Below are 115,343 nucleotides of genomic sequence, written 5' to 3'. Positions count from 1 at the left end.
AATTTTTTCCGCATGTTGACTGAGCTGGTAATCCCAAGCTGACAGTTCGTGCTGTTGCAGGCTGGTTAATGAGACGTTGCCAACATTTTGCTTTAATAAGCTATTGCGTTGTTTTAGTAGACGCTGATAAGCGAGCCAATTGGGATGAAACGATTGTTCCACGTGAAACCCTAGCCAATCTAACATTTCACGCCTTGCTTGACTACCATCCTCTAGCTGTGCAAGGCTCACAGGCTCGAGCAATAGGGTCGGTAGCAGCTGTGCAAGTGGGCTTTGGGTCACAAGCGATTGACCATTAAGTCGCAATTGCGTGGTAGCATCTTGGGATTTGGCAATAGCAACCGTTTGCCCATGATTGAGCCTAGCAAAAACTGTCGTATCGCTAAAACCATGCTCAATATAATGCCTCGGTTGATGATGGCGAAAACTTTTGCCGCGCGATAATAAATAGATGCTTTCTAATAGCGACGTTTTTCCGCTGCCATTTTGACCCAAGAACACATTACAACTGCTAGGTTGTAATTCAATCGTGTGAAGATTGCGAAAATGATGAATAGCTAATTGAATAATTTGCATGATTTATCTAATTAACTACTCATCACTGGATTGAAAAAAATATGCCCGCTAACTAAATACGCATTGGCATAACCACAAATTCGTGTTTGCTGTCATTGACTTGTTGTACCAATACCGAAGCATTGGCTTGGCTCATATTAAAGTCAATTTCGCCTTGCAGTACATTCAGCACATCTAGCAAATAAGCCACATTGAATGATATCTCTAAGGGCTCACCTTGATACTTAACCTCAAGCTGCTCACTGGCTTCATCTTGCTCAGCGTTGCTAGCACGTACCATCAAATTGTTATCGCCTGAAAAATCAAAAATCACGCCACGCGATTTCTCGTTACTCAAAATAGCCACGCGGCGAAGCACGTTCGCCAGCTGCTCTTGGCTGATACGGGCAATTTTGTTGGTTAATGATGGCATAACGCGGCGATAATCGGGGAACTTACCATCAATCAAACGCGCGGTAAAAGCCACCATGATGGCATTTTTTAGCTGACCTGTGCTATCGACTTCCCCAAAAGGGAGTAACACTTGTAAAAATTCACGACCGACATTGAGGGTGATTTTATTATCTTGATTCGGTAGCATGCGTTTAAGCTCTGCTAACAAACGTTGTAATTCAAGTACGGCTTTTCTTGGTAAAATTGCAGCCAGTGCCACGCTATCATCACACGCTATCACTGTACGAGCCAATGCCAAGCGATGACCATCGGTTGATACCGTCGCCAATTGACGCTCTTTGACTTCAAACAGCATACCGGTGAGATAATACCGCACGTCTTGCACGGCCATCGCAAAATGCGTTTTATCGAGCAAATCGACTAGGTCTTCACGGCCCAATTGGATAGGCGTGACTTGCTCTGGCTCACCCAATAGGGGAAAGTCTTGGGCAGGTAAAGTGCTGAGTTTAAAACGACTACTACCGCACACAATTAAACACTGATTGTCGTTACCTACACTGATAGATACGGGTAAACCGTCGGGTAATAATTTTACGATATCTTTGAATTTGTTGGCAGGAACGGTGATCTCACCTGGTTGTTTGCACGCCGATGCTGGCAAATTGAGGGTGGCTTGTAATTCAAGCTCCAAATCTGACGCTACCATGACCAATTGAGAGTCGGTTAACGCCAATTTCATATTCCCCAGAATTACCATGTTATGGCGTTTGTCAGCGGCTTTTGAAATTAAATTAATCGCTTGTAGTAACAAATCGCGAGAGATTACTAATTGCATGGCACCGCCTCAAATCAAAATGAATGGTTGTAACAAATGGAAAAATTAAGACTTATTATACGGGGTAATTGACTAAAAATCTTTTTAATCGAGTTAACAAAATACTAAGTCTGTAACATTAATTTTAATGAGCGATAATCCTTGTCAAACATCAAATCGCTGACACAAAGTTCTTGTACTTTCTCACAGGCGTGCATGACCGTAGTATGGTCGCGACCACCAAATGACTGCCCAATTTCTGTAAAGCTGTTATTGGTTAGTTCACGAGCTAAACTCATAGCCACCTGACGCGGACGAGCGATATGACGTAAACGCTTTTTACCCATCAGGTCTTTGACCGATATATCATAAAACTCAGCAACGACTTTACGAATATTATCCATACTGACCGCTTGTACACGAATAGCAATCAAATCTTTTAACGCCATTTGTACCAGTTCTAAATGGATAGGCTGATTGAGCAGACGGGAAATGGCTAAAACTTTGTTCAGCGCACCTTCTAACTCTCGCACATTGGCGATGATATGCTGAGCAATAAAAATAGCGCACTCTTTTGGCAAATTCACCTCTTGCGCTTTGGATTTTTTTTGCAAAATTTGAATACGGGTTTCTAGCTCTGGCGGCTCTAGCGCTACTGCTACCCCCCAAGCCAAACGTGACTTTAAACGTTCGTCAAAATCAGTCAGTGCGCTCGGGTGTTTATCAGATGCCAAAATCACTTGTTTATTTTTGCTCATAAAATCATTGAGCAATAGCAAAAACTGCTCGCTACTTTTTTGCTTGCCCGCAATCACATGAATATCATCAATAATCAATAAATCGGCTTTTTTTATTTTATCTTTAAACTCATCGATTTTTTGTTTTCTTAATGAATTCACCAGCTGGTTAACAAATTTATCGGACGTGAAGTAATAAAAACTTTTGCCTTGCTTTAAAATCTCGTGGGCAATTGCTTGCATCAAATGGGTTTTTCCCAAACCTGTCGCGCCATAAATAAACAGCGGATTATTTTTTGATTGACCCAAATTGTTGGCAGTCTCTCGGCAAATACTATAAGCGATTTGATTGGATTTTGCGGTTACAAATTGGTCAAACGTAAAATGCGGATCGATATACTGAAAAGAGCGTTGCTGCTCATTTTTTACCAGCGTCACTTTTTGCTCACCAAGGTCTTGTGTACCGACAGCATCAGTGATTGCGTTACCCTTATCAATTTGAATCTGCACATGAATTGGTAGGGTTGGCTCAAGCTGGTGTAAAATCGTTTGAATTTGACTTAAATGATTTTTTTCAACATAGCTGGCAAAGTATTGATTAGGTACATTGACGACCATCGTGTTGTCATGCATTGAGGCGGATAATGGGCGAATCCACATGGTAAAAATATTATCAGGTACTTGATATTTTAATTCGTCAACGCACTTAAGCCATAATGCATCCGCCATAACTTCACTTTCCTAATTCAAGCATCTTCAAAATTGGTGTAATGTATCATAAAACCGCTATTTTACAAATAAAATTATTGTGGATAATAATGTGGATATAATTGTTGATAAGTTAAAAATGGAAGTTAATAACAAACTATCAACTATTTATATACAGGTTTATCAACATTATAAATAATTGTTTTTTATTATCATTTTACTATATATCCACTGAAATAGATGTGCTTAATAATAATAAATAATACTTATTTAATATATAATAATAAAAAAATTTTTTGTGGATAACTTTTTACTAAGTTGTATTTGTTATACAAAAATTTTATTTTAGATAAGCAAAATAATTGGTTGTACCAGTAATTTTAAGAAAGAAATTAATCGGTAAGCTTAGTTATCCTTGACCTATTGGTTAAAATTAAGGATAATACGAGATTAACTGTTTTGAAATTTTGTATTTTAACCGCTATCGGTTAAATGTCACGTAAATTTAGCCAAGGTGAATCGCATGAAACGCACTTTCCAACCAAGCGTAATCAAACGTAAACGTACTCACGGTTTCCGTGCTCGTATGGCTACTAAAAATGGCCGTCAAGTTTTAGCTCGTCGTCGTGCTAAAGGCCGTCATCGTTTAACGGTGTAATGTCTATTTTGTTAACTTGATTTAATGTTGATATTAAAACAGGTTATAGTAAAAAGCGATATACTTCTTATATCGCTTTTTTTATTGTTGTACTAATCGTTATGCTAGAAGTCCGTTCGTAACTAAGGATTAGCATACTCCCCTACTCTATTATTTCAGCCTGTTTTTACCCTATCTATAAAATATTTATAGCTTTGGCTTTTATTTTAATGGTGCTTTGGTATTGATTTGGACTTATCCTCATGACGGCAGACAAACCTTTTAAATTTGATAAATCACAGCGGCTGCTAACGCCTAAAGATTTTAAAGCGATGTCGGGTCGCCATACCAAAACTGGTGAAAATCAGTCACAGCCTGTTGTGATGTTTAAAATTCATCAGCCTAACTTATTGTTCTTTGTCAAAGTGGTTTTAGCCGATACCCAAAGACAAGCTGCAGTAAATCGGTTGGGTCTTGCGATCACTAAAAAGAAAGTCAAACGTGCCCATGAGCGTAATCGTATTAAGCGATTAACGCGAGAGCATTTTCGGTTGCATCAGCACCAGCTAAATGGTCAAGTTGATATTTTGTTAACTATCAAGCAGTTTTCCGATGACATGCCAAATGAAGCAATTGCGCAGCAATTAGCGATGGGCTTTAACTTAATCAACGATAAGATTAGAAAGTTGAAACGGAGTTAATTTTTTGGGCAGTTCGTAATATCTTTACTCAAATGAAGGTGATAAAAAATCTGGTCTTAATCCATGGATAAATTATTAGCAAAATTTTTGCTGGGTATGATTATATTTTATCAGCGTTTGATTAGCCCATGGTTTGCACCTCGTTGCCGGTTTTATCCAACGTGCTCTAGCTATGGTTTAGAGGCGGTAAGATTGCATGGGGGGTACCGGGGTGGGATATTGACAGTCAAGCGTATCGCGCGCTGCCATCCTTGGGGTGGGCATGGGATTGATTTTGTCCCTAAGCCATTATATCGCTACCGCTATCATTATATTAACACACGCCCGTCTTACTTTTTTGTATATGCTTACCACTATCATTAATTGATGTAGATAATTAAATTATAAAAATTTGTCGCCAGTCTCAAATAGCGTAATCGAGTCAACTATTTATAGAATATCTTTTTTAACTTTTTTTTAGTAGAATGTCTTCTATTTTTTAATTGTTTTTACTTTATTAGCAACTAGTGATTTTAAGCAATATCATTAGATAGGATAGCTATATATGCAAAAAATTTTACGGACATTGATTATTATCGCAATGTTGATTACGGGTTATTTGCTGATTCTGGCATGGCGGGATGATTATACCAATGTAAATAAACCCGTGGCGATAACCCCAACAACCACAGCCGTGAGTAGCAATGATGTGCCAGTGGCGGGGGCTTCAGGTACGCCAACGGGTGATATTCCCGCGGCAACGGCAACCACGCCAACTGCTGCTCCCACTACCCAGAAAACGGGCGCACAGCTCATTAGCGTGATGACGGACAAATATGATCTTCGTATTAATCCAGTGGGTGGCGATGTGGTATACGCGGCGCTTCGAGAGCAGACCCAGACATTAAATAGCAACCAACCGTTTGTACTCCTTGAAGAAGATAGTAATCGCGTATATGTGGCTCAGTCAGGGTTAATTGGTGCCAATGGTATTGATAATAGCAATGGCCGTGCGACTTTTACCGCGCCTAGTAACCAATTTGTCATGCAACCTAATCAAGCCGAATTGGTCGTGCCTTTAACTTATCAAAAAGATGGTGTAACTATCATCAAATCCTATAAGTTTACCAAAGGTCAATATCCTATCAACGTTAGCTATAACATCACCAATAACGGCACGCAGCCTTGGCAAGGACAAATGTATGCGCAGTTAAAACGTGATAATAGCGAAGACCCAGGTAAAGGTGACAAAGGCGCAATTAGCCTATCGACTTACCTAGGGGGCGCATGGGGTACACCAGATCAGCCTTATAACAAACTCAAGTTTGGTAATTTCAATGAGGGTTTAAAAGCCAGCAGTGATAAAGGCTGGATTGGCATGGTACAGCACTATTTTGTCACCGCTTGGATGCCAAAGGATTACACAGCAAATTTTTATAGCCGTGAAGTTGGCAAAGATCACATCATCGGGTTTACCAGTAACCCTGTGTCAGTTGCTCCCAACAAGCAAGTGACGTTAACGTCTGCCTTGTATGCCGGTCCAAAAATTCAAACCAACTTAAAACCTTTGGCAGAGGGGTTAGATAAAACTGTTGATTACGGTATTTTATGGCCGATTTCAAAAGTGCTATTTTGGATTTTGGATAATGTACATAAAGTGTTGGGTAACTGGGGTTGGTCAATTATTGTACTTACTTTATTGGTCAAAATCGCGTTAATGCCAATCGCCAATAAAAGCTATCACTCGATGGCAAAAATGCGCGCAGTTGCCCCAAGGTTGCAAGCCTTAAAAGAAGAATATGGTGATGACCGTATGCGTATGTCACAAGAGATGATGCGCATCTACAAAGAAGAAAAAGTCAACCCAATGGCAGGTTGTTTACCAGTATTGCTGCAAATGCCGATTTTCTTGGCGTTGTATTGGGTACTGGTTGAATCAGTACAATTACGCCATGCCCCTTGGATTGGTTGGATTCGTGACTTATCATCCATGGATCCATTGTTTATCTTGCCACTGATTATGGGCGCTGCGATGTTTTTTCAGCAGATGCTAAACCCACAGCCGCAAGATCCTATGCAAGCCCGTGTGATGAAATTTATGCCGATTATTTTCACCGTGTTTATGCTATTCTTCCCAGCGGGTCTAGTGCTGTATTGGACGGTCAACAACTTGTTTAGTATGGCGCAGCAATACTTTATCAATAAAAAAGTTGAGCGTGAGCAAGCAGCAAAAGAGGCAGCACGTAACGTGGTGTAAATCCATCAATCAGTAAGTTATCCACCCTTTAAACCGTTGTTTAAAGGGTTTTTTATTGGCAAAAAATAATCATGTTGTAATCAGTGAGTGGATGTTAAAATATCAGTATTAAGTCAATGCTGACTACCCGAAATGTTAGATTGTAAAAAATTATGTTAAATAACTCTCAGACAGCGCTTACTTCAACCATTGCCGCCATTGCAACTCCAATGGGTCGTGGTGGAGTTGGTGTGATACGCTTATCAGGTTCAAACAGTTACCAAATTGCCTTGGCATTGACAGGTCGTCAAGCTTTCAAACCGCGATTTGCCCATTTTTGCCGATTTTATGATAGTGATAATACGGTGATTGATGAGGGATTGGTGTTATATTTCCCTGCCCCCCATTCTTTTACAGGTGAAGATGTGATTGAGTTGCAAGGTCACGGTGGTATGATTTTGCAGCAGCAACTTTTGACCCGTGTATTTGAATTGGGTGCAAATCAAGCGGTAGCCGGCGAGTTTTCGGCGCGGGCTTTTGATAATGATAAGCTTGATTTGGTACAAGCAGAAGCGATTGCTGATGCCATTGATGCCACCAGTGTGGCTGCCGCAAAAAGTGCCATGCGCTCGTTGACTGGTGAGTTTTCACAAAAAATTAATGCGCTGCTTGAGCAGTTAATTCAGCTACGGCTGTATGTTGAAGCCGCTATTGATTTCCCCGATGAAGAAGGGGTTGATTTTTTGGCAGATGAGCATATCGCCAAGCAATTACGCCAAGTTTGTGAGCAATTAAACAATGTGTTAGCCACTGCCAAACAAGGGCAGCTGCTGCGAGATGGTGTCTCAGTTGTGATTGCAGGGCGACCCAATGCGGGAAAATCTAGCTTGCTCAATCGCTTAGCAGGGCAAGAGCGTGCCATTGTGACCGATATTGCCGGGACAACCCGTGATATCCTACAAGAAACCATTGTGTTAAATGGTCTAACGCTGAATTTGACCGATACCGCTGGGCTACGTCACACCGATGATATTGTGGAACAGGCGGGCATTGAGCGAGCACGACAAGCCATCACCCAAGCTGATTTACTGCTTATGGTGTATGATGCGCACCGTGAGCATGAGCCGTTACGATTGGCGACGGAATTATTTGGTAGCTTACCCAATGCCAATTCGATATTAATGATTGCCAACAAAATTGATTTATCCGACAATCATCAAAATTTGCCCAAGCAACTTTCATCACAAGCGCAGATTTATCACCCCGTCTATGTGTCTTGTAAATATGGTACAGGGCTTGAAGAATTGGTCAATCAAATCTGTGATAAAGTCGGTTTTCATCCCCCTGAAAATAGCTTAATTGCACGAACCCGCCATCTTGATGCGCTGCGCCGTACCCAAATGGCGCTACGAGAAGCCGATGAGCAATTGCATTTGTTTCATGCCGGTGAATTGGTGGCGGAAAGCCTACGCCAAGCGCAGATTAGCCTCAACGAAATCACTGGTGAATTTACCGCCGATGATTTATTGGGTAAGATTTTTGGCAGTTTTTGTATTGGCAAATAAATTAAAAGCTTTAAACTTAGCTAGGAAATCGCATGCACTGTCCATTTTGTAATGCTGAAGATACCAAAGTCATTGATTCAAGACTCGCGGCAGAAGGTGCGCAGGTACGTCGTCGTCGTCAGTGTACCGCGTGCCAAGAGCGATTTACTACCTTTGAAATCATTGAGGCAGTAATGCCCCGTATCATCAAATCCAATGGTCGTATCGAGCCGTATGATGGACAAAAACTGCGTCGCTCAGTGCAGCTACCGTTACAAAAACGTCCGATATCGACCGACAACATTGAAGCCATGATTAGCCGCATTGAAAAACAGCTCAGACAGCTCGGTGAGCGTGAGGTGCCAAGTAAAATTTTAGGTGAAATCGTCATGAAAGAGCTGAGCCAAATTGACGATGTTGCCTACGTTCGATTTGCTAGCGTGTATCGTGATTTTCAAGATATTGAAGCCTTCAAACACATGGTGTCAAACCTCACCACTGACGCCAATAAACAAGAAATCAATCAACGTATCGAAGATTTGACTCACCCACACAAGCTCAAACATCTACAATCCTAAGTTTTATTATGACGGCAACTTTATCACCTGCTGAGCGCTATCAGCACCAATACTACATGTCACGCGCCATTGAGTTGGCTAAAAAAGGACGTTTCACCACCCGTCCCAATCCTAATGTCGGCTGTGTCATTGTCAAAGATAATCAAATCATTGGCGAAGGTTTTCACTATCAAGCAGGACAACCCCACGCCGAAGTGTTTGCCCTTCGCCAAGCGTATGAGCGTTATGCTAAGCATTTGCAAGGGGCAATAGCGTATGTCACGCTTGAACCTTGTAGCCATCATGGACGTACCCCGCCCTGTGCTGATGCGCTAATCCAAGCGGGTATTAGCCGTGTGGTGATTGCTGTTGTCGATCCTAATCCTAAAGTCGATGGTGGTGGTATTGCCAAACTGCAGCAGGCAGGTATCGAAGTCATTACCGGTATTTGTGAGCAAGCGGCTTATCAATTAAATGAAGGCTTTTTTAAGGTCATGCGTGGCGGCTTGCCTTTTGTGCGCTTAAAGATAGCGACAAGTCTGGATGGACGCACCGCGATGGCAAATGGTCAGTCAAAATGGATAACCAGCGACCAATCACGCGAGGATGTACAGCGTTTACGAGCGCAAGCAGGGGCGATTATCACGGGTAGCGAAACCATCCTGCAAGACCATCCTGCGCTAAATATCCGTAGTCAGCAATTAGGGGTAAATTTAGACGATATACCACAGCCGCTATTGGTAGTGCTTGACCGTCGTCAACGCATCCAAATGACGGATGCATGGTATCAAAGTCAAATCAACAAGCGCCCCGTTTTGCTTATCCAAGATTCAACTATGAGTTTAACCACACTACTCAACACTTTAAAAGACAATTACCAAATTAACGATGTGCTAGTTGAAGCAGGTGCAACGGTCGCTGCTAGTTTCTTAAAACAAGGTCTGGTAGATGAATTAGTCGTGTATCAAGCGCCATGCTTTTTGGGTAACAGTGCTAAGCCCATGATTAACTTTAATGCACAGCATATCCACCAGCAAATTATCGCTTCGTTAGTTTCACATGAAACAATGGGAACTGATATCAAATTAACCTATCGTTTTGATAAGTAAATCCACATAATGGGTTGGATAAATCTCGCTGAAAATAAATAGTTAAATTATTATATTTTTCGCTTTTTAAAACTTATCCACATTGTTAGCTAAATTTAATGAAAGCGTTAAAAGTAGATTTTCTTTGTGGATAAGTGTTTCACATGAAACAGTCATTAAAGCTATGTTTTACTGCAATACTAGACTATAAGCGGTGTTTCACATGAAACATAGCACAAAACACCCGTAATCTATCACAATTAAGACCAGTGGATAAGTAATAAACAAGGTCATAAGTAGTCTATGATGGTAAGTTATCCACCAAAAGCTACCTCTATCATGTTAATTTTTTGAACGCTTGATGCTCGATTTGAATTGGAGTTGAGCAGCAATTATAATTTAATTATTCTAAATAATATTTTATGTTTGTGATAGTTGTAAAAGTACATTAAAATGCATTGATATCATAAATAAATAGGATAAACAATGTTCACAGGTATTATTGAAGCGACTGGAAAAATCGTTGCCATTACGCCAACACAGGGTGATGTACGCTTAAAAGTTCAATCTGACTATTTGGATTTTGCTGATGTCAAATTGGGTGACTCGATTGCAAGTAACGGGATTTGTCTCACTGTTATAGAACAAGGTAAAGACTGGTACGCCGTTGATGTTTCACGTGAAACACTCAATAAAACAGCGATGCAACAATGGCAAGTTGGCGATGTATTAAACCTTGAAAAAGCCATGTTGCCTACTACACGATTTGGCGGACACATTGTCACCGGTCATGTTGATACCACGGGTACGGTTAAACTTATAAAAAATGATTCGCGCTCGATTTATATAGAGATTGAGATTCCAAGCGAGTTTACCAAATATGTCGCTACCAAGGGTTCTGTAACGATCGATGGTATTAGCCTGACCAGTAATTTGGTGGAAGGTAATGTGATTAGTTTAAATATCATCCCGCATACAGCGCACGTCACCAACATAGCCAGACATTGGAAAGTGGCAACAAAAGTTAACATCGAGGTGGATGTGGTAGCCAGATATTTAGAAAAACTTCTTGTGTCAACACCAGACACCATGTCAAATTCTAATCATGAAGGCATTACCTTAAATTTCCTACAACAAAATGGATTTAGCAAATAACACCGATATATCCCCTGCCAAACTTTTAGCTGAACAAAAATTGTCAAATTTGGGGGTTTAGGGACTAAACAGGGTGTGATTACTGTAACGGCTACAAAGGTCGCCCGTTAAGGGATATTGGTGGCTAAATGATATTGGTAGTTAAAAATAACAAATAGCCAGTTGCTAATCGCAAAGCATAAATTTGTCAGCAATTGACGAAAAATTTTGAGTATGGTGAAAAATTGAACTTCTTTTTTCTCGAAAAAAGTGTAACAATAACTCAATCAAATCAATCTGTCATGATACATATTGAAACGTGAGGTTAAGGTTATAGGGAGTTTAAATGGACATGCTGCTATCAAATAATTTCTTCAACCGTGCTATTATGTTAACATTGTTAGCGACTTTATTAACCGCTTGTGGCGGCGGGGGAAGCGGTAACAGCGATAGCTCATTAACCCCATCATCAACCACTTCCCCAACCCCTATTCCTAACTCTACAACTAATAGCACAGTAGAATTGGCTGCGATAAAGTTGTTGAATGAAAATCGCAGTCAGTGTGGCTTTGGTAGTCTAACAGCCAATCAGAATCTTAACCTTACAGCAATGAATCATGCTAGCTATATGGCATCGGTAACTGAAACAAATAAACAGCCATTTGCAAGTCATGAAGAGCGAGTTGAAACGGGTTTATTAGATACAGGGATTACCAACCCCTATTATTCAGGTATTGATTTAGCCACTAGACTAAATCCCTCTACCTTGGGTAAAAAAGCAGTTAGCACTCATTACGATTATCAAGCGCAAGGTGAGAATATTTCGTTATCAAACTTCTCCACTAAGGATAGTAGTTATACGATAGATGACACTGCCAAAGTCGAAGCCATGTTATATCATTTATTTGCTGCACCTTATCACCTGCGCAGTTTAGTTTATCCGCAATTTACTGAGGTAGGATTAAGCTATCAATTAGTCAAATGGACCGCCAATAATGAAATTAATCATACAAGTCTATTAGAAATCGTATCTGCGTTACCTTTCAGCCAAAAATATATAGAAAATACCAAGCTTTTGAATTTCCCTTGTGATGGGGTTACTACTGACTATGAACTCAGAGATGAAACCCCGAACCCATTTGGTACAACCCGAGATTTAAAAGACCATCCGACTGGACAACCTGTATATGTGTTAGCACCTTTTGATAAAACTATCGCTGAGGCGACAGCCGCAATAACGCAAAATGGTACGTCGATAGGCATGATACATACGCTCACAAGCCTCTCTGACCCCAATAAACTATTAAGTAAAAATGAAGTCATCTTCATCCCAGATTTACCGCTTAAACCCAATACTGGCTACCAAGTCAGTTACCAACTGGTTTATAATGATGGGCAAAAAACCACCAACCAATTTACTTTTAAAACTCGACCCTCATAACGTTTTACTTCAAACAAAAAAAGACCAAGTTAACCTGGTCTTTTTTATTGTCTCAGACCATGTAATGATTGATGGCTTCGATGAGTTTTTGCTTGTTGATGGGTTTGGTCAAAAAACTGTCCATCCCCGCTTCTAAACAGATATTCTTATCATCATCAGAATCATTGGCGGTTAAGGCAACAATCGGCACACTATCTTTATTGAGGCGAATAATACGCGTCGCTTCAATACCATCTAGAATTGGCATGCGACAGTCCATCAACACAAGGCCGATTTGCTGACGATTTTCACTGAGTAACTTAACTGCTTGCTCGCCATCGGATGCTACAAGATAGCGATAACCCAAGGCTTCCAAATGCTTTTTGGCAATTTTTTGATTAACCGGGTTGTCTTCTGCTATCAATATCAATTTTTGGCTAGAAGAATGCGCATCGTTTGGGCTCTCAAGATTGGTGTGGCCCTCATCAACCACTTGAATTGGTCCATCCAATAACAGATTAGGGTTATTAACGGGGGGCGTTACGGATGCTACGTTAACGCTAGAATTAGAGGGATTGGGGTACTGCTGCAAAAATTGCTTAAAGGCCAGTTGTACGGGCAGATGGGTATTGGTTTTTTCTTTTTTGATTTTTAACGCATATAGATGATTCACCTCAGCAATCAACAGGCTTAAAGACGCAGGTTTTTGCAAATACCCATCAAATTGTAATTGCAGCTCGGGTGGCAGAGTTTTAGGTGATTCAATACTTAAAATAATTTTAATCGCATCATTATAAAAATGAATATTATCTAATAAGTGGTTATTGGCTTTGAGTGCTGCATCATCAATCACAAAGACAGGAACCAAGCCTTGCAAATTAAGGTTATTAATCGTATTGATAACGGTTTCATCAATAGTTGTGAAGATATGGTGCGATAATTCCACATAACTTAAAACTTTATTCGCTCGCTCAAAGATAGAAAATGGCGAGATAAGAATGAGTGTTACCCTTAAATTCCTGGTTTTATGTTGGTAAACAGGTTGCAGACTAAACTTTGGAATCGGTAAAAATAGTTGGAATTCGCTGCCTTGACCAAATTGACTTTCTAAATGAATAAAGCCACCCAATAAATGTGAAAAACTATTGGAAATAGCTAAACCAAGTCCTGTACCGCCAAACTGCCGACTAATGGAATCATTGGCTTGTTCAAAGTAGGAAAATAATTTTTGTTGGTCTTTTTCGCTAATACCTAAACCGGTATCTTTTACCGTTATTTTTAACCAATCTTTGCTGACAGTCATATTTTGGCTGGTTTTAGCCGCGATTAATGGGTGACGGCTATCGGTTTTATCAACCGTGATAGCCACGTAGCCCTCTTTGGTAAATTTTACCGCATTGGTCAATAAGTTTAAAATAATTTGCCGTAATTTGCCTTCATCACAATCAATAAAACGTGGGGTAAATGGGTCCACAAAAATATACAGACTAATTTTTTGACGTCGGGCGTTACCAACCATCAGTCCAGTGGTTTGGCGTAGTAACTGCAAGAGATCAATAGACGTGACATTGGTTTGTAGCCTGCCTGCGTCTAATTTGGCCACATCAAGCATATCATTGAGCAGTTGAATCATAGTATAGCTAGATTGTTGTAGCGTGGCGATGGTTTCTTGTTGCTCGCTATTAAACTGTGCTTTATCTTCAGCAAGTAGATCTATCATGCCGACTAGACCACTAAGTGGAGTACGCAATTCATGCCCCACTACCGCCCACATTTTATTAAAATTGGTTAGTTTATCAGTAGTAAATTTATCCTCGACCCACGCTTTTTGCAGCTTATCGTGATAATCGGTGGTATCTTGTAAGCCACAGCTATAACCTTGTAGTTGACCGAAACGGTTATAATACGGGGTAATGCGTAAATCAAAATACAGATTTCGCTGTAGATTGGTCACGGGTAAGGTCGCATAAGTCTGAATATTCTCGAGCGAATTTAGTAACTGCTGCGTGGTTTTATTGGCACCGGTGATAAAGTCACTGAGAATATACATCGACCCCGGTTGAAACGGGGTATAAAACACTTGTGAAAATTTATGATTAAAGTACACAATCCGACCATTTCTGCTCATGATAAATAGCAAAATTGGTGAAGTATCAATCAAAATATTTTGTCGATAGGTTAACTCGCGAACCTTATCATAATATTGCCCCATCTTATAAGCATGACGATTAAACAGCTGAGATAAATAGCGTAATTCAGGGTGGTCACGAAACTCATGAAGCTTGGCAGGCTGATAACCTTGACTAATTTGCAATTGCAAATTTTGGGCATTATCGAGAAATTTATCCCAAACATCATAAACTTTTCGCAGCTGAATCATCATATATAAAAATAGGCAAAGCCCTAGTAGCAGCGGCAGCAAATAGATAGGGTTAGCAAAATTACGCCAAAGCGGGAAGTATTGTACTTTAACATATAAGCGGTAACCCGCTGCCAGATTCTGCCAAACTTCAAAGCCACGATCATCATAAAATATTTTATTGCTTTGTTTGTTAGATAGCGTCCAATTGGGTAAGGGGACAGAAAAATCGTCATGGTTGTTTTTGACAACGGTAGTAGCACCCGTCGGCTCAACGATAATCAACTGATAATTTTTAATCACCGCATGGTGATCTAAAGTGACTTGGCTCCAATCGTACTCATGATGGCTAATTTTATGATTGAGTTTATCAACCAGCTCAACGAGGCAACTTTCACCGAGCTGCTGTTGCTGCTGCAACGCATAAAAACCTAGCAACCCATAACCTGCCACTATCAGTATCAGTTCGATAGCCACTAAGGTTACGATGAGTCGCCGAGCTGCCGGGCGATTGTAGAGAGAAAACTGGTTTGACACAGCGTGATATACCCAATAAAGAAAACGGTCAATGAAGGTAAAAGAAAAAAACCCATCATCACAATGCTAGATTTAAGTATTGTGCCAATTCATATTATAATAGCAGAAATTTATTGTATTTAAGACGAAATTTATCATGTCTCAAACCCCGCTTAGGGTCGTATTTGCTGGTACGCCCGAATTTGCTAAAGTCGCCTTACAAGCGCTCATCAGTCACCAAAAAGCCCTTAATATTGACGTTGTGGCAGTCTATACACAACCTGACCGCAAATCTGGTCGTGGGCAAAAAATTAGTGCATCGCCCGTCAAAGCACTTGCCTTGGCAAATAACATTGCGGTAGAACAACCTGAAAGCTTTAGCTTAAAATCAGCCAATGGGAGTGTTTCACGTGAAACACTCAAAAACTATCGACCCGATATCATGGTGGTGGCGGCCTATGGGTTGATTTTACCGCTTGGCGTGCTACATACCCCAAAATTTGGCTGTATCAATATTCATGGCTCATTATTGCCACGCTGGCGCGGTGCAGCGCCCATTCAGCGTGCGATTTTAGCAGGTGACGACACTACAGGTATTACCATTATGCAAATGGCGCAGGGACTAGATACGGGCGATATGCTGTATAAAATAGAATGCCCCATCACTGACACAGATACCACCCAACTATTGCATGATAAATTAGCCAAATTAGGCGGTGAAGCCATTGTGACGGTGCTGTCTGATTTAGAAAACTATCAACAAAAAGCCGAAAAACAAGACGACGCTTTAGCTAATTATGCCGAGAAAATCACCACGGCAGAGGGTGAAATTAACTGGCAAAATGATGCCATCAGTATTCAGCGTCAAATCCGTGCGTTAAATGCCTTTACCTATCTTGATGAACATAAAGACCCCAATCAGCGTATCAAAATAATAGAAGCAGCACCCATTAAACTTGACCAACAAACCCATGAACCTGCAGGTAAAATCGTCAGTGTGGGTCGTAATGCAATTTTGGTCGCCTGTGGCAAAAACGCGACCAACCACCAACATCAGAGTGTGCAACATCTGATTAATATCACCCAAATGCAGTGGCCAGGGGGTAAGCCGTTAACCGCTGAGCAAATTGCCAATGGAGATAAACTCAACGATGGTGATATTTTTCACTCATAACCAATTAGGCACATCATGACCCAATTACATTCTCAGCTTAACACTCGCGCCAAAGTTGTCGCCACCCTTGAGCGTATCCAACAAGGTGAGTCATTGGCTAGCTTGCTTGACCCACTACTCAACCAAGTGAGCGAAAAAGACAAAGGCTTTGCCCATGAATTATTGCTTGGCACGCTGCGTCAATGGTGGGCACTCGCTCGTATTGGTGAAAGCTTGATTGAGCATGAAGTCACTGACAAAGGCGTATGGGCAGCCCTCAATATCGGACTGTACCAACTGCTGTATATGGACACGCCAGATTACGCGGCAATTGGTGAAACGGTCGAAGCAGTCAAACAACTCGATAAAGGTTACGGTGCTGGACTTATCAATGCCATACTGCGAAAGGTGCAAAAAAACCCTGCCAAATTTGCCAAAAAAATTGAGAAAAACCACAGTCTACCAAATTGGCTTGCCAAACAGCTCAAACAGGATTGGGGTGAATACTATGCCGAGCTTGGGCAAGCGCTTCGCCAACCTGCGCCCATATTCTTACGCGTCAATCGCAAATTTTGTAGTGTAGAGGATTATGCCGATATATTAACCCAACAAGGCATCGGTTTTGCCCTAGTGTTCATTGGCATTGAGAAAGTGCAAACCATTCAACTCACTGACGCTATAAGAATCACTGATTTGCCTAAATTTGCCGAAGGATGGGTCAGTGTGCAAGACAAACACGCCCAGTTATCAGCACATATTTTGGCAAGCCTCGCCTTGGATAAATCTTTGAGGTTACTAGATGCTTGCACTGCGCCGGGAGGTAAACTGGCGCATTTATTGGAGCTTGATCAGTCAAAAACGTTTCACGTGAAACATCAAAATATCGCGCATGTAATCGCTTTGGACAATGATGAAAAACGTTTACAACGGGTGAGCCAAAATTTTGAGCGTTTGCAGTTAAACCAAGAAAATGTACAATTGGTGTGTGAGGATGCTGCAACGTTTCAAGCACATACCCAATTTGATGTGATAGTGCTTGATGCACCTTGCACTGCAACGGGGGTGATTCGCCGCCATCCTGATATTGCATTGCTACGTACTGAAGAAGATGTGGGGCAGACTGCCGCGTTACAAGCGAATATTTTAGCCAACTGTTGGCATAATTTAGCTACTAACGGCTATCTACTCTATATCACTTGCTCGATGTTAAAAGCAGAGAATGAAGACCAATTACAAGCGTTTTTAGCCACACACAAAGCGGCGCAAATCGTGGATTTTAGCCTTAATTTATCCAACCAAATCAAACGGGACATCGGTTATCAATGCTTGCCGCTTCATCAAAACGATGGCGATGGTTTTTATTATGCCTTACTGCAAAAACGTGGCTAAAAAATTGGCATTCATCGCAATGCTAGGTTTATGCTAAACTGCATGAAATTGATTAAATGGATGGAAAGATGAACTATATCAGCACCCGTGGCAAAACAGCCCCTATGCAATTTAGTGATGTGTTACTGATGGGACTTGCCCCAGACGGCGGCTTAATGCTACCTGAAGAATACCCACAGATTGATGAAGCAACCCTCACCCAATGGCGCACTTTAAGCTACACTGAGCTTGCCTTTGAAATCATGCAATTATTTGCCACCGATATCCCAAAAGACGATTTAAAAACACTGATTGATAAAACTTACACCGTGCAGGCATTTGGCAATCCTGATATCACCCCTGTTCGTACACTCAAAGATGGCATCAAAATCATCGAGTTATCAAATGGTCCCACACTGGCATTTAAAGACATCGCCATGCAGTTTTTGGGCAATGCTTTTGAATATGTGTTAAAGAAAAAAAATGAGCGTCTGACCATCATCGGCGCCACATCAGGTGATACAGGCTCAGCTGCTGAATATGCGCTGCGCGGCAAAGACAATATCGAAGTGTTCATGATGTCACCCCATGGCAAAATGAGTGAGTTCCAGCGCGCACAAATGTATAGCCTCGATGACAAAAATATCCATAACATCGCCATCAAAGGTATGTTCGATGACTGCCAAGACATCGTAAAAGCCCTGCAGCAAGATGCTGAGTTTAAAGCCAAATACAGCCTTGGGACTGTCAACTCCATTAACTGGGGTCGTATCCTCGCGCAAATCGTCTACTATTTTAAAGGTTATTTTGCCAGCACTACCGACAATAGCGAAAAGGTGAGTTTCTGCGTGCCATCGGGTAACTTTGGTAATATCTGCGCGGGACATATTGCCCGTGAAATGGGATTACCCATCGACCGTTTAATCGTCGCCACCAACGAAAACGACGTTCTGCACGACTTTTTTACTACTGGTAAATATAGCCCCCGTACCGCTGACAAGACTTATGTGACATCAAGTCCATCGATGGATATTTCAAAAGCGTCAAATTTTGAGCGTTTTGTGTACCTGCTCGCTGAGAAAAATGGCGAAAAAATCCATACGCTTTGGCAGGATGTCAACGCAGGTAAAGGCTTTGATATGTCGGATTTGATGGCAAACATCAATGGCAAATATGGCTTTGCATCGGGTAAATCAACCCATGCCGACCGTATCGCCACAATCAAACAAGTGTATGCCGAAGACAATCAGCTCATTGACCCGCACACCGCTGATGGGATAAAAGTGGCTCGTGAAGTACGCAAAAAGGGTGAGGTCATTGTCTGCGCCGAAACCGCCTTGCCAGCCAAATTTGCCGAGACCATCACCGAAGCTGTCGGTCAACTTGACATTCCCCGCCCCAAGCATACCGATAATATCGAAAGCTTGGCGCAGTATGTGACTGTGCTTGATAATGATGCAAATTTGGTGCGTGCGCAAATTGAACAGTTTGTGGTAGCCAAATAATGGCTATCTAATAAATTGGCTAATAAGTTGGGTTAAACAAAAGCCTTTTAATTTGCTAGTTAAAAGGCTTTTTTGCATTAGTGTTCTCTTTTGCCTTATTGTTTATGGACAAATTTGCGCAGTATCGCTTTGACTTCATCCGTCTGCAGACGGTTACTAAAGTGAACATTTTCTTGTTGGATACGCGCTAGGATTTCTGTGGCATTACGCATCAAGTCTTTGGTTTGTCGTACCGATGACACCGATTTTTTGGCAAGTATTTCTGCTTTTTGGCGCGCCGTGCTTAGTACCTCATCACTATTAGCAAAAGCTTGGTTGGCTAAGCCCAATTCAACCGCCTGTTTACCTGTAATTTTTTCACCCATTACAAACACCTCAAAGGCACGCTGATAACCAATTTTTTGCGTCAGTAAAAGGGTCGAACCTGCTTCTGGCACCAACGATAAATCCACAAATGGGGCCAATAATTTAGCGTTTTCTACGATATACACCAAATCACAATGAAGTAGCAGCGTCAAGCCAATGCCAACGCCTGAGCCTGTCACCGCTGCCACGATGGGTTTGGGATAATCGCCCAAAAACTGCACAAAATCTAACGCATTAAGCTCAGCATCGTCGTTTTCAGCTTTGTTTAAAAAATCGACAAGATCATTACCTGCGGTAAAAAAATCCCCCGTTGACGTAAATAAAATCACTCGAATATTATCGTCACTTTTTGCCTGTTCCATCGCGGTTTGTACGGCTTGGTACATGGCATTGGTTAGGGCATTTTTTTTATCAGCACGATTAAATTGGATTTCTAAAACGCCATTTTGCGTTTGAAAATTGACAAGTTGTTCCATGAAAGCGTTTACCTTAGTATCTCATTAGTGTCTAATAGGGGTCTAGTAGGTATCTGGTGCTAAAAACCAAGTCAACAATATAGCATTATTCTAAGCGGAGATTCCAAACTTAGTAAGACAATGAGGGCAAAAAAATTAAACTGAAAAAAATTAAAGCCAAAATGCCAAGTGTTAGATACCATGCGTTCAGAAAATTTTAGCCAATAAAAAAGGCATTTAAATTAAATGCCTTTTTTAAATAGATATTCTAAATTGATTGCATAGTTAACTAATACAGTATTAACCAATACGGCGTTTACCAGTGGCTAACTCATAGACGAATAGCACAATAATAGCACCAATGACTGAGAAAATTAGACCAGTAAAGCCACCATTGGCATTCATACCTAGCATACCTGCTAAGAAACCGCCTACTAACGCACCAATGATACCCAATACAATAGTAAGAATCCAGCCCATTGCGTCCGCACCTGGCTTGATAGCACGGGCGATAACACCAACGATAAGACCCATGATAATCATATAAATAAAGCTCATTTTAACACTCCTAATTTTTTAACCTGTGTAATTTTTAACTTATTTTTTTACCTAATCGATTGGCAGGCGTTACAGCGCTAAATTGTTATATTTATGGTTTTAACTAATAACTGCCTCTCTGATGACTGGTATTTTATAGACAAGCTACCAGCAGTTAAAATGTTGGTTTGTTAATTATGTAAGTTCTCTTTGAAGTATTAAGAGGATTTTTTATTTAATGTAATGCTATGTCAGTAGAGACGATTAATTGTAAGTTCCGTTATCTGGATTCGATTTCTTGATAAAGCGCAGCATACTGCTGGGTGAGTTTATGTTTAGCGTCCAAATAAATCAGCGGCAAACTTTGATGGTGGGATTGTTTCATGATAATTGAAGGGCTAAGTTTGGTCTCATACATAGGATAGCCTTCATTGACCAACGTTTGTACCACTTCTTTGGGTAGATTGGCGCGTGGGTCAAACTGATTGACGATAATACCTTCAATTAACAAGTCACTATTATGGTCTTGGCGCGTCTCTAAGATATTTTGCACCAAGGTTTGCAGCGCGCGTTTGGAGAAAATATCACAATCAAACGGGACAATGACACGATCAGCTGCGATCAATGCCGACAAAGTAAAAAAGTTAAACGCCGGTGGTGTATCAATGTACACCCGATCAAACTGCTGACTTAAAAGGTTTAAGCCGTCTTTTAATTTATAAATTTTATGTTTGCTTTCAAGGGGCTGCAAAATATCGGCAAGCATGGGGCTGGCTGGAATCAGTGATAAATTATCAAATCGGGTGGTGTGAATGCAATGCTCCAACCCTTGATTGCGACTACCCGCCATACCGCCAAACGGAAATGCAAACATCATCGGCATGGGGCTAGACGTCGCTTGCAGGGTTTGCGAAAAGAAATTTTCAATATTGGGTTCTGTGATATGCGCGGGATGAATGTCTGTGGCATCATCGCCGATGATATATTGGGTTGCGTTGCACTGGGGATCAAGGTCGATGAGTAAGGTACGCAAACCTTGATGGGCACTCATCGCGGCAAGGTTGACAGCAATGCTGGATTTACCAACACCGCCTTTTTGATTAAAAATGACTCGGGTAAGCATTGTGTAACCTAATATTTGTACAAGTAATCATGAGTATGCTAAAAAATCACGATTTTTGCTAGCAAATTTACAAGGTTAAAACAGTTAGCCTTGCTGCAGTGCCTTCACCAGTCGACCATGAATGCCTTCAAAGCCGCCATTTGACATTACAATCACCGCATCGTCATCGCCAATGTGCGCTGCAATATGCTTAATAATCGCATCGGTCGATGTCATCACTTGTTGGTTGGCAGCATTGCCAATCGCATCGGCAACTGACCAATCTAGATTGGCAGGTTGATACCAAATGACTTGGTCGGCGATACTCGCTGATGGCGCAAGCAAACCTTGGTGGGTACCGAGTTTCATGGTATTTGAACGCGGTTCAATCACTGCCCAAATTTTACGCTTTGGGTTATCCGCAAAACGTTTTTTGGCACCATCGAGCGTGGTTTCAATGGCGGTTGGGTGGTGGGCAAAGTCGTCATAAACTTCTATATGTTTGCCGTGGTTATCGATTGTGCCGACCAGCTCCATACGGCGTTTGATGCCAGCAAAATTGGATAAGGCTTCACAGGCTTGTGCAACCGATACGCCAATATTGTAGGCTGCCGCAATTGCCACTAAGCCATTATTGACGCTATGTAGCCCGCTCATCTGCCAATGGACTTGTCCTTTGTGACCATCAAACATGACTTCATATTGGCTTCCGTCTTGTTTCACTAGCTTGGCTTGCCAATCGGCGTGGGGATTAGTGCTAGCAAGCGCTGTCCGCCAAATCGGTGTCCAACAGCCTTTTTTAAGGGTTTCTTCCAAGCTTTCGGTATCTGCTGGCATGATGATTTTGCCATTTGACGGTATCATGCGTACCATGTGATGGAACTGGGTTTGGATGGCGGCAAGGTTAGGGAAGATATCGGCGTGGTCGTATTCAAGGTTGTTTAAAATTGCGGTGGTTGGGCGATAGTGAACAAACTTAGAGCGTTTATCAAAAAAAGCACTGTCATACTCATCCGCTTCGATGACAAAGTAACCTTCATGATCCGCAGTTGTATCACTACCCAAATAACTACTGTGGGCAAACGCTTTTTTTAGGCGTTCATCTGGGGTATCAACCAGTGGCACGCCACCAATCAAAAAGCCGGCATCAATGCCTGCATAGTGTAAAATCCACGCCAGCATGGTGGTAGTGGTGGTTTTGCCATGCGTGCCTGCGACGGCTAATACATGACGGTATTGCAATACCTGCTCTGCCAAAAACTGCGGTCCTGAGGTATAAGGAATACGCTCATTGAGCATATATTCAACCGCTTCGATACCGCGCTTCATGGCATTGCCGACAATCACCAAATCAGGTGCAGGTTGTAAATGACTAGCGGCATACCCTTGTATAATCTCAACACCCGCATTTTCAAGCTGGGTGGACATTGGTGGATAGACATTGGCGTCCGAGCCTGTCACGGTATGTCCAAGGTCACGCGCAAGCAGCGCCAACGAACCCATGAAGGTACCACAAATACCAAGAATATGAATGTGCATAAGTTTGCCTTAGGTCAAATACGCATTAGCGGCTAACCAAAGCCGCTAAACCTTGCTAAAAATTAACAATTTTAAAGGACAAATCAGGCTTTGTCAGCTATTAAATCCAGTTGCAGGTTAACTTGCTCACAAACACCCATGTCTAGTTTTCGGCAACCCACCGTGCCAAAACCGTGCCAAAGAGGTACAGAGAAATAGTTTTACAAATTACTATGACAGTGCTAAGTTACTATAAATTCACCAAAATAGTGTTTTTGCACTATTTTTATGAAGTTAAAGCATTGAGGAGTGGTATGAAAAGCAGTGAGTTATTAAGCATTTTAAAGCAGTGTCATAGCAATGAGCCAGAGTTTATCCAAGCGGTCGAAGAATTCTGGGAAGATATCGCAGCGGTTTATGACCAATCTACTGTTTATCAACACCTTAATCTATTTGACCGCTTAACCAACCCTGACCGTGTTATTCAATTTCGTATCAACTGGGAAGATGACCAAGGCAATGTTCAAGTCAACCGCGGTTGGCGTGTGCAATTTAACAATGCATTAGGTCCTTACAAAGGCGGTATCCGTTTTCATTCCAGTGTGAATCTTTCGGTACTAAAATTTTTAGGGTTTGAACAAGTCTTTAAAAACGCATTGACCGGTCTACCCATGGGTGGGGGTAAAGGCGGTTCAGATTTTGACCCAAAAGATAAATCAGACGCCGAAATCCGTCGATTTTGCTATGCCTTTATGCGCGAATTAGCGCCCTATATTGGTGCAGATATAGATGTACCTGCGGGTGATATCGGTGTCGGTGGCCGCGAAATTAATTATATGTTCGCCATGTATAAGACGCTTAATCGTGAGTTTACCGGGGTATTAACCGGTAAGACGGTGGGACAAGGTGGTAGCTTGATTCGTACCGAGGCAACGGGGTTTGGTCTTGTGTATTTTTTACAAAACATGCTAGAAGCCCATCATGACGGCTTGATGGCTAAGACTGCTCTAATCTCAGGTGCGGGCAATGTATCGTTACATGCGGCACAAAAATGTATTGAGCTTGGCGCGCAGGTACTGACATTATCAGACTCAAAAGGCACCTTACATCTCAAGCATGGCTTTAGCTTAGAGCAAATTGAAGCGCTCAAAACTTATAAAGCGCAAGACAAACGTTTAAAAGACTTCGTCAGCACCAGTGATGACGCAGAATGGATCGACGGTAGCCGCCCATGGCATATCAAAGCCGATATTGCCCTACCTTGCGCCACCCAAAACGAAATCAATGGGCAAGATGCGCAAAATCTGGTCAATCATGGCGTGAAATACGTGGCAGAGGGTGCCAACATGCCCAGTGATGCCGATGCCATCGCCATCTTCCAAAGTAATGGCGTCATCTATGCGCCGGGAAAAGCCTCGAATGCCGGTGGCGTTGCGTTATCAGGTCTTGAGATGTCACAAAACTCGGTACGTCAATACGCAACCTCTGCAGTGCTTGATGAGCAATTAAAAACCATCATGAAAAATATCCATGATGATTGTTTTAACCATGGCAAACAAGCGGATGGGAGGATTGATTATAAAAAAGGCGCCAATCTAGCAGGTTTTAACAAGATTGCTAAAGCCATGGTGAATTACGGCATTTTATAATGTTAGAAGTAATCTTAAAAAACCCCTCATTAACTTTAATCAATAAAAAGCGCCGTCATTGTGATGGCGTTTTTTATTGAAGCCATAGCAATCAGTCAGTACAAGCCTGAAAAAATTTAAAGCTGGTGCTAGGCAGCCAATTCACATTGAGTTTTTTGTTTTGTAATTGCACAAAGCCCACATGTCCCCCATGCTGGCTATACAGTAAGCGCACACAAGGTGACACATCGTCTTGGGTGGCAAGAATGCCCAAAAATGGGTCGTCTTTGGCAGTGATAATCAGCGTGGGTTTAGTGATGTTTTTGAGTACAGGTAGGGCAGAGGCTTGGATGTAATAATTCGCCCCCGTACCAAAACCATGGCGCGGCGCGGTATATAACTCATCAAACTCATCAATCATCTTGATATTTTTTAATGCGTTAACTAATGCTGGCTCGTCCACCTTTTTGAAGGCTTTTTGCAATAAAGGATTGAGCAAATAAGGCGTATACACCCGTTTGGCGACAAAACGATGCATGGCTTTTGCCGAGGTCGTCAAATCGACGGGCGCAGAAATCACCACCGCTGCTTCACAGGCAGCTGCATCGCCTTGCTCACCCATATAACGCGCCAGCATATTGGCGCCGAGCGACACCCCGCTGGCTACAATTCGGCTATAACCGTACTGAGTTTTTAGCAGCTTAAACATATGCACCGCTTCGGCAGTATCACCCGCGTTATAGTCCAATTCTGAGGTATTATCCACCCCACCGCAGCCGCGAAAATGGACGATAACCGCATCATACCCCAATCGGTGCGCTTGGTGGGCAAAGGCAATGGCATAATGGCTATCACTGCTGCCTTCAAGCCCATGAAACATCACCGCCAATGGCTTATTAAGGTTTGGCTGATTATCGGTATTGGCAAAGACAAAGTCATAAGCCACTTGGGTGGTGCCGGTACGGTCAGGGTGAAGGTGACGCTGATAATTGGGTTTTGGCAGTTTGATAAACTTGGGTAAAATGGTTTGAACGTGGGGGTTGGCTAAGAAAAACGGGGTGCGAAAGGGGAGCAAAGCAAGTTGGTGTATGGTCGTCATAAGTTACCTAGAAATTTTTATTTGCTTTATTTTACTGCTTTTGCCCTAGCAATAAAGTGGAAAATGTTAGCTATTTTGATTTTTTTGCATGGGCAAAAATTTTAGACCATCTTTCTCAAGAATATTATCAGCTCGTATAAAACCAAATCTTTCGTAAATTGGCACTGCGTAGAGAGAGGCCCTAACAATAATATTTTTTTGACTATCAAGTTGTAATTTATGATAAGCATATTGCCATAACTGTCTGCCAATCCCTTGCCCATGATAGCATTCGTGAACGAACAGATGATAAAGATGATTTGGTTGCTTTATTACAATAAACCCAATGATTCTATTATTAACTTCAGCAACGAAATGGACGTATTCTGGACTATTTATTCTTGCCAAAAATTGTTTTTCTGTAAAGCTATCTACAAGCCAGTTGGGTAATTGGTTAGTTTTATCTGCTAAATAGTAGTGAGATAATGATAGAACGAGTTGTGATAATATTTGAGTATCTGAAATCTTAGCCTTTCTAATTTTTACATTATCCTTATTCATTTTTAATGGCTCCATAAAACCCGATTTTTTCATTTAAATCTGTGATAGATTGCTTAGCTATTTCCACTGTTAATACTACATCTGTGCCATAATCCACTGCCAAAATCGTGGCATTAAGCTCATTCAACACATGACGGACAAAGGACTCATTGGCAAAATCGGTTTCAATCAGTATCACGCTTAACGGCACAAACGCGTGCAAATTCATGTTATCAACCACTGCTTGCGCGGTGCTGCTATAGGCACGTGTCAGCCCACCTGCACCAAGTTTGATACCGCCAAAGTAACGCACCACAATGACCACACAGTTACCAATGCCCTTGTGTTGTAACACGTTTAAAATCGGCTTGCCTGCCGTACCACTGGGCTCATCATCGTCATCAAAGCCTGCCGAGGTGGTGTTGTGTGGGTCGCCAATGATATAGCCATAGCAGACATGGCGTGCATCGGGATACTGGTTGCATAAATGTTCCACGTGAAACATTAATTGCTCGCGGCTATCAATGGCAAACCCAAAGCCCAAAAATTGGCTTTTTTTAATCTCAAGTGTGGCAGTACATGGGTCGCTAAGCGTGTAATAGGACATGGTTAATCTATGTTACAATAAACAAAACAAGCACTAGGATAACAAAAAAATGCGTTTAGACAAATTTTTAAGCAAAGCCACCGAGCTATCGCGTAAAGACTGCAAAAAAATCTTGCACGCAGGCGAAGTCACTGTCAATGGCGAGGTGGTCAAAGATTCAAGCCTACACATCGATGAAGTGGGTGACGATATCGAATGGGCGGGTGAGCCATTATCGGTCGCGATGGGCAATCGCTACTTACTGTTATATAAGCCAGAAGGCTTTGAATGCACCCTAAAGCCAAAAGAATGGCCGATTGTTACAGACTTGATTGATGTACCACAGCTAGGTAGTTTGCGGATTGCAGGGCGACTCGATGTCGACACCACAGGTGCGCTACTACTCAGTGATGATGGTGGCTTTTTGCACCGCGTCACCAGCCCCAAACATCATGTGGCAAAGGTGTATGAGTTGACACTTGCCGACCCAATGACTGAAGCACAACAGGCATTTGCGATTAAAGAATTGGCAAAAGGCATCATGCTTGAAGACGAGTATGATAAAACCAAACCCGCTGAGTTAAGTTTTTCTGATGCTACCCATGCCAAGCTGGTACTCACGGAAGGCAAATACCACCAAGTCAAACGCATGATGGGCTATTTTGGCAATAAAGTCATTGAGCTACACCGTGCCCGCATCGGTAACATTACCTTAGCAGGATTAGAAAAAGGTGAAAGCCGGTTTTTGACCGCTGAAGAAATTGATCAGTTTTAAGCATTTAACGGCAGCGTCACACCCACAATTTTCCAATGAATAAGCCCTTGGCGCTGCAAGCGGAGCGTTAAGGGGTAGCCACGCAGCTGTCCGCTGACTTCAAAACAGTTAACACCACAATAGTGTGTGGTCGGTCGGGTTTGTGACGTTGCTGTGGGAGCATTGGGATTAGGCGATTGCAGTTGTTGTTTGATTTTTTGGTTAAGCTCAGCTGAATTGCGCGCCAAAATCAAGTCTTTGATATCAATCTTATCCATCGCTACTGCCACCAAGCCTCCTAGCAGTTTGACATTTGTTTTGAGCGGCTCGCTGGTCGCTTGTCCTGTCAGCGCATACTGTACGCCCTCTGGCGTGACGGTATTATCCACGGCTTGATTAACCATTTTATTCACTAGGTCATTAGGGTTTAATTCGATATTGAGCATCTGCAAAATAGGGGATTTTGCCACATGATTGGCTTTTTCTATTAATACAGGGCTTAGCTGTGATTTGACACTTTGCTGCAGTTGCGTAAATTCAATTGCTGCACTGATGGTGTCTGCTTGTTGTGCATCATAGGCTTTTTTTAGTTGGTACACTGCCCAATAAGGGGAGGCAAATACCCATGCGACGACAATCAGTGCCAGGATGATTAGCAAAGATAATACTTTTTTCATAAATGACTATTAGAGTTAGAGTTTGCTAATTAGTTTAAAACAACGGGCTAGGCTATTGCGTATTTTTCTTGCAAAAAAAGGAAAATATTTTTGCGCTGATAGCCGATTATTTGCTTGATTATTTAACAAAAATCGCCACTATATTGCATATTTTTAAATTTTAGTCTTTCAAAGGTTTGGCAGCTGTTAAACGTTGCTACTGGTCGAACCCACTCTTCCGTACTGTCAACACTATGCTGCCAAAGGAGTTACTATGTCAAAACGCGATTTTTATGAAGTATTAGGGGTAGATAAAACCGCTAATGAACAAGAAATCAAAATAGCCTACCGCAAACTTGCGATGAAATATCATCCAGACCGTAATCCTGATGACCCTGCCGCCGAAGAAAAATTCAAAGAAGCCTCGATGGCGTACGAAGTGCTAAGTGATGACGACAAACGCTCAGCGTATGACCGTATGGGGCATGCCGCGTTTGAGAATGGCATGGGCGGTGGCGGCTTTGGCGGTGGAAACTTCCAAGATATTTTTGGCGATATTTTTGGCGGCATGGGCGGCGGTCGTCGTGGTGGCAGCACGGGCGGCTTCCAAGACATTTTTGGCGACATTTTTGGGGGTCGCACAGGGGGTGGACGTAGCAGACGCGGCTCAGATTTACGCTATATGCTCGATTTGACACTTGAAGAAGCGGTGCAAGGGACAAAAAAAGAAATTACCTTTACCGCACCTGCCCCTTGTGAAACTTGTGATGGTAAGGGCGCCAAAGACAGCAGCGATATCGTGACCTGTGCAACTTGTGGTGGTGCGGGTGTGGTACGTATGCAGCAAGGCTTTTTTGCTGTGCAACAAACCTGCCCCAACTGTGGCGGCTCAGGTAAACAAATCAAAAATCCTTGCAATGACTGTCATGGCTCGGGTGTTAAAGAAAAATCACGCACCCTTGAAGTTACCATTCCTGCCGGTATCGACAATGGCGATCGGGTACGTTTAACGGGGGAAGGTGAAGCGATTACCGGCGGTGAAAGCGGTGACTTGTATGTTGAAATCCGTGTGGCACAGCACCCTATTTTTACTCGTGAAGGCGCTGACTTATATATGGATGTGCCAATCAGCTTTGCGGATGCAGCCTTAGGCCGTGAGGTGGAAGTACCAACGCTTGAAGGACGTATCAATTTACGCATTCCCGAAGGCACCCAAAGCCACAAAGTATTCCGTATCAAAGGCAAAGGCGTTACCCCCGTGCGCACGACGATGAAAGGTGACTTGTTGTGCCGTGTGGTGGTGGAGACACCGACCAACCTTAACAACGAACAAAAAAAGCTACTTCGTCAGCTACAATCATCCATGGGTGATCATCAGCAATCACCCCAGAAAAAATCCTTCTTTGATAAACTCAAAGAAGATGTCAAAGACTTGTTTGACTAAATTTTATTGGCCTGATAGAAGTTTCACGTGAAACATTAAGCCCTTGTAATGATTGCAAGGGTTTTTTTGGCATAAAGCAGTGTTGAGTTACGCTAGGATTCAGCGAGACAAGCTGTTATGATTTGAATTTAGAAATTTATGCAAGAAAATCAGGCTAGAAAATCAAATTAGAAAGTTACACTAGGTAATTGGGCTAGATAAAGGATAAGCAAATGGTAAAAATTGGGGTCATAGGCGCAGGTGGGCGCATGGGACGTATGCTGATTCAAGCGGTGGCACAAAACCCACAAACTACCCTTGCAGGCGCGATAGAGCGTCAAGGCTCAAGCTTGTTGGGCGTGGATGCGGGCGAGCTAGTTAATCTTGACAAAACTAATGTCGCTTTGGTCGATGACTTGGCAGGGGTCATTCATGATATTGATGTGCTCATAGATTTTAGCTTGCCTGAGTCGACTGCCAAAAACTTACAACTTTGTGCTGACAAAGGCGTCAATATGGTCATTGGGACAACAGGCCTAAATGATGAACAAAACGCTATCTTAAAACAGGCAAGTGAAAAAATCGCCATCGTGTATGCGGGCAACTACTCAACTGGGGTGAATTTAACCCTTAAACTGCTTGAAATGGCTGCCAAAGCATTTGGTGACAGCGCCGACGTCGAAGTCATCGAAGCCCACCATAAACACAAAATTGATGCGCCATCGGGCACCGCTTATATGATGGCTGAAGCGGTTGCCAAAGGACGCGGTCAAAACCTAAAAGACGTGGCGATTTATGGTCGCGAAGGTCAAACGGGCGCACGCAAAGCAGGCGAGATTGGTATCCATGCCATTCGCGGTGGCGAGATTGTCGGCGACCATACCGTGATGTTTATCGCCGATGGCGAGATAGTTGAAATCACCCATAAAGCCCGTGAGCGCATGACCTTTGCCGCAGGGGCGGTGCGTGCTGCGGTGTGGGTCAATGAGCAGCAAACAGGACAGTTTGATATGCAAGATGTGCTTGGGTTAAAGGAGTAATTTATTATCCTTAAGGATAATTGATATTTTCAAGTTATGAATTAAATTTAAGGATAATAAATGAAACTTATTATCCTTAGTTAATTTTAATTAGAAGAGATTTGTCTAAATTTTTAGTATTAACAACTTTTATTTGGTGTCTCACCATACCTTTTAGTTTTCTGCTAATTATTTCTAATTCGTAAGGATCTTGGCTGTTTTTCAATACTATCAAAAAAGAGTAACTTAAATCATTGCTAAAATTAATTTTTCTACAATATCTTTCGATAATCGCTATGGAACCAAACCACTTATTCTTAAATTCGGATATTACTTCACTCCATATTTTTGTATGAACAAAATCTTTTGCTTTGTCCTTATTTTTTAATATCATTTGAACATAGGTTAAATCTTCATTATCGAAGTCTTTAGTAGCTTTCATACAATCTTTATAGTCGGATGATAAATCACTTAATTCTATAATTTGCGCATTATTATTTATTTCATCTAATAAAAAATAATCAGCTTGCTTAAAATCGCTAGGAGAGAATCCAACTAAAGAGCATAGACCTTCATTTACTGTAATATTAGACCCAATCTTTTTCCCACTATCAATTTTATATGCTTGATATATTGATGATTCAGGTTGTACTTCATTCTTACCTAAAGCATGGCAAATTGGCTCTTTAACGATTTCAAGGTCAATCACAACGCATAACCTCTAAATAATAAGTCTTCATATGGTTCTAATAATTTCATACGAGCTTGTTCAATGCTGCTCAAATCAGACTCTTCCATGTTCAATAAAGACCCATTATCTTGGAAATATGATATTGATAAAAAATTATTTTCTAATTTTCTTTCCTTGGTAATGATATCAAATGCTTTTAACATATCAGCACTGTGAGTTGTAGTAATAACATATACACCATTTTCTGCAAGGCTAATTAAAACATCTGCTAAGATTACTTGCCATTCAGGATGCAAATTAGACTCAGGTTCATCTATAAATACAAATGAACCCTTAGTGATGATACCTTTTTCAAGCAAGGCATGAATCATGCCTAAATTAGTCATACCAAAAGAAATTAAATTTTTTGTGATTGTTCTTGATGAATTATTATCAATAAAGCTAACTTTCCCATCATTAAATTTGAATTTACCTTTCAAAGTATCTTCAAGCTTTTTAATTAAATCTGGAAAATGCTTTTCAGTTGGTTCAGTATATTCATTATTCAGAAGAGTATCGAGTTCATAAAAATACTCAGGAACACCACTTAGGACTCTATTACTAAAAGGATAAGTAATTCTTTGCCCTCTTTTTCTATCAATTAATGCCTCTCTCACACGCCAATAAGCTGGAGACTCAAAGAAAACAACTTGACTTAATGAAAATACATCTTTCATTAATTTACTTTTGAAATTCAGTTCTAATTCAGTTTTATCATCAAAAAGTGTATAAGTTAAAAAATTGCTGATTTGAACTTTTGCAAAAGATTTATCAAAGGAAATTAATTCCGAGGAATTTGAAATTTGGAAGTTTAAGTTCAAGTCTTTATCAATACTCTCTTTGATAAAATCAGTGTAGGCATTCTCACTTCCCAAAATCATTTCATTAATACGTTCAGCTCTGAATTTCAAAGTATCTAAAATCTTTGAAACTGTTTCTGAAGATTTTCGTGCTGACTCATTTAATCTTTTTTCGATAATACTAATTTTATTCTGAAAATCTTTGATTTTTTTACTAAGTTCTTTTGATGAGCTAAAAAAACCCTCCAATTCAAAGTCAGATAATTCAAAAATATTATCTTGAAGGGAATTTGATATAATTCTCAAATCATTAATTTCATTAGTGTCCCTTTTACCTTTGTAAGGAATTTCACTTTCTAAAAAATCTAGAAGGCTATCTAACATTCTTAAATCTTTTAGTACAGTTGGTTTAAAAAGATTTTGATTGAGAATATTAATAATAGAATACAGTGTTTTAGTAAAAAAGCTTTTACCACTTGCATTACTACCAGTGATAATGGTGAGAGGCTTTACAAAGATTGTAGAATCACTAATCTTGCCTAAGTTCTGTACCTTAACCTCGAAGTCCATATTAAACCTTAATAATTTTTTTGTAAATTTTATGCGATAATATCAGCTTGACATTATCGCATAAAAGTATTAAGACTTAAACTTCTTTATACAACTGCTTGCCTTCTTCAATAAATTTTTGCTTCATCTGCTCCATACCTAGGCGGACTTCATCGGCAGACGCTTCACCGACTTGCCCGACCAATTCAGTATCCACCTGCTTGATAGCGTGGCTGGCATCCGATAACTCGCCTGTATCAGGGGTAATGTCTTGCCCAAGCTGTGGTTTATTAAACTCAAGCCCTGCTGCATAATCCCGCACGTTTTGGGTGATTTTCATTGAGCAGAATTTTGGACCACACATCGAGCAAAAATGCGCTGATTTATGTGCCTCTTTTGGCAAGGTTTCATCATGAAATTCACGTGCCGTGTCTGGGTCTAGGCTGAGATTAAACTGGTCATCCCAGCGAAACTCAAAACGCGCTTTTGACAAGGCGTTATCCCGCGCTTGGGCACCTGGATGTCCTTTTGCCAAATCTGCCGCGTGCGCTGCGATTTTGTAAGTGATGATACCGTCTTTGACATCCTTTTTGTTCGGCAGACCTAAATGCTCTTTTGGCGTCACATAACACAGCATGGCCGTACCATACCAACCAATCATCGCCGCACCAATGGCAGATGTGATATGGTCATAGCCTGGCGCGATATCCGTCGTCAAAGGTCCAAGGGTGTAAAAAGGCGCTTCCTTACAGACTTCAAGCTGTAAGTCCATGTTTTCTTTGATACGGTTCATGGCAACGTGCCCTGGACCTTCAATCATGACCTGTACGTCATGCTGCCATGCCACTTGGGTCAGCTCGCCCAAGGTTTTGAGCTCACCAAACTGCGCATCATCGTTGGCGTCTTGTAGGCAACCGGGGCGTAAACCATCACCCAGACTAAAAGCCACATCGTAGGCTTTCATAATCTCGCAAATTTCTTCAAAGTGGGTATAAAGAAAATTCTCTTTGTGATGGGCAAGACACCACTGCGCCATAATTGAGCCGCCGCGGCTGACAATGCCTGTCAAACGATTGGCGGTCACAGGTACGTAGCGCAGCAGTACGCCCGCGTGAATGGTGAAGTAATCAACACCTTGCTCGGCTTGTTCAATCAAGGTGTCTTTAAAGATGTCCCATGTCAAATCTTCGGCAACGCCATCCACTTTTTCTAGGGCTTGATAAATCGGTACGGTACCGATGGGCACGGGGGAGTTACGGATAATCCATTCACGGGTTTCATGGATATGCTTACCGGTAGATAAGTCCATGATGGTGTCCGCGCCCCAACGGGTAGCCCAGGTCATTTTGGCAACTTCTTCATCAATGCTGGAGCCCAGGGCTGAATTACCTATATTGGCATTGATTTTGACCAAAAAATTGCGCCCAATAATCATCGGTTCTGATTCGGGGTGGTTGATGTTATTGGGAATAATCGCCCGTCCTGCGGCGACTTCGGCACGCACAAATTCTGGGGTGATAATTTTGGGGGTATTGGCACCAAAGTTGTTACCAGCGTGCTGACGCAAATCTGTCAGGTCATGCTGTTTTTGGGTTTCACGGATGGCGATGTATTCCATCTCTGGGGTGATGATGCCTTGTTTGGCGTAGTGCATTTGGGTGACGTTTTTGCCATTGATCGCCCGTCTTGGCTTGTCGATATGCCCAAAGCGCAGGTTAGCCGTGGCGATGTCATTGGCACGTTCATTGCCGTATTGGCTTGAGAGTTTGGCAAGCTGCTCAGTGTCGCCGCGCGCTTCTATCCAAGCTTGACGCAGTTTTGGTAAGCCTTTAGTCAAGTCAATTTCGACATTGGGGTCGGTATACACCCCTGAGGTGTCATACACATAAAACGGTGGGTTTTTTTCGCCTTCTGCCTTGCCAAAACCGCCCACCGGGGTATCGGTCAGGGTGATTTCCCGCATCGGTACTTGGATGTCGGGGCGTGAGCCTTGGATATAGACTTTGCGAGATGCCGGTAAGGCGCGCGTCAAATCACGCGCTTCTTCTTCAAAGCGGTCGTCGGTAGGGTCACGGTGGGCAGGGGTTTTGTGGGTAACGTTGGTAAGTTGGTTCATAGCGAGTCCATGTTATGTTATGAAATTATGGTTTGCTGGACTCGGGCGAAGATAGGTGAGTGTGACTGTTTCTAAAAAAACTGATTCTAGAAAAAACTGGTTCTAGTAAAACACTCATCTAACTAACCTAATAGACGACTTCCCTACAACGGTATTAACCGTGTCAGGTTCGGCGGGTATGTCTCAGCCGTTGGTATGTCATCCAACTGCACCCCGAGTCAATACCTCCATATTAACAAAAACTCACAGGTTTACCTAATAGATTTTTAGCCATTTTGTGACGATGATTTACTCAACTAAATTACTGATTTTTTTGACAACTATCGGTATGATAGAGGCTCCTTGGTTGTTGAAAATGTTGTAATTATTGATATGGAATGTATCGGTTTGTGGAATCGTAAAGCGACTGGCGCCCGATGGCGGTTAGGGGCGATAGCAGTGTCATTGATAGGGTCGATGTCCCTCAGTCCAGCCGCGATGGCAAAGGATTTGTGGGAATTGTATAGTGCAGCCCAGCGCACCAATGGCAATTGGGCAGGGCAACAATATGACTATTTGGCAACGCAAAAAAATGTGCAGCTAGCGTTTGGCGATATGCTGCCGCAAGTGGGACTACAAGGCAGTGTCAAACATAACCAGTTTTATCCCAAAGATGATAACATCCCAGACACGGGCAATAGCGTAAGCCAAATTGGTATCGGACTGCGCCAAGCCTTGTTTCGTGCTGATAAATGGGCAAACTATGAAAAAGCCGTGCTCGCCAGTCAAGCCAATGACATCCAGCTATTACAGCAGCACCAACAACTCATCGAGCAAATCAGCAAAGCCTATCTCAATGTATTGCGCGCTGAAGCGATGACAGATAGCCTCAATGCCGAGTTCGCCGCACTCAAAGCACAAAATGACATGATGCAAGCGAGACTCGCGCAAGGGGTAGCGGCGCGGGTAGATACCGAAGAGAGCCGTGCAAGGCTTGAAAGCGTCAGCGCCTCTATCGCCAACAATGACGTGGCAATCGTAAATGCCAAACAGCAGTTATCACTGCTCACCGGTCAACCAATCAATCAGCTAGACGCTATCAAATTACCACCTGATTTGAATCTTGTGGCAAGTCAAAGTATCGAAAACTGGATGCAGCAGTCACAAAATAATAATCTCGATATTCAGTTAGCACAAACCCAAGTGGCGATTGCTAACAAACAAGTCGATTATCTCAAAGCCAATATCTACCCCCGTGTCGATTTGGTAGGCAATGTGGGTTGGCAAGATTATACCCATAATAACCAAAGCGCTATTGATGGCACCAATTATAGCTTTGGAGTAGAAGTGGATTTTCCGTTTTATACCGGTGGGCGGACACGTGCAGGCGTTGAGCAAGGCAATCTACAAGCGCAAGCGGCAAAAAGTCGCCTCGCCTATGTGTACCAAGCCGCGATGACTCAGACTAGCCAAGCCTATCTAAATTTGGTCGCACAGCGTGCCACAATTAAAGCCCAGCAAACTGCCGTGGAAGCCAATCGCCGCGTCGCCCAAGCGTCAAAAACAGGCTATGATTTGGGGGTGCGCTCGATGGTAGATACACTACTGGCAGAGCGTCAATATCACGCTGCCAAACGCGATTTGATTAATGCGTATTTTGATTATTTAAATGCCTACATTGACCTACAAAAAGCTGCGGGCAATCTGACCGATGAGACGGTCAAAGTGCTAGATAATCAGCTGATATAATGCTCTTTTTTGGCAAAATTTTGAGCTGAAAAACCCCGCCAATCGGCAGGGTTAATTTGCGTAGCAAGCTGACGCAAATGACTATTTAACTTTCGTCCATTCTTTACGAACCGCAGCTTTAGTAGCGGCAGGTAGGGGAACGTAGTCGAGTGCGGTTGCTTGTGCATCGCCATTAGTAAATGCCCAGTCAAAGAATTTAAGCACTTCTTTGGCTTTTGCACCGCCCGTACGAGGTACGAGGATGAACGTCGCTGCAGAGATTGGCCATGCGTTGGCTGCTGGCATGTTAGTGATGGTCACTGCAAAACCAGGGTATTGTGCCCAGTTAATGTTTGACGCTGCGGCAAACGTTGAATCGTCTGGTAGTACAAATTTACCGGCGCGGTTTTGAAGTTGGGTATACGCTAAACGGTTTTGTTTTGCGTAAGCATATTCAACATAACCGATGGAGTTGGCAACACGTTGTACATTACTTGATACGCCTTCGTTACCTTTACCACCCACGCTTGCTGCAGCATTGGGCCATTTAACGGTTTTGTCTGCGCCTACTTTTGCTTTCCAATCGCTTGATACTTGGCTTAGGTAGTTGGTAAATACGAAAGTGGTACCTGAACCGTCTGAGCGATTAACAGTTGTAATCTTAGCGGCAGGTAGGGCAACGCCTGGGTTTAATGCTTGGATACGTGCATCGTTCCAAGTAGTGATTTTGCCCATATAGATGTCAGCAAGGACGGTGCCCGATAGTTTTAATTGACCGGGTTTGACGCCAGCGATGTTTACCACAGGTACGATACCGCCAATGACTGCGGGGAATTGGATTAAGCCGCTGGCATTTAGCTCTGCTGGGCTCATGGGCGCATCAGTGGCACCAAAATCAACCGTTTTTGCTTGGATTTGTTTGATACCGCCTGAAGAGCCGATACCTTGGTAGTTTACTTGATTACCCGTTGCTTTTTGGTAGTCGCTTGCCCATTTTGAGTAAACAGGTTGTGGGAAGGTTGCACCAGCGCCTGTGATGTTGACAGCATTGGCTTGTACGCCTACAGCAGCGAATGCCACACTGACGATTAAATGTGATAGTTTCATAATGATTCCTTGATGGACAAATGAGATGATTGTCAGGGAAGATGGTAACTTAGCTTGGGAGTCGCCAACCAATATGTCGCGTTTTAAATCACCCAAAGCTGAAAAATTGTTGCCATGTTAATGTAACAAAATGTCAAATCTATTACGGTTATGTTAAAGTTTGATGACATTGAAATGTTTGTTAGGTTTTTTGCTCGGTTTATATGATGCAATATCAGCGAATAGGCGCGCTATTTTTCATCATTTTGTCGTAATTTTTAGTTATAGTTAGCTTTTCTTTAACGTCTTTTTTAATCACAATTTTGCACAGTCCATGAGTCACAATCCATGAGTTAGGAAGGGAAATATGAATTTAATTGGTGAGCATTTATCAAAAAGTTATGACCAAGATTTACAAAACTTGGTCAATTTATTTTTAAAAATGGGTGGCATGGCAGAAGCCAATCTCACCAAAGCAATTGAATCTTTGGTAAAAAGTGATGTGGCGCTTGCCGAAGATGTCATTGATGGTGACAAAGAAATCAACTTTACTGAGCAGCAGCTTGATGATTCGGTGGTCAAAGTATTGGCACGTCGTCAACCTGCTGCTACCGACTTACGCCTAATCATGGCAGTGAGCAAATGCAGTGCTGACATTGAGCGTATTGGTGATGAAGCCAAAAAAATCGCCAAGATGGCGCGCCGTGCCACCCGTGAAGGTCAATCACCGATTGGGTATCATGAAGCGCATCAAATGGGTAATTTTGTGCAGATGATGCTAAAAAATGCGCTAGAAGCCTTTGCCAAGTTTGATGCAACAGGTGCTTACCAAGTGATAGAGCAGGATAGTGAAATTGATGCAATGTACAAATCTGCGTCACGCGCGATGATGACATACATCATGGAAGATGGTCGCTATGTAGCAAAAGTCATTGATATTTTATGGGTGCTACGTTCGATAGAGCGTATTGGTGCGCATGCGCGTAATATCTCTGAGCAATTGATTTTTTGTATTACCGGTGAAGATGTGCGTTATCAAAAACTGGGCGCCAAAAAGGACAGCGCGCTGAATCCCGAAGCTAGCAATGAAATCGCTGATGCCTCACTAGATTATCAACCGAGTAATGGCGAAAACTAACGTTTTTAGTCAAACCTGCTCTTAGCCGGAATTGGTTGTCAGGGTTAGGTTATTTTAATGGACGGTTGCATGGTATTTTTAGGTGATTCTGCTACACTGTAGCCTATCAACTTTGGTGACAAATGATAGGAAACACCATGTCTAGCGAATCACTTAACACCCCAACCCCCACATCTGCTTTGGAAAATATCACCCAAAAATCATTACTTATTTTTGACTTGGACGGTACGTTGATTGATAGCGTGCCAGATTTGGCAGACGCCGTCAATGCGATGCTAACCACGCTTGGCAAAGCCAACTTTAGCGAAGATGTCATCCGCAACTGGGTCGGCAATGGTGGCAAAGTACTGGTGCAACGTGCCTTATCAGGCTCACAAACCATTGACCCCAATCTCACTGAAAACGATACCAATCAGGCGCTTGCCCTCTTTTTTGACTACTACCATCAAAACACCTGTGTCAGAACCCAGCCCTACGCAGGGGTGAGCGAAGGGTTGCGTGAGCTTAAAGAGCAAGGCTATACCCTCGCAATTGCCACCAATAAACCCATTGATTTTGTTCCGGCGATTGTCGAAAAATTGGGTTGGCAAGCTCTTTTTGCTTATATTTTGGGTGGCGATAGCTTGCCTGCCAAAAAACCTGACCCGATGCCACTATTTCACGTCTGTGACAAACTGGGCTTTAGCATCGCTCAAAGCTATATGATTGGTGATTCCAAAAACGATATTTTGGCAGGGCAAAACGCGGGCATGGATACCTTAGGATTATCATACGGCTATAACTATGGGCAAGATATTCGTGACTATCATCCGACCCATACCTTTGATGACTTTGCCACGCTGACCGAGTTTTTGAGTCATGCACGAATTTAACTATCATCTCAACTTTGACACGCTGAATTTTCGCGAGCATCCAGCGTTGTATCGGGTGGGGCGCGGTGAGCAAGGGGTATTATTGGTAGAGCCGTATAAATCCGAGATTTTGCCGCATTGGCGATTTGCTACGCCGGAACTTGCGCGCGCGAGCAGTGATACCATCTATGCGATGTTTTTGGACTACCTTGCTCAAGGGGATTTTGTCGGTGCTGATATGGCGCGTAAATTTATCCAAATGGGTTATACGCGCTCGCGTCGTTATGCCAATCACAAAGGGGGCAAAAAATATGACGGCGCTGTCCCTGACGCTAAAAAAGGACAAAGTGGCGCGCATGGGCGTGAGCAGTTGCCACAGCAATCACAGCAGCTTGAATCCGCACAAATCAAAACCCAATCTGCGCAAATTTTTAAGCAAAAATGGGATGAATGCCGCGCCAATGCGGATTATAAAGCGCTGAAAAAACAGTTTGAAGCCAAATACGTCAACGATACCCAATACGATAACCTACCGCCCACATTTTTTCGCGAGCATCCGTTTTTATAGGCTGGTTGTATGGTGAGTTAGCACGAAACTTAGGCATTCGTTAATTGACTACGATAACTTAATGCCTCTGTCAGATGCGGTGTCTGAATATTGTCACTGCCTGCCAAATCCGCAATCGTGCGGGCGACGCGAAGGACGCGATGATAGCCGCGAGCGGACAGATTCAGCCGACTTTGTGCCATTGCCAAAATACGACTTTCTGCATCGCCAAGCGGCGCAAATTGGTCAAGTTCACTGGGGGAGAGTTCATTATTGGCTTTGCCCTGTCTGGCTTGCTGGCGCTGATAGGCTTGTATCACCCGCTCACGCACTGCCGCAGAAGACTCACCCCTCTGTGCTGACTGCAAATCACTGGCAGGCAGGGCAGGCACGATAATATGCAAATCAATACGGTCCAGCAAAGGTCCTGATAGCTTTTCTTGATAGCGTTTGATTTGCTCGGGTCGGCACTGGCAGCGACCTGATTTATCCCCATAGTAGCCACAGGGGCAGGGATTCATCGCTGCTACCAGCTGAAAATTGGCGGGAAAGCGTACTTGAGAGTTGGCACGGCTGATGACAATTTCTTTGTTCTCGATAGGCTGTCTGAGTACCTCAAGCACCTTGCGATCAAACTCTGGAATCTCATCCAAAAATAACACCCCCCGATTGGCGAGCGTGATTTCACCGGGTTTGGGCGACGAGCCACCCCCCACGAGCGCCACCGCTGAGGTAGTATGATGGACTTGGCGAAAAGGGCGTGTGCCATAGTCATAATCACTGTTGGCAATCGAGTAAATACTAGCAACTTCGAGCGCTTCATGGTCGTTGAGCGGTGGCAAAATGGTGGGTAGGCGAGATGCCATCAAGGTTTTGCCTGTCCCAGGTGAGCCACAAAATAGTAGCGAATGCCCGCCTGCTGCCGCAATCTCTAGCGCACGTCTGGCTTGGTGTTGTCCTTTGACATCGGCTAAATCTAGCTGATAATTGGCTGATTGGTAAGATGCCTTATGCTCGGCTTGGCTGAGTTGTTGCTCATTCATCAAGTGTTGGCACACAGCTTTGAGGGTATCGGCTTGCAACACCTTCACGCCATCGACTTTGACCGCTTCATCGGCATTGTCTTTGGGAACAATCAAGGTGCGCTGGTCTGCTTTGAGCGCGCGTGATACTGCCAACGCCCCAGCAATGGCTCGTAAATCGCCATTGAGCGCCAATTCGCCAATAAACTCGTACTGCGCAAGCACGGTTTCATCAATTTGACCACTCGCTGCCAAGATGCCTATAGCAATGGGTAAATCAAGCCGTGCGCCATCTTTGGGTAAATCGGCGGGCGCAAGGTTGATAGTTAATCTGCGATTGGGAAATTGAAAACCCGAGTTGATAATGGCAGAGCGCACCCTATCTTTACTCTCCCGTACCGCTGCCTCGGGTAAGCCGACCATGGTGACTGCGGGCAATCCTTGCGATAAATGTACTTCAACCATCACGCTTGGCGCGTTTAAACCCACCACCGAGCGTGTATATACTTGAGCAAACGACATTTTTAATATCCTTTTCCAACCAATTGGCGGCTACCTTGACATACAGCAGGCAGTTTTTTTATGGCAGCAACTAGACAATTTTTGATAAAAAACGGCTAAATCATAGCATAATTCATCTGCTTTCTCATCATCGGCTATCTAGGATGACTATGTTATAATCACAACCAATATTCCGAGAATTTTACGCTACACGCTATACGAGACTATTATGACAGACCAAACTCGCCCTTTATCTGACAGCGAACTGCCCACCTTTGATCGTCCTGTCGAAATCATCGAAAATCCGTATGCCAATGCCAATCGTAGCTACACGACCCAAACCCATTTGTTTAATGAAGCTATCATCAATAAATACAACCGCTCAGGTCCCCGTTATACCTCGTACCCAACCGCGCTAGAATTTACCCCGATTACTGACGGCATGGAAGCCCGCGTTTTGGCAGAAAAAGACCCACGGGTGCCAGTGTCTTTGTATTTTCATATCCCGTTTTGCCGCCACCTCTGCTATTACTGCGGCTGCAATAAAATCATCACCAAGAAAAACAGTGATTCAGGCGACTATTTAGCGTATCTTTTTGCCGAAATTCGGCATAAACGCAGCTTGATGCAAGGGGACCCTATCGTCGAACAAGTACATTTTGGCGGCGGCACACCGACCTTTTTGACCGATGATGAGCTGGTCAAATTGTGGAACTTTTTGCAAACCCAATTTACTTTTAGCGATAAACCTACCGCTGATTATTCGATTGAAATTGACCCGCGAGAATTGCGCCCGACCACGCTTGAGATATTGCGTGGACTTGGGTTTAATCGGGTGAGTTTTGGTGTGCAGGATTTGCAAGAAAAAGTGCAAATTGCCGTCAATCGCGTGCAGTCAGAAGAAATGATTCGAGGCGTGATGACGGAAGCTCGCCGCCTTGGGTTTCATTCTATCAATATTGACTTGATTTATGGGTTGCCGCACCAAACGGTGGATAGCATGCGCAATACGGTTGAGCGCATCATCGCTATCTCGCCAGACCGTCTGTCTGTTTTTAACTATGCGCATTTGCCAGAGCGATTTAAAGGTCAGCGTCAAATCAATGAAGCCGATTTGCCAAGCCCTGCCGACAAATTGACCATGCTCGGTAATACCATCCACGCACTGACTGACGCAGGCTATCAATATATCGGCATTGACCACTTTGCCAAGCCTGATGATGAGCTGGCGATTGCGCAACGTGAGGGCAAATTGCACCGCAATTTTCAAGGGTATACCACGCATGGCAATTGTGATTTATTGGGTTTTGGGGTGTCGTCGATTAGCCAAATCGGTCTGCATATTTTGCAAAATCCAACGGATTTAAGCGATTATCAAAATCTCATCAATGCGGGAAAATTGCCTGCGGTGAAGGTGATTTCTGCGCGCTTGCCTGACTTGCTGCGCCGTTATGTGATTATGAATCTGCTATGCCATGATTATATTGATTTTAAAGATGTGAATGCGCGCTTTAGTATTGACCCGATGACCTATTTTATTGATGAAATCCGCCAACTGGGGGAGATGCAAGCGGATAAACTCGTTGATATGGATGCCAAAGGGATTCGGGTGCTACCAAAAGGGCGACTTTTGGGACGTAATGTGGCAATGGTTTTTGATACTTATTTGGCGAGTAAAGAAGGCAATCGCTTTAGTAAGGTGATTTAAAAGGATTTTAAAATGTTTTCAAAGTTAAAAATGGTTGGTTTAACGATGGTTTTTGGCTTGTTTGGTTGTCAGCAAAATACATCGACACAAAGAGCTGATAACGCTTTAGTTGTGAAATCACAAGCTACACCTCAAGACAAAATTTCTATTTCAAGACTAGCCATTAGTCATTCAGCAAAAAAAGAACCAGCGAAGGAAGTATTACCTAACAATAAGGATAGTAACACTATTACGGTAGCAACTTGCCCCGTTGCCGCCCTTCATGGGAAACTAAGGGTAAAGGGGAAATGCTTGGTAGTTGGGACAGGTGGAAATACCGACATTCAACCTATTTTCTCTGAGGATAGTGCAAGTTGGAATGAAGCGACTAAAACCCTAACTTATCTTGGTAAAGATTATAAAGAAGGTGATGAGATTCATTTGGGTGGCGGTGGATTACTCAATGAAGCTGAATTTAAAAACTCACCTAACGTCAGCATTCCAGACTGTCCAAACACCAATCTATTTGCCGTTTGCCCGTAATTATAAGGACTAAAAATGCACAAAATCCCCACCGACCTGTTAGAAAAATCAAAACATTGGCGAGATGACATCCAATTTACCCAAGATGTACTCGGCAAGCCGTTCCACTTTACCAGCACTTGGGGAATTTTCTCGCCCGAAAAACTCGACGAGGGTAGCCTTATGCTGCTTGACTATATCGAGTTCAAAGACGAAGACCACTCAATCGACCTAGGCTGTGGCTATGGCGTACTGGGGATGACTGCCGCCCGTGAATGCCCAAACGGACAGCACTTGCTCATCGACAAAGACTTTGTGGCGGTAGAATATGCCAAACTTAACTGCCAAAAAAACCATTTAAATAATGCCCAAGTTCAGCTATCCAATGGCTTTCGGGATGTTGAAAAAGACAAAAAATTTAGCCTAGTGATGAGTAACTTACCTGCCAAAGCCAGTAAAGAACAGCATTATCTGTATTTGCTCGATGCCTACAATGCGATGGAAAGTGGCGCACGGTTCTATGTGGTAACCATCAACGGCTTGCGGGACTTTATGAAACGCTCATTTACCGAAGTGTTTGGTAATTCGGATAAAATCAAGCAAGGTAAAACTTATACCATTACCTTAGCAGTCAAAGACTAACGCCCTTCCGCTAAATTCTGACCGTTTGGTTTTTTGATTTACTATAGGCTCGTAACCGAATGTACAGGGTTTTGGTGACAGTGGCGACCACCGCATTTTGGTCGTCAACCACCTGTACCTCATAGTTGCGGAACACCGCTTTACCATCCTTTGCCAAGGCTTTTATGGTATCGATTTCGGTGTCATCCAGGTGAAAATCTGCAAACACATCGCTTTTGCCCGCTTTAACAAAATCAATGCTCGCCGACTTATCCCATACCACGTACGCATTGCCCAACGCTTGCATCAACAAAATCATCAAAAATGGGTCAGTCATCGAATACAAACTGCCCCCAAACTGGGTGCCAACGATGTTTTGATTGAGTTTGTTTAAGAGTAAACGTACGCGAATATGGTGGTTGGCGAAATCAAGGCTGTCAACACGAATACCCGCCCCAAAATATGGCGGATAAAAGTTAAAAAACTGCTTTAACAGCTTCGGGTTATGAAACGGATTAAGGTAGTCTTTGGCTTGAGATTGAAAGGTTTGGCTTAGCTTAGATAGCTTGGATAACCTAGATAGCTTAGATAAATTGGATAGCTTAGATAACATGGCAGACTCGTTTTAACATGAAAAAAGATATGGTACAACACGTCATTGGCAAAGCAACAATGCTATTGTATGATGGATACAACTGATAGCAAAGCGTGACAAAATAATGGCAAAAGGTAAAGCAAAAAATAACGAAGATGCAGCATTCTGGGAGGCGATTTTGGCGGAAAAAGCGCCATCGCCACCGTGTGAATTGTGTGGACGTGATGAAGTTGAATTAACCCAACATCATCTGATTCCCAAATCCCGCCACGACAAAGCCCGTACCAAACGCGAATTTAGCCGTGATGAAATGAAAAACGACATCGCCATGCTGTGTCCTGCTTGTCATGCACAAGTGCATGAAGTGTTTAGCAACCAAGAATTATCCAGCTACTACCATACGGTTGAGCGGCTAAAAGAACATACCGAGATGCAAAAATTTATCAATTGGGTCAAAAAACGCCCGGCTGGACAAACTATTCGTGTCAAAAGTGGGGGTTCGGATTAGTAGTTTAAGATTGAAATTACTTAAAAGTCAAAACAGTGATATATGAGTATAAATCAAATGCCTTTAAGTTATGAAGAAACTAGACTAGAGATTTTGGATAGTTTATACATACATTTGATTCAAAATGCGAATAATGACCAAATTTCAAGAAGCTCTCTTGATTATCTAATATATGATTTTGAATCTAATTATTCGAAAGCACAAAGATTACTTATTAATTTTTGTATTTTCGTTCTAGCCGAAAATTTATTTCAGGATGCTTATGTATCGAAATTATTGAAATCTGATATCACACAGAGTATCCCATTTAACTTAAGACATCTAATGAATCAATTAGAAGGCGAAGATAGAGAGTGTTTTATAACAGACTTTTGTTTAATGGGTTTTGCAATTGACTAATAGTGAGTTGAACTATAGTAGAAAGGGTTACTTAAAATGTTATTCTTATAAGTACAGTGAATTCTACATTCAGCTACTATTTTATAATATAGATTGAAAATCAATGAAAACAACTAAATATAGTAGCAAAACCATATAAAAGTAAACTAAATCAAATGCCCAAAGAAAGAAAAAGCAGCGTGAATCCAGCCATCGACCCTGCAACCATTGAAATTGCTGCAGCGACTGCCGACCGCAAAGCGCGATTGGATCACTTGATTAAGCGCCTGCCCAACTTGCCAGGCGTGTACAAAATGCTGGGCAAAAATGGCGACATCATCTATGTGGGCAAAGCCAAATCGCTCAAAAGCCGCGTCAACAGCTACTTTGCCAAAACCATCGACCACCCCAAAACGCGGGCGCTGGTGCAACGTATCGACAACATCGAAACCATCATAACCCGCTCTGAGACCGAAGCGCTGCTGCTTGAGCAAAACCTCATCAAGCTGCATCGACCGCCCTACAATGTGCTACTGCGTGATGATAAATCCTATCTGTACGTGTTTATCTCAGCGGATAAACCTTATCCAAGACTTGCCTATGGGCGCGGCAAAGGGCAACACCAAAAAGGCAGATTTTTTGGACCTTTTCCTTCGGCACATGCCGCCAAACAGACCTTATTAATGATGCAAAAAATGTTCATGGTACGCCAATGCACCAATGCATTTTTTGCCCAGCGTCAGCGACCTTGCCTAGAGTACCAAATCAAACGCTGTAAAGCGCCGTGTGTCGGGCTGGTATCGCCCGAAGAGTATGCCGATGACGTCAACAACACCATTCGATTTTTAAAAGGGGAAGGCACGGATTTGCAAGTCAAATTGGTGGGTAAAATGGAGCAGGCGGCTGAAGACATGAACTTTGAGCAAGCCGCCTTGTATCGCGACCAACTCTCGATGCTACGCGAAGTACAAGCCAAACAAGCGGTATATACGGTCAAAGGTGAAGCCGATATCATCGCCATCGCCAGTCAAGCGGGCATTACCTGTGTGCATGTCATGAATGTGCGTAATGGGCAGGTTTTGGGTGGCAACAATTATTTTCCTGATGTGGATAGTGAAAACGACATAGCGGATAACTTGTCTGAGTTTGTCAGCTCGTTTTATTTTCAAGTCAGTGATGATTTGCCCGAAGAGCTGATTATAAGCCATGAGTTGCCCGACCAAACCGCGATGACAGAAGCCTTAACTGAAACCTTTGGCAAAAAGGTGACGATAAAAACCAAAGTTCGTGAGCAGCGGAGCGAATGGCTCACCCTTGCCCAAATGAATGCCAACAACGCCCTGCAAACCAAATTGGGCGATTATTTGGAAGTTAAATCTCGCTTTAACGCGCTCAATGCGGTATTAAAAGAGGCGCTGCAAGGCAAATCGCTCGATCGTATCGAATGTTTTGATATCTCCCATACCATGGGTGAAGCCACCATCGCAAGCTGTGTGGTCGCTGACCAAGGCGGGCTACGCAAACGCGACTATCGCCAATATGCCATTCATGGCATCACGGGCGGTGACGACTATGCCGCCATGAAGCAAGTATTAAACCGCCGCTATAGCAAACAGCCGCTGCCAGATTTATTGCTGATTGATGGCGGTAAGGGGCAGCTTAATATGGCAAAAGATGTACTGAGCGAGCTGGGGATTTTAACCCAAACCTTGCTCGTCGGGGTGGCAAAAGGCGAAGGTCGCAAGGCTGGGCTTGAGGTACTGCATTTTATTGACCGTGAGCCACTCGATTTGCCGGCTGATAGCAAAGCACTGCATTTGATTATGCATATCCGTGATGAAGCGCACCGCTTTGCCATTACCGCACACCGCAAAAAACGCGATAAACGCCGCTCAAGCTCGGTGCTAGAAGCCATCCCTGGGCTTGGCGAAAAACGCCGCCGAGAGTTGCTCAATCATTTTGGCGGCTTGCAGCAGCTGCTTGGCGCATCACAAGATGAAATTGGGCAAGTAAATGGCATTGGTAAGGTAATGGCCAATACCATTTATAAAGTGTTGCATGGCTGATATTAAATTTTTAGCCGTTTTGGCTGAAATGGGTAGTTAACAATGATAATGACATGGCATTGTAACAATGGCAGAAATTTTTTTTAAATCAAGCGCAGCGGCGGATAGCGATATCTGCATGCACTGTGGCGCATGTTGCGCTAACTATCGGGTGTCTTTTTATTGGGCAGAAGGCGAGACACTCGGTATCCCCGAGGATATGACGGTCAAAGTCAATGATTTTTATAGCTGTATGAAAGGTACCGAAACAAAGCCGGTCAGATGTATTGCATTAGCGGGCGAAGTTGGTAACTCGGTGGCTTGCCAAATCTATGATAAACGTTCAAGCACCTGCCAATCGGTACAAGTCGGTGACGAGCAATGTATCAAAGCCCGTCATCATTATGAGTTATCTAACGATATCTTTAGTCAAGTGCCTGTTTAATGGCTTTGTGATAAACGAACAGTCAGCTGTTTTTCCACTTCGGTTTTGAGCCATTGATTCAAATCCTCATTCATCAGCGTCATTGATTCGAGCAAATAGTTGTCGATATAGCCTTGCAGCTGTTTGACGATATCTTGTTTGATTTGTTCAATAGCGGGCGTGGTGGCGATAGATGGGTTGTCAATATCAACAAGTGGGTCAGTAACGCGCGTTTCATGGGTCATCAAGGCCGCTGTTGGGTCATCAGCTAACGGCTCAGCAATTTTATCAGTGTTATCAGCGGTATCAGTGTGATCAATGGCATAGACCATCTCACTGCGATGGCGCTCAATCGTGACATCGCTAGTTGCGGTATCCTTGGACTGCGCTTGTTCATCTAGCTGGTGATTTGCACCCTCAATTGAGCCAGTTGATAGTTGCGTCGCTAGTTTTGCAGGGTTTGCCTGTTTTGCTAGATGCGCTTGTTTGGCAATGGCGCGTTCTTGCTCCAGTAGCGCAATGGCTGCGTCATCTTGCGCTTGGCGTTCTTGCTCGTTTTCTTGTGTTAACTGTGCTTGTTCAAGGCGCTGTTGTTCAAGATGTTCTGCTTCATGCCTTTCTTGTTTTAAGCGCTCAGCTTCCAGTCGTTGTTGCTCAAGGCGCTCTTTTTCCAAGCGCTCGGTTTCTAGGCGTTTGTTTTCTAAGCGTTCTTGTTCCAGTCTGTGTTGTTCCAATCTTTCTTGTTCTAGGCGTTGCTCTTCAAGCTCTCGCTCACGTAGTTGCGCTTGTAATTTTTCTTGGTGGTCACGCTCGATAGCCAGTAATTCTTCGACTTTATCATGCAGATTAGGCACGCTAAACTCATATTCATCAAGGTCGGTATCGGGATAAAGTAAGGTAACGATATCATCGAGTTCTTGAATAATGGCGTGTTTGACAGGGGTAGGGGTGGCGAGCCAGCGCTTTGAAAATTGGTGGGAGAAGGCAAATCCTGACATGAATGGTGTCCAGCGTTAAGGATGAAATAGGATAGCTTCATTTAACGAAAAAACGGCTACAATTTCAATAGCCGTTTTCAAAATTCACACCGTTAAAGGATTAATGCTATCATCGCAGTGATTGCTATTTATCGTGACTGCCATTTGGCAAACAACAGCGAGCCGTTGGTACCACCAAACCCAAAGCTGTTAGAAATCGCATGGGTTAAGTGGTCGACTTTACGGGCTGTATGCGCTACATAGTCAAGCTTGCACTCAGGGTCTTGATGATCCAAATTGATGGTCGGTGGCAATATTTGTTGTTGCAGCGCCTTAACGGTGAAAATCGCTTCGATACCGCCTGCAGCGCCCAGTAGATGACCGGTCATCGATTTGGTGGAACTTACTACCATGTTCTCACCAAAGATACTCGCAATCGCACGACTCTCTGCCACATCACCCGCTGGGGTACTGGTGCCATGGGTATTGATGTAGCCAACGTCACTGGGTGCAATGCCAGCATCACTCAAGGCGTGACGCATCGCCATAGCGGCACCTTCGCCATTTTCCGGTGGCGCAGTGATATGACTGGCATCATCACTCATGCCAAAGCCGACAAACTCTGCCAGAATCGTCGCACCGCGCGCTTTGGCGTGGGCAAGGCTTTCCATCACTAGCACGCCTGCACCATCACCCAGCACAAAACCATCACGGTCTTTGTCAAATGGACGACTGGCTTTGGTGGGTGCATCGTTGCGCGTTGATAACGCTTGCATTGCTGAGAAGCCACCGATACCGAGTTGGCTTGAGGCTTTTTCACAGCCGCCCGCCACAATCACATCGGCATCGCCATACGCAATCAACCGTGCCGCCAAGCCAATCGCATGAGTCGCTGTGGTACAAGCGGTAGAAGTGGCAAGATTTAACCCTTTAATCCCATGACGAATCGCCACTTGCCCAGCTGCCATATTCACAATGGCTGAGGGCACAAAAAACGGCGAGATTTTACGCGGACCCTCGCTATGAAGCTTTACCGCTGTGTCTTCAATGGTGGTGATACCGCCAATCCCTGAGCCGATAATCACGCCGATACGGTCGGGGTCAACCTGCTGTACAGGCACGGCTTGCAACTCACTGATAAAGCCTGCTTGCTTCAAGGCTTGCGCGGCTGCGGCAACGCCATATTGCACAAAGGTGTCATACCGACGCGCGTCTTTGGCGTTCATATACAAGCCGATATCAAACCCATCCACTGTGCCGGCGATTTGTGCGCGGTAGTCAGTGGCGTCAAAATGGCTAATCGCTTTGATACCGCTTTCGCCATTAATGAGCCGTTGCCAAGTACTCTCTACATCGAGTCCTAGCGAGGTAATGGCTCCCATGCCGGTGATGACAATACGCTCATGGTCAGGGCGTTCGTCGTAGCGGGGCTTTTTTTGGCTAAATTTTGTGGTCATTTCATGCTCGAATTTTTGAATAATATTTTTTGAATAACATTTTATGAAAGTTTAGCAAAAATAGTGTACGAGTGTAAACACAATAACTTTAACGTCTTTAGGTTGATTGTATATATCTATAGCTCGTTGAACAATATTAGGAATTGCTCAAAGACAACCAAAGTGGAAGGCAAGCGCTATACATCAGCGCTATAAGTAAGTGCTATCAATACCATTGTCATCATTGTCGACGTAAAACACACACGCCGTGTTAAAAACACACCTGCCCCAACACCACTTTTTTATTTGCCCCGGTGACACTGGGTAAGTTACTCGGTACGTTCAAAATCGTCTGCTGAGCTAGCCACGCAAACGCTACGGCTTCAACCCACAACGGCGACAGCCCAATTTTATCAGTAGTTTGTATGCTCCAAGTGGCTAAATTATCTTGTAAACGGCTCATTAAATAGGTATTTAATGCCCCACCACCACAGACAAACAACTCGCCTTGCGCACCATCAGTGACGGACACAATGGCATCGCTGACGGATTTAGCGGTAAGCGCCACCAACGTCGCTTGCACATCGGCAGGTGAATACGCCAAATTGGGGAATTGCTGACCCAATTGTTCTAGCATAGCCTCAAGCCAAGCCAAATTAAACTCCTCTCGCCCAGTGCTTTTTGGGAACGGCTTGGCAAAAAATGGGTGGGTCAAAAGCAAATTTAATAGCGGCTCAAGCACTTGTCCGGATTTTCCCCAATCGCCATTGTGATCATAAGCTTGTTGGGTATGACGCTGACACCAAGCATCAATGAGCAAATTTGCCACCCCTGTATCAAATCCAATCACATCATCGCTGCCATCAAGTACGGTGATATTGGCAATACCGCCTAAATTTAAAATCACTTTTGGCATGACTTTATCGGCATGATAAGGCGGTGTAGCAAACATGGCTTGGTGAAACGCAGGCACGAGTGGCGCGCCTTGCCCACCCACTGCCATATCACGGCGCCGAAAATCGCTCACCACCGCAATAGTAGTGCGCTCAGCGAGTACATTCGGGTCAAGCAGTTGCAAGCTAAATGACCACTGTGGGCGATGACGCACGGTTTGCCCATGACAACCAATCGCGGTTACTTCATCAGGGGTCACCTGCGCTTTGTCGAGCAATTGATTGACCAAATTTGCGGCAAATTCAGCATAAAATACACTCGCCCAACCAAATACATCCAGTTCGCTCTCGAACGCCAAATTATCATCAGCGATGAGTTGTGCCACCCCGTTTGGTTGAGTGAGCGCTAACAACACGGCGCGTAAATCAGCGGGAAACGGCTCGCTCACCGTCGCCAAAATCTCGACAGGCTCATCATTGTCTTCATCAATCTCATAAAACTGGCACAGCACCGCATCGAGTCCGTCAAGGCTGGTGCCACCCATCATGCCAATCACATACGGCGAGTCGGCAAGCGGGTTTTCTTTGCTGGTCATCATATCATCCATGATGTCGGTAAAATGGCTAAAAAATCCTTCATCAAAAGGTAGGTTGGCAGGTAGTCCAGTCGGCAACGTTTGGCTCATAATTATTCTCGTTAGTGCTGTCAAAGTAGAGAGTGCCTTGATTATAGCATACTAAAAGCCTGCCTTATTTTATCTGCAAATTTGCTATAATGGCTAAACTTCACTTTTTTTTCAGCCGTTTTAACCCGCGCTTTTTTCGAGGTAAGCATGACCGATTCTACTCATAGATTTTTAGCAGCAGAAGAACAACTCAAACTCATCCAACGTGGTACGCACGAAATTATTTCGCAAGACGATTTAATTAAAAAACTTAAAGAAAACCGCCCACTGCGAGTCAAAGCAGGGTTTGACCCGACTGCACCCGATTTACACTTGGGTCATACGGTTTTAATCAATAAACTCAAGCATTTTCAGGATTTGGGACACCAAGTGTTGTTTTTGATTGGGGATTACACCGCTCGCATTGGCGACCCAACGGGTAAAAATACCACTCGTCCGCCGTTGTCTGAAGAAAAAATTCTGGAGAATGCCCAAACTTATAAAGAGCAAGTATTTAAAATCCTTGACCCCGCCAAAACCCAAGTGATGTTTAACTCCGACTGGTTTAGCAAAATGTCGGCAGGCGACATGATTGGTTTGGCAAGCCAGCAAACCGTGTCTCGTATGCTCGAGCGCGATGACTTCTCAAAACGCTATCACAGTCAAACGCCGATTTCGATTCATGAATTTTTGTACCCACTGGTGCAAGGTTATGACTCAGTCGCCATGCAAGCCGATGTTGAGCTAGGTGGTACTGACCAAACCTTTAACCTACTCATGGGTCGTACCTTGCAATCTCGCTATGGTCAAGTGCCACAAGTCTGTATCACCGTGCCGATTTTGGAAGGCTTAGACGGCGTACAAAAAATGAGTAAATCGCTTGGCAACTACATCGGTATTTACGACAGCGCAGGCTCAATGTACCAAAAAATCTTGTCCATGCCAGATACTTTAATTGCGCGTTATTTTGAGTTACTTAGCTTCAAACCCATGGATGAAGTCGAAGCCTTGCTAAAAGACATCGAAAACGGGCGCAATCCGCAAGAAGTCAAACGTATTTTGGCACTAGAGCTGATTGAGCGTTTCCATGACAAAGAAGCCGCTGAAAACGCGCACAAATCAGCGGGCAATCGCTTGGTAGAAGGTGAGTTACCAGTGGATTTGCCAGAAGTGACGATTAGCCTTGATGGTCAAGCACAACTTTTTATCACCCAAGTGCTTAATCAAGCCAATTTGGTGAAAAACTCAGCGCAAGCCAAAGACTTTTTGAAAAACCAATCGGTGAAAGTGGATGGGCAGGTGGTGGATGCAGGATTTGCCCTCACCGCAGGACAAACGGTGGTCATTCAAGCAGGCAAAAAAGCGTATGCCAAAGTGACGATTTCCTAAAGTGTATTGCTTAACCAATAATTTTATTTTAAAATGTAGTGACAATATCACTACATTTTTTGCTTTTTATAGAGGTTAGTAGCTATGACACACTCAACTATGTATCAATTTCGACTTGATGCCAATGAAAAGCGCCAAGCCTTTGAAGTGTTTGACGAACTAGGTATTAAGCCTGCGCAAGCGATTCGTCTATTTTTACGTCAAGTTACGGCAACAAAGTCTATTCCGTTTGACGTCGCAATTCCTAACGCCACCACACAACGTGCGATGCAAGACGTTGACGCCATGATTGCAGACAAGCAAGCCCGATTTAGCAGTAACAAGGAATTGTTTGATGCCCTCGAAAAAGCCGATTAATTCAAAACGCACGAATTTACCAAGAGCCTCAGATTTTACCAAAGATTTTTTGAATGATTGGCAAAGACTAGTGAAAACAGGGCGTTATGACATGGTCAGGCTCAAAGAAGTCATGCTGTTATTAATTGCCAATAATGAGCCGTTAGGGGCAGAGTGGAAAGACCATGAATTAAAAGGAAATTGGGCAGGATTTCGAGAGTTACATGTGGGTGGTGATTTTTTATTAATCTACAAAATTCAAACCATCACAAAATTTGAGACAATTTATTTTACTCGTGTAGGAACACATAGCGAACTATTTGAATAAAAAGGGATTTAAAAATGAAAGCCATCTTCCTCGACCGAGCTACCTTTTCCGCTGATTTAGCATTAACACCCCCACACGGACTGAGCGACTATCAAGTCTATGCGCAAACGCCCAATGACCCCAAAATCATTATTGAGCGTTGCCAAGACGCGGATATTGTCATCACCAATAAAGTTGAGCTTACCGCCGAAATTATCGCGCAGCTCCCAAAGCTCAAACTCATCCAACTGACCGCCACAGGGATGAACAACGTCGATAAAGACGCTTGTGACAAGCACGGCATTACTGTTAAAAACGTCGCAGGCTATGCGGTCAAAAGCGTCCCCGAGCATACCTTTATGCTGATACTCTCAGCCATGCGAGCGGCTCGCCACTATCATCATGAAGTGGTCAAGGGTGACTGGCAAAAAGATGGTCGCTTTTGTCTGCTCGATACACCACTCATTGACCTTGAAAGCAAAACGCTGGGCATTATTGGCTATGGCACGATTGGCAAACGGGTTGGGGAAATTGCCAAAGTCTTTGGTATGACAGTATTGATAGCCGAACACCAAAACAAACCGCCAAGAAATAGCGACTATAGCGCGTTTGATGATGTCCTTGCTCAGTCCGATGTCATTACCCTGCATTGTCCATTGACCGAGCAAACGCAGCATTTAGTGAATGCCGATACCATTGCCAAAATGACAAAAAAACCATTGATTATCAATGTCGCGCGCGGTGGCGTGGTCGATAGTCAGGCAGTGGCTGATGCCGTTACACAAGGTAAATTATTGGGCTATGGGGCAGATGTGTTTGAATATGAACCGATTAAAGACAACGACCCATTACTCACACTTAAAGACCACCCAAGAGTGATTTTTACCCCCCATAATGCGTGGGGAAGCGTCAATGCCCAGCTTAACCTATGGGACATACTGTGTCAGCAAGTGCAAGAGTTTATCCAACTATCGCATAAGGGAAAATAACGAAAATAACGGAAAATAAATATGACAAGTAAACTGCAATTTCAGGACCTAATTATCGGCACAGGTAAAACTGCCGAGCGTGGGGCACTGATTACCGCGCATTACACGGGCTATCTGCCAGATGGCACGGTATTTGACTCATCGCATCACCGCGGGCAACCCTTTGAAGCTGTGATTGGCACAGGGCGGGTGATTAAAGGTTGGGACGTGGGCGTTTTGGGTGGCGAATACGCGCAAAAAATCGGCTATCAAGCCCAAGTTGAAAACCCTGCCAATCTCATAGCCATGCAAGTTGGTGGCAAGCGCAAACTCATTGTGCCAAGTCACTTGGCGTATGGTGAGCGCCAAATCGGAAAAATCCCGCCAAATTCAGACTTAACCTTTGAAATTGAATTATTGGATGTCAAAACTCGTGATTGAGATTACATTGGGTATTTATCAGCACTACAAAGGCAATCTGTATCAAGTGCTGCACATCGCCAAACATAGCGAAACTGAAGAGGAGTTGGTCGTCTACCGTGCGCTCTACCAAGCGTATGGGGTTTGGGTGCGACCGCTTGCGATGTTTGCCGAAACGGTGGAAGTCAATGGCGAAGCTGTGCCAAGATTTAAGCTGATAAAACCGCTAGACAGTTAAGTTTGGCGGTAATTGATAGGGGGCAGTGATACAAAAATGACCGCTAACAAAAAACCCCAAACTAATAAGCTTGGGGTTAATCGATTTATACCTAAGACAAATGATGGTGGCGTGGGGCAGGATCGAACTGCCGACACACGGATTTTCAATCCGTTGCTCTACCGACTGAGCTACCGCGCCATGTTTGTCAGCATCAGTATTTGAGCGGCTATTAAACTAAAAATCGCCAAAGGTGTCAAGCACTATTTTAAACTTTTTGCAAAAAGTTGCTAGTAACTGGCAAAATACTCATTTATATCAACTCGTACATGGCTAAAATACGATGAATTGCGCCGCAGCCCGGTACAAACTTGGTATTGCCTTTTTTGCGCTCAATGTCAGTGACTTGTTTGACAAATTTGGGGGCAAGACCGCGCCCGCGATTGGCAGGATGTAGTACGATGTACTGTAGCAAGCGGCTAGACTCGATGCCTTCATTAAAGCAGCCCATCGCGGCAATCGGTTTTTCATTAAACATCCCCAAATACAGGATATCACCCTTGGCAAAGGCCTTTTCAAAAAACGCCACAGCATCACGACCTGTCGCAAACTCAGGCGAGCTGTCGTACAATTTTTCCACCCGCAATTTGAGTTCAGGGTCGTCAATGCTGTTGTTTTCAAAGTTATTGATGGCAACGGATTCTAATGGCATAAAGCCCTCCTTGTTAATTAGCTCACGTTTTAATTAGCGCATGTTGATTTAGTATAAAATAGTCACTAGGATACCAACAAACTTATAATTGTTATTCCGTGTTTTTTGCTAAAAATAAAAGCTTGCAAGGCGTTGGTCAGACCTTGGCAAGCCGTGATGGTTTTTTGGTTAACCAAATCTTGGATAAACTCTGTGAAATGATAATGTGTTTTTCAAAACAACCTGCTCGATGCCGTCCACTAACGGCGGGCGAAAAAGCCATCGCGGGTAGCGTATTTGGTGATACGTTACAGCTTGATAGTATACGCCTAAAAACCGCATGGTGGGTGCTCAAAGGCTATGCGGTCAGTCCCAATGGTCATGTGTATTTTCATCCAGCAGATTTTTGTGATGATTTTAGCCAGCAAAATATCTATCTGCGCGCGTGGCTGGTGCATGAATTGACTCATGTCTGGCAAATCCAACAAGGCGTTAAGGTGTTTCGCCGCGCCCTGCTCAATCGGCGCTATAGCTACGAGCTGCAAGCCAATAAGCCATTTGGTCGTTATGGCATAGAGCAGCAAGCGCGTATGGTGGAAGATTATTATCGAAAACGTGAGCTCAAACAGGATTATGAGCCATTACTCGCCTTTATTCCGTTTGCCAGTTTACAGCCTGCCACTGCCTAGCGCTATCAACTCTCTGTGTCGCTGTCACTACCTAATGTTTGTAGCGATTGCGGTGGTTTTTTTAGCATAATTGCTTGATAGATGGGTGTCTTAAGGTTCAGTTAAGCTAAATCTGTATGATAGCCTCATCCTAAATTTGGTTATTATATAATGGCTATTTTTTGGTGCATTTAGATAAGGTAAGTAATCGTATGTCAGTGAATAACTCTCGATGGTTAGCATGGCGTCAACAAGGTATTAATACTAAAGGTGTTAGTACTCAAGGTGTCAATGCTTATGTGATGATGGGTATTGTCGCGCTATTTTTGACCCTAACCGCCAATATTACTTTCTTTGATAAAGCCACGGCAGTCTATCCGTTTGCCCAGCATATTGGCTTTATAGGCTCATTGCCGTTGGTGCTATGCGGTGTGATGCTACTGGTTATTGTGCTGCTTAGCTATCGTTACACCCTTAAAGCGGTATTGATTTTTTTGCTATTGACCGCGGCAGTCACGGCATATTTTACCGATACCTATGGCACTGTCTATGATGTCAATATGCTACAAAATGCGCTACAAACCGATAAAGCAGAAAGCGCTGATTTGTTTAACGTCAATTTTATCTTACGCATTTTATTGCTTGGGGTATTGCCTAGTGCGTGGGTGGCGTGGAAAAAGGTCACATTTCCGCCCATTAAGCGCAGCATATTGCAGCGCGGCTTGACGTATTTGGTCAGCATTGGCTTGGTGGTGTTACCGATTTTGGCGATGAGTAAAAATTACGCCAGTTTTTTCCGTGAACATAAACAGCTTCGTAGCTATACCAATCCTGCCACCCCTGTATATGCACTGGGTAAACTTGCCAGTATACAGCTCAAACAAGCACAGGCACCCAAAACCCAAATCATGCATGCAACCGATGCGGTGCAGGTGAGCAACCCCACCACCCGTAAGCCAAAGCTGGTGGTATTGGTAGTCGGAGAAACCGCGCGCGGCGACCATGTGCAGCTAAATGGGTATAACCGAACCACCTTCCCGCAGATGGCAGCGACGGCTGGGGTAACTAATTTTAACCAAGTCATCGCCTGCGGTACCTCAACCGCTTATTCGGTGCCCTGTATGTTTAGTTATGTCGGTATGAAAGACTACGATGTGGATACCGCCAACTACCAAGAAAACGTACTTGATACCTTACATCGCCTAAAGGTCAATATCTTGTGGCGTGATAACAACTCAAGCTCAAAAGGCGTCACTAATCGTTTGCCCGCGGCAGATTTTGTCGATTATAAAACCGCGCGCAACAATACGATGTGTAATACCAACCCCTATGGCGAGTGCCGCGATGTGGGTATGCTAGTAGGCTTAGATGACTACGTCAAACAACTAGCTAACCAGAATACGCTTAACCAGGACACCCTAATTGTGCTGCACCAAATGGGTAATCACGGACCTGCGTATTTTAAACGATATGATAAGCAATTTGAAAAATTCACCCCAGTCTGCCAAAGCAATGAACTTGCCAAATGCGACCCACAAAGCGTGATTAATGCCTTTGACAATGCGCTACTTGCCACCGATGACTTTTTGGCAAAAACGGTGAACTGGTTAGACAAATACGACAGCACCCACCAAGTAGCGATGCTGTATGTCAGTGACCACGGTGAAAGTCTGGGCGAAAACGGCATCTATTTACATGGTATGCCTTATAAAATCGCGCCTAAAGCGCAAAAACACGTCGCATCGATGTTTTGGGCAGGTAAGCACTCAGGCATTCAAGCAGTGCCATCTAATACTGAGCTCACCCATGATGCTATTACCCCAACTTTGTTAAAACTGTTTGATGTGCGTGCGCAAACCGTACAAGGCAAACCCTTGTTTATCAAGTAAAGTTATCCAGTAAAGCCATTTGGGTAATTAGAGCCATTTAAGTAATGTTAGACATAACAAGTGTGTCCAACTCCAGTGACAGTGACGGCAAGATAGATGGTTCAAAATAGATGATTATACAGATCGCTAAATTAAAAAATTTTGCCAGTAGGCAGACCGTGCTCGGACTGGTGCTGGCGATTATCTTTACGCTAACGCTGGAGCACAGCGCCATTGATGTAGCCATCAGTCAGTATTTTTATTCCCCCACAGATGGCTGGCTGCTTGCCAAAGAGTCACTACTCCCTAACTTAATTTTTTATACCATTCCCAAAAGATTATTAATTGCGTTTGAAATCTATATGGCAATCGCATGGCTACAACGCTACTTATTACAACGCCGCGCATCAAGTCACTGGCTTGCCAAGCAACAGGCATGGTTTAAGCCTTTTAGCCCACTATCACTGACTGAAATGGGCTATCTATTCGTCGTGATGGTGTTGGTACCTTTGATTATCGCATCGCTTAAAGGGGTGACGCATGTGGTGTGTCCCAATCACTTGCAAATTTTTGGCGGTGAATATCGCTATCTCACGATACTAGAAGACATCCAAGCCGGCACCCGCTCAAAATGCTTCCCTGCAGCGCATGCTAGTGCTGGGTTTGCCCTGTATGCTTGGGCGTTTATCCCAAGTCTTTGGCACAAGCGCTGGCAAATCGCAGCGATGGTGACGGTGATAGCTTGGCTAATGGGTGGATATAAAATGTTGATAGGTGACCATTTTTTAAGTCATACGCTGGTATCTATGAGCTTGGCATGGGGCATTTGCGCGGCAGTGGCATGGGCTTGGTGTCGGTTCTACGCCAAAGCCGAATCCGCAAAAAATTCATAATGCTAACAGTTCATCGTATAAAAGCATAAAGGTATAAAAAAGCGTTGAGGAATACCCCACGCTTTTTTTGGGTGTCATGACTAGCTTAACCGATTGATGGTCATTACCACTTTATAGCCACCCGGATGACTGGCAGTTAAGCGAGAAGGCAGTTTATCGTTACTGTTGCTATAGCTAAAGGTGGCTGTCCAATCGCCATTTTGGGCACTCACTAGGCGATTAGTGCTGTCTTTTTTATCATTAGCATCACTGGGTGCTGGCTGCCCTTGAATCCAGTAAGGCAGCTGTGAGATGGGCGCTTGCCAACCGGTTGCACGTAATAGCAATTCTTCAGGGGTAGCGGCATTGATGGTACCTTTTTCGTTGGTTAACGTCGCAGATTGACCATTGTAGCTGATTTTGGTTTGACCCGCATTCATCGCACCGGCAATCTCAATGGCAAAGTTTTGACCTTGCTGTGTCCAAATATAAAACGCGCTGCCTGCCTGCTGCGGCGTGGTCATGCCAATTTTACCATTGATGGTAAATTGCGCGCTTGGTAGCGTACTTGCAGCCGCTTGCTCAGTAGATGTGGTCGATTGCGCCGTGGCTGTTTGGGTATTGACCACAGGGGTTGTCATCCCTGTGGCGACAGGTTTGGTTGTGATGGGCTTAGTTGTTGCCTGTACTGACTGACAGCCTGTTAGCAGCATACTACTGATGCCCAAACAGGCAATACTTAACCCCGTGACTTTGCTGGTGACCGCTGGTAATAAATGCATAATATCCTCAAATGTTAATCAAATTTGTTAATCAAGTTTTCATCAAATGTTAACTGGTTTTGCTCAAGTATGATTGTTTAAAAAACCGATGGGTAAACTATAAATAGCCATTGTTAAGCCTGTTTTGCTTAACTGCTCAAATTGGTGAAAAAGCGGTTGTTATTTATCTCTCGTTTTCCTGCCATTTACCTACCACTTATCTGCTTTACAAACCGTCATTGCTCGCTAGTCGTCATGCTCAGAGACGATGTTAGGCAATGCTATTGTAGATTTTCGGGTTGATAACCGAGTTCATTAACTAAGATTTGGTTGATGCGAGCCGCTTCTTTTTGGTTGCCCAAATTTAAGTAGGCTTGTTGCAGCAGCAAGCCGCTAATCACATCGGGTACGATATCAAAATTATCTGATAACAGACTAATGACGGTGGCGTTATTAGCCTGATGCAGCGCTTGTTGCGACAGTATTTGCCGCGCCTTTAAACCGACTTCTTTGTCATTGATTAATGCCGTCAGTATGGCGGTCACTTCTTCATTATTTTGTTTTAAATTGACCAAGGTTTGCGCATATTCGAGTTGATAATCCACGTTTGCCGGTGCAAGTCGAATCAACTCTTTTAACAGTCGCAGTTTACTGGCGTCATCATCATCGGGCAGTAACAACACCTTGGCAAATAAGATATCGGTATTATTGGGTAAACTGGTTTGTGCGCTATTAAGCAAGGCTAACGCTTGCGCGGTTTGGTTGTTTTTTTGCAAAATATTGGCTTGCATGATGTAGCTTTGCGGCGCAAAACTGTCAAATTGTTCCCGTAATTTGATGCTACTGGCAATCGCTTCATCAAAACGACTTTGTGAGATTAATAAATCAATCTGCTGCTGTCTGGCTTTGAGCACCAAGTCGGGTTGCATCACTTTGCCATAGTAGCTAATCGCATCATTGAGTAGGTTCTGGCGTTCGGCACTGACAGCCAAATAATAATTGGCTTGGTCCTTAAAGTTGGGGCTGGCAATCAACGCTTTGAGCAAGCGATCTGCTGCGGCGTATTTTTTTAAATCAATACCCACCAAAGCGGCCAGCAGTTTGATTTCTTCATCTGCTAAAAACTGCCGATTAGCCGTGGCATTGAGCTGTTGCCAGACCTGCGCGCTTTTGCCTTGTTTGAGCATGTAGCGAATTTGATAAACAAATAGCGCTTTATTGTCAGGCACGGTTTTACGCGCCTGCGCAATAAACGCAATCACTTGATTACTGGGCGATAAGGCTTGTAAGATATCTGCTTTTAAAATCAAAAAAGCTGGGCTTTTGGAGTTGGTTTTAAGCGCCCGATTAATCGCCACTAACGCGGCTTTGGGCTGTTGAAACTGTAGCAGCAGACCCGCTTTCATGACCAGTAGTGAAGGGTTGTTTTTGATGTCTAATCGATTGAGCGTAGCAAGCAATTCAGCTTGGTCACGGGTTTCGGTGGGATAAATCCCAATCAAAATCTGACTTAAATCAGCGTCAGGATCGTACTGCAAAATTTGATTGAGCTTTTCGCCGGCTAATTCATACTCGTGCGCTTTGAGTGCCAAATGGGTCACATAAAAAATCGCCGGCACATGGTCAGGGTTTTGCTGTTGCCACGCATTGGCAAAAGCGAGCGACAACTGTGGTGGTTCATTTTGTAAAGATAAACCCAGTGCGCGTTCAAAGACGGGGGCCGCATCCGCCAAAAAAGACTGCTGCTTATAGGTCGCTAATGCCTGATCGATACGACCGCGATCTGCGGCAAACTCCGCCATCAAAATCGCATACAGGCTTGGCTGGGTGCTGACCACAGCGCTCGGCTGATGAGCAGACTGACTAGCAGATGCAAAATTTGCCCCGGCACTAAAAACTGCTGGGCTAAACAATAAACTTGCCAACGTGAGCGTAGTCGCGACTACCTTTTTGCCTAAAGCGGTAAAAGGTTTAAATACATCAAGCGGTTTTAGGTTAGATTTCAGATTAGGCTTTAGATTGACAAAAAGTTGCTGCGGTATTGACAAATGCATCGGTAAATAAATCGATAAACAATAAGGCTTGACATATTTTGACGCAAAAAAGCGTGGATTGAGGGGACAACCACGCACAGCGCAACAAGCCGATGAAATAACCGCTGGAAACAACTTTAGCATTTAGCCCGCTTGGACAGTAACGTACCTAAAAATTACAGTCAGTGACAAGTAACAAGTAAGATGTAACAAAATGTTCATGAGATAATTGAATTATACGGCTGCGACACGCTCAACTATGTAGAATTATGGTTAAATCGTATGGGTAAATAGCAACCAAATAAGCGAATGTGGCAGAGTTAAGTAAAAAAATACCATGATAGCTCGAATGGCGGTCCAAAATGCTAGACATGTTAATGATTTAAAGCGTGGCTAAAGAATTTTCCTTAATCAAAAAAGCAGGATGTTTTTCATTTGTTATTAGCAATGGTATAATAATCCATTTTTCTAATTTACTTTTATTAAGTGGCTATTATTAAGTTGCTTTAGGTTTCTTTATATTGCCACTTTTCCCCCTGTGTTATCAAGCATGACAAACGTCGATAGACTGATATAGGCTAGATGTCGCTTAGCTAGCACACTTAGCTAGCACACTTAGGTTCACAAAAATCGGCTTTGATAAACGCGGTCATTTTTAAGGTCAGTACGTTATATGCAGCTTCTGGTTATTGGGTTAAATCATAAAACAGCACCAGTTGCCATGCGTGAGCAATTGGCGTTTGCTGCTGAAGATTTGCCGATTGCCCTAGATTCGCTCAAAGCGATCACCCAAGGCGCGGTGATTTTATCGACCTGCAACCGCACTGAAATCTATGCGCTAGCCCCCGAAGGACAGACCCTTACTAGCACGATGTCACAAGTGATTGAATGGCTAGCGGCTTTTAAAAACACGCCCATGCAAAAAATCGTGCCACACCTGTATCAATATCAAAATAACCACGCACTGCTACATTGGGTGCGGGTAGCGTCTGGGCTAGACTCGATGATTTTAGGCGAGCCGCAGATTTTGGGACAAATCAAACAGGCGGTGCGCCAATCCCGCGCCAAAGAAGGTATCTCGAGTAAGCTTAGCTGGGTGATTCAGCAGGTATTTGCTGCCGCCAAACAAGTGCGTAACGAAACGCGGGTAGGCTCACAAGCGGTATCGTTAGGCTTTGCCGCTGCCAAATTGGTTACCCAAATTTTTCAAAAACCTAGCAACAACACTTTGCTTGTTGTCGCGGCAGGTGAGATGAATCGGTTGGTTGCGACCAATATCGCAGGTTTAGGTGTCGGCAAAGTCATCATCTGTAATCGTAGTCCTGAGCGTGCCGCGCTGCTTGCCTCTGAGCTTGAAACGATTGTGCCGCACATTGAGATTACCCCGCTTGATCAATTACCCAGCGTGTTGCCGCAAGCGGATATTGTAACCAGCTGTAGCGGTAGCTTATATACCTTGATTGATAAAACCATGGTAAAACAGGCGTTAAAACAGCGCCGTCATCAGCCCATGTTAATGATTGATTTGGCCGTGCCTCGCGATATTGACCCTATCGTCAGTGAGCTAGATGACGTGTATTTATACTCAATCGATGACTTACAACATGTGATTGCAGGCAACCTTGAACAGCGTCGCCAAGCTGCCGTAGAAGCAGAATTATTGGTGAGCCAAATCGTGGTGGCGATTGAGCGCAAATACTTGGTACGCCAAGTGGGTCAGGATATTCAGCAGTACCGTGAGCAAGCCAAACACCATGCGGATATGATTTTAAGCCAATCCTTACAGCAGCTTGCCGACGGTCATGCAGCCGAAGCCGTGTTAACCGAACTGACCCGTAAACTCACCCAAACGTTAACCCATGCACCGTCCAAACTATTGCGAGAAACGGCTAGCGAACAGCCCGTAGAAACTGTCAATTTTGTGGCACAACATCTGACCCATGCCTTTCGCAAAGACAAATGTCCCTATCTCACCCATAACAACACCCTGCTTGATGATGAGCCAGCGTCACCGTCTTTTGACAATCAATAATTTTCCTATCGCTGAGCTTTTAAGCGCAAGTTTTCGCTACAAGCGGCGGCTAGCTTTTTTGCATCAAATTTGTAATACTTAAAATTGCTCTGCTAACTCTGATAACAATGGCGTCGATTAGGATTTGCTATGTTTACTTGCCCACCGATACTACCGTATTTTACCCCACTGCCTGCGCTTAGCCTGCAAGGCGAAGCCAATCTTGGCATACCCGCTTGGTTAGCCGCAGTGGAAGCGGACTTGGATAAGGCGCTGGCATCTGGCATACCGATTCGCCAAGTCGTCATGGGGCGCTGCTGTGCGATTGATAGCATGATGGAAGCCTTATTTGAGTTGTATGCACTCGATCAAACCGATTTGACGCTGTTTGCCACAGGGGGGTATGGGCGTGGGGAGTTACACCCGTTTTCAGATGTGGATTTATTGCTGTTAAGTCCAAACCCGATTGATGAGGCCTTGAACCAAAAAATTTCCCCGTTCGTCGCTAAGCTCTGGGATATTGGGATTGATCCTGCTTTGGTGGTGCGCTCCGTTGAAGAATGTGATAAGGCTTGTCACGATGATATCACGGTCGCAACAAGTCTGTTAGAAGCACGAATTTTGGCGGGCAACGTTGCCCAAGCTGGGTTGCCGATGCAGCTACTCAATAAAAACTGGTCACAAACCAAGTTTTATGAGGCCAAAATGGCAGAAGCTAAAGAGCGCTATGTTAAACATAATTCGACGGAGTATAACCTAGAGCCTGACCTGAAAAACGCGCCTGGGGGCTTGCGAGATATTCATACTGTCGGCTGGATTAGTAAGCGCTATTTTCGCGTGACAAACTTGTTTGGACTGGTGCAGCAAGAATTTATTACCGAAAAAGAATTTGATGAGCTGCAACAAGCGGAAGATTTTTTGTGGTTGATTCGCCATCATCTGCACAAAATTGCCAAACGCAATGAAAACCGTGTTTTATTTGACTATCAGCGCCTGATTGCTGAGCGCATCGGTTACCGTGATAATTCGCATCCCAATGCCGCAGTCGAGCAGTTTATGCGCGATTATTACCGTTATGCCATGTCAAACTCAACATTGTCTGAAATGCTCACCCAGCACTACTATGAAACGTTGATTGAAGCGCGTCTACCCGATGAACAGCGCCCGGTACATAAGGTGATTAATGAGCGTTTCAAACTGGTCGGTAATCGCATTGCGGTGACGCATACGCGAGTGTTTGCCCAACATCCAACCGCGATTTTAGAAATGTTTTTATTGATGGGTCAGCAAAATATTCGCCATATTCGTACCCGCACGCTACGGATTTTGAAAATCGCTGCGCGCGGCATTGATGAGCATTTTCGCAATGATCCCGCCAACAAAGCCATGTTTATGGACAATCTCAAAGAGCAAAATCTGCTGTTTTGGCGACTGCGAGTCATGAAGCGTTATGGTGTGCTAGGTAGCTATTTGCCTGCTTTTGGGCAAATTACGGGTTTGATGCAATATGACTTGTTCCACCGTTATACGGTGGATGCCCATATTTTGATGTTGATACGTATGTTGCACCGCTTTACCGATGACAATTATGTTGATACCTATCCGCTTGTCAGTGGTATCTACCGCCGTATTGACCGTAAAGAGATGCTGGTGTTGGCAGCGATTTTTCATGATATTGCCAAAGGTCGGGGCGGTGACCATAGTGAACTTGGCGAGCAAGATGCCATCAAGTTTTGCTTGTCACATGGTTTAAGCCAAGCCGATGCTGAGCTTGTCGGCTGGTTGGTGTCTCAGCATTTATTGATGTCGATGACCGCGCAGAAAAAAGACATCTCTGACCCCGAAGTTGTGGCAGAATTTGCCGATAAAGTCGGGAATGTGACTTATTTGAATTATTTGTATGTGCTTACCGTTGCCGATATGAATGCCACCAACCCGCAGCTTTGGAACAGTTGGCGGGCAACCTTGATGCGTCAACTATATACCCAAACCCGCCGTATCCTGCGGGCTGATATCGATGCGCCGATGAACCGACAAGATATGATTGCCAGTAACAAGCAAAGCGCCCGTGATTTGCTAGCGGGTGATAATGGCTTGGCTGACATTGAAAGCTTGTGGGATGGGCTAGGGGAAGAGTATTTTTTGCGTGAAGTCCCAAGCGATATTGTTTGGCATTCTAAAGCCATCATGGCGCATGATGAGGTACAAAAACAACGCACAGAGAGCGAGCAACCTGAGCCGCTGATTATTTTGCGTGAACATCGCGAGTTGGCACTCGATGCCGTGCAAGTATTTATCTACACCCATGACCAATCCAATTTATTTGCGGTGACCATGACCGTGTTTGACCAAATGGATTTGGACGTACTCGATGCGCGCGTCATCACCGCCTCGCGAGATTTTGCCCTAGATTCTTACGTACTGCTTGACCGACATGGCACACTGCTCACTGATACCGAGCGCCAAACTGAGCTCGTTGAGCGTCTAAAACAAGCCTTTACTAGTCCAACGCTGCCTGAGGTGGCGCAGCGACGCATGCCCAGACAGCTCAAGCATTTTCATGTGCCCACCAAAGTGTCTTTTAGTTTTAACCCGCAATCCAATCAGCATATGATGATTTTGGAAACCCTTGACCAGCCAGCCTTGCTTGCGCGTGTGGGGCAGGTGTTTTTGGCGCATGATATTGAAGTGCATTTTGCCCGCATTACCACATTGGGTGAGCGCGCCGAAGATATGTTCTTTATCACTGACCATGAAGACAAACCGCTATCGGATGAGCGACTAGAAAAACTCAAACAGGCATTGGTAGAAACGCTGAATATCAGTTAACTTGTCAGTGGAAAAATTCGGTGGCAAGCAAGCCCAATCGTAAGCCTAAGTGCAAGCCCAATTACAAGTAAGCTACTGGGTTTGATTACTTTTGGTTGCGCGCCAAATACACCATTAGGCAAACCATGGCAATGAGCGCGATACCTGCCCCTACATAACCCACCATCGCCAGTCCTAGGCTGGCAATCACCAATCCACCGACGAACGCGCCGCCGCCGATACCAACGTTATAAATTCCTGAAAAAATTGACATCGCTACATCAGTGGCATTCGGCGCAAGCTGCAATACGCGTAGCTGCAAAGCAAGGCTAATCGCCGTAATTGCCAAGCCCCATAGCATCGCTAAGGCAAGCCATAAGATTGGCACATGGGGCAGCCAAGCGGATGCCAACAACGAAAACAGCAGCGTTGCCATCGCGCTAATCAAAAACGCCCGTGGAAAACGGTCATAAAAGTGCCCAAATAGCCAGCTCGCTAGCAACCCTGCCACCCCAAAACTCAGCAAAATCACTGTGGCAAATTGCTGACTAAACTGACTAATCGTCAGCATATAAGGCTCAATATAACTGTATGCTGTAAAGTGTGCCGTCACACATAGCACAGTGAGTGTATAGACAGTGAGCAAGGGAATATTATTAAAAATACTGGGTAGACTTGCGGCTGAGCCGACATCTTTGCTCGGCAGTTTTGGTAAAATCCACCACACCATAATCATTGCCAAGAGCGCAGCCGCGCCAATCGTACCAAACGTCATCCGCCACCCAAGCCACTGCCCAATCATCCGACCCAACGGCAGCCCAAGCACCGTCGCCAGCGCGCTACCCATCGACAATAGCCCCAAGGCTTTGGTTTGACGATCTTTGGGCGCCACACGCACCACAAGGCTTGCGGTAATTGACCAAAACACCGCATGCGCTAGCGCAATCAATGCCCGCCCAACCAGCAGCATGGCAAAACTTTGCGCCATCACCGACACCGCATGCCCTCCGATAAAGATAACAAATAATGCTATCAATAGCTTACGGCGTTCGATACGGGCAGTGACAAGCATGGCAGGGAGCGACAAAATAGCCACAATCCAAGCATAAATGGTTATCATATGCCCCACCGTTTCTACCGGCATGGCAAAGCTATGACCAATGTCAGACAGCAGCGCAATCGGCACAAATTCGGTGGTATTAAAAATAAATGCCGAAATCGCCATGACAATCACGCGCCACTGGCGAATTTGGTTGGGATAGTTGGGATTGGACTGGGTGTGTTGACGTAACTGGTGAAAATGACTCATTGCGGACAGGATGGCTAAGGCTGATGGCATACCTTAGCGGCTCACTCTATAAAATAAAAGCAATTTTACGTTATTTTATGATGAAAATAGCTTTGGTAGTAAAAAATCGACTCATAGGCTAGCGCGCCAACCCCAACTCACCAAAAAAGCAATACTCACTAGCCAAGCCACATAGGGATAAGGGGTTAGAAAACTGGCAGTCAGTCCGACTATTTACCTTTGGACAAAATCGCCACTTGGCGAATATAAGTGTGTAAATCAGCCACACTCTCATTCATCAATTCATCATCTTGGGTGTATTCGGCATAGGCAATCCAAATCAGCAGCTGCTTGATAGTGTTGAATTCACTGTCAAAAAAGGTTTTGGTAAATTGTTTTAAGGTATTGTCATCTTGCAAATTTAGGCGCGTTTGCCAACTTTCAATTTTGGCTTGTTGCTCAGGGCTAAAGGTATGGCGAAATAAAAATTCGACAATCGCATGCGGTTCTTCTTCAGCCAGCAATTTACCCAAACGCTTAATGTGACGTTTACGTGCTTCATGGCTAGTAATATCGGCAAGCTGCAGCAAGTCATCCAAAAAAAACTCACTGGCAGGCAGTGCCTTCATTTGTTTTTTTGACAAATTGGCAAGTGGCTCAGCCAGTCGCTGTAGGCGCTCATGGGCTTTTTTTAGTTCGGTACGGCTAACCGCCATATCCATTTCAGCAAAATTAATCATTTATCAATCTCAAAGTTATCAATCATAAGTACAAAGTTGATTCAGAACGCACTACCAGCGGTTTTTTTCACGGTGCTTGATACGTACTACCATCTCTTTGGGTAGCGATTGGGTCAGTGACTCGCCCAACTTTTCTGCGATATACACAGAGCGGTGTTTGCCCCCAGTACAGCCGATAGCGATGGTCACGGTATGGCGATTATTGTGCAAAAAAGGCGGTAACCATTTTTTAAAAAAAGCGATAATATCATTCGCCATGTCATCTACTTCACTGTAGTCATCAAAAAATGCTTTGACATCATCATCTAGCCCTGTCTGGTTGCGCAGTTCAATCTTCCAATGGGGGTTTGGTAGGGTGCGCACATCAAAAATAAAATCGGCATCAATCGGTGCCCCATATTTAAACCCAAAGGATAAAATATTGACGGTTACCGCATTATCCACGCCCAAATGATCGCGGATGACTTCTTTGAGTTGGTGGATATTAAGAAGGCTTGTGTCAATTTTGATATCAGCGCGGATGGCAATCGGCTCTAAAATATCGATTTCTTTTTTGATGGCATTGGGTAGATTACCCGATACCGCCATTAACGGATGCAGACGGCGCGTGGCGTCAAACCGTGCCACCAGGACGCTTTCTTGGGCAGTCACATACAGTATTTTAATCGCCGGTTTGCTATAAGTCTCTATGAGCTTATGATAAACCTCGGCAAACCGCGATAAGTCCGCTTGTGGCGAGCGTACATCGATACCAATAGCGATTTTATAAATTTGGCTGTCATGTACAAGTTTATCAATGGCACTAGCTACTAGCGAGAGTGGCAAATTATCAATTGGATAATAGCCAAAGTCTTCCATGATATTGAGAACCGATGTCTTACCCGAGCCTGAACGTCCTGAAACAATGATAACTTGTAGCGTTGACATAGTTAATCCTTTACAGATGCGGTGGTAGGTTGTTGATTAAAATCGCTAGCTGATGGCTGATTTAGTTCCTGATTCATTTCCCGACTAAATTCTAGGTTATCTAAAAGCCGTGTTTTCTTGCCCAAAAAAGCGGCGGTCAAAATTACCAAGTCTTTATCAGTGGGCTTCGGCGGCTGTAATAAGCGATTTTTAACTTCCAAATAATCCACTTTAAAGCCTGAATCAGCCACCGTCAGGCGATTTAACTTATCAATTGCGCCGGCAATAATCTTGTCAAAATCGGCAAAATTGGCAGTTGTTAACTCATTGGCAAGCTGTTGCAAGCTTTTTTGCAAGGTGGGGGCAAGTTGACGTTCTGCTTCGCTTAGGTATTGATTGCGAGACGATAATGCCAACCCGTCATAAGCACGCACGATATCCACCCCGACAATCTCAATCGGGAAATTTAGCTCAGCGACCAACTGGCGGATAATGGCAAGTTGTTGATAGTCTTTTTTGCCAAAAACAGCGATGTCAGGTTGGACGATATTAAACAGTTTGCTCACCACCAAGCCCACGCCATCAAAGTGGGTGGGGCGAGTGTTGGCACACAAGATTTTGCTAATATCGCCTGACAGCACTTGCACGTTGTTAGGGTAGGTCGGGTACATTTCTTCCACGCTTGGGGCAAATACAAAATTTGCCCCCGCCTCGGTAAGTTTTGCCACATCGGCCTCTAGCGTGCGTGGGTAGGTATCAAAGTCTTCACCCACGCCAAATTGGGTTGGGTTAACAAACACACTGACCACCACGATATCGGCAAGTTCTTTGGCTTTTTTGACGAGTGTCACGTGACCGCTGTGCAAATTGCCCATCGTGGGGACCAGCACTATCTTTGGCGCTGCCGCTTGATGGCGTAAAGGGTTTAAGGTGTCACGTAATGCGCTGATGGTATGAAATACTTGCATTGTTTTGCCTTTATGATTACTAAAAACTATGGGCTGGCGTTGGGAATGTACGCTCTTTGACCGCTTTATGATAGGCTTTAAACGCCCCGGTGATATCTTTGGTTTCGTTATGCTCGTCGGTCAAAAAGTCTTTGACAAATTTGGCAGGTTTACGGGTATATACCCCAAGCATATCGTGCATGACCAGCACTTGACCATCACAATCCACGCCCGCACCAATACCAATCACTGGCACAGGGAAAGTGTCACGCACTTTTTTGGCAAGCTCAGCAGGGACACATTCGAGTAGTAAAATGGCGGCGCCTGCTTCTACCACTGCTTGACAGTCAGCCATGAGTTTTTCCGCTTGGGCATCGGTTTTGCCTTGTACTTTGTAGCCACCAAACACATTCACTGATTGCGGCGTCAAACCTAGATGCACGCAGGTCGGCACGCCGTTGTTGGCAAGCACTGATACGATTTCGGCAAGCTCGGCACCGCCTTCGATTTTGACCACATGCGCGCCTGCTTGCATCACCGCTTGGCTGGCATCGAGTGCGCGCTCAAGCGTGGCAACGCTCATAAAAGGTAAATCACATAAAATCAGTGCATGACTGTTGGCACGAGCCACGTTTTGGGTATGATACACCATGTCTGCGATCGTCACCGGCAAGGTTGAGGTTTGTCCTTGCACCACCATGCCAAGGCTATCGCCAATCAAAATGGTATCAATCCCTGCAACTTGCATGGCTGCTGCAAAACTGGCGTCATAACATGTCAAACACGAGAACGTCTCGCCATTGGCTTTGAGTTTGTTTAAGGTGGACAAAGTCACAGGTAATTTAGGCTTGGTCGTCGCTGCGGCAGATGTTGACTCAGTTGTTGAATCAGGGTTAGATTCTAGGTTGCTAACGTAGCTCATGCGGTTTCCTTTAAAAAGCAAGGTTAAAAGAATCAAGGGTAAAAGAAGTAAAGCTAAAAGAAGCAAGGGCAAAAGAAACAGGCAAAAACAAGAAATAGGAAAAACAAAAAACGTTACTTTATCAATGGTTTAATTTTTTACGATTTCAAATCCATAGCATCAATAATTTGTTAATTGTTACAAAAAACCATGTTAATTGATATGAGTTAAAGCACGGTTAATTTTTCCAAGCCCTGCCACTGTTGACTGGTCGGTAAGTCTGCCAATTTTTGTCCATTTACCATGAGGGTTGGGTCAAGCTCCAACATCGGAATTAGCACAAAATTACGCGCAAATAAACCCTCATGTGGCACTACTAAACGCGCATTGTTGATTGTGTCATCGCCATACAATAATACATCGACATCCAAACTACGCTCACCCCAGTGACGCAAACGCGTGCGCTTGGCAGCGCTCTCCAAACTTTGGCAAAAATCGAGTAAGGCTAAGGGTGCCAAATCGGTATCAACTTTTACCACTGCATTAAAAAAATCAGGCTGGTCGGTGACCCCAAAGGCTTTGGATTGATACAGTGATGATGCTGTAACATTGGCAAAGTGCGGCGATGCGTAAAACGCCGCAATGGCATTGGCAATATGCTGCCTTGGCGTACCAAGCGCGTTTGCGATATTGCCCCCCAAACCGATATAGCAAGTAATCATGGCTGAGGACCGTCGATTTTGACCGCGCGTTTGCGAGTGCGTTTTGGCGCTGCCGGTGCCTCGTTCTCAGTCACCGCTTCTGCTGAGACTTTGCTATCAGTAACTGCTTTTTTACGCGTCCGTGGCGCACGCTTTGGCTTTAGCTGTACCATGACATTTGCCGTGATATTTTCAACCGCTGATTCATTTTGTGGCGAATCATTGACGGTCTTAGTCACTGTATGAGTGTCGGTAACGCTGTTATTTTCACTGCTAAGGCTGACCGGTTCGCCACGCAAATCACTAGCGGATGTTGCAATATCTGCTTGCTGACGTTGCTCCAAAATCGACCAGTTTGAGCTAGGGGTACGTCGCGCACGTTTGGCAGGTACACTCGCTGCCGATAAATAGGCTTTGTCGCGTTTGCGTGAGCGACCTAGGTTCGAATTATTTGGGTGTGAATTATTTGGGCGTGCGCTTGTCTCAGTATAAGCTGATACTGAAGCAGAAACTGTCGGCTGATAAGGGTGGTCATCGTCTTTTTGCGCTGCGATTGGCGCTACGATAAGTGACTTAGCGGGTGCTGAGTTGGTGTGAGTGGCAAGCGATAACTGCTGCAGTTGGGCTTTTTCAAGTTGCTGCTGCTGTGTTAGTTTGTGCGCTTTGGTAGATAGTGACGTATCTTGCAGCGGTTCACGCTCGATTTGGCTATTTGCTGCCAACGGCAAATGACGTCGTTCGCGGCGGCGCTTTCCATGACTAAAATCGCTACCCATGCCTTCTTCATTATCATGCACCGCATCGCTAGTTTGGTAAGCAACACTGTCATCCTCAAAACTGGTCTGATTGACAATATTGGCAAAGCGCAAACGTACTGATTCAAGGTCAAACTCATCAATCGCTTGTTGCTGCTGTTTGGCACCTAGGGTTTGAAACCACGCCCACCAATGTCCCATGCCGTTGGTGCTTTCATCATCAAGCGTAATCGCTGCGCCATGCTGTTTGGCAAGCGCTTGGTTTTTGGCTTCTACTTGCTCACGCATCATCAAAAAGTCATAGGCAGCCCGAAAACGCGGATTTTCAAACAGCTTTTGCAGATTTTTTTTGCGCGGCTGGGCAAGTCGTGGCTGCATGAGCCAAATATCTTTAATAAACTGCTCGGCAAACTTGGGCATGGCCGTGTGCTGGCGCTGCTTGTCCAAGACTTTATTGGCGGCTTGGTTTTGCGCGTCGCTAAACGGTGTGTTCTTTTTAAACTTATCCAATAAATATAGATAATTTTCCCACAAAATAGTCGCATAAAAAAACGCAGGGTTAATGCTTTTACCACTGCCTATGCGCCTATCGGTATTTATGGTGACTTGGTTGAGTAGCGGTGTCACGGTTGTCGGTGGGTAAAACAACAACTGGGAAAACGCACCATAATCAAATAGCAGTGGTAACATCGGCACCAAGTAGCCGCCTGTGAACATTTTTTGCGTTTCATCGTACAAGCGGTGAGGGGATACTTGTGCCAATAATGCCCAGTTTTGCGCATTGAATTGTTGGTTTAAGGCATTGTCAAAATCAAACTGCAATTTTGCTTTAAAACGCAGCGCTCGTAGCAGACGTACAGGGTCTTCTTCCACCCGTTTTTGGGTGTCACCGAGCAGACGAATGGTGCGGTTTTCAACATCTTTTAGCCCACCACAAAAATCATAAACGATGTCGTCAAATGGCTGATAATACAGGGCATTGATACTAAAATCGCGGCGCACCACATCTTGGTAGATATCACCCCACACATTGTCACGCATAATCATGCCGTCTTCGGTGAGATGATTGTTATCCTTAGGCGGCGCGCGAAAGGTGGCAACTTCAATCATATCGCGACCAGAATACACATGACACAGCTGAAAACGCCTTCCGATGATGCGGCAGCGTTTGCCAAATACTTCTTTGATTTGATTGGGGGTGGCATTGGTCACAGCATCAAAGTCTTTGGGCTTTAAGCCTAACAAGGCATCACGCACTCCACCACCGACGATGTAGGATTCAAAACCCGCCTGCGTCAGTGTGCTAATCACTTCTTTGATGGAGTTGGGTAAATCAGCTTTGTTTAAGCCCAGTTTTTTGGCATCCCGGCGAGCCGACTGTCTATCTAAAACATAATCGGTTGCGGTATTGCCAGCAGCGGTTGCCGTACTAGGTGATTTGCGAGTTTTTTTTGCCATGTATAGTAACCAAAATCCATGAAAACGGCAGAAATTTATTAGCGGTTAGTGTACCAAATTTCTGCCTAACTAGGGATATTAATTCACGGTTACAAAAAATCCAGTGAACAAAAAATATTGTCTACTGAGTGATTATTTGTAGGACGTTAGCTGTACAGGATGAGATGGTTTGCTTTCTAGTACACAGTGTATAAAGCATGAGAATAGGCTTGTGATGATTGCCCATGCTTTATTGAGCTATCACTATTGGGTGATAATGCGGTGGCGATTTTTATCGACAGTCGCTTTGCCGATACCTTTGACGTTGGCTAGGTCATCCGCTGTGGCAAACGGCGCTATCATTTGCCGGTATAAAATAATTTGTTGGGCTTTTTTGGCGCCGATACCATCAAGCTGTGTAAGCTGTGCTTCACTGGCTGTATTGATATTAATCACTTTGGGTGAATTGGCAAGGACATTTGCAGAGGGTTTTGTGGTGCCACCGTTAGTCCCAGTCAAATTTGTCACTGCCAAAAAAGCCTGCTCGGGCGTCATGGTTGGGGTACATACTTGCGCCTGTGCGGGCATTGCCCATATACTTAGAACTAAAATGGCAAAAATCGAGCCAAATAATAATCGAAAAATCATTGCTTTAACGGTCAAATCCCTTTTAACTCAGTATAACTTGCCCAGACTTTTGGAACAATCAATCTTGGGCAATAAAAAAGCCAAACTTAGTACAAACTTAGCTAAAAAGCTGTTTTACCAAAAAAATGTACACGGCATGTAAACAGGGTATTAGCTGTCAATAATACTAGACCCTAAAACCTAGGTCGTGCTAAAAACCCCTTATACAAGTTTTTCATGCTGTTTTGCCAAGTTCCACAAGTTATCCATTTCCTCTAAGCTAGCAGTTTCAGGGGTTTTACCCATTTTGGCGAGCTCATCTTCAATAAAGCCAAAACGAGAGCGAAATTTATGTACGGTGGTCAAAGTCGCTTTTTCGCTATCAATGCCCAGTTTGCGAGCAATGTTGACTAGGGCAAAAAAACAATCCCCCAGTTCTTTTTCTAGCAGCGCTTTTTGCTCAGGCGTCGGTTTTTGACCATCGATTGGTAAGATTTCTTTGAGTTCTGCCACTTCTTCATCCAATTTGTCCACCGCACCCGACACCACATCCCAATCAAAACCGACTTTATTGGCAGTTTTTTGTAGTTCTTGCGCTTGCATTAACGCTGAGCCTGCCTTGACCGCATCAAGGGTGCGGCGATGTTTTACCAGTTTACCCCGTTTGGCTTTTTCGGCATTTTCCAAGGCTTTGATTTCATCCCAGCGTTTTTTGACATCTTCATCGGTTTTTAGATTTTCTTTGTCGAACACATGCGGGTGACGGCGAATGAGTTTTTGTTGTAAGGTGAAAATCACCTCACTGATATCAAACTGCTGCTGCTCTTGGTATAAACAAGCGTGAAAAACCACTTGTAACAGCACATCGCCAAGCTCACCCTTGATGTCGTCCATGTCGCCCGATTGTATGGCCTCGACCAGCTCATAGGTTTCTTCTAGGGCATAGGGAATGAGGCTGTCGTTGGTTTGTTTTTTATCCCAAGGGCAGTCTTGGCGCAGTCGTGCCATTAAGGCAATGAGGTCAGCAAAATTGGAAGTCGGTTGCATCGTTATCTCTGAAGGGTGATTGATGGTAAATGATGAAAAATTCACAATATAATTGACCTAGCTATTTTAGCGCATTTGACGTGGCAATCTAAGTCCATTAGTGAGTGCATTTGTCTTGACAGTCTAGATGCCTAAAATACAGAGGCTTTAAATACAGATACCTAAAATACAGATGCTGCAAAATAATCGTTGTCATCGCTATGCCATTTTGTCAAACTATAGTGATATTGGCACAAACTTACCTAATTTAAAAATATAAGAAATATCAAGGCTCAGAATAAGCGACGGCTTCGCTAATTTTTGCTGCGATTTGTAAGGTTTCATCACCCATGATTACAACCATCTTTGTCATTGGGGCAGGCTATGTCGGTCTGTCCAATGCTGTCTTATTAGCCCAGCCTAAACTTGCTAACCAAGTCACCTTGGTCGATATCGATGCCCAAAAAATTGCCCAATTACAACAGCAAGAGTCGCCGATTGACGATGCGTTGATTGCGCAGTTCTTGGCAACCCAGTCACTGAATTTAGCGGCGCAGTTGGTGAGTGAGGCGGATTTTTCAACCGCAGATTTGGTGATTATTGCCACACCGACCAACTACGATGTCGCCACGGGCAAATTCGATACCTCATCGGTGGAAGCCAGTATCCAAACCGTACGCGCTCACAACGTACAAGTGCCGATTGTGATCAAATCGACTGTGCCGATTGGATTTACCCGTGACATGCAGGCAAAATTTGATACGCGTATCTTATTTATGCCGGAGTTTTTGCGGGAAGGCAAAGCGTTATATGACAATCTGCATCCATCACGTATTATCGTTGGCTGTGATATAAACCATGTGCCAGCGCTGCAAGATGTTTGTCACCAATTAATCACCCAATACCAAACTGCCAGCGAACAAACTGACACGCTAAGCCAAACACCAAGCCAAATCATGCCGCCCACCGAGGCGGAGGCGGTCAAACTATTTGCCAATAGCTACCTTGCCACACGCATTGCATTTTTTAACGAGTTAGATAGCTTTGCCGAAAGCATGGGGCTTGATAGTGAGTCGATTATCACCGGTGTGAGCTTAGACCCGCGGATTGGCATGCATTACAACAACCCATCATTTGGGTATGGTGGCTATTGTCTACCCAAAGATACCCAACAGCTCAAAGCCAATTATGAAGGGATTCCTGCCAATGTGATTCATGCGGTGGTGGATGCCAACAATACCCGCAAACGCTTTGTTGCCCGTCAAATTATCGCCAAGCAGCCTAATACCGTGGGTGTGTACCGCTTGAGCATGAAAAAAGATGCCGATAACTTTAGAGATTCTGCAATTTTGGACATTATTGAACTGCTCAAACAACATGCCATTGATGTACAAATCTATGAGCCCAGTCTGTCCTCACCGCAGTTTATGGATTGTCCCGTAGTCAATGATTTAGCGAGTTTTTTGGAAACGAGCGATGTGATTGTCGCGAACCGATTACATCCCGAATTAGCGCACGTCAAGACAAAAGTGTATAGCCGCGATGTGTTTGGTGATAGCTGATCATTGCCAGTGAATAACTGATTGTGAATAATTAACAGTTAATTGAATGACATTCTTAATTCTTAATCCCATGAGCCACGTATATGAATGATTTTTCTCCCATCACAATTTCGTCTTTTAAAGCCTATGATATCCGCGGTGAACTCGGTAAAAACCTTGACGAGGACATCGCCTACCGTATCGGACGTGCTTTCGCCCAATTTTTAAGTGCATCGCTATCAAATCAGCAAAAACCAGCGATTGTGATTGGCTGTGACATTCGGCCCAGTAGTGAAGCCCTTAAAAAAGCCACCATTCAAGGCATATTAGATGCGGGCATCGATGTGATTGATTTGGGCATGACAGGCACTGAAGAAGTATATTTTGCCACTAGCCACTATGGCGCGATTGGCGGTATTGAAGTGACCGCCAGTCACAACCCCATCAATTATAACGGGCTAAAATTGGTGCGTGAACAGTCGAAACCTATTAGCGCAGATACCGGCTTGGCAGACATTCAACAAATCGCAGAAAAAGGCGCATTCAAAGCGGCAGCCAGTAAAGGCGAGTATCAGTTAAAAGAAGATAAAACCGCCTATATCGACCATCTGATAAGCTATATTGACGTCAACGCGTTACGACCTTTGACAGTGGTTGTTAACTGTGGTAATGGTAGTGCTGCGCCAACGATTGATTTGCTTGAGCAGCGTCTACAAGCTGCCAACGCGCCTATTAATTTTATCAAAATCAATCATGCGCCTGACGGCAGTTTTCCCAATGGTATTCCCAACCCCATGATTATTGCCAACCGTAAAGTGACGGCAGACACGCTGTTGGCAGAGAAAGCGGACTTAGCGATTGCGTTTGATGGTGATTTTGACCGCTGTTTTTTCTTTGATGAAAACGCCCGATTTTTGGAGGGCACTTATGTAGTGGGGGTGCTTGCCAAAGCTTTCTTGGATAAAAATCCTGCCGAGGCGATTGTCTATGACCCGCGCAATATCTTAAATACCGAAAGCGTCATCGCGGCGGCCGGTGGCAAAGCGACCATCAGTAAGTCAGGGCATTCTTTTATCAAACAAGTCATGCGTGAAAACAACGCAGTGTATGGCGGTGAGATGTCTGCGCATCATTATTTTCGCGATTTTAACTACTGCGATAGTGGCATGATTCCTTGGTTATTGGTGATTGAGCTGCTATCAAAATCAGGTAAAACAGAGGCGCCAAAAAAACTGTCGCAACTGGTTGATGAGATGATTGCCGCTTTTCCTATCTCAGGTGAGATTAACTTTAAATTAGACGGTATCACTGCGCCTGCGGTGTTGGCAAAACTTGAAGAAATCTACCCACAATTTGATAGCCAAACGGCGACCCTTGATAAACTCGATGGCTTGTCGGTCAATTTTCCACGCTGGCGCTTTAATGTCCGCGCTTCCAACACTGAGCCACTGATTCGTCTCAATGTCGAAGCAAGCGGTGATAAAATGCTATTGGATGAAAAAACCAAACAGCTAGAAAATTGGATTGTGGCACAAGGCGGCACGCCAGCCGACCACTAGGTTTTATTAACTACCATAAAAAAGCCGTTTCAACGTTAATTCATTGAAACGGCTTTTTACTATTTAAGCTAAAACCATCTGGGCTAAAACTATTAATCTTCAGCAAATGGCTGTCGGATTATTTACCACCACGTTCCGCACGGGCTTTATTGATGAGATAGTTAACTACTTGTGGCACTTTACCATCCTCACCCTCCACAACGTATTTTCCATCAACGACAACCGCAGGCACCCCTGACAGTTGGAAGCGCTGCGCCGCATCTTTTGAACGCGCGATACGGGTATTCACCGCAAAAGAATTGTACATGCTGTTAAATTTATTGATATCCACGCCTTTTGATGCGTACCATTGACCGATAGAGGCTTGGTCAAACAATTTTTGGCGGTCTTTTTGAATGGCGTCAAACATCGCTTGGTGGGTTTTGCCTTGATAACCTAATAACTGTGCGGCATAAAAACCGCGCGCGTTTTGTTCCCACACAGGGTTCATCGCAGCTGGCGTCTGCATAAACACCACATCAGCTGGCAATTTTTTTGACCACTGTGCCATGTAAGGTTCTAATTTGTAGCAGTGTGGGCAACCATACCAAAAAAATTCACGAACAATGATTTTATTGCCTTCAATTTTCTCTGGGTTTGCAAGCACCTTATAGTCTTGACCCGCTACAAAATCTGCAGCTTGGGTTGATAAACTGGTCAAGCCGATTGCAGCGGCGATTGCGGTCATTGCTAATTTTTTCATGGTTGCCTCATTAACAGTCAAATCATAGGGTCTAGCACGGCTCATATCTTATAGTATGTTATAGAAAATCGCTTGCTAGCAGGGCTCAAAATACAAAAATATCTGCGCGTTATACTATCATAAATTAAGGACGTGCCTAAGTGTAATACTTTGTAAACTAAAAAAAACTACACTGGTGAAAAAAATAAGCAATATGTTAATTAAATTTTCTAAATAAAAAAGCATACTTTTTTAAGTTTAATTTATCAGTCATATTTAAAGTTGGAAGGTTATGAGATTATGCAGCAATAAGCTATTTTACCCCACAAATTTATCCTACAATTTTACGCTATCAGCCTGCCACATAAATTCTACAGCGAATGGGCTAAAAACTGTTAGAATAAGGCTATTTTTGATAGCCATTGTGGTTAGCAAGCAACCGCATTTCAAAAAACGCGATAACACGCTATTAAAGTAAAAAGTATCGAATTAAAAAAATAGCGAAGTAAAAATCAAACGGAACTATCATCATGACACAACCGAACCTACAGCAAAACGTCGACTTACAAGAAGTACAAAAATTCACCGACCTTGCCAATGAATGGTGGGACAAATCAGGCGCGTTTGCCACCTTGCACCAAATCAATCCGCTACGCTTAAACTGGATTGAACAGCAAACCATCGCCCGCCAGCAATCAGGCTTAACGGGCAAGAAAGTGTTAGATGTCGGCTGTGGTGGTGGTATTTTGTCGCATAGCATGGCAGTGCGCGGCGCCACGGTGACGGGTATTGATTTGGGAGAAGCCAATATCAAGGCAGCACAAATCCATGCCGAGCAAACTAGCCAAGCGATTGATTTTGCTTGTGTTGCTGTAGAAGACTTTGCCAAAGCGCATGCTGGTGAGTTTGATGTGGTGACTTGTATGGAAATGCTCGAGCACGTGCCAGACCCACAGTCCATTATCAATGCTTGTTTTACCCTGCTCAAACCCAATGGCGTATTGGTACTATCGACCATCAATCGCAACCCAAAATCCTACCTGTTTGCGGTGATTGGCGCTGAATACCTATTACGCTTGTTGCCACGCGGCACACATGATTATGAAAAATTCATCACCCCAGCCGAGCTAGATCGTTTTGCCCAGCGTGCAGGCTGCAAACGTCAAGATTTAATTGGCTTGCATTACAATCCACTTATCAAGCACTATTGGCTAGCACAAAATGTTGACGTTAACTACATGATGGCAGTCTACAAACCTCAGTAGTTGGCTTTACTTAAATATTAATCGTTGATTTGAGCAAAAAATGACTGAAAAATGCCAAGCCGTATTGTTTGACCTTGATGGTACCTTGATTGATACGGCACCTGATTTTATCCGGATTATTAAGGTGATGTGCGCCAAACACCAGCACCCAGCGCCCAGTGATACCGCCATTCGCGAGCAAGTTTCTGCAGGCGCCAGAGCGATGGTCAAGCTAATGTTTGGCGAGCTTGCCGATGTGACTGAGGATGACCCAACCTTGTTGGCTTATCGGCAAGAGTTTTTGGACACCTATGAGGCCGATATCTGTGTCGATAGCCGCTTGTTTGATGGGCTTGATTCGCTGCTAAAAAACTTGGAATCACGTGGTATTGTATGGGGCATTGTCACCAATAAGCCGCGTTATTTGGCGGAAAATTTGTTAGAGAAACTTGAGCTAACTGAGCGCTGTGCGGTACTGGTATGCCCTGATGATGTCAAACATACCAAACCTGACCCAGAGCCCATGTATTTGGCAGTAGCGCGGTTGAACGAACAACTCGGGCGTCAGCTACAGCCTGAAAATTGTGTGTATGTCGGTGACCATATCCGTGACATTCAAGCGGGCAATGCGGCGAATATGCGCACGATTTTGGCAGCTTATGGCTACATTCCCCCTGAAGACCAAGCGGATTTGGGCAGTTGGGGTGCAGATAACATAATCCATAGCGTCGCTGAATTGACCGCTTTGCTGGGCGATTGGACGGATGCTTTAGCGGACACTTAAACAAGCAACTAGGCGCTTGATGCATAGACAAGGTGTTAACAATTTGCCCGATTTTTAGGGAATTTTTTAGCGAGCTTTTGAGAAAAATTTTGAGGAAACTATGACTTTAGCAACCCATGATGATATCCGTAACTTTATCCCACCTGCCGATTGTCTAAAAGGTAAAAATATTTTGGTCACAGGGGCAGGTGATGGCATCGGTAAAGCAGCAGCGCTAAGCTATGCAAAATATGGCGCGACCGTGCTACTACTCGGCAAAACCGCGAGCAAGCTTGAAGCTGTATATGACCTAATTGAAGCAGAAGGCGGTGCACAGCCTGCCATGTTACTGATGAATCTAGAGAGCGCAAGCTACACAGAAATGCAGCAATTGGCGATTTTGATTGAGCGTGAAGTCGGGCATTTAGACGGTGTTTTACACAATGCAGGGTTGCTCGGTGTATTAACCCCACTTGAGATGTATGACCCGATTATTTTTGAGCAAGTGATGAAAGTCAATTTTAATGCCACCTTTACCCTTACCCAAGCTTTGCTACCGCTACTCAAATCTGCACAAAGTGGCTCAGTGGTGTTTACCTCTAGTAGTGTTGGCAGCCGTCCACGCGCGTTTTGGGGAGCGTATGCGCTGTCAAAATTGGCGGTAGAAGGGATGAGCGATATTTTCACCCAAGAAACCCAAAAAACCACCACCCTACGCTTTAATTGCATCAATCCCGGTGCCACGCGTACCCAAATGCGTGCTGCTGCCTATCCGAGCGAAAACCCTAACACCTTGCTTGCGCCAGAAGACTTGATGAGTGCGTATATCGCCTTGATGAGTGATGAAGCGGCAGGTATCAAAGGTCAGGTGATTGATTTACAGCCACAATAAAATGGCGCGATAACGGCTTTAATACGCTATTGAAATTTGATAAAACCACTACTATATTATGATTAACTTATTAAAATCTAAGGAAAAATATGGCAAGTGGTTGGGCTGCAGATGGCGCAGAAAACGAGCAAATTGAAGCAACTATTAATGATGCGATTGAACGGGCAAAACGGGCATTGCCACAGGGCGAGAGCCTAACGCATTGTGAGGAGTGCGATGCCCCGATTCCCGAAGCACGGCGTCTTGCGATGCCTGGGGTGCGCTTGTGCGTGCGTTGTCAACAATCGCTAGAACAGCATCAGCAGAAAGGTGAGCTATTTAATCGCCGTGGTAGTAAAGATAGCCAGTTGCGCTAAGCGTATTGGCTAACGTTGTCGTTCATAACAATGACAGCTTATAAAAATTTTTCAAGCGGCAGGTGCGATAGCATCCATACTAGCGTACGCTGCCAAGGCTTGGTTTGTGGCTCTTCATCATACGTGACGATTTGATCGTTCTCGAGCGTTGACCACTGAATATTGTCATCTTTGAGCGACAAGGTGTAGCTGGTTGTTGACAAGGCTTGCAAAAATTCATTGCGGATTTTGTTGGCAAGGACAGGGTGGGCGATGGCAACGCCAAGTTCGGTATTGGTCAAGGCTGAACGCGGATCAAAGTTGAACGAGCCGATATACACCTTTTCACCATCGCTTTCAAACGTTTTGGCATGCAAGCTGGTGGCAGAGCTTCCCGTCAAGTATGAATCACGCAGATTGTCTTTGATGGCATTGGGCTTGAGCTCATATAGCTTGCCCCCAGCTTTGAGTAATTCTTTGCGGTGTTTGGCATAGCCAGAATGCACGAGCTTGACATCGGTGGCGCTCATGGCATTGGTCAAAATATTCACCGCTACGCCTTTTTTTGCAAGGTTGATAAAATAGTCTTTGCCTTGCTCCGTGGGTACAAAATACGCAGAGATTAAATTGAGTTCACGGCTGATTTTACCTAAGCTTTGGTTGATGTCTAACCCTTGGGTATTGGCTTTGCTGCCCAATTTATCAGGATTGTCCGTCAATAGCTGGACGCTTGCCCAGTAGAGCGGCAATTTTTGTTGTTTGATTTGGTTGACGAAGTCGATTGCCACCAAGCGCTTTAGATAGTCGTTTTTCAGCTTTAGCACAGGGTCGAGTTGTTGTGATGCGGGTTTATCAGCTTTTTGGGTTTTTGGGGTAAACACTTGGTTTAGGGCGGATGGCTCAGGTTTTTTGACCAAATCAGTGATAGGAAAAGCCAGTTTATGGTTCCAATATTGGTCAAATGCTTGTGACATCTGCGGCACAATATGCCCAACCATCAGCACATCTAGGTCAGAAAATACCATCTCTTGGTTTAAAGAAAAATACTCATCCCCGATATTGCGCCCGCCCGTGATGGTGATTTGGCTATCGGCGGTGATGGATTTATTGTGCATACGATGATTGAGCCGCTCAAAATCGCCCACAAACCCTAGCCAGCGCCACGAGCGAAAACGATTGGGGTTCATCAATCTCACTTCAATATTGGGGTGTTCATTGAGTACCCACAGCGTTGGGTCGAGACCACGGGTATTGTTGTCATCTATTAACAATCGCACGCGCACACCGCGCTCTGCCGCTTCTTTGATGGCTTGAAACATCAGATTGCCAGTGATGTCGTTATTCCAAATATAGTACTGCACATCTAGCGTTTTCTCTGCGGTGCTAATGAGCAGCATACGAGCGGCAAACGCATCCATACCATCTGGTAAGGGATAAACGCCCGTTTTTTGTGGATGGCTTTTAACCAACTCTGCGATGCCATCGGCCATGCTTTGCGAGCCAAATTGGCGAAAACGGCTGGACGGCTCATCAGGTGGCATATCGGTTGCCACCGTTTTTTGATGGTCTTTGGTAATAACGGCGGTTTGGTAAGTGCTTGGTTTACCCGTGTTGGCAGGCAGACGACCCCACCAGGCGATAAAAAACAAAATCGCCATACACACCAAAAACAGGCTGGCTAAAAAAATAAGACGACGTTTGAACAGGGGTCTTAGCATGATGGCACTCACCAAGGTCAATTAAGCCATGGGTTAAATTAGTTAAATTGACGCCCAATAAATTTGACGGTTTCATCCTTGGCTTTTTTGACGGCAAGCTTGCGGTTTTGTCCCAGCAGTAATTTGATTTGCCACAGTTTTTCTTGATACAAAGTTGTTGCAGGCGTGTGATACATGGTATTGATGATGCGTTTGCTCGCCAAGACGGCATCGGGGGAGCGATTGCTTAATTCTGCGACCAAATTCTTCGCAACTTCCATTGGCGTGTCGCTTAGATGGCTGACCACACCGTAGTCAAAGGCTTGCTGACCATCAAAAATCCGTGCGGTCATCGCTAACTCCTTGGCGATGTCCGCGCGTAGCACCCCCATCGCAGACCGGGTCAATCCCATATCCGCTACCAGTCCCCATTTGGCTTCCATAATGGCAAATTGGCAATCCGCTGTGGCGATACGGATATCGGTCGCCAGTGCCAACTGTAGCCCTGCGCCAAGGCAATGTCCATGCAATACACTGATGACAGGCATCGGCAGTTCTCGCCACACAAGGCACACTTTTTGAAATTTACTTTGGAACGGTTTGATAAGCTCCCAAGCGACCTGTTTTAGATTTTTCGGGTTGTTTAAATCCGCCAAATCAATGCCGGTAGAAAAGCTTTTACCTTCACCTGCCAAAATCACCGCCCGCACGTCCGTCCAAGTAGTGAGCAGGTGGGCTAAATCAATGAGTTTATCCATCAACGCAAAACTTAACGCATTGCGCTTGTCAATCCGTGTCAGCCAAACAATGACGCTATCATCGCCGCTAAGTTCCAACCGCACATCGGGCGCAAGGTTATCGTTTGCCGCTTTGATCCGCTGCGCTAAAGACACAGCAGTAGCACGCTGATAAAATGGCAAAAACCCTACACCCGGCAATATTTTTGATACCGACAAAACCGACATACGCCTCCTTAAAATTTGACCAACCCAATAAACTTAAAAAAATGTTGCAAGAACGCAATGATTTGCAATCATTAATCTCACTTTACTGATTTTGTTGGTTGGGCACAAGAGGCGATATCGGACGATACGTTTAAGAAAGGTAACGTGGAATAGCAAGTATGCCAAACCTAGGCGGCATTGTGGTGATGGGTGTCAAATCATCTTCCAAGTCATGTCGTTTTCTTTGAGCTGGGCATATTTGAGTGCAGGGAATTGGCTCAAATCAGCCTGTGCCAAGTTATCAAGCGCTTGTAGCATTTGCTCATAATAAGGTGCCAAAATGGCAAATTGCGCAGGCGAGCTATTGTTGATGTTTAGCAAGCACTTGTCTTCAAGATTTTGACTGGCTTGGCGTAGCTGTGGTACGCCGGTATAACGACTCGCCCCTAAAATGCGATGCGCCGCGTGGGACAAGGCTTGTCTGTCGTGGCGCTGCCAAGCTTGCTGCAAGTCACTTTTTTCCTGCTCAATTGATTCAATCAGCAGGGTAATCAAGTTGGCTGCCAAATCAGGCTTGCCTGCTACCCGCATCACCGCATCATCCCAATCAATGACCGCAAGACTTGCTAGTGACTCAGCGCTATGCTGACTGCTGACCGATGGTAGGCTTGGCAGATTAGCGTTGTCATCGGTGGTAGTCGCTGAGGCGGCTAATGGCGTATGAGCAAATACGCCACTCTCTTTGGGGATTGCAGGTGCAGTACGCGGGTTATTTGCCCTAGACGCTATCGAGCGCGCCGAGATGGGTGAGTTGATAGCAGATTTGTCAGAAGCCACATCAGCGGTTGAGTCAAAAGTCACATCAGCGGACACGGACGTGCTGTGTTTACCCAACCAGCGTTGCAGGATTTGCAATAACTGGGCTTGACTGATTGGTTTGCCCACATAATCGTCAATCCCAGATGCCAATAATGTATCGCGTTCATCCGATAGACTATGCGCGGTCAGGGCAATAATCGGAATATGTTGATGTCCTGCTTGCGTTTCAACCTTACGGATTTGGATAGCGGCTTCACTGCCTGACATTCTTGGCATTTGAATGTCCATAAAAATCAAATCCACGGCGGTATCGCTTTGTGACTGGTGGGTGGTGATGTATTCAATGGCGTCAAACCCACTATTAACCGCCACCACATTAATGCTTAGTTCAGCCAATAACGCTTCTAGTACCAACAAATTGGGCAGATGGTCATCCACGGCAAGCACGGTAAAGCCATGCCACTGCGGCAGTGTGGGCTCTTGGCTGCTGGCAGAATTACTATCGAGCAGCTGATAAAGCTGGCGACGATCGAGCGGCTGATACAAGGCTTGGGCTTGGTAACGCGACAACAATTCTGGCTCAAGATTGACTTGATAGCCAAATAGTAGCAATTTACCGGCATAATGTAAGCGTACTTGTTTGAGCAGCGACGTGGTATCTTCAGTGGTGCCATTGTCCACGATGACCCAATCCCAATGATTGCCTGTTTCTTTGAGCGATTCAAGTAGGCTTGCTAGCGTACTTGCGGTAGTAATGGCGATCGGTAATTCACGCAGCGAGCCTTTTAACACTTGTAAGCTTGCAAGATGGTCAATCCAAACCAAGATATTTACCGCAGCAGTGGTATCAGCCGCCACATAACCGGCATCGCTTTTTGGCGGGACGATGGCGGGTAACTGCCAAATGGGGTCATGGATAAGCAGCCGCTGCTGCTCTTGGTTACTGATGGTCATCGGCAAAGTAAACCAAAACGTCGTGCCTTTGATTTTGTGCGATTGGCCCGCATCACCCCCCTGCTCAGTGGCGTTGTCATAAAAACCAATATTGCCGCCCATCAGATAGGTGAGCTGTTTTGAAATCACCAACCCCAATCCCGTACCGCCGTACTGGCGAGTAATCGAAGGATCGCCTTGGGAAAAACTTTGGAACAGCAATTTTTGATGCTCAGGCGAAATCCCTCGCCCTGTGTCTTGCACACTGATATGAATTAAATCATCGATGTCATCATCCAGACTGACCCGCACAATGACCTCGCCATCATCGGTAAATTTGATGGCGTTGTTAACAAGATTGGTTAACACTTGCTTGGTGCGTAACGCGTCCCCCACCAGATAATGTGGCACATCGTCATAGAAGAACACCGCCAGCCGTAAATCTTTCTCTGCCGCCAGTGGCGATAGCATATCCACCACGTCGTAGATACTGGCATACAGGTCAAATTCATGACTATCCAGTACCAGTTTACCGGCTTCAATCTTAGAAAAATCAAGCACGTCATTGACCAGTGCTAATAGGTGCGCTGAAGACTTACGAATCGTTTGCACGTACAAGTCTTGCTCGGCATTTAAGCCCCCATGACGGGATAATAGGTTGATAAAGCCATCAATACTGTTAAGTGGGGTGCGTAATTCATGACTGATATTGGCTAAAAATGCCGATTTGGTTTGACTGGCTGAAACCGCGGCATCACGCGCATTGCGAATTGAGATGTTTTGCATTTCCATCTCATCAAAAGCCAATCGTAAATCATCTTCAGTCTGTTCGGCATGATTTTTGAGTTCTTGGAAACTTTTATGCAGACGTCTTAAGGTCTTGACCAAATCCTGTTGTAGTTGGTTGATTTCACCACTGGCGTTGATGGTCATCGGTTTATACAGGTTGTTGGCGTTGGTGCGCTGCAAATGTAACCGCATCTCATAAATCGGCGCAATCCAGCGTCTGGCATATATGTGGGTGGTCAATAGCAGCAGCAAAATAGTAAAGAGTCCGGTAATCGCTAACGCTAACATCACTTGATAGCGAGCCACTTGTAGCGGCTCATTATCAATATTGACAATAATCCATAAGGTCGGTAGTGGGGCAGTCGCATTGGCGGGCGCGCTTAGTACCAATTTTCGACCAAATAAACTACTACCCTTGCTATTAAACAGGCTGTTGGATTGGGTGTTGAGCTGCGTGAGCAAATAAGTTTGCTGCGTATTGCTTTGCGCCTCAAGGTGGCGTCCCAAAAAAGGCAACAAGCGCGGATTGGGCTGTTGTGACAAATCACCAAAACTGACCAACACGTTGCTTTGTTCGTTGACAATCGCCACGCCTTGCAAGTGTTTGTCGTTGATGGCATTTTGTAGGGCAAATTTCACACTGGCTTGTAGCGCCGCCAACTCTTTGGGCGATAGCTCAGCTTTATTTGCGCTGTTTTTGTTTATGCTATCTTTACTTGAGCCATCTTTATTTAAGCCATCTTTACTTGAGCTATTATCGCTATTAGGCTGAGTGCTAGTTGTAGATAGCGCTTGGTTGATTTTAATCAGATTCGTCTGCATAGAAGCGGCGACTGGCTGTAAAGTCACTAGCAAATTATCGGCGGTTGATTGCTGAATGGTACGCGCAGCACGGCTGGTATCCGATAACACCAAAAAACCACCCGTCAACGCGAGTGCGCTAATCGGCAAAAACACCAACAGTATCAACTGTCCATAAGCGGTGGAAAAATCCAAGTGAAATCGTTTGCTCACATTGCTAGCCTTGCATCAGCCTAATTTAGGCATCAGATTTTTTATCAGGGTTTTGGGGGATAGTGTTTCATTTTATAGGATTTTAGCCAATTTTGCTTGTGTAGCTAGGGTTTTTGTCGCAAGTAAATTTTTGACAAGTCTATACCCCAGCAAAAAATCGAGATAAAATCAGATGGGGTGGCGGTGGAAAATGACTGGCACAATAATCATGATTCGCCACTGACGGGTGATACGAATTTTGCTAAACTACGCGCGCAATCCAAAAAATTTACTGTTAAAAAAACTAATCAACGCTAGCTAATCTATAAGCTATACTAAATTTCGTCTACTCAAAACTCGTATTATCAAAAGTTCATGGCCAAAAACTAAGGTTGTCTTATGACCCACAATAATTTCATCACTGAAACCAGCACGCTCAATGACTGCATTGGACATACACCACTGGTCAAGCTGGCGCGATTTGCACCGCAAACCGACCAAGGTACAGCCACACTGCTTGCCAAACTTGAAGGCAACAATCCAGCGGGCTCAGTGAAAGACCGCCCTGCCTATAACATGTTTTATCAAGCGGAAAGGCGTGGCACTATCAAGCCAGGCGACACCATCATTGAGGCCACCAGTGGCAATACAGGCATCGCCCTTGCCATGGTCGCGGCAATGCGCGGCTATGCCATGACGCTGATTATGCCTAGCAACTCTACCCAAGAGCGTAAAGACGCTATGGCAGCGTATGGGGCGACATTGATTGAAGTCGATAACATGGAGTCGGCACGTGACCTTGCCCAGCAAATGCAGGCAGAAGGTAAAGGCATCGTACTCGATCAGTTTAACAACCCTGACAACAAACAAGCGCATTATCTGACCACAGGTCCTGAGATTTGGCAGCAAACCAATGGCACGATTACCCACTTTATTAGCTCAATGGGGACCACAGGCACCATCATGGGCGTGTCCAAATACCTAAAAGAACAAAACCCAAACGTGCAAATTATCGGTTTACAGCCCGCTGAAGGTGCTAATATCGCAGGAATTCGTAGATGGCCAGCCGCTTATTTGCCAAAGATTTTTGAGCCAAGTTTGGTGGATAGGGTGATGGACATCGATCAGCACGATGCGGAAGTGTTTATGCGTAAGCTTGCCCGCGAAGAAGGGATTTTTGCGGGGGTATCATCCGGTGGTGCGGCGTGGGCAGCGTACCAAATCGCTAAAGAACACCCGGATGCGGTGATTGCATTTATCGTCTGTGACCGTGGCGATCGTTATCTATCAACAGGGTTGTTTGGTGTTAAAGATGACGCTTAATACCCAATAACCTAAAGCAGAAACTAACAAGGAAGTATTATGGCTACGCCAGCGCCGATTTTAGTATTTGATATCGAAACCATACCCGATGTTGCCACAGGCAAGCGGCTATACCCTGAGTTGGCTGGGTTATCGGATAACGATGCCATGACCAAGCTTATGGCACTGCGTGAGCAAGATGTTGGGCATCCTTTTATGCCCCTGCCCTTGCACCAAATCGCTTGTCTTTCGGTGTTGTGGGTCGCGGGCGGCAAAATGACCCTCAAATCGCTGTCGCTGGCTGACCATAGCGAAGCGCAAATGATTCAAACCTTTTTTAATGCCATTGAAAAAAATCCGTTGTTGGTGAGCTGGAATGGCAAGGGCTTTGATATACCCGTCATGGTGTATCGGGCGTTACAGCATGGTCTAACCGCGCCCAAGCTGTTTAGCCAAACCGGTGAGATGAGATACAACAACTATATCAACCGCTATCATGACCGTCATACCGATTTGATGGTGAAGCTTGCCATGAATAGCACGTCGCAAAAACTTGATGTCGTGGCATCCTTATGCGGCTTTGCAGGCAAGCAAGCGTTGGACGGCTATGATGTGGTGCCTATGGTGCAAGCAGAGGCATGGGATAAGCTCACTACTTATTGTGAAAGTGATGTGCTTAATACTTGGCTGATTTTTTTGCGCTACCAACGACTCACGGGACAATTTTCAGCGCAGCAAAGCGAGCAATGGGAGTCCACCACCCGAGACTATCTGCAATCGTTCACTAATCAAGACAATAGCCTGCGCCATGATAAATTTTTGCAAGCGTGGCAACCTGCTAGCAATTTAGCCGCTGACCAACGTGTCACTGATATCGCCATCACCCAGCTATCATCTGATAACCCAACCACCCAAGTAGAATCACCATGAATACGATTTTTCCACCCAGCCAAGTGGTGGCACTGCCCATCCATCAATCTGAGCAAACCTTTCCTGTCCGCCGCGTGTATTGCGTGGGGCGCAACTATGCCGACCACGCCCGAGAAATGGGTAGTGACCCAGACCGTGAGCCGCCATTTTTCTTCTGTAAAGCCGGTGACAGTGAGTCGATTATTGCAGTTCGACCCGATAGCGTTGCCCAATTGCCTTATCCGACTAAAACGCAAGCGCTACATTATGAAGTAGAATTGGTAGTTGCGATTGGCAAAGCGGGCGCTAATGTGAGTGTGGCAGAGGCACATAACTTGATTTTTGGCTATGCCGTGGGGCTCGACATGACGCGCCGCGACTTGCAAAACGTCATGAAGCAAAACGGTCGTCCGTGGGAGATTGGCAAAGCGTTTGACTATTCGGCACCCATTGGCGAAATTTATCCCGTTGCTAGCGTTGCTGAGATACAACAAGCAAATATTTCACTGGCGGTGAATGGCGAGCCCAAACAACAAGGCAATATCAATCAGTTAATCTGGAATGTGGCAGAGACCATTGCCAATTTATCTGAGTTTTTTGAGCTCAAAGCAGGGGATTTGATTTTTACAGGGACGCCAGCGGGCGTCGGTGCGGTGGTCAAAGGCGATACCATCCTCGCGCAAATTGACGGACTGGGTAAAATTGAGTTGCTGGTTGTGTAAAACTTCGAGTATAAAAGATGAAAAAAGGCGCTAATAACAGCGCCTTTTTTATTAAGATGATTAATTTTATTGTTACGTTTGTTATAGCACTTTTTCAATCTGAAAACCCATCTTTTGCATGAGTTCAGCTTTATCAAACGGCGCAAGGCTGGCACGAGTAAATGGCTTGTCTTTGAGGTAGGTGGTTGTTACCCGCTGTAAATCATCAAGGCTGACCGCCAAGATTTTGGCACGCATCGCTTGTTGCCAGTCTTTGCCGCGACCATGCAACTCAGCAAACAGTGCCTTGACCGCTTCACCCGCAGGACTTGCGGGCTTATCCATGCCTGCCATCAATCCTAAAATCGCTTCTTCAATCCAAGCATCGGTTTTTTCGCCTGTGGTTTGCGCCAGTAACCAATCAATACTAGCCAAAAAATCATCAAACGTGGCTTGGTCACGTGGGTCACGGTAGCTATAAAACTTGAAAGAGCAAGCATTGCTATCATAGCTCGCCCCGCCGCCATACGCCCCGCCTTGCTCACGAATGGTACGATGCAGATAGTTGTTGCGTAGCACGCTTGAGAGCACCATCAAGGCAGGGGCATCGGGATGGTTGGTCGGCACGGCGTCAAAGACAAGCGCATGATGAAATACATTGGTTTGCGCAAGCCACGCGATATCGCTACCGTCAGTGGTAATGGGCGATTCGATTAAAGTAGCGGTAGGCTCTTCAACAGGCGTTTGCCAGCTCTCGCTAATTGCTTGCTGCAGCGTCGGTAATACCTCTGCTTCGGCGATGATAAGTGCTTGTTTTGGCAGGGCTTTGATGTAGCGATGTAAATTGGCTAAGCGCTCTCCCAGCTTTTGCCACGCACTGCTATCTTGCTCCGCTTGCTGCAAAAATTCAGTTAAGCTATTTAATGCAGGCAAACCACCGCGTACATATTCAAGACGGGCGATTTTACTGGTGTTACGGCTCGCTGTTTGCATGGCATACGCATGACCTGCATTGGCAAGGCGCGATTGCCAGCCCATTTGTTTTTGGGTCAGTAGCTCTTCCATCCGCGCATATTCGGTAAAAATAGTGTCGTTGAGTACTTCTTTAAGCAGCTCAATCGCTTCAAATTTACGTGACAATGAGCGGGTAGCGACCACCAAGAAGCTATCCATTTTTTCGGGATTGTCAGGTGACGTGCGCTGGCTGATTCTGACCGTCACACCGCTTGAATGGCGTGCTTGCCGCGCTTGAAATGCCAAGGCATCGTGTTTGCACGTGCCCACTTCGCTGATCAAGCTCAGATACGTTGGTAAATCTGAGTGATTGATGAGCGCTTCATGACCCTCTAGGGGCATAATCACTTGATAATAGTACAGACCATTGGTGCCTGCTTCATATTCATACAACGTACTTGGCACACCACTTAAAGTGATATCGCGTTTTGTACCTGTTTTAAATTGAATTTGGGCAGGAATATCCACCAATCCCACTTTGGGTAGCAAATCCACATCATCAGGCGTAGCTTGGCGTTCGGCAAGGGCTTTGGCTTGGGTGATGAGCGCATTACGCGTGTCATCGGTCAGTGCCGCTGCGATGGTGTCAAGTTTGGCTTGCTCATCCTTGGCTTGTTGCTCAGATTTGCTCGCATCAGGGATGAGTGTCAAACGCACGCGATGCGGATTGTCGAGCAAAAAGCTGCGAATCAAATCGGCGATAAAATCAGGATTTTGTACTTGTTCACGTAGCCAGTTTAGGTTTTCATCGATGTCCCACACATGCATGGGGTCACCGTCGTGGATAGCAGTACTAAAGCCTTCAAGCATCAAATTTAGACCATATGGCATACTATCGCCACCGATATGACGTTGGTCGATTTCGATTTGGTGCAAAATGGTTTCAATCGCTTCACTGTCCACAGGCTGGTCCGCCACTTGTTTGAGTAAGTCCAAAATTCCTTGCTCAATGGCATCGCCATGCTCAGGCTCAGAGCCACGAACCCCGGCATAAAACACCATCTGATAATGGCTGTCATCCAAGCCCAGTAGCGGCGTTGGGGCAGATGCCAGCGGATGGCTATCAAGATACGCCCGCAGCGGCGAACCTGCATGTTCAACCAATACGCCTTCAAGTAATCGCATAGCCAGGCGCTGTTTACCGTCTAAAATCGATGGTAATAACCATGCCATGACGTGATGGGTTTGTTTGGGTTTCACCGTATCGACACTGTAAGTGTCCGTCACGCTGATTGGCGCGGTCAATGATTCTTCGAGTCGTGAGGCGTGTTTTTGCCCTTTAGCAAACGCTTTGCCTGACACCGCCAATGCATCCTCATGGATACGGGCTTGGGTCTCTGCCACAGGGATATTGCCAAAGCTCATCACCACTGCATTGCTTGGGTGATAGTGACTTTGATGAAACTTGACCAAATCAGCATGAGTCAGCTCGGTAATGGCAGCGGGCTCACCGCCAGAATTGTAGTGATAAGTGGTTGTGGGGAATAAATGACGCGCCAGCGTATGATACAACTGGTCAATCTCGCCACTCATCGCGCCTTTCATTTCATTAAATACAATGCCTTTATACTGTGGTTTGCCGTCATCATCAAGCTCCACACGAATCCCTTCTTGGGCAAAATCGAGCGGATTTAAACTTGGGAAAAATGTCGCATCTAGGTACACCGACAACAAGTTAAAATAATCTTGACGGTTTTGGGTGGCAAACGGATACGCCGTCCAATCTGCCGCGGTAAACGCATTCATAAACGTATTGAGCGACCGCTTAATCATGCTAAAAAACGGGTCGCGCACGGGATATTTTTCAGAGCCACATAGACTGGTATGCTCCAAAATATGCGCCTCACCGCGGTCGGTCATCGGCTGGGTGCGAAAGCCAATCATAAAGGCATTTTCATCACTCGGGTGGGCGAGGTGATAATGAATCAACCCAGTGGCGTTATGCTCGCTCACCAGCACATCAAGCGATAGCGCATCGATGCGCTCATGAGAGCGTAGGGTAAAAGCAGGGTGCAGGGTCAAATCTAAAGTAGAGTCGTGAGAAGTTGCGGGCATGAAGTTACCTGTGTGTCATAATAATATTTGTCAGAATTTATCAGCAAAACCAACGATAAAAACAAACAGAAAGTATAGCAGTTTTGTCGGATTTATTTTGAGTTAAATGGGGTCAAAACCTGCTTTATAAAGGCAAAAAAACACAGATACTACAGATACTACAGATAATACAGCGCCACTCATTTGCCCGTGTTAGCCAATTTTCAGATATTAACTTTGACAGTTTTAATTTACAATGACACCACGTTGAATTTAACTCATCTATTTTTTCCAAAATCGTTAAAAAGGAACCACAATGGCAAAAATCGTCGCCATCGGCAATGCGTTAGTCGACAGTGAATTTGTCGTCACTGATGCACAGCTTAACGCCACAGGCTTGACCAAAGGCAACATGACCCTAGCCAGTCACAGTGAGCAAGCTGACCTCATCGCCTCGCTCACCACGCAAAATATCACCGCGACTAAACAAGCCGGTGGCGGCTCGGCTGCCAACAGTATCTATGCCGCTGCAAGCCTCGGTAGCGATACTTTTTACGCTTGCCGAGTAGGCGAAGACGAGGCAGGGCGTTTTTATTTGGCTGATTTAAATGCCGCAGGTATCAAGACATCTACCAAGTCATTTGCTGATGGTACCACAGGTAGCTGTATGGTGATGGTGACCCCAGATGGCGAGCGCACCATGCAAACACATTTGGGCACTTCAGCAGAAATCAGTGAAACCGATATTGACTTTGATGCGCTCAATGATGCTGATTGGTTGTATCTTGAAGGTTATCTTGCCATGTCACCCTCAGCACAACAGGCGATTGCTCAGCTAAAACAACAAGCCAAAGCCAAAGGCGCTAAAATCGCGGTCAGTTTTGCCGACCCTGCCGTGGTCAAGTTTGGTCGCGAAGGACTTGATGTCATGCTAGAAGGTGGCGTGGATGCGGTGTTTTGTAACTGTGATGAAGCGCAGCTATTTACCAACCAAACCAGTCACTCGCAAGCCGCAGCAGCGTTATTGTCAGTCGCCAATATGGCAGTGGTGACCAATGGTGCAGCAGGGTCAATCGTTGCCGTGCGAGACGATGTTTCACGTGAAACAAAATTGATTGACGTGGCATCGCTAGCCGTTGACCAAGTGTTAGATACCAATGGGGCAGGGGATAATTTTGCGGGCAGTTTTTTATATGCGCTATCGCACGGTCATGCGTTGGCAGATTGTGGCAAATTAGCCAGTAGCGTCGCAAGCCAAATTATTCAGCAGTTCGGACCCCGTCTCAAACCGGCGCAATACCAAGCGATTTTACAATCAACCTTAACATAGCGCACAGCTGATAAGGCGGATTTTGACAACCTATTTTAACAATCTAATAAAAAAGCCCTAGTTTTAGCTAGGGCTTGTGCTGACAAATCTAATCAATTAAGCGGTTTCGTTGAACAGCTCACGACCAATCAGCATGCGTCGTACTTCGCTGGTACCTGCGCCAATCTCATATAGCTTGGCATCACGCCAAATACGACCCAGTGGATACTCGTTGGTATAGCCATTGCCGCCAAAGATTTGGATACCTTCCCCTGCCATCCAAGTGGCTTTTTCCGCTGTCCACAAAATCACGCTGGCGCAGTCTTTACGCACTTGGCGCACATGGTCTGAGCCTAACATATCCAAGTTTTTGCCCACGGTGTAGAGAAAGCTGCGCCCTGCCTGTAAGGTGGTGTACATGACCGCCACTTTACCTTGAATCAACTGGAATTCACCGATGGCCTGACCAAATTGTTTGCGATCGTGGATGTAGGGAATGACATTGTCCATCACCGCTTGCATCAGCCCAATGGGACCTGCAGCCAGTACCGCACGCTCGTAGTCCAAGCCACTCATCAATACTTTAACGCCGTTGTTAAGACCACCCAGAATGTTGTCGCTTGGCACTTCGACATTGTCAAATACCATCTCGCCTGTGTGGCTACCGCGCATACCGAGTTTGTCGAGTTTTTGCGCAGTATAAAAGCCTTTCATGCCTTTTTCTACCAAAAACGCGGTGATGCCTTTTGCTCCAAGCTCTGGGTTGGTTTTGGCGTACACCACCATCACATCGGCATCCGGTCCATTGGTAATCCACATTTTTGAGCCGTTTAATACATATACGCCACCTTTGTCTTCGGCACGTAGTTTCATGCTGGTGACATCTGAGCCGGCACCGGGCTCACTCATGGCTAAGGCGCCGATGAATTCACCGCTGATGAGTTTTGGCAAGTATTTTTGTTTTTGGGCTTCTGTGCCGTTGCGTTTGATTTGGTTGATACATAAATTGGAGTGTGCGCCATAGCTTAGCGCCACTGAGCCTGATGCGCGGCTGATTTCTTCCATCGCCACCATGTGCGCCACATAGCCCATGTCCACGCCGCCGTAGGTTTCGGGTACAGTGATGCCATGCAGCCCAAGCTCGCCCATTTTTTGCCACAGGTCCATCGGGAATTGGTCGGTGCGGTCAAGCTCGGCAGCGCGTGGGGCGATTTCGGCATCGGCAAAGGCTTTGACGGTTTCGCGTAGGGCGTTGATGTCATCGCCAAGTTGGTAATCGAGTCCTAAGTTCATAGTCATTCCTTGTTTATTAACTGACTGTTAAAGATTTACGTTTATTTAAAATCGCTGTTGCCACCTTTGAGCCGTTTTGTCTGCCCAAAAACGCGCTGATTTTTTGTCCGACATCGACCAGTTTGTCGAGGTCAATGCCCGTTTCAATGCCCATGCCATGTAGCAGATATACCACATCTTCAGTGGCAACATTGCCGGTTGCGCCTTTGGCATACGGACAACCGCCAAGCCCTGCTACCGAGGTATCAAACTGCCAAACACCCATTTGTAATGCCGCTAAAGTATTGCTAAGCGCTTGACCATAGGTGTCGTGAAAATGCCCAGAGATATTGTCAATGTCAATATAACGCAAGGCAGCATCCAACGCTTTTTGCACCATGATAGGTGTGCCCACGCCGATGGTGTCAGCAATACCAATATGTTCAGCGCCAATGGCAACGAGTTTTTCTGTCACATAGGCGACTTTATCGGCTGAAATATCGCCTTCATACGGGCAGCCCACGGTACAAGAGATGACGCCGCGCACTTTGATACCATGCGCTTTGGCGGCATCAGCCACCGAGGCAAAACGCTCGATACTCTCAGCGATGCTACAGTTGATATTTTTTTGGCTAAAAGCTTCACTCGCTGAGCCAAAAATCACCACTTCATAATTGGCAAATTGGTCACGATGGGCAAGGGCGGCATCAAAGCCTTTCATATTGGGTGTCAGCACCGAATAGACCACGTCATCACGTTTGACAATGCCGTTTAATACGGCATCATTGTCCGCCATTTGTGGCACCCACTTTGGCGACACAAAGCTGGTGGCTTCAAGCTTGCGCACGCCTGCATTAATCAAGCCGTTAATCAACTCGATTTTGACGTCGCTGGGTACGGTTTGTTTTTCGTTTTGTAGTCCGTCTCTTGCGCCCACGTCGATGATTTTGACAAAGTTTGGATAGTTCATGATTGGCTGCCCGTATCAAGTTTTAATAGCTCATCGCCATCGGATACCAAATCCCCTGCCTTAAACAGCAACTCTGTTACTATGCCATCACTAGGAGCATTGATGGTATGCTCAATTTTCATCGCTTCAATCACTGCCAAGGCTTGACCTTTTTTCACTTCATCGCCCACATTGACCCGAAACGCCACCACTTGACCTGGCATGGGCGATTTGAGGCTACCGCCATCTTGGGCTTCCTCGCCCACATGCGCCATGCTGTCCACCAAGGTGATGACATCGCTGGCATGATTTGAGAACACATATACTTGCTCATTATGTCGCCATGCCTGCATCTGTTGGTGCTTGCCGGCTGTTTCTCCGTCACTTAGCCATAGCGTGAAGGTATCATCGGCAGTGGGCAAATAACGAACATCGCCTTGATAGATGGGCGTGACAACGTCCGCGCCTTGTTTTTCGGCTTTGGCAATGGTGTTAATCGTTAGATGAAATGCTTGCCCATTGACTTCACTTATCACCGCCCGCAATGGCTTGTCGTGATACACCAAATCAAACGGACGCTCATAATGGCTATACGCGCGCCATGCGTCGGTTTTGCTAAAGGGGTCGTGGTTTTGGGTTTGCGCTTCTTGTGCAAGCTCTTTGACAATCGCGGTGGCTACTAACCAAGGTAGTTCACCACGCTGCTGCCCAAACAGTACGTCTTTTTCACGTTCAATCAATGCGGTGTCAAGATTGGCATGTTTGAACGAATCTGATTGCACCACGTGACGCAAAAACGCCACGTTGTTGGGCAGACCGACAATACGGGTTTCCGCTAAGGCTTTGTCTAGTTTGGCAAGCGCTTGCTCACGGGTTGGTGCATGGACGATGAGTTTGGCAATCATTGAGTCATAGTAAGGACTGATGACATCGCCTTCGCGTACCCCATCATCCACGCGCACATCCGACATCCTAAACTCGCTGTGAGTTGGCGTGCGATAAACGTTTAGCGTACCTGTGGCGGGCAAGAAGTTGTTGTCTGGGTTTTCAGCATTGATACGTGCTTCAATCGCATGACCGTTGATGGTCAAGTCTGCTTGCTGTTTTGGTAACGGCTCGCCGCTAGCAATACGCAGTTGCCACTCGACAAGGTCAGTACCAGTAATCGCTTCAGTGACGGGATGCTCAACTTGCAGGCGCGTATTCATTTCCATAAAGTAGAAATTCATGCCGCCAAATTTATCTTCGGGTGAACACTCACGTTGCTCTACGATAAATTCAACCGTACCCGCCCCCACATAATTGACCGCTTTTGCCGCCGCTATCGCCGCTGCGCCCATCGCCTCCCGCATTGCCACGCTGACATCGGGGGCAGGGGCTTCTTCGAGCACTTTTTGATGGCGGCGCTGTACCGAGCAATCACGCTCAAATAAATACACATAGTTGCCGTGGCTGTCGCCAAAGACTTGAATTTCAATATGGCGGGGACGTAGGGCGTATTTTTCAATCAATACGCTGTCATTGCCAAAGCTGCTAATGGCTTCACGTTGACATGAGCCTAAGGCATCAATAAAATCTTCGGTTTTTTCAACTAACCGCATCCCTTTGCCGCCGCCACCAGAGCTGGCTTTGATTAGCACAGGGTAGCCAATTTTGTCGGCCTCGCTATGTAAAAAATCAGGGTCTTGGTTGGTGCCATGATACCCTGGAATGAGTGGTACATTGGCCGCTTCCATCAAGCGTTTGGACTCGGCTTTAAGACCCATGGCGGTGATGGCAGACGCAGGGGGACCGATAAACACCAAACCCGCATCCACGCACGCTTGGGCAAATTCGTCGTTTTCACTCAAAAACCCATAGCCAGGGTGAATCGCTTGTGCGCCTGTTTGTTTGGCAGCCTCCAAAATGCGCTCCCAACGCAGGTAGCTGTCTTTGGGCGCAGAACCGCCTATATAAACGGCTTCATCACATACGGCAACGTGCTTGGCAAAACGGTCAGCGTCGGAGTATACCGCAACGGTACGCACACCCAGTTTTTTGGCGGTGGCTGCCACGCGGCAAGCAATCTCACCCCGGTTGGCTATTAAGATTTTTGAAAACATAGTCATAATTCCCTTATTTGTAAAATCCGTTGGCAAATTCTTTTTACCGATTATCGAATATATTTTTGAGCACTAGGTTTATAAGTCATTTGGTAATTTGATTTTTTGACCTTACCCTTTTTGACGTTATGATTATCGGGATAATCATGCTCAATAGCGTTGATTTGTATGGGGTAAAAACCGTTGATTGCCGGTTTTTGGCTTAAAATCGTAAGCTTACTTTCATAAGAATCCCAACCATCACCGTTGCCTGAACAGTCGCTATCAAGGGGGTCAGCCATGAAAATGGCTTTGATTTGATTGCCGGCTTGGGCATAAATATGCTTATTGACTTCAGTACAACCTGTTGAAGTATAGCCATATTCGCCATACCAGCCGAATTTGTCTGGTGCAATTTGTACCAATTTAAAATTACCTAGTTGCGAACTTCCGTAAGCCCCATTCGTAATATAGGGTTGGGTTGCGGCTAATTGCCACTGGTTATTGACTTGATTAAAAATGAATAACCCGCCAATACCTTCGGTTACATGCCCTGCATCTAACTCTGGTTCTGCATAATCGCCATTGACCAATACATAAAGTTGGGATTTGCCATTCAATGTTTTAATTTCTGCGTTCGTTACTTTGGCACAGTAATGAGTTTCATAATGAGAAAAAAATAAACAGTCATTTTGATATTGATTGCCATAGTATTTGGTTAAGGTTTGTTCAATGGCATTAACTGCATTAGTTGGCAATTTGTCTTTGGCAAAGGCAGGTGTTGCTAAAGTTGAAATAACAATCATGGTAAGTGGGAAAAATAGTTCTTTCATGGTATGCCTTTAGCTTTTTTATCACATCAATTAATTATTTAACCAGCTTGGTTGACGTTTTTGCAAGAATGACTGTACGCCTTCTTTACCCTCGGCAGATGCGCGGATATCGGCAATGCCTGCAACGGTATCTTTGATTAACTGCTCATTAATCTCCGCAAATGCCACATCCTGCACCAGTTTTTTACACACCTTGACAGCATTTGGGCTAGCATTGACCAAGTGTTTGACCAAATTATCAAGGGTTTGTGTAAACTCTTCTTCATCCACCCGCTCATGGATAAAACCGATTCTTTTGGCTTCTTTGACATCAAATACTTCAGCGGTTAAGAAGTACCGATGCGCGGCTCTTGCGCCCATCGCACGAATCACATACGGGCTAATGGTCGCAGGAATCAAGCCAAGTTTGACTTCACTTAAGCAAAAATTGGCGTTTTTGACGCTAATGGCGATATCACAAGCGGCGACTAGACCCATACCACCGGCATACACATCGCCTTGAATGGCAGCGACAGTCGGTTTTGGACAGTGGTAGATGGTGGCTAGCATTTGCGCAAGCTTGCCTGCGTCCGCTAAGTTCTCATCGTGGCTATAATCCGCCATCGCGCGCATCCAGTTTAGGTCTGCCCCGGCACAGAAGGCTTTGCCATTGGCAGTCAATACCACCACACGCACTTCGTCTTGCGCAGCGCAAAATTGAAACACATCGGTCAGTTCTTGGATGACCTCGTCATTAAAGGCATTGCGTTTGTCTGGGCGATTGAGGGTAATGGTCGCTACCTGCTGGTCAATGTCTAACAGTAGGCTGTCATAAGTCGGTAATTTCATCGTGTTTTTCCTTTGTTTGTTGGGTAAAGTTGAAGAGTTTTTGATGCTTGCTCAATGGTGATAAAACAAACAACCAAGGCTTCCGATTTTACACGCTGAAAATTACATTCTAAATACACCAAAGGTGGTGTCTTCAATCGGTGCGTTATAAGCGGCACTTAAGCCGAGTGCCAATACTTGACGGGTATCGGCTGGGTCAATCACGCCATCATCCCACAGTCTAGCCGAGGCATAATAGGGATGACCTTGCTCATCAAATTTCTGACGCACTGGCGCTTTGAACGCTTCTTCGTCCTCGCTTGACCAGTGCTCACCTTTGGCATGGTATTGGCTGCGTTTGACCGTTGCTAATACTGACGCCGCTTGCTCGCCACCCATCACCGAGATACGCGCATTTGGCCACATCCATAAGAAACGTGGACTGTAGGCACGACCACACATACCATAGTTACCCGCGCCGAATGAGCCGCCGACAATCACGGTAAACTTCGGCACTTTGGCATTGGCAACTGCCATCACCATTTTGGCACCATGACGGGCAATCCCTTCATTTTCGTATTTGCGCCCCACCATAAAGCCTGTGATATTTTGCAGAAACACAAGCGGAATTTTACGTTTGCAGCATAGCTCGATAAAATGGGTGGCTTTTTGCGCTGATTCGCTAAATAAAATACCGTTGTTAGCGATAATACCCACTGGCATACCTTCAATATGTGCAAAACCACATACTAGCGTCGTGCCAAAGCGTGCTTTAAACTCATCAAACTCACTGCCATCGACGATACGTGCAATGATTTCACGGATATCAAAGGGCTTACGGGTGTCAGTTGGGATGATGCCGTACAATTCTTTGGCGTCGTATTTGGGTGGACGCGGGGTTTTTTGCGCGGTAGCGTGGTGGATGGGTGTTTTTTGTTGGTTTAAATTGCCGATGATGTTGCGCGCCAGTGATAACGCGTGCAAATCGTTTTGGGCAAGGTGGTCAACCACGCCTGACAGACGGGTATGCACATCGCCACCGCCTAAGTCTTCCGCGGTCACTTCTTCACCTGTGGCAGCTTTGACCAGCGGCGGTCCACCCAAAAAAATCGTCCCTTGATCTTTGACGATAATCGACTCATCACTCATGGCGGGTACATAGGCACCACCTGCAGTACAGCTACCCATCACGACGGCGATTTGGGGAATGCCTTCGGCGCTCATATTGGCTTGGTTAAAGAAGATACGACCAAAGTGGTCTTTATCTGGGAATACTTCATCTTGGTTGGGTAAGTTCGCGCCGCCAGAGTCGACCAAATAGATACATGGCAAGCGGTTTTCTCGCGCGATTTCTTGCGCCCGTAAATGTTTTTTGACCGTCATCGGATAGTAAGTGCCGCCTTTGACGGTGGCATCGTTACACACAATCATACAGTCAATACCAGCGACACGACCGATGCCAGCAATCACGCCTGCGGCAGGGATATCGGCATCATACATGCCATACGCTGCCATCGGTGAGACTTCCAAAAATGGCGTACCGGCATCTAGCAAGCGCTCGACACGCTCACGCGGCAATAGCTTACCCCGAGCCACATGTTTGGCGCGAGCAGACGCTGAACCGCCCTGAGCAATGACCGCAAGTTTGGCTTTGAGGTCATCAACGATAGTTTGCATGGCAGCGGCATTGGCTTGAAATTCCGCGCCATTTGGGCTTAATTTACTTTGGATAACCGTCATTGTAAATCCTAATTCTGTCAAAGGGTGCAGCTAAATTGCTATTAGATGCCCTCTGTATTTATGTTAAGTTTTTGCTGAAGTTGAAAATTTAGAGTCCCAATTCTTGTGTCATCGCTTCCACGATTTTGAATTTTTGAATTTTACCCGTGACGGTCATTGGGAACTCGTCGACAAACTTCATGTAAGTCGGTACTTTATAGTGTGCAATGTGATCTTTACAGAAATCACGGATGTCTTGTTCGGTTAAGTTGCTGTCTTTTTTGGGGATAATCCAAGCGGCGAGGACTTCACCAAATTTTTTGTCGGGTACGCCCACGATTTGGACGTCACGGATTTTTGGGTGGCGATATAGGTAGTTTTCGATTTCAACAGGGTAAATGTTTTCACCACCACGAATCACCATGTCTTTACTACGTCCGACGATTTTGACATAGCCTTCTTCGTCCATGGTTGCCAAGTCACCGGTATACATCCAGCCATCGACAATGGCTTCCGCCGTTTTATTGGTGTCATTCCAATAGCCGAGCATGATTGAGTAACCTTTGGTACACAGCTCACCTGTCTCACCGATGTCAAGCGTTTCACCCGTTTCTGGGTTGACGATTTTGACTTCTAGGTTAGGCTGTACCAGACCTACGGTTGAGACTTGTTTTTCAAGTGGCGTGTGCTGGTTGGTTTGACAAGATACGGGCGATGTTTCGGTCATGCCATAGGCAATGGTGAGTTCTTTCATGTGCATTTGGTCAATCACGCGGCGCATGACCTCAATCGGACAGCTTGAGCCTGCCATGATGCCGGTACGTAAAGTCGATAAGTCATAATTGGCAAAATCTGGGTGGTCAAGCTCGGCGATAAACATGGTCGGTACCCCATGCAGACCTGTACATTTTTCGTTTTGCACGGTTTCAAGTACGGTGATGGGGTCAAAGCCATCGTTGGGATACACAATCGTGCCACCGTGGGTCAAGATGGCAAGGTTGCCCAGTACCATGCCAAAACAGTGGTAAAGCGGGACAGGGATACACAGACGGTCATCGGCAGTGAAGCTCATGGCTTCACCGATGAAATAACCGTTGTTCAAAATATTGCGGTGGGTAAGCGTCGCGCCTTTAGGCGTGCCTGTGGTACCACTGGTAAATTGGATATTGATGGGGTTATTGGGGTTGAGCTTTTTGGCACGTTCCGCCACTGCCGGATCATCGGCATCGCCTTCGGCAATCCATGCTGAGAATTTTTGCATATAGCTAAAATCCTCAGTGGACTCTGGGCTATCAATCCAGATGACCCGTTTGAGATTGGGTAATTGCACGAGCTCTAAATTTTGGTAGCTTTGGTGACGCGCTTCAGGTGCAAGCTCTTGCAGCATCACCGCGTAGTCGCTAGATCTGAAGTGGCGCATCAATACCAGCACTTGGCAGTCGACTTTGTTGATGGCGTATTCAAGCTCAAAGATACGATACGCAGGGTTGATGTTGACCAATATGATACCGGCTTTGGCTGTCGCCAATTGCATGATGACCCATTCAACGTTGTTGTGTGACCAAATACCCACGCGATCGCCTTTTTGTAGACCCATACGAATCATGCTGCTGGCTAGCTGATTGACTTTACGCTGTAGCTCGCGGTAGGTGAGACGAATGTTTTGGTGAGCAGAAATTAAGGCGTCTTTATCGGGGTGTTGTTCCACCATCTGATCAAAAAAATCACCAATGGTCAATTCTATCAGTGGCGTGACCGGTCCTTTATCATAGCTTTGGGTGAGCGGGGCGTTGGCAGATTTTGCACCCATTACGATGCGTGGCAGGTTTAGCACGTCTTTGGTCATGGTAGCATCCTTACTATCGTGTTTTTTATCGTGTTTTTCTATCGTTTTTTTGGGATGTTTACTAAAGGTATTGACGAAAGCTAGTGAAAACTTCGTGCTTACCTGAGTAAAAATTTTTACCCACTGATTAATACCCAAGTATTCCTTGACTTAAAGTATTGTTATAAAACTCATTTCAATTCATTTTTTTTAAAATTTTTACTGTGTTGAACCATCAATATGTGACATATTAATCAATAAATTATGAACTTGTCAATCTAAAACGAGACAATCTTTATCGAAATAAAAATTATCTTTAGGCTAAAAAAATATTCAATAAGTATTCAATGACACTTACTACCCCTAAGCCAGCCACTGATTTGGCTGACCATAAAAAAACCCATCTCACTATGAAAGATGGGTTTTGGCATCAACCGGTAAAATGAGATAAATTATTTTTCGCTATAGAGTTTGATGCCGGTAGCAAAGGGGCATTGTTTTAAACGAGCGGCTTGTACCATCGCATCACGTTGTCCCATAGCAATCGATAGATTATGACGGTTGCCGCCATTGATTGAGCCTAAGCCGACACTCACGGTAGGATAAATACCATGGCGATTGCCCGATACGCCAATCCCAATGCCTGAAGCCTGCAAACCGGTGCGCTGATTGGCATTGGCATCAATGTATTGATTGACCCGTGTGTACTCATTGGCAAGCGCAACACAGTCATAGCTTTGGTAATTGTTGGCGGATACGTATTCAGGGGTAGGCGTGGTCATACACCCTGTCAAACCTGCCGTAGTGGCAGTCGCTAAAAGTATTGAGATAGCTAATTTTTTCATCATCCTACTCCCTTATCCTAATTGCTTTAGCCTTAAAATAGGTTGAGCGGTTTCACAAATGCCAACGTCAAAATACCCATATAGGCAATAAAAGCAATCAACATACCTATTTTGGCTTGATTGGGCGTAGTGGTCTGGCGCGTGGCTTTGACAGTCGCTGATATGGCAACAATGAGTAACACTATCTTGGCAATCAACCAATGCGGTACTATACCTGCGCCAAATAATGGCATCGCTGTCACCGCGCCTGTCAAAATCACCAAGGCATACATCACGTGGGCGCCGATTTTGGCAGATTTTGGCAAGCCTTGTCCTTTTGGTGCGGTAAATACCAACACAGCTTGCCACAAGAATAAGGCAATTAAAATCAATGCCATCAGCATATGTGCGTGTTTCATACATCAACCTTTTTTATCATAATATAGCGTAAATTAACTCAAGAGGTCTGTGGTTTTAGCTTATGTTGACACTCTTTTTTATCTGTATATTACCCTGCGTTTTGTCCTGCGCAATTGGGACTTTCGGGAGATTGTCCAACCGCTTGCCATTCTGCTTGTGTATAAGCATGAATTGAAAACGCGTGAATTTGCCCACCGCCTTGTGACAGTAACGCATGGATAAGTCCATATACCAACTGATGACGCTGTAACAAGCGTTTGCCTGCAAATGCCTCACTGACAATGGTCAGTTTAAAATGGGTTTCTTTGCCTTCAAAATAGCCAGCATGGCGCATCGACTCGTTTTCTAGCTGATAGACACTGGGCTGTAACGTTTGCAAACGCGCTGTCACGGCATCGGCAATCGGGGTAGCAAGTTGACTCATGTCGTCCTCGGTTCACTGATTTTATTCATCAAAAATGGGTAGTCAATGACAAACCTAACTGGTCACCACTTACCGCATTTTAGCCATTTTAGCATAGTTTTAAGGTAGCCTAATCTATCAAATGGGTTTGAGGGGCAAAAATAATCTTGTGTCAATACCGCTCAAATTTTCTCTATGTTTGATGGCTCACTAGCTTCTATGGCTCACTTGGACCAATATAGCAAGGATAAAATACCCGCGGCAATTAACGGACCCACCGCCACCCCGCGAAACAATACCACCCCTGCTACTGTGCCAATCATCAGCCCCGTGACCACGTTGGGGTCAACTTTCATTAAATTCACCCCTCTTGCGCCCAGCCAAGTCACTAGCAATCCCACAGCGATGGCCAATAATGAGCGCCAACTGGCAAAAGAGGTCATCAAGGCTTTGCTACTGACTTGCTCGGAGGCGATAGGCGCAATGACCGCAATGGTGAGCAGCAAAATACCCAAGTTGAGTCCATATTGTTGAATATAAGAAAAGATAGGTTGGTTGTTGGGTAAAAATTTGATGATAATTAGCGCAGTCGCACTGACCCAAATCGTGGGATTGTGCACAAAAATACCGCAGCCCAAAATGACGAACAAGACTAGCAAATTAATATCAAGCTGATTCATGGATTTACCCTATAGCTGTGACCAAACGCTTATTATGCCACTGACAATGCCGCTGTGCTGTTGAGATATTTAAAAAACTTCAATCAATCGGTTTTTTGACAACTTGTTAGGCTTGCTAGATAAATTGATGAGTAGGTAAATTGTTGAGTAAATTGATGCGCAATGGATTATTGTGGATAAGCAAAATTTTAATCGATCCGTTATTTTGATTACCAAATTTGCTCACTAAAAAAGCCAATATCAACTGCATATTGGCTTATAGCATACGAAGTTAAAATTAACGGTAACGGCTTTGTTGGTACAACGGCATCACACGTGGCAATAATGATTGAATAGTGGCAATACGTGTTGAGCTCACCGGGTGGGTACTTAAAAACTGAGGTGGCTCGCCGCGACCGCCCGCACTCTGCATTTTACGCCATAGGCTAACTGCTGCATTAGGGTCGTAACCTGCCCGTGCCATCAACTCTAGCCCCATCAAATCAGCTTCCGTTTCTTGAGTACGGCTATTGGGACGGGAAATACCCAAATCCCCAGCTAAGCCTGCTAACTGCGCCTGACCTTGAGATAAACCTAATACACTTGCGGCAATACCAATCCCTGTTTGGGTCGCCACGTCACGCGATAGACGCTCACGGGTATGCTCACGCAATGCATGCGCCATCTCATGACCCATAATCGCAGCAATCTCAGCATCGGTTAGATTCAAGCGATCGATAATACCTGAGTAAAAGACAATTTTACCGCCGGGTAATACGTGTGCATTGAGCTCATTACTTTTAATGACATGCACTTCCCAAGACCATTGTCTTGCATCGCTGCGATAGGCACCTGTCTGCGCAATCAGACGCTGAGAAATTTTCTGTAAACGCGCCAATTGGGCAGGATTGGTATCAAGCAGACCTTTGGCACGGGCGGCGGCAATTTCTTGTTGAAAAGCTTGATTTGAAAGTTGTTGCACCTGCTGATCGGATACTACCAACAACTGATTACGGTCGACGCCAATCGCCCCAGTATCAGTGGTGGTCGAGCAACCGGTGACAGCTACTGCAATGACGGATGCCGCCAAACTTGGCATCATAAGTTTTTGTGAAATTTTCATCTTATCGTTATCTCCAAATACAGCAAAAAGGACCAAGAGAAATAGCAAGTTTAAACGCATTATAGCGAAGTCATTAAAAAACAATCTGCTGAGATTTGCAGTAATTGCGTAACGATAGATACATGGTGTGTTTCAGAGTGTGATAAAAAAAACTAATAATTATGGTTAGAAAGGGAAAAGGTCATACGAGAATAGACATTTAAAAAAGCTATTTCTCAATAAAACCCAGTAAAAACAGTTAAATTTAAAAAAAACGTATTTTTTTGAATTTTTTTTGCAAAAATGCTTGACGCCGTATTAAAAATCCTTATAATACGCATCCACAACGACGCAACAAACATTCAAAATTGCTAGTTGACCACCTAATGCGGGAATAGCTCAGTTGGTAGAGCACGACCTTGCCAAGGTCGGGGTCGCGAGTTCGAATCTCGTTTCCCGCTCCAAATTCAAAAAAGCCTAACTTAATAGTTAGGCTTTTTTATTGTCTTTAAACCCAGTAATATCAAGGTTTTGCGTTTATTCCTATCCAATATCAGCAAAAATAGCTTTGTTAATTTAACTAATCAAATTTTTGCAAATTTTCAGACCGTGACCAAAACGTGACCATTTTGTGACCACGGTTTTTTTATGCTTTTTCAAAGCAACCCCGACCGTAAAACACTGTATTTAAATTGACTTAAAGTCGTTTTAAGCAAGTCTAAGGCGTAAGCTGTTGCCATTAGACAATATTGTTTTAGCGCAATATGATTTTTATGGCAAAAAACCGCCTATTTCACAGCAAAGCAGACCAAATTCAGCCTATTATTTCTTCAAATTAAAAAGCCTATCGATCGATAGGCTTTTTTAAGATAGCTTTCCATTATTTTAACAGCCTATCGGCAGGCTGAGTCTGTAAATATTCCATGATAACATCGCCTAGTGCCGTCAGTCGCTGTGCATACGCTTCACTATTGGCGTCACTGAGCCCACCATCGGCAAGGTAGGTTTGCCGAATCCCCTGCGTGTGTGCCATTGCATTAGGCACGTTCGCTTCAATAAAATCGAATGCCTCACGGTAAATCGGGTTGAGTCGATGCTCACCTGTGTCTGACGCAAGCAGATTTTCATTGCCATTGACAAACAGTTCACGGTTTAACATATCAAACGAACGCAATATCTCACCATTAACCGTGCTGGCTTTACCCTCAACGGGCACTTTTAGTGCTTGAACTGCTGCGTCATACACTGCTTGTAACTGAGCATTATTGTGAAAATAACTGTGGATTGAAAGTTTACCGCGATACAGCGGATGCGTTACGTTAAATAAAGCTTCTTGTTCTTGACCACTCGCTTGCTGGTCATCAACTTGATTAGTATTAGAGGGTGTCATCATTTTTCCCTTTTCTTATGTCATATAGCTAGGATAGATATACAGCTGCTTAAAATGTCACGTTTAAACAACGCTTATCCTTGACTATACAAAAGAAGGGTTTAGCTAACGAGTATCTTTTCACGGAAGGTGGGTTATGTTTTTGTATCAATGAACCTAGTAGGTGACATACGTACGCTAGCGTTTACACAATTTCTCTAGTTGTCGTGAGGGCATAGCGAAAATTTGGATAAGTTGAATAGTTTAACTTGCAGGATAGATAAAGGTATCAGAACTGATCAGTTGATAGATCAAGCTAAACCATTGAAAGTAAGTTTTATTATTTATTCTATAAAAAATTTGGTAAAGAATTAGACAACTTTTTAATTGTCTGCTAGCCTTATCGTAAGTTCCTATAAAATCAAATACTCTATGACAAGCAGCAATTTGATAGATGAATTAAACCCTGCCCAACGTAAAGCCGCCACTACTACGGCTCAAAATACATTAGTCTTAGCGGGGGCGGGGAGCGGTAAAACCAAAACCATTGTCGCTCGTGCCGCTTATTTGATTGATAAAGGCGTTCCTGCCAACGAAATCCAAATCGTCACCTTTACCCGTCGCGCTGCTAGCGAGATTGTCACTCGAGTTGAAAGTCATCTCGGCAAACAAGCCGAAGGACTACGAGCCTCGACCTTTCATACCTTTTGCTTAAGTATTCTACGTCGTTATCCCAAGGTTTTTGACTTAAAAGGCTTTAATGTCATCGACCGTGATGACCAAATCATGATGTTTAAGCTATTAAGGGGTAAGCTGGAAGATAAACGAGCGAAAGAGGCCAGTGCTCATAACAACACAACCTCAACAGGTAAAACCGTTACGTTTCAACGTAACCAAGCTGCTTCAATCAGCGAGAAGCTGCCAAAGCCCAAAGAACTGGCTGATTTATATTCTTATGCTCGTAATACCCAAATTAAACTTAAAGACGCTTTGTATAAACAGCTACCTGACTTTCAGCCTGCCTACGATGAAATCAGAGAGGTGATGAAAGGCTACGAAGCCCAAAAACGAGACCGCCATTATCTCGATTATGATGATATCTTGGAATATGTAGCTCGTTACTTAAATGCCGATGATTGGCTACTTGAACGAGTCACTGAAAACACCAAGTATCTACTCGTCGATGAGATGCAAGATACCAATCCGTTGCAGTGGCTATTATTGCAGCCGTTTATTGGACGAACGCAGCTATTTTGTGTGGGTGATGATGCCCAATCAATTTATGGCTTTCGTGGGGCAGACTTTGAAAATATTCATAGTTTTAAAGAACGGGTGCCTGACGCCGAAGTGCTAACACTGGATTTAAACTATCGTTCAACCCAAGAGATTTTGGATTTATCAAACTGGTTGCTAGATCGAAGTGAATTGGATTATAAGAAAAGACTTACCGCACATCGTGGCCAAGGGATTAAACCTGTACTGCATAGCTTTGGTAATGAGTCTGAGGAAGCTCGATTTATCGTCAGTGATTTAAAGAAACGCTATGACAAAGGCAATCCTTGGCATCATCATATGATTTTGCTACGCTCAGCCTTCTCTGGACGACAGGTCGAGAGTGCGTTAATTGCCGCGAATATCCCTTACATCTTTATCGGTGGAACAAAGCTTTTGGAAGCCGCTCACGTCAAAGATTTAATCAGTATGCTACGCGTCACGGTTAACCATCTCGATGAACTCGCTTGGATTCGCTTTTTGACGCTATGGGACGGTATCGGTGATGCGGGGGCAGGAAAGCTGGTGAATGAATTTTTAACGTTGCCCGACATAAACGCTTGTATTGAGCTACTGGATAAAAAAAGCAAGGTACCAAAACCTGCCCTTGACGCGCTTAGAGAACTATCAAGCCTTCAAGAGCTACCTGAAAAAAGCATTGATATCGCCTTTGATTCGTTAAGTGATCAACTACAAAAGAACTATGAGAAAAAAGACTGGGACAGCCGCGCCAGAGACTTTGATTTAATCAAGCAACTTGCCATGCGACATGGCACGCTAGCGGACTTTATTGAGGCTTATATCCTTGACCCGATTTCGCATAGCGAAGTCAAAAAACAAGATAATGATGATTTGGTGACGCTGATTACCATTCACTCTGCCAAAGGGGCAGAGCGGGAAGTCTGCTATATCGTCAATGCATCGGTAGGGCAATATCCACATCTACGAGCACAAGATAGCTTTGAGGAAGTGGAAGAAGAACGCCGTGTTTTATATGTTGCAATGACTCGTGCTAAAGATGAATTGATTATCACTCGGCAAAACTTAAATACCTGGGCGACGAGCCGGATTGATGCGAATAATCGGACGATTGAAGGGTATTTTTTAAGTGAAGTGCCAAAACATCTATTGCCAAATGATACGGGATTTGGGGCGTTTGGTGAACAACGTTCAGGTTTTTCAGAGCATCAACCTTTAAGAAATAAACCAAAAATTGGAATTGATTGGGATAACTAATTTGGTCAGTTTAACTTACTACATTCAAAAAACTGAATCTTACAACAAGAGGGTTACCTGTGGTTACGATTAATATAATTGATGCTGGGTATGGGGATTGTTTGTTATTGGATTTTATTCATACTAAAATTTTAATAGATTGTGGACCAAAGAATTTTAAAATTAGAAAATCTGTACTTTCCTCTTTAAAGACTTTAGTTGGGGAAGATGGAAAGTTAGATATTGCTATAGTTACTCATAATGATGATGATCACATTGGTGGGTTTAAGTATTTAATAGATGAAAACGTGGAAATAAGCAAAATTATTTTTAATAGTGTTGAGGATATACCAGATATTCTAAAAAATACGGAAAAACAAATTTCATTTCCTCAAGATAATGAACTTAGATTAAAAATACTTAAAGATAAAGATATTACGCCAATTTTTTTATACAGAGGTTCAGAACCACTACAGTTACATCACATAAAAATAATTCCTTTGACTCCTACTAATGAAATTTTGAAAAATAT

102 protein-coding genes, 2 tRNA genes and 1 riboswitch (2 of these 105 cut by a window edge) are annotated in these 115,343 nt (G+C 44.6%); of the genes, 52 read left to right on the top strand and 52 right to left on the bottom strand.

Features of this window, described 5'->3' with window-relative positions; translation table 11 throughout:
• From recF to dnaA, 3 genes are all read right to left on the bottom strand, one after another.
• Positions 1 to 576 carry the 5' end (the start) of a DNA replication/repair protein RecF gene (recF, locus tag RTP55_RS06365; protein WP_312385014.1) on the bottom strand. 597 nt of this gene lie to the left of the window's left edge, so the window shows 576 of its 1,173 coding nt (coding positions 1-576); the start codon lies at positions 574 to 576; the stop codon falls past the left edge of the window.
• Positions 577 to 628: 52 nt separating this feature from the next.
• Complete coding sequence (gene dnaN, locus RTP55_RS06360) at positions 629 to 1,804, bottom strand: DNA polymerase III subunit beta (protein WP_062333068.1); 1,176 nt, start codon at positions 1,802 to 1,804, stop codon at positions 629 to 631.
• A 104-nt stretch (positions 1,805 to 1,908) separates the two neighbouring features.
• A complete protein-coding gene (dnaA, locus tag RTP55_RS06355; RefSeq protein ID WP_312385009.1) occupies positions 1,909 to 3,249 on the bottom strand; it encodes a chromosomal replication initiator protein DnaA in 1,341 nt (446 codons plus the stop codon).
• A gap of 502 nt (positions 3,250 to 3,751) precedes the next feature.
• Between dnaA and rpmH the strand changes: the two genes are divergently transcribed.
• From rpmH to RTP55_RS06310, 9 genes are all read left to right on the top strand, one after another.
• A complete protein-coding gene (gene rpmH, locus RTP55_RS06350) occupies positions 3,752 to 3,886 on the top strand; it encodes a 50S ribosomal protein L34 (RefSeq protein WP_050326012.1) in 135 nt (44 codons plus the stop codon).
• A 242-nt stretch (positions 3,887 to 4,128) separates the two neighbouring features.
• Positions 4,129 to 4,566, top strand: a complete 438-nt coding sequence (gene rnpA, locus RTP55_RS06345) for a ribonuclease P protein component (protein ID WP_095356243.1) — start codon at positions 4,129 to 4,131, stop codon at positions 4,564 to 4,566.
• A gap of 63 nt (positions 4,567 to 4,629) precedes the next feature.
• Positions 4,630 to 4,929 (top strand): membrane protein insertion efficiency factor YidD, encoded by a 300-nt coding sequence (gene yidD / locus RTP55_RS06340; RefSeq protein WP_219331745.1) that lies wholly within the window; start codon positions 4,630 to 4,632, stop codon positions 4,927 to 4,929.
• A gap of 181 nt (positions 4,930 to 5,110) precedes the next feature.
• Positions 5,111 to 6,802 (top strand): membrane protein insertase YidC, encoded by a 1,692-nt coding sequence (gene yidC, locus RTP55_RS06335; RefSeq protein ID WP_312385006.1) that lies wholly within the window; start codon positions 5,111 to 5,113, stop codon positions 6,800 to 6,802.
• Positions 6,803 to 6,954: 152 nt separating this feature from the next.
• Entirely contained in the window at positions 6,955 to 8,346 is a 1,392-nt protein-coding gene (gene mnmE, locus RTP55_RS06330; protein WP_312385004.1) for a tRNA uridine-5-carboxymethylaminomethyl(34) synthesis GTPase MnmE, read from the top strand.
• 32 nt (positions 8,347 to 8,378) lie between these two features.
• Complete coding sequence (nrdR, locus tag RTP55_RS06325) at positions 8,379 to 8,903, top strand: transcriptional regulator NrdR (protein WP_036601355.1); 525 nt, start codon at positions 8,379 to 8,381, stop codon at positions 8,901 to 8,903.
• Positions 8,904 to 8,911: 8 nt separating this feature from the next.
• On the top strand, positions 8,912 to 9,991 hold the full coding sequence (ribD, locus tag RTP55_RS06320) for a bifunctional diaminohydroxyphosphoribosylaminopyrimidine deaminase/5-amino-6-(5-phosphoribosylamino)uracil reductase RibD (protein WP_312385002.1): 1,080 nt from the start codon (positions 8,912 to 8,914) through the stop codon (positions 9,989 to 9,991).
• A 465-nt stretch (positions 9,992 to 10,456) separates the two neighbouring features.
• The gene (locus RTP55_RS06315; RefSeq protein ID WP_312385000.1) at positions 10,457 to 11,125 is read left to right on the top strand and encodes a riboflavin synthase; all 669 of its coding nucleotides are present in this window, start codon (positions 10,457 to 10,459) and stop codon (positions 11,123 to 11,125) included.
• A gap of 367 nt (positions 11,126 to 11,492) precedes the next feature.
• Positions 11,493 to 12,545, top strand: coding sequence for a CAP domain-containing protein (locus RTP55_RS06310; protein ID WP_312384999.1), 1,053 nt, complete (start codon positions 11,493 to 11,495; stop codon positions 12,543 to 12,545).
• A gap of 52 nt (positions 12,546 to 12,597) precedes the next feature.
• On the opposite strand, the gene RTP55_RS06305 is transcribed toward RTP55_RS06310, so the two are convergent.
• Positions 12,598 to 15,420 (bottom strand): response regulator, encoded by a 2,823-nt coding sequence (locus RTP55_RS06305; RefSeq protein WP_312384997.1) that lies wholly within the window; start codon positions 15,418 to 15,420, stop codon positions 12,598 to 12,600.
• Between the two features lie 136 nt (positions 15,421 to 15,556).
• Between RTP55_RS06305 and fmt the strand changes: the two genes are divergently transcribed.
• The 3 genes from fmt (at position 15,557) to thrC (ending at position 19,425) form a co-directional block, all read left to right on the top strand.
• Positions 15,557 to 16,573, top strand: coding sequence for a methionyl-tRNA formyltransferase (gene fmt, locus RTP55_RS06300; RefSeq protein WP_312384996.1), 1,017 nt, complete (start codon positions 15,557 to 15,559; stop codon positions 16,571 to 16,573).
• Between the two features lie 15 nt (positions 16,574 to 16,588).
• Positions 16,589 to 17,941 carry a 16S rRNA (cytosine(967)-C(5))-methyltransferase RsmB gene (gene rsmB / locus RTP55_RS06295; protein ID WP_312384994.1) on the top strand — a complete coding sequence of 451 codons (1,353 nt, stop codon included), beginning with the start codon at positions 16,589 to 16,591 and terminating at the stop codon, positions 17,939 to 17,941.
• A gap of 68 nt (positions 17,942 to 18,009) precedes the next feature.
• Positions 18,010 to 19,425: a threonine synthase gene (thrC, locus tag RTP55_RS06290; RefSeq protein WP_159375617.1), complete on the top strand. Its 1,416-nt coding sequence runs from the start codon at positions 18,010 to 18,012 to the stop codon at positions 19,423 to 19,425.
• Between the two features lie 95 nt (positions 19,426 to 19,520).
• Here thrC and RTP55_RS06285 read toward each other — a convergent pair whose 3' ends face one another.
• The 4 genes from RTP55_RS06285 to mpl form a co-directional block, all read right to left on the bottom strand.
• Positions 19,521 to 20,267, bottom strand: a complete 747-nt coding sequence (locus RTP55_RS06285) for an enoyl-CoA hydratase-related protein (protein ID WP_312384992.1) — start codon at positions 20,265 to 20,267, stop codon at positions 19,521 to 19,523.
• A gap of 279 nt (positions 20,268 to 20,546) precedes the next feature.
• Positions 20,547 to 20,804, bottom strand: coding sequence for a GlsB/YeaQ/YmgE family stress response membrane protein (locus tag RTP55_RS06280; protein WP_036601338.1), 258 nt, complete (start codon positions 20,802 to 20,804; stop codon positions 20,547 to 20,549).
• A 259-nt stretch (positions 20,805 to 21,063) separates the two neighbouring features.
• Entirely contained in the window at positions 21,064 to 21,906 is an 843-nt protein-coding gene (locus RTP55_RS06275) for a ParA family protein (protein WP_312384991.1), read from the bottom strand.
• Positions 21,907 to 21,990: 84 nt separating this feature from the next.
• Positions 21,991 to 23,424: a UDP-N-acetylmuramate:L-alanyl-gamma-D-glutamyl-meso-diaminopimelate ligase gene (mpl, locus tag RTP55_RS06270; protein WP_312384990.1), complete on the bottom strand. Its 1,434-nt coding sequence runs from the start codon at positions 23,422 to 23,424 to the stop codon at positions 21,991 to 21,993.
• A 293-nt stretch (positions 23,425 to 23,717) separates the two neighbouring features.
• On the opposite strand from mpl, the gene gdhA reads away from it, so the two are divergent.
• Complete coding sequence (gene gdhA / locus RTP55_RS06265; RefSeq protein WP_312384989.1) at positions 23,718 to 25,052, top strand: NADP-specific glutamate dehydrogenase; 1,335 nt, start codon at positions 23,718 to 23,720, stop codon at positions 25,050 to 25,052.
• Between the two features lie 91 nt (positions 25,053 to 25,143).
• Here the strand turns inward: gdhA and RTP55_RS06260 are convergent, their stop codons facing one another.
• The 3 genes from RTP55_RS06260 to RTP55_RS06250 all read right to left on the bottom strand — a co-directional run bounded on the left by RTP55_RS06260 (position 25,144) and on the right by RTP55_RS06250 (position 27,256).
• Positions 25,144 to 26,130, bottom strand: a complete 987-nt coding sequence (locus RTP55_RS06260; protein ID WP_312384987.1) for a YheT family hydrolase — start codon at positions 26,128 to 26,130, stop codon at positions 25,144 to 25,146.
• Positions 26,131 to 26,196: 66 nt separating this feature from the next.
• Positions 26,197 to 26,670: a GNAT family N-acetyltransferase gene (locus RTP55_RS06255; protein ID WP_312384986.1), complete on the bottom strand. Its 474-nt coding sequence runs from the start codon at positions 26,668 to 26,670 to the stop codon at positions 26,197 to 26,199.
• Positions 26,663 to 27,256, bottom strand: coding sequence for an IMPACT family protein (locus RTP55_RS06250; RefSeq protein WP_312384985.1), 594 nt, complete (start codon positions 27,254 to 27,256; stop codon positions 26,663 to 26,665). Before RTP55_RS06250 ends, RTP55_RS06255 begins: the two co-directional genes overlap by 8 nt.
• 49 nt (positions 27,257 to 27,305) lie before the next feature.
• Here RTP55_RS06250 and RTP55_RS06245 point away from each other — a divergent pair, with 49 nt between their 5' ends.
• Positions 27,306 to 28,010, top strand: a complete 705-nt coding sequence (locus tag RTP55_RS06245) for a pseudouridine synthase (protein ID WP_159676859.1) — start codon at positions 27,306 to 27,308, stop codon at positions 28,008 to 28,010.
• Here RTP55_RS06245 and RTP55_RS06240 read toward each other — a convergent pair.
• Positions 28,007 to 28,666: a DUF2939 domain-containing protein gene (locus RTP55_RS06240; protein ID WP_312384983.1), complete on the bottom strand. Its 660-nt coding sequence runs from the start codon at positions 28,664 to 28,666 to the stop codon at positions 28,007 to 28,009. The two genes, RTP55_RS06245 and RTP55_RS06240, sit on opposite strands and share 4 nt — an antisense overlap.
• A gap of 253 nt (positions 28,667 to 28,919) precedes the next feature.
• Between RTP55_RS06240 and dnaJ the strand changes: the two genes are divergently transcribed.
• Together dnaJ and dapB are read left to right on the top strand one after the other, a co-directional pair.
• Positions 28,920 to 30,089 (top strand): molecular chaperone DnaJ, encoded by a 1,170-nt coding sequence (gene dnaJ / locus RTP55_RS06235; RefSeq protein WP_312384982.1) that lies wholly within the window; start codon positions 28,920 to 28,922, stop codon positions 30,087 to 30,089.
• A 212-nt stretch (positions 30,090 to 30,301) separates the two neighbouring features.
• Complete coding sequence (dapB, locus tag RTP55_RS06230) at positions 30,302 to 31,108, top strand: 4-hydroxy-tetrahydrodipicolinate reductase (protein WP_312384979.1); 807 nt, start codon at positions 30,302 to 30,304, stop codon at positions 31,106 to 31,108.
• 76 nt (positions 31,109 to 31,184) lie between these two features.
• Here the strand turns inward: dapB and RTP55_RS06225 are convergent, their stop codons facing one another.
• From RTP55_RS06225 to thiC, 3 genes are all read right to left on the bottom strand, one after another.
• Positions 31,185 to 31,796, bottom strand: coding sequence for a hypothetical protein (locus RTP55_RS06225; RefSeq protein WP_095356265.1), 612 nt, complete (start codon positions 31,794 to 31,796; stop codon positions 31,185 to 31,187).
• Positions 31,793 to 33,187 carry an AAA family ATPase gene (locus RTP55_RS06220; protein ID WP_036590294.1) on the bottom strand — a complete coding sequence of 465 codons (1,395 nt, stop codon included), beginning with the start codon at positions 33,185 to 33,187 and terminating at the stop codon, positions 31,793 to 31,795. The genes RTP55_RS06225 and RTP55_RS06220 overlap by 4 nt, the downstream gene beginning before the upstream one ends.
• A gap of 76 nt (positions 33,188 to 33,263) precedes the next feature.
• On the bottom strand, positions 33,264 to 35,282 hold the full coding sequence (thiC, locus tag RTP55_RS06215) for a phosphomethylpyrimidine synthase ThiC (protein ID WP_312384971.1): 2,019 nt from the start codon (positions 35,280 to 35,282) through the stop codon (positions 33,264 to 33,266).
• Positions 35,283 to 35,405: 123 nt separating this feature from the next.
• A riboswitch (TPP riboswitch) is annotated at positions 35,406 to 35,508 on the bottom strand.
• A gap of 116 nt (positions 35,509 to 35,624) precedes the next feature.
• Between thiC and RTP55_RS06210 the strand changes: the two genes are divergently transcribed.
• On the top strand, positions 35,625 to 37,010 hold the full coding sequence (locus RTP55_RS06210; protein ID WP_312384968.1) for a TolC family protein: 1,386 nt from the start codon (positions 35,625 to 35,627) through the stop codon (positions 37,008 to 37,010).
• Positions 37,011 to 37,091: 81 nt separating this feature from the next.
• Here the strand turns inward: RTP55_RS06210 and pstS are convergent, their stop codons facing one another.
• Positions 37,092 to 38,096, bottom strand: a complete 1,005-nt coding sequence (pstS, locus tag RTP55_RS06205; protein WP_312384965.1) for a phosphate ABC transporter substrate-binding protein PstS — start codon at positions 38,094 to 38,096, stop codon at positions 37,092 to 37,094.
• Between the two features lie 346 nt (positions 38,097 to 38,442).
• On the opposite strand from pstS, the gene phoU reads away from it, so the two are divergent.
• From phoU to RTP55_RS06190, 3 genes are all read left to right on the top strand, one after another.
• A complete protein-coding gene (gene phoU / locus RTP55_RS06200; RefSeq protein ID WP_076775614.1) occupies positions 38,443 to 39,213 on the top strand; it encodes a phosphate signaling complex protein PhoU in 771 nt (256 codons plus the stop codon).
• A gap of 137 nt (positions 39,214 to 39,350) precedes the next feature.
• Positions 39,351 to 40,085: a phosphoglycolate phosphatase gene (locus tag RTP55_RS06195; RefSeq protein ID WP_312384963.1), complete on the top strand. Its 735-nt coding sequence runs from the start codon at positions 39,351 to 39,353 to the stop codon at positions 40,083 to 40,085.
• Positions 40,072 to 40,632: a DUF4385 domain-containing protein gene (locus tag RTP55_RS06190; protein ID WP_312384961.1), complete on the top strand. Its 561-nt coding sequence runs from the start codon at positions 40,072 to 40,074 to the stop codon at positions 40,630 to 40,632. Before RTP55_RS06195 ends, RTP55_RS06190 begins: the two co-directional genes overlap by 14 nt.
• A 29-nt stretch (positions 40,633 to 40,661) precedes the next feature.
• Here RTP55_RS06190 and RTP55_RS06185 read toward each other — a convergent pair whose 3' ends face one another.
• Entirely contained in the window at positions 40,662 to 42,155 is a 1,494-nt protein-coding gene (locus tag RTP55_RS06185; protein WP_312384959.1) for a YifB family Mg chelatase-like AAA ATPase, read from the bottom strand.
• A 208-nt stretch (positions 42,156 to 42,363) separates the two neighbouring features.
• Here RTP55_RS06185 and hemN point away from each other — a divergent pair, with 208 nt between their 5' ends.
• Genes hemN through RTP55_RS06170 form a run of 3 tightly spaced genes read left to right on the top strand, consistent with a single transcriptional unit; the run spans position 42,364 to position 44,985 of the window.
• Entirely contained in the window at positions 42,364 to 43,842 is a 1,479-nt protein-coding gene (gene hemN / locus RTP55_RS06180) for an oxygen-independent coproporphyrinogen III oxidase (protein ID WP_065253919.1), read from the top strand.
• 12 nt (positions 43,843 to 43,854) lie between these two features.
• Complete coding sequence (locus RTP55_RS06175) at positions 43,855 to 44,364, top strand: hypothetical protein (protein ID WP_312116031.1); 510 nt, start codon at positions 43,855 to 43,857, stop codon at positions 44,362 to 44,364.
• Between the two features lie 15 nt (positions 44,365 to 44,379).
• On the top strand, positions 44,380 to 44,985 hold the full coding sequence (locus RTP55_RS06170; RefSeq protein WP_312116029.1) for a class I SAM-dependent methyltransferase: 606 nt from the start codon (positions 44,380 to 44,382) through the stop codon (positions 44,983 to 44,985).
• A gap of 10 nt (positions 44,986 to 44,995) precedes the next feature.
• On the opposite strand, the gene RTP55_RS06165 is transcribed toward RTP55_RS06170, so the two are convergent.
• Positions 44,996 to 45,577, bottom strand: a complete 582-nt coding sequence (locus RTP55_RS06165; protein ID WP_312384957.1) for a DUF4442 domain-containing protein — start codon at positions 45,575 to 45,577, stop codon at positions 44,996 to 44,998.
• A 106-nt stretch (positions 45,578 to 45,683) separates the two neighbouring features.
• Between RTP55_RS06165 and RTP55_RS06160 the strand changes: the two genes are divergently transcribed.
• The 4 genes from RTP55_RS06160 to RTP55_RS06145 all read left to right on the top strand — a co-directional run bounded on the left by RTP55_RS06160 (position 45,684) and on the right by RTP55_RS06145 (position 48,935).
• Positions 45,684 to 46,067, top strand: a complete 384-nt coding sequence (locus RTP55_RS06160) for an HNH endonuclease (protein WP_145988447.1) — start codon at positions 45,684 to 45,686, stop codon at positions 46,065 to 46,067.
• Between the two features lie 42 nt (positions 46,068 to 46,109).
• Positions 46,110 to 46,466, top strand: a complete 357-nt coding sequence (locus RTP55_RS06155) for a hypothetical protein (protein WP_040403802.1) — start codon at positions 46,110 to 46,112, stop codon at positions 46,464 to 46,466.
• A gap of 206 nt (positions 46,467 to 46,672) precedes the next feature.
• Positions 46,673 to 48,511 carry an excinuclease ABC subunit UvrC gene (gene uvrC, locus RTP55_RS06150; RefSeq protein ID WP_172460513.1) on the top strand — a complete coding sequence of 613 codons (1,839 nt, stop codon included), beginning with the start codon at positions 46,673 to 46,675 and terminating at the stop codon, positions 48,509 to 48,511.
• Between the two features lie 67 nt (positions 48,512 to 48,578).
• Positions 48,579 to 48,935: a YkgJ family cysteine cluster protein gene (locus tag RTP55_RS06145; RefSeq protein ID WP_312384955.1), complete on the top strand. Its 357-nt coding sequence runs from the start codon at positions 48,579 to 48,581 to the stop codon at positions 48,933 to 48,935.
• On the opposite strand, the gene RTP55_RS06140 is transcribed toward RTP55_RS06145, so the two are convergent.
• The 3 genes from RTP55_RS06140 to RTP55_RS06130 form a co-directional block, all read right to left on the bottom strand.
• Positions 48,932 to 49,912 (bottom strand): hypothetical protein, encoded by a 981-nt coding sequence (locus tag RTP55_RS06140; RefSeq protein ID WP_312384953.1) that lies wholly within the window; start codon positions 49,910 to 49,912, stop codon positions 48,932 to 48,934. The two genes, RTP55_RS06145 and RTP55_RS06140, sit on opposite strands and share 4 nt — an antisense overlap.
• A gap of 128 nt (positions 49,913 to 50,040) precedes the next feature.
• Positions 50,041 to 51,348, bottom strand: coding sequence for a beta-ketoacyl-ACP synthase II (gene fabF / locus RTP55_RS06135; RefSeq protein ID WP_312384951.1), 1,308 nt, complete (start codon positions 51,346 to 51,348; stop codon positions 50,041 to 50,043).
• Between the two features lie 250 nt (positions 51,349 to 51,598).
• The gene (locus tag RTP55_RS06130) at positions 51,599 to 52,828 is read right to left on the bottom strand and encodes an anhydro-N-acetylmuramic acid kinase (RefSeq protein ID WP_312385044.1); all 1,230 of its coding nucleotides are present in this window, start codon (positions 52,826 to 52,828) and stop codon (positions 51,599 to 51,601) included.
• A 225-nt stretch (positions 52,829 to 53,053) separates the two neighbouring features.
• Here RTP55_RS06130 and tyrS point away from each other — a divergent pair, with 225 nt between their 5' ends.
• From tyrS to RTP55_RS06100, 6 genes are all read left to right on the top strand, one after another.
• A complete protein-coding gene (gene tyrS, locus RTP55_RS06125) occupies positions 53,054 to 54,274 on the top strand; it encodes a tyrosine--tRNA ligase (RefSeq protein WP_100285331.1) in 1,221 nt (406 codons plus the stop codon).
• Positions 54,275 to 54,358: 84 nt separating this feature from the next.
• Positions 54,359 to 54,631: a type II toxin-antitoxin system RelB/DinJ family antitoxin gene (locus tag RTP55_RS06120; RefSeq protein ID WP_007116581.1), complete on the top strand. Its 273-nt coding sequence runs from the start codon at positions 54,359 to 54,361 to the stop codon at positions 54,629 to 54,631.
• Positions 54,609 to 54,938 carry a type II toxin-antitoxin system YafQ family toxin gene (locus tag RTP55_RS06115; protein ID WP_203171227.1) on the top strand — a complete coding sequence of 110 codons (330 nt, stop codon included), beginning with the start codon at positions 54,609 to 54,611 and terminating at the stop codon, positions 54,936 to 54,938. The genes RTP55_RS06120 and RTP55_RS06115 overlap by 23 nt, the downstream gene beginning before the upstream one ends.
• 14 nt (positions 54,939 to 54,952) lie before the next feature.
• Positions 54,953 to 55,906, top strand: a complete 954-nt coding sequence (locus tag RTP55_RS06110) for a D-2-hydroxyacid dehydrogenase (protein ID WP_203171226.1) — start codon at positions 54,953 to 54,955, stop codon at positions 55,904 to 55,906.
• Positions 55,907 to 55,927: 21 nt separating this feature from the next.
• The gene (locus tag RTP55_RS06105; RefSeq protein WP_203171225.1) at positions 55,928 to 56,326 is read left to right on the top strand and encodes an FKBP-type peptidyl-prolyl cis-trans isomerase; all 399 of its coding nucleotides are present in this window, start codon (positions 55,928 to 55,930) and stop codon (positions 56,324 to 56,326) included.
• Positions 56,307 to 56,543, top strand: coding sequence for a DUF1653 domain-containing protein (locus tag RTP55_RS06100; RefSeq protein ID WP_286130682.1), 237 nt, complete (start codon positions 56,307 to 56,309; stop codon positions 56,541 to 56,543). The genes RTP55_RS06105 and RTP55_RS06100 overlap by 20 nt, the downstream gene beginning before the upstream one ends.
• A 104-nt stretch (positions 56,544 to 56,647) precedes the next feature.
• Here RTP55_RS06100 and RTP55_RS06095 read toward each other — a convergent pair.
• Positions 56,648 to 56,723 (bottom strand) — tRNA-Phe (locus RTP55_RS06095).
• Positions 56,724 to 56,835: 112 nt separating this feature from the next.
• Positions 56,836 to 57,234 (bottom strand): hypothetical protein, encoded by a 399-nt coding sequence (locus RTP55_RS06090; RefSeq protein ID WP_007116574.1) that lies wholly within the window; start codon positions 57,232 to 57,234, stop codon positions 56,836 to 56,838.
• Positions 57,235 to 57,332: 98 nt separating this feature from the next.
• Between RTP55_RS06090 and RTP55_RS06085 the strand changes: the two genes are divergently transcribed.
• From RTP55_RS06085 to RTP55_RS06075, 3 genes are all read left to right on the top strand, one after another.
• Positions 57,333 to 57,902 (top strand): type IV secretion protein Rhs, encoded by a 570-nt coding sequence (locus RTP55_RS06085; RefSeq protein WP_409418420.1) that lies wholly within the window; start codon positions 57,333 to 57,335, stop codon positions 57,900 to 57,902.
• Between the two features lie 191 nt (positions 57,903 to 58,093).
• Positions 58,094 to 59,770, top strand: a complete 1,677-nt coding sequence (locus RTP55_RS06080; RefSeq protein ID WP_312384946.1) for a phosphoethanolamine transferase — start codon at positions 58,094 to 58,096, stop codon at positions 59,768 to 59,770.
• A gap of 110 nt (positions 59,771 to 59,880) precedes the next feature.
• The gene (locus tag RTP55_RS06075; RefSeq protein ID WP_312384945.1) at positions 59,881 to 60,642 is read left to right on the top strand and encodes a PAP2 family lipid A phosphatase; all 762 of its coding nucleotides are present in this window, start codon (positions 59,881 to 59,883) and stop codon (positions 60,640 to 60,642) included.
• 80 nt (positions 60,643 to 60,722) lie between these two features.
• On the opposite strand, the gene lolB is transcribed toward RTP55_RS06075, so the two are convergent.
• Together lolB and RTP55_RS06065 are read right to left on the bottom strand one after the other, a co-directional pair.
• Entirely contained in the window at positions 60,723 to 61,403 is a 681-nt protein-coding gene (lolB, locus tag RTP55_RS06070; RefSeq protein ID WP_312384943.1) for a lipoprotein insertase outer membrane protein LolB, read from the bottom strand.
• 260 nt (positions 61,404 to 61,663) lie between these two features.
• Positions 61,664 to 63,559, bottom strand: a complete 1,896-nt coding sequence (locus RTP55_RS06065; RefSeq protein ID WP_312384941.1) for a tetratricopeptide repeat protein — start codon at positions 63,557 to 63,559, stop codon at positions 61,664 to 61,666.
• A gap of 529 nt (positions 63,560 to 64,088) precedes the next feature.
• Between RTP55_RS06065 and hemA the strand changes: the two genes are divergently transcribed.
• Entirely contained in the window at positions 64,089 to 65,447 is a 1,359-nt protein-coding gene (gene hemA, locus RTP55_RS06060; RefSeq protein ID WP_312384940.1) for a glutamyl-tRNA reductase, read from the top strand.
• A gap of 129 nt (positions 65,448 to 65,576) precedes the next feature.
• Complete coding sequence (glnD, locus tag RTP55_RS06055) at positions 65,577 to 68,255, top strand: [protein-PII] uridylyltransferase (RefSeq protein ID WP_312384939.1); 2,679 nt, start codon at positions 65,577 to 65,579, stop codon at positions 68,253 to 68,255.
• A gap of 85 nt (positions 68,256 to 68,340) precedes the next feature.
• Here glnD and RTP55_RS06050 read toward each other — a convergent pair whose 3' ends face one another.
• The 8 genes from RTP55_RS06050 to RTP55_RS06015 form a co-directional block, all read right to left on the bottom strand.
• On the bottom strand, positions 68,341 to 69,573 hold the full coding sequence (locus RTP55_RS06050) for a sugar transporter (RefSeq protein ID WP_227716703.1): 1,233 nt from the start codon (positions 69,571 to 69,573) through the stop codon (positions 68,341 to 68,343).
• Between the two features lie 179 nt (positions 69,574 to 69,752).
• Positions 69,753 to 70,262, bottom strand: a complete 510-nt coding sequence (gene yjgA / locus RTP55_RS06045; protein WP_007116564.1) for a ribosome biogenesis factor YjgA — start codon at positions 70,260 to 70,262, stop codon at positions 69,753 to 69,755.
• 51 nt (positions 70,263 to 70,313) lie between these two features.
• Positions 70,314 to 71,189 carry an RNase adapter RapZ gene (gene rapZ, locus RTP55_RS06040; protein WP_203171219.1) on the bottom strand — a complete coding sequence of 292 codons (876 nt, stop codon included), beginning with the start codon at positions 71,187 to 71,189 and terminating at the stop codon, positions 70,314 to 70,316.
• A gap of 2 nt (positions 71,190 to 71,191) precedes the next feature.
• Positions 71,192 to 72,136 (bottom strand): pantoate--beta-alanine ligase, encoded by a 945-nt coding sequence (gene panC, locus RTP55_RS06035; protein ID WP_203171218.1) that lies wholly within the window; start codon positions 72,134 to 72,136, stop codon positions 71,192 to 71,194.
• 19 nt (positions 72,137 to 72,155) lie between these two features.
• On the bottom strand, positions 72,156 to 73,037 hold the full coding sequence (gene panB / locus RTP55_RS06030) for a 3-methyl-2-oxobutanoate hydroxymethyltransferase (protein WP_203171217.1): 882 nt from the start codon (positions 73,035 to 73,037) through the stop codon (positions 72,156 to 72,158).
• A gap of 206 nt (positions 73,038 to 73,243) precedes the next feature.
• Entirely contained in the window at positions 73,244 to 73,738 is a 495-nt protein-coding gene (gene folK / locus RTP55_RS06025; protein WP_203171215.1) for a 2-amino-4-hydroxy-6-hydroxymethyldihydropteridine diphosphokinase, read from the bottom strand.
• A complete protein-coding gene (pcnB, locus tag RTP55_RS06020; RefSeq protein WP_312384930.1) occupies positions 73,735 to 75,930 on the bottom strand; it encodes a polynucleotide adenylyltransferase PcnB in 2,196 nt (731 codons plus the stop codon). Before pcnB ends, folK begins: the two co-directional genes overlap by 4 nt.
• Before the next feature lie 243 nt (positions 75,931 to 76,173).
• Positions 76,174 to 76,497: a ComEA family DNA-binding protein gene (locus RTP55_RS06015; RefSeq protein ID WP_312384929.1), complete on the bottom strand. Its 324-nt coding sequence runs from the start codon at positions 76,495 to 76,497 to the stop codon at positions 76,174 to 76,176.
• Between the two features lie 22 nt (positions 76,498 to 76,519).
• Between RTP55_RS06015 and RTP55_RS06010 the strand changes: the two genes are divergently transcribed.
• Positions 76,520 to 76,699: a hypothetical protein gene (locus tag RTP55_RS06010; protein ID WP_312384928.1), complete on the top strand. Its 180-nt coding sequence runs from the start codon at positions 76,520 to 76,522 to the stop codon at positions 76,697 to 76,699.
• A gap of 59 nt (positions 76,700 to 76,758) precedes the next feature.
• Here the strand turns inward: RTP55_RS06010 and mazG are convergent, their stop codons facing one another.
• A complete protein-coding gene (gene mazG / locus RTP55_RS06005; protein ID WP_312384925.1) occupies positions 76,759 to 77,583 on the bottom strand; it encodes a nucleoside triphosphate pyrophosphohydrolase in 825 nt (274 codons plus the stop codon).
• A 329-nt stretch (positions 77,584 to 77,912) separates the two neighbouring features.
• Between mazG and RTP55_RS06000 the strand changes: the two genes are divergently transcribed.
• Both RTP55_RS06000 and RTP55_RS05995 read left to right on the top strand, forming a co-directional pair.
• Positions 77,913 to 79,124, top strand: coding sequence for a nucleotide sugar dehydrogenase (locus RTP55_RS06000; protein WP_312384923.1), 1,212 nt, complete (start codon positions 77,913 to 77,915; stop codon positions 79,122 to 79,124).
• Positions 79,125 to 79,207: 83 nt separating this feature from the next.
• On the top strand, positions 79,208 to 80,662 hold the full coding sequence (locus RTP55_RS05995; RefSeq protein WP_282842178.1) for a phosphohexomutase domain-containing protein: 1,455 nt from the start codon (positions 79,208 to 79,210) through the stop codon (positions 80,660 to 80,662).
• A gap of 118 nt (positions 80,663 to 80,780) precedes the next feature.
• Here the strand turns inward: RTP55_RS05995 and RTP55_RS05990 are convergent, their stop codons facing one another.
• Positions 80,781 to 81,404: a thiol:disulfide interchange protein DsbA/DsbL gene (locus tag RTP55_RS05990; protein WP_040403627.1), complete on the bottom strand. Its 624-nt coding sequence runs from the start codon at positions 81,402 to 81,404 to the stop codon at positions 80,781 to 80,783.
• 509 nt (positions 81,405 to 81,913) lie between these two features.
• Between RTP55_RS05990 and ubiG the strand changes: the two genes are divergently transcribed.
• From ubiG to RTP55_RS05970, 4 genes are all read left to right on the top strand, one after another.
• Entirely contained in the window at positions 81,914 to 82,648 is a 735-nt protein-coding gene (gene ubiG, locus RTP55_RS05985; protein WP_007116237.1) for a bifunctional 2-polyprenyl-6-hydroxyphenol methylase/3-demethylubiquinol 3-O-methyltransferase UbiG, read from the top strand.
• Between the two features lie 40 nt (positions 82,649 to 82,688).
• Positions 82,689 to 83,411: an HAD family hydrolase gene (locus RTP55_RS05980; RefSeq protein ID WP_100274291.1), complete on the top strand. Its 723-nt coding sequence runs from the start codon at positions 82,689 to 82,691 to the stop codon at positions 83,409 to 83,411.
• Positions 83,412 to 83,511: 100 nt separating this feature from the next.
• Positions 83,512 to 84,282, top strand: a complete 771-nt coding sequence (locus tag RTP55_RS05975) for a YciK family oxidoreductase (protein WP_309596122.1) — start codon at positions 83,512 to 83,514, stop codon at positions 84,280 to 84,282.
• Between the two features lie 89 nt (positions 84,283 to 84,371).
• Positions 84,372 to 84,638: a DksA/TraR family C4-type zinc finger protein gene (locus RTP55_RS05970; RefSeq protein ID WP_312384919.1), complete on the top strand. Its 267-nt coding sequence runs from the start codon at positions 84,372 to 84,374 to the stop codon at positions 84,636 to 84,638.
• 38 nt (positions 84,639 to 84,676) lie between these two features.
• Here the strand turns inward: RTP55_RS05970 and RTP55_RS05965 are convergent, their stop codons facing one another.
• From RTP55_RS05965 to RTP55_RS05955, 3 genes are all read right to left on the bottom strand, one after another.
• The gene (locus RTP55_RS05965; protein WP_312384916.1) at positions 84,677 to 86,335 is read right to left on the bottom strand and encodes a phospholipase D family protein; all 1,659 of its coding nucleotides are present in this window, start codon (positions 86,333 to 86,335) and stop codon (positions 84,677 to 84,679) included.
• A 38-nt stretch (positions 86,336 to 86,373) separates the two neighbouring features.
• The gene (locus tag RTP55_RS05960; protein WP_312384914.1) at positions 86,374 to 87,279 is read right to left on the bottom strand and encodes a crotonase/enoyl-CoA hydratase family protein; all 906 of its coding nucleotides are present in this window, start codon (positions 87,277 to 87,279) and stop codon (positions 86,374 to 86,376) included.
• A gap of 192 nt (positions 87,280 to 87,471) precedes the next feature.
• Positions 87,472 to 90,813: an ATP-binding protein gene (locus RTP55_RS05955; protein WP_312384911.1), complete on the bottom strand. Its 3,342-nt coding sequence runs from the start codon at positions 90,811 to 90,813 to the stop codon at positions 87,472 to 87,474.
• A 378-nt stretch (positions 90,814 to 91,191) separates the two neighbouring features.
• Here RTP55_RS05955 and cysM point away from each other — a divergent pair, with 378 nt between their 5' ends.
• From cysM to RTP55_RS05940, 3 genes are read left to right on the top strand one after another with little or no spacing between them, the layout of a single operon-like run.
• Entirely contained in the window at positions 91,192 to 92,115 is a 924-nt protein-coding gene (gene cysM / locus RTP55_RS05950; protein ID WP_138018196.1) for a cysteine synthase CysM, read from the top strand.
• 39 nt (positions 92,116 to 92,154) lie between these two features.
• A complete protein-coding gene (locus RTP55_RS05945) occupies positions 92,155 to 93,024 on the top strand; it encodes a 3'-5' exonuclease (RefSeq protein WP_138018195.1) in 870 nt (289 codons plus the stop codon).
• Entirely contained in the window at positions 93,021 to 93,725 is a 705-nt protein-coding gene (locus RTP55_RS05940; RefSeq protein WP_203171206.1) for a fumarylacetoacetate hydrolase family protein, read from the top strand. Before RTP55_RS05945 ends, RTP55_RS05940 begins: the two co-directional genes overlap by 4 nt.
• Positions 93,726 to 93,806: 81 nt before the next feature.
• Here the strand turns inward: RTP55_RS05940 and RTP55_RS05935 are convergent, their stop codons facing one another.
• Positions 93,807 to 96,773, bottom strand: a complete 2,967-nt coding sequence (locus tag RTP55_RS05935; protein ID WP_312384907.1) for an insulinase family protein — start codon at positions 96,771 to 96,773, stop codon at positions 93,807 to 93,809.
• Positions 96,774 to 97,068: 295 nt separating this feature from the next.
• Here RTP55_RS05935 and RTP55_RS05930 point away from each other — a divergent pair, with 295 nt between their 5' ends.
• The gene (locus RTP55_RS05930) at positions 97,069 to 98,082 is read left to right on the top strand and encodes an adenosine kinase (protein ID WP_312384904.1); all 1,014 of its coding nucleotides are present in this window, start codon (positions 97,069 to 97,071) and stop codon (positions 98,080 to 98,082) included.
• A 96-nt stretch (positions 98,083 to 98,178) separates the two neighbouring features.
• Here RTP55_RS05930 and RTP55_RS05925 read toward each other — a convergent pair whose 3' ends face one another.
• The 12 genes from RTP55_RS05925 to RTP55_RS05870 all read right to left on the bottom strand — a co-directional run bounded on the left by RTP55_RS05925 (position 98,179) and on the right by RTP55_RS05870 (position 110,976).
• A complete protein-coding gene (locus RTP55_RS05925; RefSeq protein ID WP_312384902.1) occupies positions 98,179 to 99,354 on the bottom strand; it encodes an isovaleryl-CoA dehydrogenase in 1,176 nt (391 codons plus the stop codon).
• A gap of 16 nt (positions 99,355 to 99,370) precedes the next feature.
• On the bottom strand, positions 99,371 to 100,303 hold the full coding sequence (locus tag RTP55_RS05920; protein WP_312384900.1) for a hydroxymethylglutaryl-CoA lyase: 933 nt from the start codon (positions 100,301 to 100,303) through the stop codon (positions 99,371 to 99,373).
• On the bottom strand, positions 100,300 to 102,384 hold the full coding sequence (locus tag RTP55_RS05915; protein WP_312385041.1) for an acetyl/propionyl/methylcrotonyl-CoA carboxylase subunit alpha: 2,085 nt from the start codon (positions 102,382 to 102,384) through the stop codon (positions 100,300 to 100,302). The genes RTP55_RS05920 and RTP55_RS05915 overlap by 4 nt, the downstream gene beginning before the upstream one ends.
• 50 nt (positions 102,385 to 102,434) lie before the next feature.
• Positions 102,435 to 103,196, bottom strand: a complete 762-nt coding sequence (locus RTP55_RS05910; protein ID WP_312384898.1) for a hypothetical protein — start codon at positions 103,194 to 103,196, stop codon at positions 102,435 to 102,437.
• A 30-nt stretch (positions 103,197 to 103,226) separates the two neighbouring features.
• Entirely contained in the window at positions 103,227 to 104,024 is a 798-nt protein-coding gene (locus tag RTP55_RS05905; protein WP_312384896.1) for an enoyl-CoA hydratase/isomerase family protein, read from the bottom strand.
• Between the two features lie 102 nt (positions 104,025 to 104,126).
• Positions 104,127 to 105,743 carry a carboxyl transferase domain-containing protein gene (locus RTP55_RS05900; RefSeq protein ID WP_312384894.1) on the bottom strand — a complete coding sequence of 539 codons (1,617 nt, stop codon included), beginning with the start codon at positions 105,741 to 105,743 and terminating at the stop codon, positions 104,127 to 104,129.
• An 88-nt stretch (positions 105,744 to 105,831) separates the two neighbouring features.
• Complete coding sequence (locus tag RTP55_RS05895) at positions 105,832 to 107,568, bottom strand: AMP-binding protein (protein WP_312384893.1); 1,737 nt, start codon at positions 107,566 to 107,568, stop codon at positions 105,832 to 105,834.
• A 431-nt stretch (positions 107,569 to 107,999) separates the two neighbouring features.
• Positions 108,000 to 108,395: a hypothetical protein gene (locus RTP55_RS05890; protein WP_312384892.1), complete on the bottom strand. Its 396-nt coding sequence runs from the start codon at positions 108,393 to 108,395 to the stop codon at positions 108,000 to 108,002.
• A gap of 29 nt (positions 108,396 to 108,424) precedes the next feature.
• Complete coding sequence (locus tag RTP55_RS05885) at positions 108,425 to 108,790, bottom strand: SirB2 family protein (protein WP_062333276.1); 366 nt, start codon at positions 108,788 to 108,790, stop codon at positions 108,425 to 108,427.
• Between the two features lie 89 nt (positions 108,791 to 108,879).
• The gene (locus RTP55_RS05880) at positions 108,880 to 109,215 is read right to left on the bottom strand and encodes a BolA family protein (protein WP_284034896.1); all 336 of its coding nucleotides are present in this window, start codon (positions 109,213 to 109,215) and stop codon (positions 108,880 to 108,882) included.
• A gap of 203 nt (positions 109,216 to 109,418) precedes the next feature.
• Positions 109,419 to 109,874 carry a DUF441 domain-containing protein gene (locus tag RTP55_RS05875; RefSeq protein ID WP_007116215.1) on the bottom strand — a complete coding sequence of 152 codons (456 nt, stop codon included), beginning with the start codon at positions 109,872 to 109,874 and terminating at the stop codon, positions 109,419 to 109,421.
• Between the two features lie 277 nt (positions 109,875 to 110,151).
• Positions 110,152 to 110,976 (bottom strand): M48 family metallopeptidase, encoded by an 825-nt coding sequence (locus RTP55_RS05870; protein WP_409418419.1) that lies wholly within the window; start codon positions 110,974 to 110,976, stop codon positions 110,152 to 110,154.
• 367 nt (positions 110,977 to 111,343) lie between these two features.
• Between RTP55_RS05870 and RTP55_RS05865 the strand changes: the two genes are divergently transcribed.
• Positions 111,344 to 111,419: transfer RNA gene (locus tag RTP55_RS05865), tRNA-Gly, on the top strand.
• A gap of 416 nt (positions 111,420 to 111,835) precedes the next feature.
• Here the strand turns inward: RTP55_RS05865 and RTP55_RS05860 are convergent.
• Entirely contained in the window at positions 111,836 to 112,345 is a 510-nt protein-coding gene (locus RTP55_RS05860; protein ID WP_188875669.1) for a hypothetical protein, read from the bottom strand.
• Positions 112,346 to 112,756: 411 nt separating this feature from the next.
• On the opposite strand from RTP55_RS05860, the gene RTP55_RS05855 reads away from it, so the two are divergent.
• Both RTP55_RS05855 and RTP55_RS05850 read left to right on the top strand, forming a co-directional pair.
• Positions 112,757 to 114,832 (top strand): ATP-dependent helicase, encoded by a 2,076-nt coding sequence (locus RTP55_RS05855; RefSeq protein WP_188875668.1) that lies wholly within the window; start codon positions 112,757 to 112,759, stop codon positions 114,830 to 114,832.
• Between the two features lie 59 nt (positions 114,833 to 114,891).
• Positions 114,892 to 115,343 carry the 5' portion of a ComEC/Rec2 family competence protein gene (locus RTP55_RS05850; RefSeq protein WP_188875667.1) on the top strand. It continues 556 nt past the right edge of the window, so only the first 452 of its 1,008 coding nucleotides appear in the window; its start codon is at positions 114,892 to 114,894; its stop codon lies beyond the right edge, outside the window.

This window comes from Moraxella sp. CTOTU47579, from assembly GCF_032004885.1.
Taxonomy (GTDB): domain Bacteria; phylum Pseudomonadota; class Gammaproteobacteria; order Pseudomonadales; family Moraxellaceae; genus Faucicola; species Faucicola tetraodonis.
Note: the sequence above shows the minus strand (reverse complement) of the source record. Positions and strands in the feature narration are given on the sequence as shown.

Bases quoted from the DNA above. Each gene is read 5' to 3' on its own strand.
- dnaN (WP_062333068.1), bottom strand. From the start codon at position 1,804: ATGCAATTAGTAATCTCTCGCGATTTGTTACTACAAGCGATTAATTTA.
- dnaA (WP_312385009.1), bottom strand. From the start codon at position 3,249: ATGGCGGATGCATTATGGCTTAAGTGCGTTGACGAATTAAAATATCAA.
- rpmH (WP_050326012.1), top strand. From the start codon at position 3,752: ATGAAACGCACTTTCCAACCAAGCGTAATCAAACGTAAACGTACTCAC.
- rnpA (WP_095356243.1), top strand. From the start codon at position 4,129: ATGACGGCAGACAAACCTTTTAAATTTGATAAATCACAGCGGCTGCTA.
- yidD (WP_219331745.1), top strand. From the start codon at position 4,630: ATGGATAAATTATTAGCAAAATTTTTGCTGGGTATGATTATATTTTAT.
- yidC (WP_312385006.1), top strand. From the start codon at position 5,111: ATGCAAAAAATTTTACGGACATTGATTATTATCGCAATGTTGATTACG.
- mnmE (WP_312385004.1), top strand. From the start codon at position 6,955: ATGTTAAATAACTCTCAGACAGCGCTTACTTCAACCATTGCCGCCATT.
- nrdR (WP_036601355.1), top strand. From the start codon at position 8,379: ATGCACTGTCCATTTTGTAATGCTGAAGATACCAAAGTCATTGATTCA.
- ribD (WP_312385002.1), top strand. From the start codon at position 8,912: ATGACGGCAACTTTATCACCTGCTGAGCGCTATCAGCACCAATACTAC.
- RTP55_RS06315 (WP_312385000.1), top strand. From the start codon at position 10,457: ATGTTCACAGGTATTATTGAAGCGACTGGAAAAATCGTTGCCATTACG.
- RTP55_RS06310 (WP_312384999.1), top strand. From the start codon at position 11,493: ATGTTAACATTGTTAGCGACTTTATTAACCGCTTGTGGCGGCGGGGGA.
- fmt (WP_312384996.1), top strand. From the start codon at position 15,557: ATGTCTCAAACCCCGCTTAGGGTCGTATTTGCTGGTACGCCCGAATTT.
- rsmB (WP_312384994.1), top strand. From the start codon at position 16,589: ATGACCCAATTACATTCTCAGCTTAACACTCGCGCCAAAGTTGTCGCC.
- thrC (WP_159375617.1), top strand. From the start codon at position 18,010: ATGAACTATATCAGCACCCGTGGCAAAACAGCCCCTATGCAATTTAGT.
- RTP55_RS06285 (WP_312384992.1), bottom strand. From the start codon at position 20,267: ATGGAACAACTTGTCAATTTTCAAACGCAAAATGGCGTTTTAGAAATC.
- RTP55_RS06280 (WP_036601338.1), bottom strand. From the start codon at position 20,804: ATGAGCTTTATTTATATGATTATCATGGGTCTTATCGTTGGTGTTATC.
- RTP55_RS06275 (WP_312384991.1), bottom strand. From the start codon at position 21,906: ATGCTTACCCGAGTCATTTTTAATCAAAAAGGCGGTGTTGGTAAATCC.
- mpl (WP_312384990.1), bottom strand. From the start codon at position 23,424: ATGCACATTCATATTCTTGGTATTTGTGGTACCTTCATGGGTTCGTTG.
- gdhA (WP_312384989.1), top strand. From the start codon at position 23,718: ATGAAAAGCAGTGAGTTATTAAGCATTTTAAAGCAGTGTCATAGCAAT.
- RTP55_RS06260 (WP_312384987.1), bottom strand. From the start codon at position 26,130: ATGACGACCATACACCAACTTGCTTTGCTCCCCTTTCGCACCCCGTTT.
- RTP55_RS06255 (WP_312384986.1), bottom strand. From the start codon at position 26,670: ATGAATAAGGATAATGTAAAAATTAGAAAGGCTAAGATTTCAGATACT.
- RTP55_RS06250 (WP_312384985.1), bottom strand. From the start codon at position 27,256: ATGTCCTATTACACGCTTAGCGACCCATGTACTGCCACACTTGAGATT.
- RTP55_RS06245 (WP_159676859.1), top strand. From the start codon at position 27,306: ATGCGTTTAGACAAATTTTTAAGCAAAGCCACCGAGCTATCGCGTAAA.
- RTP55_RS06240 (WP_312384983.1), bottom strand. From the start codon at position 28,666: ATGAAAAAAGTATTATCTTTGCTAATCATCCTGGCACTGATTGTCGTC.
- dnaJ (WP_312384982.1), top strand. From the start codon at position 28,920: ATGTCAAAACGCGATTTTTATGAAGTATTAGGGGTAGATAAAACCGCT.
- dapB (WP_312384979.1), top strand. From the start codon at position 30,302: ATGGTAAAAATTGGGGTCATAGGCGCAGGTGGGCGCATGGGACGTATG.
- RTP55_RS06220 (WP_036590294.1), bottom strand. From the start codon at position 33,187: ATGGACTTCGAGGTTAAGGTACAGAACTTAGGCAAGATTAGTGATTCT.
- thiC (WP_312384971.1), bottom strand. From the start codon at position 35,282: ATGAACCAACTTACCAACGTTACCCACAAAACCCCTGCCCACCGTGAC.
- pstS (WP_312384965.1), bottom strand. From the start codon at position 38,096: ATGAAACTATCACATTTAATCGTCAGTGTGGCATTCGCTGCTGTAGGC.
- phoU (WP_076775614.1), top strand. From the start codon at position 38,443: ATGAATTTAATTGGTGAGCATTTATCAAAAAGTTATGACCAAGATTTA.
- RTP55_RS06195 (WP_312384963.1), top strand. From the start codon at position 39,351: ATGTCTAGCGAATCACTTAACACCCCAACCCCCACATCTGCTTTGGAA.
- RTP55_RS06190 (WP_312384961.1), top strand. From the start codon at position 40,072: ATGCACGAATTTAACTATCATCTCAACTTTGACACGCTGAATTTTCGC.
- RTP55_RS06185 (WP_312384959.1), bottom strand. From the start codon at position 42,155: ATGTCGTTTGCTCAAGTATATACACGCTCGGTGGTGGGTTTAAACGCG.
- hemN (WP_065253919.1), top strand. From the start codon at position 42,364: ATGACAGACCAAACTCGCCCTTTATCTGACAGCGAACTGCCCACCTTT.
- RTP55_RS06175 (WP_312116031.1), top strand. From the start codon at position 43,855: ATGTTTTCAAAGTTAAAAATGGTTGGTTTAACGATGGTTTTTGGCTTG.
- RTP55_RS06170 (WP_312116029.1), top strand. From the start codon at position 44,380: ATGCACAAAATCCCCACCGACCTGTTAGAAAAATCAAAACATTGGCGA.
- RTP55_RS06165 (WP_312384957.1), bottom strand. From the start codon at position 45,577: ATGTTATCTAAGCTATCCAATTTATCTAAGCTATCTAGGTTATCCAAG.
- RTP55_RS06160 (WP_145988447.1), top strand. From the start codon at position 45,684: ATGGCAAAAGGTAAAGCAAAAAATAACGAAGATGCAGCATTCTGGGAG.
- RTP55_RS06155 (WP_040403802.1), top strand. From the start codon at position 46,110: ATGAGTATAAATCAAATGCCTTTAAGTTATGAAGAAACTAGACTAGAG.
- RTP55_RS06145 (WP_312384955.1), top strand. From the start codon at position 48,579: ATGGCAGAAATTTTTTTTAAATCAAGCGCAGCGGCGGATAGCGATATC.
- RTP55_RS06140 (WP_312384953.1), bottom strand. From the start codon at position 49,912: ATGTCAGGATTTGCCTTCTCCCACCAATTTTCAAAGCGCTGGCTCGCC.
- fabF (WP_312384951.1), bottom strand. From the start codon at position 51,348: ATGACCACAAAATTTAGCCAAAAAAAGCCCCGCTACGACGAACGCCCT.
- RTP55_RS06130 (WP_312385044.1), bottom strand. From the start codon at position 52,828: ATGGATGATATGATGACCAGCAAAGAAAACCCGCTTGCCGACTCGCCG.
- tyrS (WP_100285331.1), top strand. From the start codon at position 53,054: ATGACCGATTCTACTCATAGATTTTTAGCAGCAGAAGAACAACTCAAA.
- RTP55_RS06120 (WP_007116581.1), top strand. From the start codon at position 54,359: ATGACACACTCAACTATGTATCAATTTCGACTTGATGCCAATGAAAAG.
- RTP55_RS06115 (WP_203171227.1), top strand. From the start codon at position 54,609: ATGCCCTCGAAAAAGCCGATTAATTCAAAACGCACGAATTTACCAAGA.
- RTP55_RS06110 (WP_203171226.1), top strand. From the start codon at position 54,953: ATGAAAGCCATCTTCCTCGACCGAGCTACCTTTTCCGCTGATTTAGCA.
- RTP55_RS06105 (WP_203171225.1), top strand. From the start codon at position 55,928: ATGACAAGTAAACTGCAATTTCAGGACCTAATTATCGGCACAGGTAAA.
- RTP55_RS06100 (WP_286130682.1), top strand. From the start codon at position 56,307: ATGTCAAAACTCGTGATTGAGATTACATTGGGTATTTATCAGCACTAC.
- RTP55_RS06090 (WP_007116574.1), bottom strand. From the start codon at position 57,234: ATGCCATTAGAATCCGTTGCCATCAATAACTTTGAAAACAACAGCATT.
- RTP55_RS06080 (WP_312384946.1), top strand. From the start codon at position 58,094: ATGTCAGTGAATAACTCTCGATGGTTAGCATGGCGTCAACAAGGTATT.
- RTP55_RS06075 (WP_312384945.1), top strand. From the start codon at position 59,881: ATGATTATACAGATCGCTAAATTAAAAAATTTTGCCAGTAGGCAGACC.
- lolB (WP_312384943.1), bottom strand. From the start codon at position 61,403: ATGCATTTATTACCAGCGGTCACCAGCAAAGTCACGGGGTTAAGTATT.
- RTP55_RS06065 (WP_312384941.1), bottom strand. From the start codon at position 63,559: ATGCTAAAGTTGTTTCCAGCGGTTATTTCATCGGCTTGTTGCGCTGTG.
- hemA (WP_312384940.1), top strand. From the start codon at position 64,089: ATGCAGCTTCTGGTTATTGGGTTAAATCATAAAACAGCACCAGTTGCC.
- glnD (WP_312384939.1), top strand. From the start codon at position 65,577: ATGTTTACTTGCCCACCGATACTACCGTATTTTACCCCACTGCCTGCG.
- RTP55_RS06050 (WP_227716703.1), bottom strand. From the start codon at position 69,573: ATGCCATCAGCCTTAGCCATCCTGTCCGCAATGAGTCATTTTCACCAG.
- yjgA (WP_007116564.1), bottom strand. From the start codon at position 70,262: ATGATTAATTTTGCTGAAATGGATATGGCGGTTAGCCGTACCGAACTA.
- rapZ (WP_203171219.1), bottom strand. From the start codon at position 71,189: ATGTCAACGCTACAAGTTATCATTGTTTCAGGACGTTCAGGCTCGGGT.
- panC (WP_203171218.1), bottom strand. From the start codon at position 72,136: ATGCAAGTATTTCATACCATCAGCGCATTACGTGACACCTTAAACCCT.
- panB (WP_203171217.1), bottom strand. From the start codon at position 73,037: ATGAGCTACGTTAGCAACCTAGAATCTAACCCTGATTCAACAACTGAG.
- folK (WP_203171215.1), bottom strand. From the start codon at position 73,738: ATGATTACTTGCTATATCGGTTTGGGGGGCAATATCGCAAACGCGCTT.
- pcnB (WP_312384930.1), bottom strand. From the start codon at position 75,930: ATGGCAAAAAAAACTCGCAAATCACCTAGTACGGCAACCGCTGCTGGC.
- RTP55_RS06015 (WP_312384929.1), bottom strand. From the start codon at position 76,497: ATGCCCGCACAGGCGCAAGTATGTACCCCAACCATGACGCCCGAGCAG.
- RTP55_RS06010 (WP_312384928.1), top strand. From the start codon at position 76,520: ATGGCAAAAATCGAGCCAAATAATAATCGAAAAATCATTGCTTTAACG.
- mazG (WP_312384925.1), bottom strand. From the start codon at position 77,583: ATGCAACCGACTTCCAATTTTGCTGACCTCATTGCCTTAATGGCACGA.
- RTP55_RS06000 (WP_312384923.1), top strand. From the start codon at position 77,913: ATGATTACAACCATCTTTGTCATTGGGGCAGGCTATGTCGGTCTGTCC.
- RTP55_RS05995 (WP_282842178.1), top strand. From the start codon at position 79,208: ATGAATGATTTTTCTCCCATCACAATTTCGTCTTTTAAAGCCTATGAT.
- RTP55_RS05990 (WP_040403627.1), bottom strand. From the start codon at position 81,404: ATGAAAAAATTAGCAATGACCGCAATCGCCGCTGCAATCGGCTTGACC.
- ubiG (WP_007116237.1), top strand. From the start codon at position 81,914: ATGACACAACCGAACCTACAGCAAAACGTCGACTTACAAGAAGTACAA.
- RTP55_RS05980 (WP_100274291.1), top strand. From the start codon at position 82,689: ATGACTGAAAAATGCCAAGCCGTATTGTTTGACCTTGATGGTACCTTG.
- RTP55_RS05975 (WP_309596122.1), top strand. From the start codon at position 83,512: ATGACTTTAGCAACCCATGATGATATCCGTAACTTTATCCCACCTGCC.
- RTP55_RS05970 (WP_312384919.1), top strand. From the start codon at position 84,372: ATGGCAAGTGGTTGGGCTGCAGATGGCGCAGAAAACGAGCAAATTGAA.
- RTP55_RS05965 (WP_312384916.1), bottom strand. From the start codon at position 86,335: ATGCTAAGACCCCTGTTCAAACGTCGTCTTATTTTTTTAGCCAGCCTG.
- RTP55_RS05960 (WP_312384914.1), bottom strand. From the start codon at position 87,279: ATGTCGGTTTTGTCGGTATCAAAAATATTGCCGGGTGTAGGGTTTTTG.
- cysM (WP_138018196.1), top strand. From the start codon at position 91,192: ATGACCCACAATAATTTCATCACTGAAACCAGCACGCTCAATGACTGC.
- RTP55_RS05945 (WP_138018195.1), top strand. From the start codon at position 92,155: ATGGCTACGCCAGCGCCGATTTTAGTATTTGATATCGAAACCATACCC.
- RTP55_RS05940 (WP_203171206.1), top strand. From the start codon at position 93,021: ATGAATACGATTTTTCCACCCAGCCAAGTGGTGGCACTGCCCATCCAT.
- RTP55_RS05935 (WP_312384907.1), bottom strand. From the start codon at position 96,773: ATGCCCGCAACTTCTCACGACTCTACTTTAGATTTGACCCTGCACCCT.
- RTP55_RS05930 (WP_312384904.1), top strand. From the start codon at position 97,069: ATGGCAAAAATCGTCGCCATCGGCAATGCGTTAGTCGACAGTGAATTT.
- RTP55_RS05925 (WP_312384902.1), bottom strand. From the start codon at position 99,354: ATGAACTTAGGACTCGATTACCAACTTGGCGATGACATCAACGCCCTA.
- RTP55_RS05920 (WP_312384900.1), bottom strand. From the start codon at position 100,303: ATGAACTATCCAAACTTTGTCAAAATCATCGACGTGGGCGCAAGAGAC.
- RTP55_RS05915 (WP_312385041.1), bottom strand. From the start codon at position 102,384: ATGTTTTCAAAAATCTTAATAGCCAACCGGGGTGAGATTGCTTGCCGC.
- RTP55_RS05910 (WP_312384898.1), bottom strand. From the start codon at position 103,196: ATGAAAGAACTATTTTTCCCACTTACCATGATTGTTATTTCAACTTTA.
- RTP55_RS05905 (WP_312384896.1), bottom strand. From the start codon at position 104,024: ATGAAATTACCGACTTATGACAGCCTACTGTTAGACATTGACCAGCAG.
- RTP55_RS05900 (WP_312384894.1), bottom strand. From the start codon at position 105,743: ATGACGGTTATCCAAAGTAAATTAAGCCCAAATGGCGCGGAATTTCAA.
- RTP55_RS05895 (WP_312384893.1), bottom strand. From the start codon at position 107,568: ATGACCAAAGACGTGCTAAACCTGCCACGCATCGTAATGGGTGCAAAA.
- RTP55_RS05890 (WP_312384892.1), bottom strand. From the start codon at position 108,395: ATGATGAAAAAATTAGCTATCTCAATACTTTTAGCGACTGCCACTACG.
- RTP55_RS05885 (WP_062333276.1), bottom strand. From the start codon at position 108,790: ATGAAACACGCACATATGCTGATGGCATTGATTTTAATTGCCTTATTC.
- RTP55_RS05880 (WP_284034896.1), bottom strand. From the start codon at position 109,215: ATGAGTCAACTTGCTACCCCGATTGCCGATGCCGTGACAGCGCGTTTG.
- RTP55_RS05875 (WP_007116215.1), bottom strand. From the start codon at position 109,874: ATGAATCAGCTTGATATTAATTTGCTAGTCTTGTTCGTCATTTTGGGC.
- RTP55_RS05870 (WP_409418419.1), bottom strand. From the start codon at position 110,976: ATGAAAATTTCACAAAAACTTATGATGCCAAGTTTGGCGGCATCCGTC.
- RTP55_RS05860 (WP_188875669.1), bottom strand. From the start codon at position 112,345: ATGACACCCTCTAATACTAATCAAGTTGATGACCAGCAAGCGAGTGGT.
- RTP55_RS05855 (WP_188875668.1), top strand. From the start codon at position 112,757: ATGACAAGCAGCAATTTGATAGATGAATTAAACCCTGCCCAACGTAAA.